Raw genomic sequence first — 115343 nt, 5'->3', positions numbered from 1 at the left:
GGAAATATAGCCGGCGATATATATCCATCCAATTCCCCGATGCCTGAACCTTCGTTTATGGTAATATTGGCGTTCGGGCCATAAGAAAGGTCATCGGTATTGGTTTTGTAAGCGTAACTTCCCACTCCGGTAAATTCCGTGATGTTAAACGCCATGGCGGACATAATGAATGGAGAGGCCGATGAAGCCCCGTTCAACATAGCAACAGCGTTCCCGAAGTACCAGGTACTATTGGCATCGGTAGTTCCTTCAAAAGACAAAGTATCATTGAGGTAGATCTCCATATGGTTATAGGTCAGCGTAAACCCAAGGCCTTTAAAAGTTGTTCTTTTGGCAGGATTGATTTTGTTCCTGATGCTCAGATCGTCTATATAACCCGCTACCACGTGGGTGGCCGTATCAAACACTTCCAGTCTTAGGGCCATATCAAAAATAAAATTGTCTTTGCCCGTACTGAAATTGGCATCGGGGAAGACATCGCTGGTATTTCCTTTGGTGTATTTAATGTTCACATCCCCGCCTTCCATTACGGCGTTATTGGTAATCGTGTATTTTCCGGGAACGGGCTCTCCCTTTTCATTCAGGGGAAATTGAACCTGCAGCTTCTGATAACTATCCCGGTTGTTGTTGTCATCCAGGCGCACAACCAGCTCAAAGCCGGTACGATAACGGTGGAATGCGGAGGGCGCACCATAAGGATCAAATGTCCGTTGGGCGATCATACTGGTTTTCAGTTCAGTCCCGTTATAATTAAACGTTACGTTCTTCAGGTCATTTGACAGCGGCGGCGGGGGAGGAGGACCGGGAACGGGCTTTTCTATGAAATCAAAAACAGGTTCCTGTTTGGCGCAACCGCCTATGATCAAAGCAAGTATCATTAAGATGCCTGCCAGTTTTATTACTTTATTCGTTTTCATTTGTCTGGTTTTATTGCATTATAACTTGATACCCACCCCCAGCGTGAAGTAGGTGCCTTCATACGATGACTGGTACAGGTTGTCAACGGCATCGAACGCGCCTTCGGACGCCTTGTATTTGCCATCCCTGTTAACGTCTTGTAATTGCATGCTGCGGGCATTCAGCAGGTTCTGGATGCCTCCTTTCAGTTCCCATGATTTTGAAAGGTTCTTTGAAAAGGTCAGGTCGAGCAGGTGCTGGGGCATTTCATAAATGCTGGGGTAGTCTGTGTTGCCGATCCCGAAAAGCCTTTTGCCGATCACGTTGTAGGAAGCGGTCAGTTTGAGCCCTTTATCTTCATCGGTATAATTGATGGAGCCGTTGACGAGGTAAGGCGATTGCCCGTACATGGGCCTTTCTTTGTCCTGTATGCCCGCTCTTGATCCAAGGTTCACCCTGCTGTGCACATAGGCGGCATTAAAGAGAACAGAGAGTTTTTGCAGTTGTTTGGATGCCCAGTTCCTGTCCGAAAAGAAACGGTCCAGGCTCAAAACGATGTCCAGTTCCGCGCCATAATTTTTCGCGGATTCGGCATTGCCCCATTGGAAATTATTACGGCTGCTGGTGCCAACATAATAATAGAACTCTACCGGGTTTTTAAATTCTTTGTAAAAAACGCCGAGGCTGATCATTTCTCCGGGACCGGGATAGTGCTCCACGCGCAGGTCCAGGTTGCTGATATCCGTTTGTGTTTTCAGGTTGGGGTTGCCGTAGGCCATTCTGCCGGTGTAATAATCTTTATAAAAGAAGCTGGCTATTTCCCTGAATTCGGGGCGGTTCAGCGTTTTCGAATAAGCGGCCCGCACAAGGCTGGTACTGTTCAGGTTGTAAGTGATATTGACGGATGGCAGCACGCTGGTGTGCTCCTTGTGCAGATCGATTTTTTCCTTGGCGAGATCGCCGGTGGTTTCCCAGGCAAAAGTGTGAAGCTCCTGCGTGTTTTTTTCTATCCTGACGCCGCCGCTGATTTTCCATGACCTGATGGGAATCTCCGCGGAAAGATATCCCGCCTGTAAACGGTTAGAAGCTGTATAACTGTTTTGGCGGCCAAAGTTCTCGCCCACCACGTATCCGGGACCGTACCGGGGCTCGTCTTTAAGATACCCGAGTTGTATAAACTCGAACGTACGGCCTTTGTCTTCCACAAAAATGCCGGCTTTCAGCTGCGGGGTAATGCCGAGGAATTCGAAATGCTGAGTAATGTCCAGCCCGAAGGTTTTGGCGGTATCGGGAAGGGTAATGTACTGGCGGCCACGGTTTGCAATGGACACGATGTCATGGTTCAGCTCACGTTCTCTCATGGAATAATCGCCGTAATAAATGGCCGTATCAGCGGAAAATTCCCTGCTGCGCTGATCGGGATCGGTGTATTTTGTCTGGTTGTACGCCAGCAGCCAGCTGATCTCTGTTTTTTTATTAAAAAACTTATGATTCCCGCTTAATTGTCCCAGGTAAGTGCCCCTGTAGGTATTCGTAAATACTTTCTGGGCCATGTACCCTTCATCAGAATCTGAGGCCTCCGGGCCGGCGATGCCGGACCGGTTGACGTGCGCCGAACTGCCCAGGTGGGTATACAGGTTTTTAAATTCAATCGTGTGATTGGCGCCTATGGCCAGTGAAAGATTCACCAGGCCGTTCAGCCGGACGGCGTGCTCATAAGCCTGGTCTGAGAAAGTATACTCCCGGGTGAATGTTTCATCGCCTATCACATCGTCCGTACCGCCGATATACTTACCGGTGTTTCGCAGGATGACCTGGTAGCGGTAGGTGTTCGAGTGGCTGAACGCGGACACAACACCGAGCTGCACATCGTTGCCCAGGGAGAAGCGGCGGGCAAAGTCAATATTCAGGCGGGTATCCATCGGCGCATTTTTTTGTCCGGCTTCCCAGTTGTTATTCACCAGTTTGGTGAGGCTACGGCGTTGCTCAACCGGCAGCAGGTCTATGCGCCCGTTCGCATCTCTCGCGTTTTTAAATGCGGTTGGCAGATTGTAGGTCCCATCGTCATATCCCAGCCAGGATTTGCCGCCCTGGGGCTGTTCGTAGAATTCTTTTAAAGTAGTGCCTTGCCTGTACGAGGTTTGAAAAGACACGTTGAAGAAGTTTTTTACCGGCATACCCGTGGTATACACTTTTACCAGGCCGCCCGCGAAATCACCGGGCAGTTCTGGCATTGCGGTTTTGTATACCATGATCCGGTCTATCATACCGCTGGGCATAATATCAAAAGAAAAGGCACGGCTGTCCGCCTCGAAACTTGGCGCGGTTGTGCCATTCAGCATCACCGTGTTATATCGCTGCGGAAGGCCGCGCACGACAATAAAACGGTTGTTCAGCACACTTACCGCGGGAATCCGGCGCACTACCTCGGCGGCGTCCCTGTCCTGGCTGCGGCTGATCTGCTCCCTGGAGATGCCGCTCACCACGGCGTCCGCCTCCCGGATCTCGGTGATGATGGCGGCAATGGAGCCGGTTTCTTTGATGCGCCGGGAAGATACGGTCACCGTACCCAGCTGGCCTTTTGATCTTTTCAGCGGAATGTCGAGCGTAAAAATTTCATCATCCTTTATCGTAATTTCTGTGATCTTTTTATTGCCATAACCAACGGAAGAAATTTCCGCTTCATATTGCCCTTTGGGCAGGCTGAGGGTAAAAATGCCGTTCTCGTCCGTGGTAACGCCTTTGCCGCCGATGCGGATGGTAACGCCAGGGAGGGGCTGGGCATCTTCTTCATCCATGATCTTCCCGGTGATGATGCCGGGGCTCTTTTTGGGAACGGGCGCCGGTTGCGTCTGTTTACCGGGGTTTTTCTTTACGAGCCAGGCCGTACCTCTTTTCTCGGCATCAAAGGGAATATCCGCGAGCAGCCCGGTTAAGATCTGTTCCACCGTCCTTTTGCTGTATTCCGATGGCTGAACGACGGCGCCGTTGATCTCTTCCAGGTTGTAGGCGATACTGGTGCCGGTAATCTTCCGAAGCAGGCTCAGCGCCTTTTCCAGGCTTCCCTGTTCAAATTTTACCGAATACCGGGCTTCCTGCGCCCGGGTAATTGCAGGCGGCAGGAGCAGCAGCATGGTGAGCACCGGGAGGGCAAATAATCTTCCCGGTAGTTGTTTCAACCATTTTAGTAGCATAACTTCGTTTTTTACTTTTGTTTTTACAATTGAAAAATGGCATTGGCCCTGTTCTGAGCAGGGCTTTTGCTTTTATGGCGGTTAATAAATCTCTATCGCGGTTGCGCTCAGCACCCGGAAGCGGCAGCCCGCAAAGCCGCAAAACACTTCCATGATCTCGTTGGCCGGTTGTTTCCTGGAAAAGTTGATGCTGACATTCGTTTGCAATTCCTTTTGCCCCAGCCGTGAGGTGAGGGTGATTCCATACTGGTTTTCAAGCAAAAGGGCCAGGTCGCTGAACCGGAGATTTTCATATTCCCATTCTCCCCTGGACCAGCTGGTAATATTTTCGGTGGCTACGTTGTGCGAGACGGCGAAATTTTTGCCGGCTTTATGATAACGGATGGCCTGTGCTCTGGTGAGCGTACCCAGCGCGCCGCCCGGTTTCGAGACGGCCACTTTGCCGGATACCACGCTGATGCGGATGTCTTCCCCCTTGTCATAGCTGTTGATATTGAAGGCTGTTCCCAATACGGTGGTGGTCAGGCTGTCGCCGGTGAGTACAGTGAAGGGATGGGCTTCGTCGCGGGTGACGGTGAACAATGCTTCGCCTGAAAGACGCAGCTGGCGGTGACCGGCAAAATCCGGGTGATAATCCAGTTTCGAGTTGGCATTGAGCAATACCACCGAGCCGTCCGGCAAGGTCACCTGTTTAATTTCTCCTTTGCCCGTAACGAGCGCCAGGAACACAACCGGGCTTTCACTGCCGCTGAATACATCCCTGATCTTTCCGGCATGGCGGATACCCAGGCCAACGGCAAGCAATATACCGGCCCATACGGCCACCGAACGCCAGCGCGGTAAGGCCCGCAGGAGGGGCAGTTTCCGGGGTTCGGCCATGCGGTGCACGGATGGTTCGTCCTGCAGGTGGTGAATGTTCGCCAGCAGCCGGGATGTATCGTCCGGGCTAAGGTGGAGGTCCGCTTTACTTACATCGCCGCCTTTTTCAAACCATTCTTCGATGATGGCCCTTTCCTGCGGCGTGCAGTTACCGGCGATATACCGGTCTAACAGTTCCCTGAAACGTTGTTCTGTATGCATAATACTTTCTTTGTTCGCAGCGATGCCGGGGGCACCCCTCATGAGGATAGAGAAAGAAATGCAAAAGCTGACTACTCCGGAAAACGGAGTTAATGATTTGGTAATATTGGCGGGGGAGTGGCCTTAGAAAAGCAGGAAACAGGCGGGGGCCAGTGAAAGCAGGAGGGAAAAAAAAAGGGAGGTGAGCCTGGATACAACATGGCGCAGGCGTTTGCGCACTTTAGAAAGATGGTTTCTGACGGTATGCGGGGAGATCAGCAGGCGCTCCGCTATCTCCTGGATGCTCATGCCTTCCTCCGTGTTCAGCAGGTATACTTTTTTCATCTGCTCCGGGAGCCCGGCTATTTCACCGGCCACGGAGGTATCGATGCTGCGGATCTTCCCGGCCGTATATACTTCAGGGTGGGTAGCGGCCCCGGTTTGATCATTGAGCAGTTCTGTGAACAGGTCCAGGCTTTCCGGGCGGGCGTTGTTTACTTTAATATACCGCAACGTACGGTAGCGTACCGCGCTGTACAGGTAATTGAAGAGGGATTGTTGAATAGTGATGTCCATCCTCTTTTCCCAGATATCCAGGAACACTTCCTGGATAATATCCTCCGCATCGGCCCTGCTACGGATATGCTTGTACGCCATTGCAAAAAGAGGCGGCGCATACCGGTGGTACACAAGGTCGAAAGCGGAACGGTCGCCCTGTTTCACCTGCTGCCATAATACTGTATCGTTTTGAGTGCCTGCTGCCATGTGCCGTCCGTTCTTTTACCTGCGTTGCCGAAAAATAAGGTGGCTTGCGGGATAAAGATACCCGGGGCATATTATCAAAAGGTTAAGGGATGGGTAAGGGGTGGCGGGGAAAACAATATTGGGACCGGCCTGGATGGTGTGATATTCAGCGCATTACGGGGAGGGGGAATATTTTTTTATTTCCTGTACGTAATTCCTGCATTCCGCCTGTCCTTATACTACAACAGCACAATGATGATCAACGAAGAACAATTCATAGAACTGGTGGCCAGGAAACTGGCAGGGCAAGCTACGCCGGCTGAATTGACAGAACTGGAAGAGCTGTTGCAACAGGAAGACCTGAAAGAACGCTACCAGTTTCTCCAGCAGTATTTCTCCGCGCCTGAAGGGCAGTCTTCTGCGGACACGGAGCAGGCGCTGGAAAAAACGCTGGACCGGATACGTACAGGGGACGGCCTTTCATCCGCATATAATTCCGAAATGTGGCAGGAATCACCCGGCCGCCGCAGATGGCCCTTGTATACCGCAGCCGCTGCCGCCGTAGCGGCATTGATCGCGGTGTTCCTTTACACCCGGCACGATCTTCCCGCTACATCCGCACCCACCGCACAGGCTGTGCAGGACACGGCGCAATGGCTCAACCGGCAGAACGGCAAGGCTACCCGCGCGGTGATAGAACTGGCGGACGGCAGTAAAATATGGCTGAATGCGGAAAGCAGGCTTTCTTACCCGGAAGTGTTTTCGCGCACGAGCCGCGAAGTATACCTCAGCGGCGAAGCATTTTTTGAAGTAGCGAAGGACCAGGAGCGCCCTTTTATCGTTCACCTCGCCAAAGGCACGGTACAGGTGTTAGGCACTTCTTTCAACGTGCGTGCGTATGACAATGAGCCGGTGCAAACCTCCGTCACCACCGGGAAAGTAGCCTTTATACCGAAATACGAGAATAGCAACCAGCCGCCGGACACCTTTTATATCACACCCGATCAGAAAGTAACCTATCGCCATACCGCGGATGATATTGTAAAAGAAAACACTTCAGGCCAGGACGATAAAGCATGGACCGAAGGCCGCCTTGTATTCCGCGATGCATCGCTGGAGGATATCTGCCGCGAGCTGGAACGGACCTTTGGGAAAAAAGTCATTTTTGAATCGGAGGGGCCACGGTATTTCCGGATGACCGGATCATTCCAGAACAATAATTTGCAGGACATTTTATATTACCTGGCGAAATCCAGGCAGTTCAGATACAAAGTCACGGACAGCACCCTGCTGATCGGTGAGTAACCACGTCAATCAAAATAGTTAATAAATCAATTTCGCTACCGTTATGAAAGAAAGACCACAACCTAACGTGGGGCCTTTCCGTTCGTTGTTCCTGATGTTATGCATATGCCTTACCGTGATGGGCCTGCCCGGCCTTCAAGCGCAGCATATTTACGCGGCCAACACCGGCACAACAGGAACGCAACAGGCAAAGGAAACCCAGAAACCGCTGGACAAGCGCATCAGCCTCCAGGTAAAAGACACCCGGCTCACCGATGTGCTCGAAAAGATCGAACAGCAGACGGCGTATGTATTTGTATTCTCGAACGACGAGATACCCGCCGCCAGGAAGATCACCCTCAATGTAAAGGACAAAAGGCTCGAAGAAGTGCTGGAGATGATATGCTCCCCGCTGGCCATCCGCTACGAGCTGATCAGCAACAAGATCATCCTGAAACAGGGAAACGCCGCCAGCACCGTAAATTCACAGCAGGACGACGTGACCATATCCGGTCGGGTGGTGAGTGATAACGGTGAAGGTATCCCTGGTGTAAATGTTCGCCTGCAAGGTGCTCCTACTATCGGCACTGTTACCAACGAACAAGGTAATTTCACATTAAAGATCCCCGATTCGGCAACAGACGGTACATTACTCTGCACTTCAGTTGGTTTTCTTCCTGCCGCCGTGCCCATCAGCCGCCGCACCAGCATTACCATCCTGCTCACCACCGATTCCAAAGAACTGAGCGAAGTGGTGATCACCGCATACGGTTCCCAGCGCAAAAAACAGGTGACCGCCGCTATCAGCACTATCTCTACCAAAGACATTGAAAGCAGGCCGGTATCCAACATGTTCCAGGCATTGCAGGGCACCGCGCCGAACCTTACGCTCCAGCAAAATACCGCTGAACCGGGCGCCGCCATGGTGCTGAATATCCGTGGTGTGGGCAGTCTTACCGGGAATGCCCCCCTCATCATTATTGACGGAGTACAGGCGGGCAACGAAGGTCTGCGCAACCTGAACCCCTATGATGTGGAAAGCATTTCCGTGCTGAAAGACGCCGCGTCTTCCGCCATCTACGGCTCACAGGCCGCGAACGGCGTGATCTACATCACCACCAAAAAAGGGAAAAAGGATGATAAACCTTCCGTTCAGTACAACGGCATGTACGGCTGGCAGATGCCCACCGCATTGCCGCGCCAGGTGGAAGGCTGGGAATTCATGACGCTGAAAAACGAAGCGCTGGTGAACTCCGGCAAAACGCCGCAATACACGCCCGAGCATATCTCCTACTGGGAAAACAGGGGTTCGGAACCGGCTTATGTAAGGGAAATGCTGCGCAAATACACGCCGCAGCAAAACCACAGCCTCAGCCTCACCGGCGGCGGCAAAAGCAGCAGCTACCTGCTTTCGCTGGGTTATGTGAACCAGGGGAATATGTTGCAGAACAAATACATTCCCTCGGACATTGACTTCAACTATAAACGTTACAATGCCCGCGCAAATATTTCCGTGGATGTGAGCAAATATGTGAAGGTGGATATGAACCTCGCCTACACCAAATCCTTCTACAACAAACAGGTGGCGGACATCGGGCTCCTCATCCGCGATGCCATCCGCACCCCGCGCATTTACCCGGTGAAAGATTCACTGGGCAACTATGTAGTGCCTTCGCTGAACAGTAACAACGTGATCGCGCAGCTGGCGCTGGGAGGGTATAACCGCGAAGAGTGGGACAACCTGCTGGGCGGGCTGAACATCACCATCACTCCCGCGAATCACTTTACGGTAAACCTGAACGCTTCAGGCACTTATTCCATCAAAAACTATAAAACACGCGTCAATAAATACAGCTACGCACCTTATTATACTACGGCGAACCCGCCGGTGAACAACGTACAGGCGCAGGCCGAGTACAAAGACCTGGCCACGAACGTATACGCCACGGCTGAATACGAAAATACCTTCGGCAAACATTATGTAAAAGCCCAGGTAGGCGTGCGCAGTGATGCGGTGAACGAATATTACGGTTTCAGCGCCACCCGCTACGCCGGTACGAACCTGGACGATGACTGGACGATCGGCGGAGGATACATCCCCAAACCGGACGGCACGCTGGACTACGCCACCATCGGCACTTACAACAGTATTGTCAATCCCAATCTTTTCGCGCTCAACTCCCTTTTTGGCCGCCTGAACTATGTGTTCAAAGACAAATACCTGGCGGAGTTCACCTGGCGTTACGACGGGTCCAGCAAACTGGCGCCCGGCCACCGCTGGCAGTTCTTCCCCGCCTTCTCACTGGGCTGGCGCGCAACGGACGAAATGTTCCTGGAGAACTTCCGCGACCGTTTCGGCAATGTGAAGTTCAGGTACAGCTGGGGCCAGGTGGGCAACTCCAATATCGGGGGCTTCAACTACCAGGCGCGCGTGAACCTCAACCCGAACAAATACCCGTTCAACAACACCGCCAATCCCGGCGCGGACTTTACACCCTACAACGAATTGCTGGAGTGGGAAATTTCCACCATGAGCAACTACGGCGTGGATGTTGATTTCTTCAACAACAAACTCAGCGCCAGTTTCGACTTCTTCAACAAACGCACCACCGGCATCTACCTTACCCAGGAAGTGCCCGGCACTGCCGGCATCGGCTCCAGCCTGCAAAACGTGGGTGAAGTGGAAAATAAAGGCTGGGAACTGACCGTGAACTACCGCGGCCGCACCGGTCCGGTGAGCCACACCGTAGGCGCCAATTTATCCGATAACCTGAACCGGGTGATCCGCTTCGGGCAGGAATCCATCCGTGGCGCGGACTACGCATACATCATCCGCGAAGGTTTCCCTATCGCTTCTTACTTCGGTTACCGCTCGGATGGTCTTTACCAGAACCTGGATGATATCAAAAACGCGCCTAAAGTACCGTTTGCTTACAACCAGCAGGTACAGCCCGGCGACGTCCGTTACATAGACCGGAACGAGGATGGTGTGATAGATGCGGACGACCGTTACGTGTTCGGGAATCCTTTCCCGCGTTACACTTTCGGGTTCACCTACAACGCTGTGTGGAAGAACTGGGATTTCACCATGTTCTGGCAGGGAGTGGGCAGGCGCTCGCAGTTCCTGAGAGGGGACATCGTGGAAGCCTTTCACAACAACGAAGATCATGCATATGTACAGCACATAGACCGCTGGACGCCCATGAACCCCGGCGCCTCGTACCCGCGGCTTACCATCGGTACGGCGAACGCCAACAATTTCGCTTATTCGGACTACTGGATGTTTGATTCCAAATACCTGCGCCTGAAGAACCTCCAGCTGGGCTACAGTCTGCCAAAATCCGTCACCGGCATTGTGAAGATCCAAAGCGCACGCCTGTACTTCACCAGCCAGAACCTGCTCACGTTTACGCCGAGAAGGTTCCGGGAACTGGGAGTGGACCCTGAGTTCACACAGTACGATGACAAGCTGGGTTTCAGCAATTACAACGCCATCGCAGGCCGTAACTATCCCAATGCCGCAACGTTCGCATTCGGGTTGGATATCAAATTCTGATAAACAGGTTAATGATGAAACCGGGCATCATGCAAGGTTTCATCAGACCTAAAAAAATATCAACGGATGAAAAAAATATTGTTCATACTGGTGTGTACCGCCTCATTGTTCAGCTGCCGTAAACTGGACCAGCCAAACACGCGCGAGTTCACAGACGAAGCCTACTGGCGCGACGCGCAGGATGCGCTGGACGCGCTCACCAGCTGCTACGAAAATATGTCGGATGACGGCCATTTCTTCGGAGATGAAGCCCTCAGTGACAACGCCTTTGTATCCGGCACGGGTTTCAACGGTGTATCGCTCATAGCCGCGGGCAGCTACGATCCTTCCATCGGCAGGGTACGCGGGGAATGGAGCTACCGCTACAGCGCCATCCGCAAATGCAACAACGTGATCCTGAATATAGACCGGGTGCCTTCCATGGACGGGGCGTTGAAAGCGCGCATCATTGCCGAAGCAAGGTTCATCCGGGCATATTCCTACTTTAATATGGCGGACTGGTTTGGCGATGCGCCATTTTACACGAACCTGATCTCCATCGAGGAATCCAAAACGATCGGGCGCACCTCCAAGGCGGAGATCATCAGTTTTGTGCTGAGCGAGCTGGCCGCGATCAGGAACGATCTGCCCGTCAATACCGCGTATGCGGAAAAATACCGTGGCCGCATCACCCGCGGTGCAGCGATTGCGCTAAGCGCCCGGGTAAGGATGTTCAACAGCGAATGGGATGAAGCGAGGAAAGAATGCGAGCTGTTGTTAAATACCACGCAAAACGGTACTTACGCATTGCTGGGCAGTTATAGCAACCTGTTCCTTCCCGCCTATGAGTTCAACAGCGAAACCATCCTCGACCTGCAGTATGGCGGCGGCAGAACGTATGGCACACAACGCAGCTTCCTGCCGCAAACCGTAGCGCTGCTCCGTAGCACACTGGTGCCCACGCAGGACCTGGTGGACGATTATATCATGCTGAACGGCAAAGGCATCAGGGAAGCCGGCTCCGGGTATAACGAAAACAATCCGTATGTGAACCGCGATCCCCGCTTCGCCGCGGCGATCATTTATCACGGCGCCACTATTACCGATTTTGAGAACAAAGTGCAGACTATCCTGACACAGCCCGGCTCCGTGCCGGCCACCAACAGCGTGGACGACCAGGGTGCTTCACCCACCGGTTATTATTTCCGGAAGTTCTACGACGTGACCGCCTCCAATTATAATTCCACCCTCAACCTGCCGGTGCTCCGCTACGCGGACGTGCTGCTGATGTACGCCGAAGCGCTGAACGAACTGGGCACGCTGGATGCGGCTGCCTGGAACAGGACCGTCCGCCTGCTGCGCGTACGCGCCGGCTTTACGGAAGCAACCGCCACGGAATTCCCCGGGGGCACCAAAGAACTGCTCCGTGATGTAGTGCGCAGGGAAAGAAGGGCGGAACTGGCTTTTGAAGGTCTCCGCAGCTTTGACATCCGCCGCTGGAAGATTGCGGAAGCCGTGCTGAACAGACCGGTGAGAGGCATCAAAGTAAGCGGCGGCGCTTTTAACCGCGATCCCAACGGATATATCATCGTGGAAAACAGGACGTTCACCAGCCCGAAACATTACCTCTGGCCCGTACCTACTTTTGAAAGCGACCAGAACAAAAACCTCGGCCAGAATACCGGATGGTAAGAATCACAACAATAAACTCATGTTATGAAAAGATATTTCACCGCAATAACATTTTCCCTGCTCGCCCTCTTCATGACGGCCTGCAAAAAGGACGACTATACCCTCAACACGAACCTGAAGCCGGTGGAGCGGCTCACCGCCCCGGTCAATAACAAATTCACCAAGCTGCAGCCCGCCACCAGTGCTGCGGTAAGCTTCGAGTGGGACCAGGCCCGCGCGGAAGACGGTTCGCTCGTGCTCTACGAAGTAGTGTTCGACAAAGAATCCGGCGACTTCAGCGCACCGCTGGCACGCATCGCCTCGGACGGCGGCGGTATCCAGAACAAACTCACCCTCAGCCACAAGGACCTGAACACGCTGGCCGCCAAAGCAGGCATTCCCGCGCTGGGCCTTGGCAAGCTGAAATGGAATGTGTCCTCCAGTAAAGGGTTTAATATCCAGCCTTCCACGGAAACCAGGACCATTGAACTGGAAAGGCCCGCTGGTTTTGCGGAAATACCCGTGGACGTATTCCTGACCGGCACCGCTACCGAAGCGGGGGACGCCACCGCGAATGCATTACAAATGAAGATGCTGACCGCGGGTGTGTTTGAAATATACACCTCGCTGAAAGACGGCACCTTCGAATTCATCGACCGCAAGACCGGTACGCCGAATAACTTTTATATGGACGGGGAACTGCTGAAAGAAAAAGGGAAAAGCACGCACGCGGGAGGCACCAAAGCAATCCGCATCCGCCTGGACTTCAATAATGCTACCGCCACCGCTACCGAGATACTGAGCATCGGCCTCTGGTTCGCCCCTGATGACAAGTTCCTTTTCGAAACCGCCTATGCAGGCGCGGGTAAGTGGGGCGCCACGGATAAAAACATTACGTTCAGGCAGGAGTCATGGGGCCGGGACGAGCGTTATAAATTCCGGATGCGCGTGAAAAACGCCGCCGGCACGGAAAGCGATGAATGGATAGGCAGCTCGAACCAGGACAATAACCGTCCCACCAGCACCACGCCGCCTTCTTTTTACGAGCTGAAGGCCATTACGAACAACGACCGCTGGAACTATTGTTATAAGTTCAAAACGGAAGTGGATACTAAAAACTGCGATGTAAACCTGTTCTTTTACACGGACAAAAACTACACGCACGAAATCATCATAAAATAAAGACGCTTTATGAACATACCGTTCAAACTATTCATCTGCGCCGCTTTGATCACTTCCCTGGGAGCCTGCCTGAAAGAGCCGGTGGACGACGGGCCGGGCCCGGGCGCAGGGAAAAAGCCCGTCTCCCAGAACTGGGCGAAAAATGCTGATTCCGCGTATGTATCCCTGATGGGTAACTTCTACAACCAGGGCGGCAAATATTATAACGAAAACAGCGCCGGCAAACCCGACTTCCACTACTGGCGAAACGCACATGCACTGGACGTATTGGTGGACGCATTCATCCGTACGAACGACCCGCAGGTGAAAACCCGTATGGACGACCTGCTGGAAGGCATCCGCGTAAAAAACGGCAACAGTTATATCAATCATTATTACGATGATATGGAATGGCTGGCCCTGGCCTGCATCCGCGCTTACGAAGTGACCAGCGACGCGAAATATAAAACCACCGCTGAACTCCTGTGGACGGATATCAAAACCGGCTGGGACGAAACCTGGGGCGGGGGCATCTACTGGAACAAAAACCGGCAGAACAAAAACACGCCCGCCAATGCGCCGGCCTGCATCATCGCCGCGAGGCTCTACCAGCTGAACCAACAGGCGGCAGACCTGGACTGGGCCAAAAAGATCTATCAATGGCAAAAGACCAATCTTGTAGACCCCGCCACCGGCCTGGTATGGGACGGGCTGGATGGAAACGGTACGAACAAAGACTGGAAGTTTACCTACAACCAGGGCGTATACATCGGCTCAGGCGTGGAGTTGTACAAGATCACCGGCGAGGCCGTGTACCTGAATGACGCGCTCAGGACGGCCAATAATTCACTGACCGGGGATCTCACGCAAGGCAATATCATGAAGGATGAAGGCGGGGGAGATGGCGGCCTGTTCAAAGGCATACTGGTGCGGAACCTTATGCTGCTGATCACAGACGGCAACATCAGCGCCACAGACAAAACAAAGTTTGTAAACTTCCTGAAGCTGAATGCAGAAACATTGTGGACGCAGGGTACGTCCCGCCCCGCGATCATTTTCGGGCCTAAATGGACGAGCGTAGTGACCACGACGGACCTGAGCACACAGCTGAGCGGCGCCATGCTGATAGAAGCGGCGGCGAGATTAAAAGCTTTAGGATTGATCGAGTAGAATCATATCATGGAGAATAAGCCGCCCGGGTTTCCGGGCGGCTTATTTTGTTATTTGATGATCTCTATTTTCTGCCGGTCGATGATCATGTTATTGTTGTCCGTATCGTAGAACACCAGTATGTACATGCCGGACGCGAGATTGGGTACGGATACCTGCGTGTTGGTAACGCTGATCTGCGTTTTACCCATCAGCCTGCCGCTCATGTCGAACATTTCCATCCTGATAAGGTTGCGTACGCCGAAGAGGCTTACGTTGAACTGTCCCCTGTTTGGATTGGGGGATACGGTGATCTCATAATAGTTCGGCACGGCGCGGATAGGGGAGTAAGCACTGTCCCCGTTGCGACTGACGGTCTTCAGCCGGTAATAACTCCAGTTGTCATAATAGTTATCGTCCAGGTACTGGTAACTCCGGTTCACCTGGCTGGTGCCGGTGGGCGTTTGCGGGGGTACGATGGCGATGGTGCGGAAATCAACTTCGTTCTCGCGCCTGCGCTCCAGCTCATAATGGAGCACATTCAATTCATGCAGGGTAAGCCAGGTGGTTTGCACCCAGCGGATGTCTCTCCTGAAGGCATCGAATATCAGCGATATGGAGAACCTGGGTATGGGCGGTCTGGTTTTGGTGAGCAGGGAAAGGAACAGGTTGTTCACCGCGGAAAAACTCCGTGTATGTATGGCAGCCTGCGCCACGGGCTGGCCTGTGGTAAAGGTGCCTGAACGTGTAAAGCCTGCGGGCCTTACGGTATCCCAGCCTGTGACGGCATCGTATCGTGTCACAAAGCTGCTGTCCGCATTCGCCGCATAACCGGCATCTTCTTCCGGGGGATTGTGCTGGAGCCATACGATCGTTTGCGTGCCGGACTGGGGGCGGGCATGCGTTATGTGCCAGGTTTTCAGCACGCGGTTGTCATTTAGCAACGGCCCGGTCTGCGCGTTGGCGTATACGTTGTCGAACACTCTCGCGGCAAAGTTGCCCGCCACCGCGCCGCTGTAACGCAACGCCATCGGTGTGTAGCTGCCCGCGCCGGTGCCCACCGGGAATATAACCTGGCCGGTCGCAGCGTTCACTTGCCGGCGGTACAGGAAACCGCCATAAGGCGTGCTGCCGGTGACGATAAAACGTTTGTCCGAATAACCGGTGATGGTGCCGGGAGAAGCCTCGCCCACGGAGATATTCCAGCCGTTTAGAATGATGTGCCCGTTTTCGAAATGGAGGTTGTGCCGGATGCTGAGATCGCTCAGGTCCGCGAGTTGTACGCCGGAAGGGTTGTTGATGCTGAGGTTTGGGAAACTGGAGCCGCTGTTGCCTGAAGCGCTGTAGCCTCCGAATATGTACTGCATGGAAACGCCGGAATCCTGTGGCGGCATAAAACGGAAGACACCGGCATTGGCCGGCAGGGACGGGTTATAGAATCGCTCGTCTGGCAGGCGCGACCCTTCGCTGTTGCTCCACATCTGCCCGTAAAACATCACCACCGCGCCAACGGATGAACCAAACCGGCCCCGGTTGTCGAGGTTGCCGAATATGGAAATGGTATCCGCTCTGTGCGCCATGATATCCGCGCCCGGCGGGATGAATACGCCGGACTGCCCGCTGGCTGCATGACTGAGGAGCATCAGCAGCAGTGATATGAAAAGTGATATGTGGGTTTTATGTTGCAATATGTTTGCCCTGTTTAGTTCCCTTCCACCTTAATGTAAATCCGGGTGTTGACGTCTGAATGAGCACCCAGTCCTTCTGCTATCAGCAAGGTGGAGTTACTTTCCAGTACTCTGATAGTGATTGCTGTATTCGTGTTGCTCACAACTGATACGACCGGTGTAGTGGTAATGCTGCTTCCTCCCTTGGCGGTAACCTGGATATTCAGGATGTTGGTGAATATGACATTAGTGGGGATCGTTATGGTTTGAAGACCGGTAGTTGCATTTGCGGCGTTCTGTACCTCTGCTACCCAGACCTTTGTTACCGCATCAAGAACAGCGGTTGTCCCTGAGCCACTATAGATCACAGGTGATGATGGGGCTCTCACCACCTTTCCCATTCCATCCACGCCTAATGCGCCTGCGCCGACCGTTGCCGGAGAGGCGGACGTAAGATTTTCCAACCGTAATCCCCCTTCATTGGCTGTGCCTGTTCTCACATGCAGTTGTGTGCTGGGCGCCGTTGTACCAATGCCCACCTCGCCGGTTGCGGCGATGCGCATACGTTCCTGGTTGTTTGTGATAAAGGGGAGCGCAAAATTATTCACCGGGCCCAGCGTGCTGGTGGAGGCCAGTGTATTGCCGTTCAGCAGCCAGCCTGTGGTAGGCACAGGAGTGGAAGCGTCCGTCATCTGCCGCCAGGCACCGCCTTTGCGTACCAGTATGCTGCTCAGCGGCATGTAATAAAGGATAGTGCCGTCCGGCGCTGCTGCCAGTGTAGTCACGAGCGTATCCGGCACGCGGGGCAATAAAAGGCCCTGCCTGCTGCTTTCAAGTTCGAGTAGGGAAGATTTGCTGATGCTGGCCGGATTGCCGCCCAGCTTTAGTTGCGCCCGGAGGGCGGCAGGTTGCCACACGCAGACAAACAACAGCAATACCATCCAACCGCTAGGCCGTATGTTCATAGACGTTTGTTTGATGAGGCGTTATTTTTTGATCACAAACCAGTTCGCTCCGTCTGTCTGTAAGGTTACAAACGTCCAGTCGTTGTAGATGATGTAATTGGTGCCGCCGTCTATGGTGCCGCCTGTGGGGGTGATGGTCACCGCATTGTCGATACCGCCGGTGCCTACTTTTTTGATCGTGTAGATCCTCCCGCTGATATTCGTAACCGGTGGAAGGGTGATGGTGAGCGCCCCGCCCGTGGCATCCGCCAGTACGGTGTTGTCCGTTTCGGTAACGGGATAGTTCGTATTTGTTTTGGTGATATTGGCGGACATGGAGCCGTTCAGCTGGAAAGTGGAGTTGGCCGCTGTGCCCTGTGCCAGTCCCACGCTGAGTGTATCCCTGAAGTTTTTCGCGCCGCCGAAAGTCTGTGCAATGGTGGATACGCCGCCCGGGTTGGTAGCGTCCGCCGCATGCAGCCGGATGGAGTCCAGGTTGAGGCTCAGGCCGGTGGCGGAAGTGGTGTTGGAAAATGCGGTGGCCAGTATCCGGGAACGCGCGGAGGAATCGAACCGCAGCCAGTCCGCATACGACAGGAAACCGCGGGAAACCGCACCGCTGCCGTTCTGCGTGGGTACGTTGAAAGTATGTACGCCGGCGGCCGAAGTGATGGTGAGGTCGGTGGAAACAATACTGTCCGTCCGGAAGGTCTGCACGGAGTCCCGCTGCCCGTTCAGCGATACGATCGCATTGCTGAACGCCGCTTCGGAAATGGTCCTTTGCAGCAGCATACCGGTGGCCGGGTCTATCACCATCACCTGTACCTGGTTCGTGCCCTGTGGGATCACGTTGGTGCCAACGGTGATGTTTCCGCCGCCGGTCAGTCTCAGGCGTTCCGCATTATTGGTCCTGAAGATCACCGGCTGCTGGTTCGTGGTACCAAGGAAATTCACGGCGGAATCAAGACCGGTATTACCGAGAATGTTCCAGTTAGCGCTGTTGCCCACGCTGTCCGCGGACATCCGTTGCCAGAGCGAATTTTTACGGATGAACAGGCTGGCGGAATCGGATACGTAAATGATCATACCATCCGGTGCGGTGTTCAGCGGTGCAAGGGTCAGATTGCCGCCGGGTATCCGTGGCAATAAAAGACCCTGGCGGGTGCTTTCCAGTTCCAGGATGGAGGATCTGTTGATCTGGCTGGGGTTAGAACCGACCTTCAACTGTGCGGATGCGATGCAGCTAATAAATAGCAACCCTGCCGCAAGAATGATGTGTTTCATGCAGGTGTGTTTGGTTTTTAATAAGAATTGCTTGCTGAGACGGTTCGGATTGCCTGGATATCGGTTACGGTTCTACTGTAGGTGTTGTTTTGGTTCAATCAAATAGTATGCGCTACGGGTTATTTTGGAGCATACTCCGGGGCAAATGTATTCCTTTCATTCCTATCCCCGGATAATACGAGTGTGCTATTTTTTTACAATAACTTATTGCTGTTATGTGTCAATAATTATAAATACTAACAAAGCTGTTTGGATTTTGTTCTGGTGGCCGGGTATGGCGATTGACACAAACAAAAAGGAGCAGTATGGAAATACCACTCCTTTACCGGTTACAATTAAAGTCTGAGTATTGGTAGGGCGGCTGTAGTTAATAACTTACGGCCGTCCTGTTTGAATACGGGATAAACAGGTCAGGGTTTGGACAGGGTGAATATTCTGGGAGGGATGTATGCCCTGGGGAAAAGTTGTCTTTCCCCCCCGCGCATCAGATATATTTTCCCGGAAGCATCTTTCCCAAGGAACCTTACATTACCTCCGCCCTGGATGAAACCGTAGTTTACATATTTGGCCGGGCCGGTCAGCTGGTTTTGCACTGGCAGCAGGGCACCGTCGCTGGTCCCCGAGGAGTAACAGCCCCGCTCAATTCCCGCATAGGCATACAGGTAGGCCAATTCAGGGTTTATGGAGGCAATACTGTAGGAATTAATGAACAACATTTCCTTTCGCGAGATCGGGAGATAATCACCGGGCTCCACAACGGAAAAAGAAGTGAATAATCCGGATTCCTTTTCCATCCTTCTTTCCTTTAAGGTATCAAATGAAGCGAATGTGAAATTGACGTTGGCATCCACGTAATCCGTCGGTTCAAGAGATTCCAGGTCCAGTACGGTGATGCCGGTAGAGCGTGGCCAGACATTATTGTGCTCATGGGCTACAAAAGCAGCCGAACCGTCCTCCGTAAACCCGAACATATACTCCGTTTTGAACAGGTTCACCTGGCTTTCCTTTTGCTCAAATAAGGGTGTGATCTTACCCTGATCGCCGAGCCGGCAAAAATAGTCTTTGTCATAGGCATAGGAGATGAAATTATGAAAGAGCAGGCGGCCTTTGGCATCCACTTTCAGGTAATCGGCAAACACGGGCACCTGGGCAACCGGCCCGCCATAGCTTTGCAGCACCGGCCTGATGTTGCCTGTAGGATAATCCCATTCAATATCCATTTCACTTTCCGTTTTATTCAGCAGGGTAACGGCGCCGCTGGCAAGATCTTTTTTGACCAGGTAGTTCACCCTGTTATAATTGTCGGGCGCGGTCACGGTGCTTGAAAAAGAGAGGTACAACAGCGTATTGTCGGGGCTTGGTGCGGCACCGCTGATTTCCTTGATCGTCACTGCCTCGCCGTTTATGATGATGCCGTCTTCTTTTTGCAGCAATAGTTCCATCCGGCCGTTCACCAGGCGGTACACATCCCAGGCGCTACATAAATAAACAGTGCCGTCCGGGGTAACATGCAGGGCTGTTTTGAAGTAGAAACCGGATTTGGTGTAAGTTCTGTATCGCTGCAGGAAGTTGGGCATATCTGTCGTCCCGTTGAATATTTCCGTTACGATAAGCGTGGTGTCCGGCTGGGAGCCTCCGGCGCCCGGCACTACGATATTCACGTCCGGCCCCTGGTGGCGGTACGGCCCGCAGGTAACCACAAGCGGTTGAGGGCCCGCGCCCATGCCGGGTGTTACGACAAACTTTGCTATTTCCAGCGTGTATTGATCGCCTGTGGCAAAATAGGTATAAGGCATGCTGTCACGGTAAACGGTCACCGCGTCTTCTTTTCCCAGCCTGATAACGCCTCCTTTTGAAAGGTTCAGCCGGCCGGAGATGGTAACGGTATCACCGGGCTTCACGTCTTTGGGATAAGGGATGTTCGTGCCATCCGGCAGGGTGATGCCGGTGGTGCTGATGCTGGGTTGTGCGTACTGCGCCTTCAGGTCATCGTCTACTTTGCGGCAGGCTGAAACGGCCAGTAAAACCAGCAGGGTATATGTAAGGAAAGAGGAGTGTTTCATGTGTTATTTGTTTCTGAAAATGTTTAACCTGAAATCAGGCGCCATGTAATCGGTTTCGTCGTGATAATCAAAGTACCCGTTTGCAATGAGTGTGTAGATCTGCCTGCGGTCGGCTTTCAGCACATATTTGCTGAGTACTTTGGAAGTATCCGAGGCCGGGCTTAACTGTATGCGGTAGATAGCTGATTGCAGGCTGTCCGCCATCGGCAGGTCTGCAAAGGCGGATGCCTCCCCAAAGCTCCAGGTTTGCGGCAGCCATGCCTGGTTCACTTTCAGCCGGAGTTTTCCGGTATCGGGCGCGGCGTGTACAAAACGCAGGCTGATGCCGTTTGCCGGTGCTGTGTGGGCGTCGTTGGTCACGATCGTCCGGTATTGGCCAAGACTGTCCGCAAGAAACACGGTCGTCTCCGCGTCCCGGGGAATGTCCAGCTTGCCGGTCACCAGCAGGGTGGTGTCCGTATCGAGGAAACTGATGTCCTGCCTGCCGGGCGTAACACGCATATAACTCATCCAGGGGATCGTGGTGATGCTGCTGTACCCCAATGGGCAGAACTGCTGCCCGCCGGCACTCAGCGCGAAATACGCATATCCCTGCTTGTCCATCGGGGGTAGCGTATCCGGTTTTACGGGAGCCTTTGTGTTCAGCAGGATAAAGGCCGGCTTTGTTGCGGAATACTGGTTCTTTTGCTCCACTTCCTTACGCAGTACCTGCGAGGCATTGTAAAACGCAATCTTCGTATCCGCCGGGGCCAGGTCTCCCGGTTCGTTTTTGCACCCTGCAAGGAGGGCGGCGGTTATGATGAGCTGAATGATTTTTTTCATCGGTTGTATGATAATGATCAGAATGAATAAGTGAAAGTGAGAGTGCAATATCTGCCGGTGCGGTATTTCAGGAAAGTATTGTCTCCCTGGAAATAATACCGTCCCGCCGCGCGGTCTGCCTGCTGCTCCGCGGGCACTTGCCGCTCTTTGTCGTAACGGTGGTTGAAGTTCTGGTCCTCTACGATATGCACGGGCGCATCCAGCAGGTTCTGCACGTTCAGGCGCACCTGCAGGGATTTGTATATGCGTTGTGTGAGGGAAATGTCCAGCAGGTGGCGCGGCAGTTCCAGCAGGTCGGGGCTGGTAGCAAGCGTCACATATTCATGGTTTTCGTAACCGTCCGTTTTGGCGCGGAGCGCGAGGATTTCATCCGCGTTCCCGTCTGCCAGCGCATAAATGCTCGGGCCGCTCACGTTGTACAATACACCCAGTTTGGTGCCGGAGGAAGGATTTTCATAATACAATCCGCCATTCAGCACGTAAGGCGCCTGGCCCTGCAAGGGGCGGCCGGAAAACAGGCCTGCGTTCTGACCCGGTTGCTGAACGATGTTCGGGTTGTCGATCACCGGCCATTGTTTGCGGGAAGCGTTGCTTTCTATCCATGCGCCGTTCAGTACTACAGACATCTTGCGGAATAAGTCGCCCGGCAGGAAACCGAGGTTTTTGCGCAGTTCTACTTCTATCCCGTATACGGTGGCCTTGTCGGAATTAAAGAAGGTGATGCCCGTACTGCCGGTATAATCTTCGTTGCCGTTGGCAAAACGCAGCCGCTCGATGGGTTTGTCTATTTCTTTCAGGAATACGCCCGCGCTGATGGTTTCATTGCCGGTGCTCCCGGGATAGAATTCCGCGCGCAGATCGTAGTTATCAATCACGGAGCCCACCGTCAGCACATTGCCTGTGATCCTTTCCTGGTTCACAAAATCAAAATCGCTGAAAGGCGCGATCTCACGAAGCTCCGGCCTGTTCACCGTGCGGCCGTAGCTGCTGCGCACCACCCATTTGTTATCAGGACGGTAGTTCAGCTGCACGCTCGGCAGCAGTTTGTCCTGCGTGAGGTTCACATGCACAGGGAGGAATATCTCACCCATGCCGGTAACCGCACCGGATACCTGCTGTACATGATGTTCAAAACGTGCGCCGGCATGTACGGTCAGTTTATCGTTGAAGCCGCTCCATTCGCCCTGCACATACCCGCTGTTGTTCTGCTCGCTGGCCACGTAACGGTCTATGGGCGTGCTGCCGTCGTAGAGCTTCAGGCCACTGCCGTCTTCCCTGAAGTTGGCGGCCTGCCAGATGTTGGCCAGGTCCTGCTCGCGGAAGGTGAGGAGTTTGGGATCTACTTTACCATTGCCGTCCCAGCCGCCGGGTGTGAACACCAGCGATGCTTCGTTGCCGGTCAGCCCGCCGCGGTTTACTTTAAAGAAACGCCTGTCCACGGTGCGGTTGCGGAACAGGTGGTAGGTGCCGGCTTTCAGCAGCAGTTTCGGGGTCACCTGTATGGAATAGTCGGCTGAACCATTGTAAGTGTTCTCGGTGTTCTTCACGAAGAAACGGTTCATCATGCCGTAGAACAGGTAATTTTGGGTGACACCGTAATCCACTTCCCAGCGCAGGTCCGCATCTTCCGCGGAGGTAAGGCCGCCGGGCGCGTAATTGCGCGTGAAACGGGATACACGCTGATCCGGTACGTTCTGCAGGCTGTAGGAATAACCCAGGTTCCAGTGAAGCTCCTGTTTCAGCCTGTTGCGAAAGGTGTGATAGCCGCCCAGGTTGCCGTTGTACAGCATCCGCTGCTGGAACTGTAAAGTATTTTGTTTCTTTTCGGTGTAGTTGTTGAAAGCAGCTTTGTCAGGGTGAACATTCTGACTGTTGATCTGCACGCCCACTGAATTGCGGCCTTCATTAAGCACGAAGTTTTTCCACTCAATGCGGTTCAGTGTATCGATACGGAGCGTAAAGTTCTGCAGCAGGTTGATCTTCGCCAGCTGGCTGCTCTGGTCGTTTGTACCGAGCGTATTGGAGGAGCCGAGGTTATAGCTGAATTTGTCCAGCATGTAGGTATACGTATTGCCGGTCTGCCTTTCCTGGATAAAGTGACGGTTTTCATTGGTGTAGGTGATGGAGGTAAGGTTGAACAGTCTCCATTTGCCCAGGCCCACGTTGTCAAAATAATTCAGGAATACCTGCATGTCCGGCAGGGCTTGTTGTTTGTCATAGGTCCAGTCTCCGGTGAACTGGGAGATCATATCCGCCTGGCTCACCTGGTATTTGCCGCCTGATTCGCGGTAGGTAGGCAGGTTGGGCGTTTTGCGCAGGCCGTCGTCAAAGCCCAGCCAGTCTGTGCTGCTGTGACGGGTGGCATTCAGGTCTTTGAAAGTAGTGCCTTCACGGAATCCCAGCTGCACACCCACATCAAAGTGGCGTACCGGGCGGGTGTTTTTGGTGAACACTTTCACGGCGCCGCCGGAATAATCACCCATCATATCAGCGGAAGGGGATTTAAACACAAGTATCTTATCGATCACCGGCGTAGGCAGCATATCATATGCGAAGGAGCGGTTGTACACTTCCGTGGAGGGCGCAATGTTGTCGTTCAGGTAGGTGATGTTGTAACGGGAATTCATGCCCCTTACCACCACAAACTTATCATCCACCACGGTAATGCCCGGTATGCGGCGTACGATCTCCGCGGCATTGCGGTCCGCCGATTTTACGATCTGCTCGTTCGAAATGCCGGATATCACGCCTCTCGCATTCCTGATCTCGGAGAGCAGTTCTTTGTCGCTGGTATAGGATACCGGTGAGCGGCTGAATCCCTGCCTGCCTTTGATCACCACCGTGTTGAGGTTGGCGGATGCGCGCAGTTTAATGTCCGTCACCAGTTCCTTCTCCGTGATCTTTACCGTTTGTATATGGTCCTGGTAACCGATGAAGGTTGCTTTCAGCTGGTAGGTGGCGGCGGGCAGCGCGGCAAACTGGTAATACCCTTTTTCATCCGTCACCATTCCTTTGTTGCCGGGTTGCAGTACCACGGTTGCGCCCGGGAGCGGCATGGACGTTTCGAAGTCCACGACCCTGCCGCGCAGCGTGCCGGTCACCTGCTGAGGCGCCTGTACCTGCGAAGGGCTCACGGCAATCAGCCCGTCCGTGCGGGAAAAGCGCAGATGAAGGCCGGAGGCCAGTTGCTGCAAGGCTTCCTGCATATTGCTTTCAGGAAGGTTGAGCGAGACGGGGCCGCGGTTCTTCATCGCGCTTGGGTAGGTGAATCGTAAGCCTGACTGGTGTTCCAGGGCGTTCAGCACCTCTTCCAGCCGGGCCTGGCTGAAACGTACGCTGACGCGGATCTTTTGCAGGTCCTGCGATCTGCTGTCCGAAGCGATCAGCAGGCTTGCGGTGGAGAGTAGTACAGTCAGGGAAATGAAAGCTAGCTTCCCCATAAACAATAACAATTTAGTTACACTACTTTTTGTAAAATTGTGCATAGTTTAATGAGCATTATGGTTATGAAATCGATGTAACCGTTAAACTTACCGGGCGGGAGTGTAGCAGCACACCCGCTTTTTGTTTAAGGTCACGTTTGCGGTATGGAAGATCAGTTGATGATGTCGATAGCGGTCACTGTTTTAAATGTGATCAGAATATTGCCGATGCCTGCTGTATGAAAACCGTATTTAATAAATGCTGACAGTATCTTTTTCGATCCTGTACCGGAAACCCTTCCCTGATTCGCTGAGCGCCTTCAGCACATCGGCCAGCGGCGCCTGCCGGGAGGAAAAATGATAAGGCGTGGCCGCCAGTTTTCCTGGTTGTATGTTCACCTGTACGCCGTAACGCCTTTCTATATCTTCGCAGATCTCGCCCAGCGGCGTATTCCTGTATACAAACAGTCCTTTCTGCCAGGCCAGCGCGGCTTCCATATCCGCGATGCCCACTTCCATTTTATGGCCGGCATAACGGAGCACTTCGCCCGGACGTAGTACAATACCGGGTTGTGTATCATCTGTGTTCACCTGTACCTTGCCGCTTTGAAGCGTGACGGAAAGTGTATGGCCGCCCGGATAAGCATGGATGTTGAAACTTGTGCCGAGTACCAGTATGCGCAGGCTGTCTGTTACCACCCGGAATGGCAGCCGGGAAGAGGGAGTGATGTTAAAAAATGCTTCCCCCCGCAGGTACACTTCGCGGGATTGCTGGAAGTCGCCGGCATAGCGGATCTGGGAGGAACTGTTCAGCAGGATGGAGGAGCCGTCCGGCAGGATGACCCTTTTCTGCTGCCCCGGCACCGTGCTGATAGCGGTAAGCTCCGCCTGTGGCGGCTGGCGTACGCCGGACTGACTAAAATACCACACACCCGCGAAAAGCAGTACGCTTGCCGCCGCCGCCGCCATCCACCAGCGCCTGGGAGCCAGGTAACGGCGCGGCTGTATATGGCGCATCACCACGTGGTGTACCGCTGCAAGGTCCGCGGCTTCGTTGGGGTAGGATGCCGCGCGGTCTTCCGCGTCAAACCATTCATCCACCAGCCTGGATTCTTCGGGGGTACATTCCCCGTTCCTGTATTTTTCGAGTATTGTTAAAGGCGGCCGTTCAGGTGATTGTAAGTCCATATACCTGATTAACCTGCAAAAGGGAGAGATGTACCGGTAAACTGTATTAAGATAATGTTACCAGATTACCGAACACGAGGCCGGAGGGCAACAATACGAGCACAACGGGCAGGCCCAGCTGCTGGCGCAGGCGGTGCAGCGCCATGGATATGTTGTTCCTGACGGTTTGTTCGGAGATATTGAGCCTGGCGGCGATCTCGCGGGAGCTGAGCCGTTCTTCCCGGCTGAGGATCATCACGGTCCGCATGGTGTCCGGCATAGTGCGGATGGACTGTTGCAGGGCGCGCTCAAGTTCCTGCACATGCAGGTGATCTTCCACGCCGGTGAGGGTGCCCGGCAGCTGGTCGTATTCCTCTTCATAAAGGGGCACATGCCGGCGCGCGGCCAGCGCATGATCTATTACAGCGTTTTTGGCGGAGCGGTAGAGGTAAGGGTACAATGAATCTTTGACGATGATCCGGGCGCGGTTGTTCCAAACGGCTATGAAGATGTCCTGCAGGATGTCCTTGGCGGCGTCCGACCGTTGTACATGCCTGTATACAAGGCGATACAGGCGGCTGCTGTGCCGCTGCATAAGTTCCCCGAAAGCCTTTTCATCACCCTGCTGCACTTGGCTGAACAGCTGGTCGTCTGGTAGATGATTCACCGGGCAAAGATAAGAGGGGTAAAATTACCTGTATATTAATTTCCGGGCGGGCACCTTACATTCCAATACCTATTCTTTAACAAAACCGTACCCTTCCCGGGTATTTTTCCTGTTATATTTATCCGTCAAAGAATAACCTATGCATCTCAAAACACTGGCATTACTGGGTCTTTTATGCTGCCACGACGGGCTGGTGATGGCGCAAACGGAACTGGCGCCCTGGGGCAATATCCGCGGCATCCGCATCAACGGGCAGCTGATGGAATTTGAGACCTCGCTGCGCGTGGCGACGGATGGATGGAAGATGGTAAAGGCCACCGGGAAAGAAAGACAGCGACCGAAATATGAACGGGATGGAGACCGGCAGACGGTCACCACAGCGATTGACCAGTTGTCTTTTACCGAAACCCTGCGTGAGGGAAAAGTAGGATCGGTAGGTGTGATGGTGAAGGTGACGGCCCTGGAGGATGTATCCATGGAGGGCGTGTATTTCTGTATATCGCTGCCTGCGGAATGGTACGGCAAAGCTACGCTCCGGGGGGATGAAAGAGCCGCAACCCCGCTGGCCGCGGGCAACCCCGGCATGGTGGAAAAACTCACCGCGGAGGCGATGGGGCGCAGCCTGGTGATGGGTTTCCCCGGGTTTGTATCCCCGCTTATTAAACAAGGGAAGGATGGCCGTTTTGATATATACGTGCCCGTTCATACGGGTAAACTGGCGAAAGGCGGCACAGCCAGGCTGGCCCTCACGCTGGAAGCCTCCGGAACAGTGGATACGCTGCCCGCAAAACTGGCTCTCAGCACCGCGGAGGCAGGCCGTGTATTTGATGGGTTCGGCGGGAACTTCCGGCTGCAAAATCCCGCAACGGACCCGCAGGTGATCAGTTATTGCCTCGATAATATGCGCCTGGCCTGGGGAAGGGTAGAGATGCCCTGGCGTTTCTGGCAGGTGAATAAAACAGACAACCCGCTGGACTCCGCCCGTAAAGGCAAGCTGCACCCGAATGTGCGCCAGGCTATGGAAATGGCGCAGCGCCTGGATAAAAAAGGGATGCCGGTGATCCTCTCCGCATGGTCCGGCCCGGCCTGGGCCGTGGTGGGCACGCCCCGCTTCAGCCCCACGCCGGAAGGCGTTTGGGGCAACCCGCTGGATGAAACGAGTATACAGGAGATCTATCAATCTATCGGCGATTATATACAGTTCCTCAAAGAACATTACGGCGTGGAGATCAGTATGTTCTCCTTCAACGAATCGGACCTTGGCATCAATATCCGGCAGACGGGAGAGGAACATGCCGCGTTTATCAAAGGCATGGGCGCGCATTTAAAGCAGCGCGGCCTCAAAACAAAACTGCTCCTCGGCGATAATTCAGACGCCAACTCCTGGAAGTTCATTCATCCCGCTATGCAGGACGCTGCCGCGCTGCCGTACATCGGCGCGGTATCTTTTCACAGCTGGCGCGGCTGGGACCGGCCTACGTTACAGCATTGGGCGGACGCCGCCGCAAAGCTGAACCTGCCGCTGATAGTGGGAGAGGGCAGTATCGATGCCCAGGCATGGGGATACCCGCAGGTGTTTGAAGAAGAAACCTATGCGCGCGAAGAGATCAATCTTTACACCCGCCTGCTCAACATCTGCCAGCCCGCATCCATCCTGCAATGGCAACTCACGGCGGATTACTCCCCGCTGGCCGGTGGCGGCATCTTCGGGGATCATTCCCCGCTGCGCCCCACACAACGGTTCTGGAACCTGAAACAACTGGCTTCCACACCGGCAGGATTAAAAGCATTAAAAGCGACGTCCGACAAAGAAGATATTTCCATCGCCGCGCTGGGTGATCGGAAAAAAGGAGTGTATGCTATCCACCTCGTGAACAATGGTGCTACGCGCAACGTAAGCCTGGAAGGATTGCCATCCGGCGTGCGGTCGTTAAAAGTATGGGTGACGGATAAAAACAGGGGCATGAAAGAGGAGCAGGCCATACCGGTGAATAATGGCAAAGCAGTGTTTGACCTGGAAGCAACGACCTATACAACATTGGTGTTCCAATAACTCAGGCTTGTAAAGAGGTCATCCCGGTACTATTTTACCGGGCCTTCCCGGGCGCTCTCCTATACCTCTCGTATACGTATCCTATACGTATCGTATACTTTGAGTAGGGGAGAATATACCATCATTTTCGATGGATGATCCTGCTTCTTACGCGAAACGGTTTCAGGCAGGGAAAACATCAACTTACTGTATGAGCTTCCTGAGTTTCTTCGTATGCAGGATAGCCAGTTGTTTACCGGCTGAAGCAACAATGCCTTCCGCCGCCCATTCATTGATGGTTTTAAAAAGCGTTTCATAAGTAGTGCCCGCATAGGACGCCACATCCTGGCGGCTCAGGCCGCCGTTGATATATCCTTCCTCATCTTTCCCGAAGATCTCTTCCAGCTTCAGCAGGCTTTTTGCAATACGGCTTTTTACGTTCATATGCACCATGTCCCGCATGGACTGTTCCGCCTGTTGCAGTTCATCCGCATACAGGAGTATCATGCGGTAAGCCAGCTGGTGATTCACCAGCATGGTAGCCTGGAAAAATTCGGGCGTAATAAAACAGGCTTCCACCGGCTCCACCACCGTGGCGGACACAGGGTACACATCGCCGGACACCAGCCCGCGATGCCCCAGCAGGTTCCCTTCCCCCGCAAATTTGAGGATCAGGTCTTTACCTTCTTCCCCCCACTGTTTATGCACTTTCACTTTGCCGGTATGGATAAAATAAAATCCTTCCACCGGGTCGCCCTCGCGGAACACGACCGCCCCCTTTTTAAAGCTGGTCGGCCGGGCGTTGCTAGCGATGGCCGCTTTCCATTCGGGCAGGCAATGCTCGTGGAGGAAACAGTGCGGGTGATGGTTCATGGGCGCAAAATTAGCGGAAATAAATTAATTGCCTAAACAATATAATTATTGTATGAATTGATAAATATCATTGAATAATATTGCCAAGGCAATATATTTGCAGGAAATATCCCGATCTGATATGGACAAAATACCGGTTGCCCCCTCGCTGGACGACTTACTGAATGAAGGGCAACAACCCGGGCAGGAAAGGCCCGTTTCCAGGAGAGTATTATTCCTGGGCATACAGGCTGTATTAAACGCGGTGATCATCGGCTTTATCGCAAAGCTGCTGGTAGCGCTCATCAGCCTGATCACCAACCTGGCTTTTTACGGCACATTTTCCTTTCATGAATCCAGCCCCGCGCACAATACGCTGGGCCTCTGGGTACTGGTGGTGCCTGTTATCGGCGGCTTGATTGTAGGCGTGATGGCAAAGCTGGGCTCGCCCGCCATCAGGGGGCATGGCATTCCTGAAGCCATGGAGCAGGTGCTGACGAACGAGAGCCGCATCAAACCGATCATTACTTTATTGAAGCCACTGTCCGCCGCGATATCCATTGGCACCGGCGGCCCGTTTGGCGCGGAAGGCCCGATCATTTCCACCGGCGGGGCTTTCGGTTCTTTTGCGGGGCAGATCATGCGGATATCGCCCAATGAACGGAAAGTAATGCTCACGGCGGGCGCCACAGCGGGCATGTCCGCCATTTTCGGAACGCCGGTGGCGGCAGTGTTGCTGGCTATCGAACTGTTGTTGTTTGAATTTTCCCCGCGCTCGGTGATCCCCGTGGCGCTTGCCTGTGCCACAGGCGCGGCCATGCACCTGCTGCTGTTCGGCACCGCGCCGGTATTTGCGATGCCGGATATACAGGCGCCCACCTATGGCGCGCTCATCTGGTACACCGGCATGGGCGCGGTAATAGGCGTGTTTTCCGCTTTGATCTCCAAAAGCATTTACCTGATAGAAGACCTCTTCGAACACCTGCCCGTTCACTGGATGTGGTGGCCCGCTATCGGCGCCATCGCCATTGGTGTCACGGGTTATTTTGCACCGTATACTTTAGGCGTAGGCTACAATAATATTTCGGACCTGCTGACGGGATCCGTCCCGCTGCAACTGGTACTGGGATTATGTTTTCTGAAATTTATCTCCTGGTCTGTGTCATTGGGCAGCGGTACTTCGGGTGGCACACTGGCCCCTTTGCTCACGATAGGAGGGGCCACGGGCCTTGGCCTGGGTATGCTGGTCCTGTATTTTTTCCCGCAAAGCGGCATCAGCCTGCCCACCTGTGCATTGATCGGAATGGCGGCCATGTTTGCCGGCGCGGCGCGCGCGCTGCTCACGTCCATTGTGTTCGCACTGGAAACCACCATGCAGTCCCATGGATTGCTGCCGCTGCTGGGCGCCTGTACGGCTTCTTACTTTGTATCGTTTTTTATGATGAAAGGCTCGATCATGACGGAGAAGATCCGCCGCCGCGGCATCAGCACGCCGGATGCTTACGAGCCGGATATGATGCGCACGATGCGCGTAGCGGATGGTATGTCTTTTACCTTCCTGACGGTATTGCCGGAGGATAATATTTCGCAGGTGAAAAAGCGCGTGCAGGCGGCGGATGGCCCGCAGCAACCGCTGGTTGTGGAAGACAGCGAACGGCGTTTTGCCGGCATCGTGGGCCTGCACCAGCTGTTCCAGGCGCCCGGTGAAGACAATATCGCTTCGCTGGTATCTCCGCAGGCCACATGGGTATACCCTGAAAGTAGCCTGGATACCGCCGTTCAGCTGATGGACCGTCACGGGCTGGAATACCTTCCGGTATTGCAGAAAGATAACAGGTCGAGAATAGTGGGGCTGCTCACCGCCGCGCAGGTGTTCGCCGCATACAATAAACGCCGCAATGCCGCGGAGCAGCACCAGCAGGCTATTTCGGTAAAAAGACAACGGAACAAACTGATCGTCAGCAGCAGGAAGTGGCTGGGGAAATAAAATATAAAGAATGGTTCAAGTGTGACAGGTAGCCGGTTAACCTCCGGTTCATAGCCCGGAAGGTTAACCCGGCTTTGTGATTTTTAATTCACCTCCAGTTCGTTCTTCGCCTGCAGTTTGGGGAAGGGCGCATGCGGCTCGCGCTGGTACCAGTACACGACGCTGCTGATGTCCGATTGCTGCGGAAGATAACGCCCGCCGCTTCTCCAGCCCAGGTCCTGTATGGTGATCTTCAGTTCCTTTTCAAAACGAACAGGGTCCATGATATGCCAGCGGTACAGACCGAAACGCTGCTGTGATTTATACAGCCCGTCCGGCCGTATTACCTGGTGCAGGCCGGCGTAGGGTGTGGAGAATTCCTGGTATTTTCCTTTGTTGTCAAAGTTGTAACTGCCGCAGAAATAATCTTCCGTACCGGTGCCGCAAATGGTAGGGAATTTATTGTCCCCGTCCATGAAGAACTTGATCTCGCCTTCGCCCCACCAGCCGTTATTATTCACGCCCCAGGCCATATAAGTGCCCACGTATTGCCCTTTGCCTTTCACGCCGTCTATCATGGTGAATTCAGCGCCTTTTACGGGATTGTTCCGGCGGAACTGTGCGTGGAAATACCCTGCGTCTTCCGGCACGGAGGTGAGCGTGTAGTCCACCTGGTAGTACAGCGTCATCCGTTCTGTATTGATGTTTTCCATAGTGATCTTACATTTTTTGCGGAAGGGCATGGACCAGTAGCAGTTAAACGCGCTACCGGGGTTGACGGTTACGGCCAGGGAGTTCATTTGCGCGTATTCACCCCATCCCATCCCAAAGAAATCGCCCACGGGCACTTCCACGGAAGGGGTGGTTTCATCGTCCCAGTAAAAGCGGAGGATGGAATAACGCCAGTTGCCGGTGGGCGTCATCCAGATGTGCTGGATCGCGCCTGGGCCGGTGATCTCGGCGAGGGTATAGGTTTTGCCCGGTTCTATGTGAATGTAGGGATTTACTTTCCAGCCCTGCTCCAGGTCGCGGGCGGCATTTTTGGCATTGCCCTGTTCCAGCGTGGCCATGCCGCCTTTGCCGGGTTCGCCGCTGAAGTTTTCAGGGCTGATGGAGCGGGTTTTGGCGTCTGAAAGCCGGGAAAGATTGCCCAGGTTCATATCCAGGCCGTTGAACGGTTGCTGTGCAAGGGCCATGTGGCCTATGCATATCAGTGAGAGGAAGAGCAGTTTTTTCATACGGGTTTATAATTGGTTAATTGGTTACATGATGCAATATCGATTGAGCAGTGGCATCCCTGTTACTGTATTCGCACGTGGTCCCGGGTAAAATGAAGGGTGGATTCCTTAACAATATAGAAAATATTGTGGAAAATTTATATCGGATCATCTAATGGTTATGAGAACGCAACTATTTAACCTGCTGCTGGCGGGGAAAGAGGGGGCTGGCGGAAGACTGTCAGCATATTTGCTGTGGATATCCTAACATTGCCGGAAATCCATATCTTTAGCAAAACCGGTGAACTCTTTATATGATCAATGGTCATTGCGTAATCTCTTTTAACTACCCGCTGGACAGCGATACATTTATATTCGTCAAGGCTGAAGTAATGCACAATACCGGCAACGGTGTTTATCTCGTTTACAATTTCAGGTCGCACCGCGGCGGCAACCCTTTAAAACTTCCTACCATAGAGATCAGGCTGGAAAAAGACCGCTGGGTACATGCGGACAGCGAAACGCCCACGCTGCTCAGCGAGCACGCAGGAAAAGCCATCAGCAGTACAACGCAGCTAAAGCAGGAAGTGCTGGAAATTTTCCTGGAGCGGGCCATGCGCGTAGACCATGCTGATTTCGGGAATATCCAGCTGCTGGACAGATCTACACAAACCTTGTGGATCGCGGCGCAGAAAGGTTTCGGGGACGAGTTCCTGGAGCACTTTAAAACCGTGACCGCATGCGGCGGCTCCGCCTGCGGCAATGCGCTGAGGCAGGTACAGGCAATCGTCATTCCCGACGTACTGGAAGAAGATTCATTTGCCGCCCACCGGAACGTGGCGGTGAACGCCGGTTTCCGCTCGGTGATGTCTGTTCCCATTATGGGCAACAACAACATCATCGGCGTGCTTTCCGTGCATTCCGCCCAACCCTTTAAACACTGGCAGATAAGGGAAGGAGAATCCATCGCGGCGGAAATAGGGCAATACTTCCACCAGGGCGGTGGTGCGGAGTAGTGCTATACGGCGCTGCTGATCCTCAACATTAGTGCCCCAAGCTGGCGTAAAGCCCGTCATTGCGAGGAGCAGTTGAGCCAAGTGGGAGGGGCGACGAAGCAATCTCCTGCATTGAGGTGACGTACTCCAGGATATGGAGATTGCGTCGTCGCGGCTCCTGCACAAATCCCCGCAGCTCCTCGCAATGACGACCTTTTCACAACAACACCTCAAACAAGGCCAGTTCTGTCTTAGATTCTCCCGCAATATTAGAGCCCTTGCACTAAAGTGATCGTTTTAACTAACGGCTGGGACCAATAAAAAACCGGCCAGGCAGTAAATACTGCCGGCCGGCTCTGACGTGACGTATGATCACCAGTTGGGGTTCTGCTTCATTGCCTGGTTCCCGTTGATTTCCGTTAAAGGAATGGGCCAGAGATAGTCCCTTGCAGGATTAAATACCCGCGTTTCCACCACCACGGGCCTCCCGGTGGACGGGTTGATCGCTCCCTCTGCCGGTCCTGTCAGCACCTGCTCGCCGATCTTCCACCGCCTGATATCAAATACCCGTGTGCCTTCAAAGGCCAGTTCCACCTTCCGTTCCCTGCGGTACAGCTCGCGCATTTTATCCTGCGAGTTGTATACGGACACGTCCACGTTCGGCATGCCTGCACGGTTCCTGATCTTGTTCAGGTAAATGATCACATCCGGGTGCTGCCAGTCTCCCGACTCTACCAGCGCTTCCACATAACTCAGCAACATCTCCGCGTAACGGATCACCATAAAGTTCAGGGTGCCGCTGTTGTTGCGCGATACGTCCCTCGGGTCCACGTATTTTTTAACCCAGAAACCCGTTTGGGTAGATTGCGCGGCGCCTATCTGGTCCACGGAGCCGGCGGTGAACGGGTCCAGCAGGCGGTTCACAAAGGTCTGCCCCGGTACCAGCACGCTGGCGGTCAGTCGCGGGTCGCGGTTGTTGCGGTAAAACGGGTCTTTCCAGTAATGTTGCAGGCTGTCCGCACCCAGTTCCTGCAAGGTTTTGCCCTGGAGCGTTTCGTAACTGTTCACCATCGCGGCGGTAGGGCCGTTGGCCGCCTGGCCTGAAAGGCTCTTGGGGCCGAAGCGGAAGAACGCACCGGAGTTGCCCGTGCGCCTGAACAGGATTCGTTCCTTGTTTTCCAGCGCATCGTAGCTGAACAATTGCGCGTAACTGTTCACGCTGGCGGAGTTGGAATAATGCAGGTCATATACATTCAGCCCGATGAGTTTCTGCGCGTATTCTATCACCTTGGGATAGTTCTTCACCGAGAGGTACAGCTGGATCTCCATCGCGTAACACGCGCCTTTGGATATCCTGTACGCGTCACTGGTAGGGTAGGTGGGTGGCAGTACTTCCGCAGCCGCGTCCAGCTCGGAGGCAATGAACGCCACTACTTCTTCCTGCGTATTGCGCGGGATGGCCTGCGATTCCGCCGGGGAAATGCTGTGGTCCACGATGGGAATGGGGCCGAACATCAGGAACAGCGTAAGATGCGCCCTGGCTCTCAGCGCACGGGCTTCCGCCGCGCGTTGTTCTTTCACCACCGGGTTTTCCATGTATATCCTGGAATAGTTTTCCAGGATGCGCGAAGCGTTGCGGATGTCTTTGTAATTGTTCTGGTAAAGGCTGGACAAATACCCGTCCGTAGCGGTAACGGCTCCCAGCGGGAAGGAATTCCAGCTGCCGAAGTTTGCCCTGAACACGGATTCGTCTGTAACGCCGGACATATGCATGCGGCAGTTCGCCTGGTAGGAGGAAGAGGTGATCAGCGCGCCGGGCGACACCTGGTTGTTATAGATCACTTCCAGGTAATTGTGCAGGTCGGACTCCAGGCGCCACCATTTATCGTCTGTGGTCGCGGTAGGATTGTCCCGCTCCAGGAATTCTTTTTTGCAGCCGAACGATGCGAAGGTGATCAGCGCGGCAAATGCTATATGGATATTGGTTCTTTTCATTTCGCGTTGATTTAGAATTTAAGGTTTAAACCCAGCGTGTAGGATTTCAGCAGGGGCACGGTGGTCTGGTCGCCGCCGCTTTCCGGGTCTATTACTTTTACATTGGAGAACGTAAAGGCATTCTGCGCGTTTGCATAAATGCGCAGCGATTTGGCCCTGATCTTCCTGCTGATGTTTTCGGGCAGCTGGTAGCCGAGCTGAATGTACCGCACCCGCAGGAACTTGCCGTCTGCGCGCCAGAAATCGGAGAAGTTGCTGTTATTGCCGGGTGTGGGTGTGAGCCTGGGCCTGCTGGCGCCGGTGTTCTCAGGCGTCCAGTAGTCCAGCTGGAATTGCTGTGGCGTACCGCTTTCGCCGCCGATGTTTAGCGGGATGGCGTTCAGCCCGGTGTAAAAGATGGGTGCGCCGGATTCGCCGGAAAGCAGCGTTTCAAAATCAAACCCTTTGTAACGGAACCCTACGTTGAAGAAAAACACATCGGTCGGGTCGGTATTGCCCAGGGCTACCCGGTCCAGGTTGTTGATCAGGCTGTCGCCGTTCGAGTTCAGAAAACGGATGTCGCCCGCAGCCTGGCCGGTGATCTTCATGATGTTCGCATCGCTGATGTCTTTGGGTTGCAGCAGGCCCTGTGTGGCGTAGCCGTAAAACTCCCGCAGCGAGCCGCCTACGTACAGGATGGTGTTCCCGCTGATGATAGGCTGGTTGTTGCCGGTGAGTTTCAGCACTTCGCTTTTGTTTTTGGAGTAACCCACGCTGGCATTGAAAGAAAAGTTTTTGTTGAATGATTTGGTATAACTCAGTTTGATCTCCGTGCCCCTGTTCCGCACACTGCCGATGTTCACCGGCGCCCCGGCATTGCCGGTGCCGATGCCTGTGCCGGAAGTGAAGTTCGGCTGCGGGGTGATGATCATATCCGTTGTTTTTTTATCGTACCATTCCGCGGTGAGGCTCAGGCCGGGTTTCAGGCTCATGTCCGTACCGATGTTCAGTTCGTTCACTTTTTCCCAGGTCACGTTCGGGTTGCCTATCACGGTTTCCGTACCGTTGCCCGCATCGATGGTGGTCTGGTAGAGATAAGGGTCTATCGCATTGTTGCCGAGTACGCCGTAGGAGGCCCTTACTTTCCAGGAGCTGATAAAACCGGTCTTGAAGAAAGACTCCTGGTCTATATTCCAGCCTACCGCCACGGAGGGGAACACACCCCATTTTTTGCCATCGGCAAAGAGGGAGGAACCATCCCTGCGGATGCCTGCTTCCAGGAGGTAACGGTTGTTGTAAGTATAAAACGCTTTGGCGAAGAGGGAACGGATGGCCACATCGCGCCATGATTCGTAGGTGCGCAGCTCCTGCGTGTAACCTGCGATGGCGTTTACGTTGTGATCTCCGAAATCGCGGTTGTAGTCCAGGTTGCCGCCGAGATAGATATAGTTTTCACGCGCGGTGAGGGTGGCGGTTTTTACGGAAGGATAATTGACGCCGGCCGTGCGGTTCGTGAAATAATCAAAGAAGATGTAGGATTCCTGGTCCGCTTTGTCCAGCCCGGAAGCTACACGGTAGCTGGCCTGGGCTTTCAGGCTGAGGCCGGGGACGATGTTCCACTGCGGGCGGATATTGATCAATGCCTCGTCCCTGCTGCGGTTCAGCTTGCCGCCTTTTTCCAGCATGGCTACCGGGTTCCAGCTTTCGCCATAGATGCCGTAATAGGTATAACCCGGGTTGTCCGCTTTATTGGGGAATTTGGAAATGATATTCGGCGGTACGGTGTACATGCGGCGGTAGATGTCCGTGGTCAGGCGGTTGCTGGCATACGGCTGGTTCTGATCGCTCCGGGATGCGAAAATGTCCATGTAAATGAACAGGTTCTTCAGCAGGTCCACGGTCGTGTTTGCACGCAGCGTCGTTCTGTTGTAATCGGAGTTGCGCACATGGCCCTGCTGCATAGTGTGGTTCAGCGCGAGGGAAAAACGCGCGGCCGTGTTACCGCCGGATACCAGGAGGGAATGTTGCGTGATGGGGATGGATTCTCTCAGCACGAGGTCCGGCCAGTTGGTGTTCGGGAACCTTACCCGGTCGTAACCATTCCTTGTAGAGTCTATGGCGGAAGGGGAGTAGATGGGATTGCCGCCGGAGTTCATCATTGCCGCATTGTTCATTTCCATCCAGGTGGCGGCATCCACGAAGTCGGGCATGTATTGCGGGCGTTGTATACCGTAATAGCCGTTGTATTCGATGTTCGGCACACCGGCCACGCCGCGTTTGGTGGTGATGAGGATCACGCCGTTGCCTGCTCTTGCGCCGTACATGGACGCGGCGGCGGCATCTTTCAGCACGCTGATGCTTTCGATGGTGTTAGGGTCCAGGTTGTTCATGTCAAAAGGCACGCCGTCCACGATCACTAGTGGCGCGGCATTCAGCAATGTGCCTACGCCCCTGATGCGGATGTCCGCCTGGTCGCCGCCTACGAGGCCGGTGGTTTGCGATACCTGTATGCCGGTAGCGCCGCCCTGCAATGCCTGCGAAAGCTGTGCCACGGGTTTGTTCCGCACGTTGTCCATATTCACGGTGCTCACGGAGCTGGCGATGTTTTTTACCTTCTGTGTGCCGAAGCCGGTGACTACCACCTGGTCCAGCACTTTCAGGTCCTGCTGCAGGGAGATGATCAGGTTGGCCTGTTCGTCCCGCGCAATGTATTCCTGTCTTTTATAACCTACCATGGATATCACAAGGGTGCTGCCGCGCGGCACATAGATCTCGAACACACCGTCTTTGTCCGAGGCTACGGATTTGGAGCTGCCTTTGATGGTGACGTTCGCGCCGATGAGCGGTATGGGCGGGTCTTTGGCTTCCAGCACGCGGCCCAGTATCCTGATCTCTTCCGCGTGGGAAGGCGATACGGGGCTGGAGGGCGCTATCGTCACTTCCGTGATCGTTTTTTTCCGGCTCACCACTACCGTTTTGTCGATGATGTTGTACATCAGCGGCTGGTTTTTGAAACAGATATCCAGTACCTGTTTCAGCGGTGTGGCCTTTACCTGGAGGGTTACGGGCGTCATGTTCTCCATTTCGCTTTCTTCGTACACGATGTACAATCCCGCCTGTTTCGCGATCTTTTTCAACACGGTTTTGAGCTGTTCGTTTTTAGCGGTAAGGGTGATGTTCTGCGCCGATGCATTGGCGGATACCTGCAAAAATGCAATGAGCAGGAAAAACGCCGTCATCCGCATGATGCGGTATGTTTTGCGCCGGGTTGTAATGATCGGACTGTTGCAGCGGTTAGTGTTAAGTGGCGGCGATGTTTGCCGGTTGTGGTTTTTACAATACAAATACATACATAAGTGGAATTTGGTGAGGATTAATAATACAGGGCGCTGTGTGATGGCACGGGCAAAGCTTTACCTGCGCCGGTTTGGCGGGGCAGCTGCGTGCTGTGATGATCTTTTGTTTTTATTTGGACAGGATGGTGATCGTTCGGCCTTCTATCCTGCAATGAACGTCATATTGTTCGAGTATTTTCAGTACATCCGCCAGCTGCATATCCCTGCCTACGCGGCCGCCGAAATGTTTGGTGTTTTTTCCGCCGGATTCATCCACGATCTCCACATCGTACCAGCGGCTCAGCTGTCGCATCAGCGCGGGCAGGTCTGTATTCTCCAGCTCAAACAGGCCGTTTTTCCAGGCCATTGTTTTTTCCACATCCGCTTCCTGTACTTCCATGCCGCCGGTGACGGGGCTCAGTACGGCCTGCTGCCCGGGGCGGAGTTGTTTTTTATGGCTGCTGTTTTTCACGGCCACGGCGCCTTCCAGCAGGGTGATGTTAAGCGCGGGTTCATCCGCATAGGCCATCACATCGAAGTGGGTGCCCAGTACCTGTACTTCCGCGCCGTTGGCGGTTACCACGAAAGGCGTGGTGCCGGGCGCGATCTCAAAATATCCCTGGCCGGTCAGTTCCACTTTCCGCGTGCCGCTGAAGCGGGTGGGATATTTTAAGGACGATGCGGCGTTCAGCCAGGCAATGCTCCCGTCCGGCAGGGTGACGCTGAATCTCCCGCCGCGCGGGGTGGTGAGCACATTGTATTGAATGCCGTTCGCGGTTTCGTCCCCGTTGTATTCCAGCTGTCCTTTCCGCTGGTGGATGCCTGCTGTGATCGCCTGCTCGGCCGTATCGTTCAGCGGCACGGTGCGCCCGTCCGAAAGGGTGAGCATGGCTTTGTTGCTGCCGGGCACTATGTCCCGGGAAGCCACTGGTGTTTTTTCCGGCGCGGTATGCTGCCAGAGATAAACGCTTCCGGCTATCAGCAGTACGGCTGCCGCCGCCTGCCAGTACAGGGCGATCCGGGATTTCGGCGGCCTGACGGGTTGCGGCTGGGGATGTTGAAAGGCTTCCGGAACAGGTTGCCCCTCTTCCAACCGTTCCTGTATCCGGTCCCACAACCGCCGGGAAGAAGCCGGTTCTATCCGGGCGCCTTCCGCCAGCTCTTGTTGAAAGAGGGTAGCCGCCAGTTCGCGCAATCCCGTGGCGTCCGTCGTTTCCAGGTAGGAAAGCAGCCATTGTTCGTCCGCGTCCGTCTGCGCGCCGGAGGATAACAGTTGTTTGAGCCTTTGTTGTTCGCTGTTCAAAAGGATTTGTTTGCTGTGTTTATATATGTATACAACAGGAATTAAAAAAAAGGGGGGATGCGCGGAAGGTTTTTTATAAAAATATTTCCAGGAACAGTAAAAGCATAAAAGAAGTGTCGTACGGCGGATGCTGCCGTACGTAATCCCTGATGGCCCGCATCACTTCGCCGAGGTATTCTTTTACGGTGTACCGCGAAATGCCCATCAGCTGCGATGCTTCTTCGTAGGTTTTACCTTCCAGCTTGCAGAGCTGGAATACTTTTCTTTTCTGGGGAGAAAGCTGGCCGATGGCCTCTTCCAGCACTTTCCACTGGGCTTCCGTTTCCGCCAGGTTCACCGGCGTTTCGGCAATTTCGACGGCGGCCTGTTCCCGGTGTTTTTCACGGAGTTTTTTCTTGAGGTGGTTCACCGTGCGGTTGAACGTGACGGTGAACAGCCAGCCGCCCACAGCCGGGTGCCCGCACAGTTCCCGTCTTTTTTCCCAGAAGGTAATGAACACTTCCTGCAGGATATCCTCCGATTCGGCGGAAGAACGCACGAGCTGGAACACACGCCGGTACAGCGCATGGTGGTACTTTTCGTACAGCGCCCTGAAAGCTGACTGATCGTTGGAAGACATACGCGAGAGTAGCCCCTTTTCACCGTGGAAATCTTCACCGTTGTTCAAAAAGGTTCGTGTTAGGTTAATTCATTCAAAAATAAATAATTGAAACGCAAAGGCTGATGTTCGATTGTTCAAAGCTGGTACTGGATTGCGGATAATGAGTGTTAGCGAATGCAGTATTGGTATTGATCATAATTATACCAGCTAAAACGGGGAAATATCCTATTCTTTATGTTTTAAAATTCCACTTGTGAAACATTACAACTGCACACTGCTGATGTCGCTGTTGCTGTGCGCGAACGTAAGCGCGCAGAACAAAGACAGGGAGACGGTGAAAGCCGAACATGGCATGATCGGTATGGCTGATGAAAAAAAGTCCGCGCATTCCACCCATCCTGATGCACAATGGTACCCGGATGCCAGCCTTGGCCTGTTTATCCACTGGGGCCTTTCTTCTGTAAAAGATATGGACATCTCCTGGCCGATGATACCCGGCCGGCCGCTGGCAACCAAAACGCTGGACTCCGCGGAGCTGGCAAGAGTGGTGGCCCAAAAGGATTATAACCTGAACGGCAAACCGCCCCTGATCACGCCCAACGAATACTGGGCGATGGCCAAAGACTTTAACCCGCAACAATACAACCCGGAAGAATGGATCAAAGCAGCAAAAGCCGTGGGGTTCACCTATGCGGTGCTCACCGCCCGCCATCACGAAGGGTTCGCCCTCTGGCCCAGTGCTTACGGCGACTTTGATACCAAGACTTTCATGGGCGGCAAAGACCTCATCAAACCTTTTGTGGACGCCTGCCACAAATACGGCATGAAGGTGGGCCTGTATTATTCCCCGCCCAACTGGTATTTCGACCGTGATTACATGACCTTCCTGTATTACCGCGGCTACCAGGCCAATCCCGGCCTTCCGCAGGTGGACGGTGATCTGAACCCTCGGAAAAATACCCATACCCCTGAAGAAATAAAACGGCACCAGGCCGCTTATGGCGCTATGGTAAAAGGACAGGTGGAAGAACTGATGACGCGTTACGGGAAAATAGACCTCCTCTGGTTCGACGGTAAAGCGCCGATTCCGAACGGCGCAAATGTGATCACGCAGGAAGAGATCAGGAAGCTGCAACCGGGCATCGTAATGAACCCGCGTATGCATGGCAAAGGCGATTTTATCACCTTCGAACGGAACCCGCCGAAAGAAGACCCGGGAGATACCTGGGCGGAGTTCTGCAACACCTGGACGAACAGCTGGGCCAACAGTAACACACAGCCCCTCCGCTCCAACGCTTTTGCATTGGGTGAGTTTGTATCCGCCCGCGCCTGGGGCGTAAATTACCTGCTGGGTGTAGGGCCTACGAAAGAAGGCATTTTCCCCGAAGCCATGTATACCAATATGAAAGTAGTGCAGGGCTGGATGGAGAAAAACGGGGTGTCCGTTAAAAATGTGGACCAGTTACCGGCCGGTGAAACGGCGTCTGTACCGGCTACTTCGAAGGGGAAACTGTGTTACCTGTTTGTGCTGCATCAGTTTAAGAACAATGGTAAATACGAGCAGGACAGGCTGCCGGCGGAAGACGTGACCATTACGCTCAAAACCGCTGCAAAACCGCGTTCCATAAAAATGCTGGCCTCCGGTGAAAAACTCAACTACACTTACAACAACCAGGAAATATCCGTCACCGTTCCCGCTTCAAAACGCACGAACCTTGTGGATGTGGTCAGGGTGGAACTATAAAGATCAACTATGAAATTCAGTACGCTTATATTTTGTTGCCTGTTGGTATGGCTGACGGACGCTCATGCACAACACAACGACAGCGCCGTGATCCTTACACCCAAACAAGGCCCCGCGCCAAAGATCAACGGGCCGAAAGTGTTTGGCGTAAGACCGCTGCATCCCATTTTATTTACCATTCCCGCCAGCGGTGAAAGGCCCATGCGTTTTACCGCCGCAAACCTCCCCAAAGGCGTAAAGCTCGATGCCGCCACCGGCCGCATCAGCGGCGCTGTAGCAAAAGCAGGCACCTACGTGATCAAACTCACCGCTAAAAATAAAGCGGGAGAAAACAAACGTGACCTGAAGCTGGTGGTAGGCGAGGAGATCGCTTTGACGCCACCCATGGGCTGGAATCATTACAACATTTACGGCACCCGCATCACGCAGGAGCAGGTGAGCGCACAGGCAAAGGCAATGGCTTCCAGCGGGCTGATCAATTACGGCTGGTCTTACCTGAACATAGACGATGGCTGGCAGGGCGTACGCGGCGGGGAATTCCACGCCATCCTGCCGGATACCGCGCGTTTCCATAACATGCAGGCGCTCTGCGACGAAGTACATGCGCTGGGCCTGAAGATCGGCACCTATTCCACTCCCTGGGTAGAATCCTACGGCCACCGCACCGGCGGCTCCGCGATGAACAAAGAAGGCACCTTCGTACGCACGAAAGAAAACATCGCCCGGAATAAAAAACTGCTGCCCTATGCCATCGGTACTTATTCTTTCCTCGAAGGAGATATCAAACAATTCGCGCAATGGGGTTTCGATTACCTGAAGTACGACTGGAACCCCATCGAGATGCCGGAAACCAAAGCCATGTACGACGGGCTGCGGCAAAGCGGGAGGGATGTGGTACTGAGCCTGTCCAACTCTACGCCTTTTGCCACCATCGGCGACCTGAGCACGGTATCCAATGCATGGCGCACGGGCGGGGATATCAAGGACAACTGGAAAAGCCTGAAGAGCCGCATTTTCACGCAGGACAAATGGGCGCCTTACGCCCGCCCCGGCCACTGGAACGATCCGGATATGATGATCGTGGGCGTGGTAGGCTGGAACGCACCGGAAAAATGGCCGAGCAAACTCACGCCGGATGAACAATACACGCATATGACCGCATGGTGCCTGATGGCTGTACCGCTGCTGCTGGGTTGCGATATGACAAGGCTGGATGACTTCACGCTCAGCCTGCTGACGAACGACGAGGTGCTGGCCGTGAACCAGGACCCGCTGGGCAAACAGGCAGTCATCGTATCCCGCCAGGGTGAGGACATTGGCGTGATGGCAAAAGATATGGAAGATGGCTCCAAAGCGGCCGGGTTGTTTAACCTTGCGGACGGCGGCGCCAGGCAGGTGACCCTGAAATGGTCGGACCTGGGCGTCAGCGGGAAATATATCGTGCGCGACCTCTGGCGGCAAACAGACCTGGGAACATTTGATAATGAATTCTCTGCGTCCGTAAACCAGCATGGAGTGGTGATGATCGGCATCCGGAAGGCAAAATGAATTTTATGAAACCTGCTGGTATATTCCGGATATAGGGATTATATTGGCATGTTAAAATTCATTTATATGAACGCGATCGTAAGAAAGTTCGTTGAATACATTTATAATAATTACGTCGGTAATTTCCTGGGGTTTGTGATAGGGATGGCATCCACGAGGCTGGTGTCGCATTTTTTCACCACCCGCAGCATCCGGAACGGATGGGGGCTTTTTGCGAAAAAAACGGTGCTGGACAAACATACGTATACAACGATGGAATGGGTGATATCCATTGTGATCGGGTTTATCGTGTTTGAGCTGGTGAGCAAGTGGCTGAAGAGAAAACTGAACGAGTTGTTACCGAAATACAAATACACAAAATGGATGGTGAAGCAGGAAGGTAATAATCATGCTTCCGCCGCAACCGCCGGCAAAGCAGCCGCACAGCCGGTTCCGCAGCCTGTTGCAAACAGCCCGGAATAATTGTTTTTGCTGCCGCGCCACAATTCAGTTCGTTATGAAAAGATATCTACCTGTATGGGCCATTACATTTTTAGGCATGTACGCCATACTTCCGCAGCAAACACAGGCGCAGGCAAAAAGCGAATGGGCATATCCCGGGGCGCGGCAAAAACTTACTTATAAAACACTGGAGAAAGGAGACCGCATCCCTGACTTTTCCTATGCCGGGTATATGGGCGGCGGCGTGAGCATTCCTTCCCCGGCGGTAAAAATTACGCTGAGCGCGGCGGAGGGCGACAACACCGCCGCCATACAACGCGCTGTGGATGAACTGGCGCAGCTGAAGCCGGTGGATGGTTTCAGGGGCGTACTGCTACTGAAGCCCGGTGTGTATAATTGCGAAAAGACCATCAACATCACCGCCAGCGGTATCGTGATCCGCGGCAGCGGCTCGGGCGAGCAGGGCACCGTGCTGAACCTCACCGGCAGCCCGCATGTTTGTATCTCGGTAAGAGGTTCCGTGAACACAAAACAAACAGGTATTACCGCTACCATGACGGATGCTTATGTGCCTGTGAACGCCGTTTCCTTTCAGCTCTCTGACACCTCCGGTTTTGCAGCGGGCGACACGATCCGCATCAGCCGCCCTGTTACGCCCGCCTGGGTACATTTTATGGGCATGGACAGCCTTGTGCGCAGCGGCAAAAAACAGACCTGGATGACGGGAGATATCACCACGGACCGTGTGATCAAAAAGACTGAGGGGAACAACATCACCCTTACATTGCCGCTCACAGACAACTACGACGAAACTTATTTGGGCAAAAACGGTGTGACCGTATCAAAGATCACTTCCAGCGGGGAGATCACGCAGGTAGGCATTGAGAACTTCCGCATTACCTCCCCCGCACAGTCCGGCACCATCAACGAAGGGCATCATAAAGCCTTCACGATCCGGGGCGCGGCGGATGCATGGGCGAGAAATATAGACGTGTTCAATACCATGAACAGCATCAGTGTATCAGACGCGCGGCGTGTAACCCTGGAAAAGGTGAACATCCGGCATGAGACGCCCTCTAAAGGCGCCGCCAAACCTGCCGACCTCAACGGCAGCGGCTCGCAGATACTCTTCAATCAGTGTAATATCCAGGGAGACAACGTATTTTATTTTGCCACCGGCGCAAAAGTATCCGGTCCCATCGTGCTGCTGAACTGCACATTCACCGGCAACGGCTGGATACAGCCGCACCAGCGCTGGGCCACCGCCGTACTGGTGGATGGATGCAATGTGCCCAACGGCGGCATCGATTTTATGAACCGCGGCATTATGGGCTCCGGCCATGGCTGGTCCATCGGCTGGGCCGTAGCCTGGAACTGCAAAGCCAAAACCTACCTGAACCAGCAGCCGCCCGGCGCGGCCAACTGGGTAATAGGCAGCCTGGGCGAAAGAACTAAAAAAGCTATCCCCTTTGATTCCATCCCTTACCTGCCCGAAGGTATTTTTGATTCGCACGGGCAGCCGGTGGCGCCTTCCAGCCTGTATCTCGCGCAGCTGGCGGAGCGGCTGGGGAAAGGAGCGGTGAAGAATATCGGGTATTAAATACAACGAATTTGCATAATGGCACAGGCACACAGGCTTTCAGCCGGGCGGTCTGTGCCATGTTCCTTTACATCCGGGAAACTTGCGGTAATTTTAAGTATGATCCGCTTAAGCAGAAGAACTTTCCTCGGAATGATGGGCTTGTCCGCTGCCGCTGCTGCTGCAAACGTACGGTCCAAAAGTATCCTCTTCAAAGGTATCAACTACGATACCGGGACTGAATTTGCTCCCGGAATGCCCTCTCTCACCTGGGCTGCGCCAGATATGCAGTACGATCTCCGTATCATCAAAAATGAGCTGGGCTGCAATGCCATCAATATATTTGGAAGGGATGTAGGCCACCTCTGCGAAACGGCCGCCTATGCGTCTGAAACAGGCCTTACGGCCCTGGTACAATCCCGGCTGTTCCATGCAGCTATGCCTGAAGTAAAAGCGCATATCCTTCAGCTTGCGGAAAAACTGGAAACACTAAGACGGAAAGATCCCCGTATTATCCTGAACATCGGTTGTGAACTGAGCATCTTTATGCAGGGTATTATCCCCGGCAATACCGTTGAAGAAAGGATCGCCAGCCTGAGTACCCGTCACCAGGATTTTCCCGCTTATAATGCCACCCTCAACAAGTTCCTGGAAAGCGTCTGCGCTCCCGCCCGGAAGTTATTCAAAGGAAAAATAACCTATGCTTCCGGAAGCTGGGAACAGATCGACTGGAAGGATATGGATTACAGGAGCGTGAACTATTACCTGGACGAAAACAATAGTAAAGAATACGCCGGGCAGCTCCGTAAAATGGTCAAACAAGACAAACCGCTGCTGATCACCGAGTTTGGCTGCTGCTCTTTCAAAGGCGCCGATAAGGCCGGCGCAGGCGGTCATGGTATCATAGATTGGAAGCCCTCCGGAGCAGAAATCAGGGACGGATATGAAAGAGATGAAAAAGTGCAGGCCGCTTACCTGGAAAAACTCATCAGGCTGTACCGGGAAGAACAGGTGACGGGTGTTTTTCCCTATGTCTTCAGCAATGCATACCTGCCACATTCAGCCGATCCGAAATACGACCTGGACATGGCGGGGTATGGTATTGTGAAAACAATTTATCCCGCAACGGCCGGGGTACGGTGGGAGCGGAAAGAGGCGTTTCGTATGCTGGCGGGGCTTTATAAGGTCATTTGAGCAGTTTAAGACTATCGCCTGTGAGGTAATCATATACGGATGAGGCGGTGTCCGTATTGATCAGTTCTTTCATAGCCAGATCAAACAGCTTGCCTTTCAACAGTTGTGACCAGGATTTTTTAGAAAGTTTGTGTTGCAACTCCCTGAGTTCTTCAATCTCATTGAAAATAACTTCCTGGCCATATCCCAGCTTGGTCAGCTGTTCGAGGATGGTGTCGAGTTTTTTGTCCAGCGGGCTTTCTTTTTTGGTTTCTTTTTTCGGTTTGTTTTTCCGCTCTATGTAGGCCGCGCCTTTTACGGATATTTTTGCATAATCCTCTCCATCGGAGAGCACATATCCTTTTTTGAAAAGCACTTGCGCCATCTCTGCCGTTTCGCCATCCCTGAATGGAATGTCATTTAAAAACAGGATGACGGAGATAGAATAACTGCTGTCCCCAAATAATTTGTACAGTTTATTCAGCACGAAATCGGTTTTTTCGATAACACTATTCACTTCAATCGCCTTATCCGGGTCCATCAGCGAATCTGTTATGGAGATGTAGCTGATGGTCGTTTTAAGGCTTTGGTTAAACCTGCTGAGCCTGTATCTTTCTTCAGTGGCACCGTCGGTTTTTACAAGGCCGTATTTGCTGTAATATTTATCCGGCATTTTATGGACGGGTACATTTTCCAGGAGCCCTAAAAGTTTATACGGATGGGGAACAATATGACTGGCAATATATTTCTCTACTTTCGAAATTTTTTTGTCAACAAGTTTGGCTACAATCTTTTCGTTCGCATTGTCAAAAGCGGGCAGCTCTTCAATTTCAGCTGCATGTTTTTCCAGTTGCCCGAAAAATTCAGCAGGGGATATATCTGTCAGTTTCATGTAGGGATGGGTTGTGTGAAATTCAGGTGATAAATATACGGAATCACCCGGAAGATAGGATCGTCCGTAAGCTGTATCATCTTCGTTTGTGTTCCTTCCAGCCTGCCCTGTACATTCACCATGATCGCCGGTCTTTGGGGGTTGGTTGTTACTTCCGCCACCGGTACAAAGATCTTCCTCAGTTCCTCCTCCAGCCGCTCCTCCGCACAACCGTTCTTCAGCAGCCGCTGCCCCGCACCCACCATTTTGCGGTACAATGCCACATCGCGTTCTTCTTCCGGGAGAGAACGGTAAATTGTCTTCGCTGTTTTAGAAGCAAGCGCCATGATCTGAGAATACACGCGTGTCAATGCAAACTCCGGGGCGGTTTTCACTCGTTTCCCGCTCAACGTGCTTTTTTTGCGGGCGTAATGTTCGCCGTTCATTTCGTAAAAAGTAATGTTTTCAATGGTGCCTCTGATTTTGATCAGGCCTTCCTGTTTTGCCATAAAAATTGTTTTTAGTGTAAAAAATATTGTTGTCCCTGGCAAATTACCCGACCCCGGAAAACCTGCCAAACGAAGTGTCCGTTTTGGTCACTTTTAGCCGTTTTTGGTCGTTTTGGTACATTTAGGTACATATCGACCGTTTTGGGTCGTTTAAGTATGTTTTAGTGCATTTTTGAGAGGGGAGAGGGGGGGTGAAATGACAAACGTACAGTAATGGAACAGCAGGCTAACTGTACCCATACAGTAATCTAACAGTAGTGATACAGTTATGGTACAGTAATGATAAAGCAGGGTAAAAGCGTTCTCAAAGCAAGGTAAAAGCGTTCATAAAGCAGGGTAAAAGCGTTCCCGGAGCATGGCAGATGTATGGGAGAGGCGGGAGAAAGGCAGCCGGGAAGCAGGTCCGGCGCTTTGCCGTAATTGGTTTACATTTAAGCAGCCAAAACCCAAGATTATGTCTCCTCAAGGTTTTGATTTCCAGCATACGGTGAACCAGGTACCCGTACTTGATAATTACAATGCATTTACCACCCACACCGCCTTGCAGAATGCTTTAGCCGCCTATGGCGGCAATGGGTTCAAAGAACAGGCCAAAACCTTCGGCGCGCTCATGGGAAGCCATGAAATGCAGGAAGCCGGCAGCCTGGCCAATAAAAACCCGCCCCTGCTCAAAACCCACGACCGCTTTGGCAACCGCCTGGATGTAGTGGAATTTCACCCGGCCTATCACCGCATGATGGACGTTTCCCTCCGTCATCAGGTGCATTCCATCGCCTGGACCGCCCGGCAGGACGGCGGTTATCTTGCGCACAGCGTATTGTCCTACCTCAAACAGCAAATAGACGAAGGCAGCAGCTGCCCGCTCACCATGACCTTCGCCGTGGTGCCTTCGCTGGAGATTGAGCCGGATATTGCCCGGGAATGGCTGCCGCTGGTGCTTTCCAATGAATACGACAGGAGGCATGTTCCCTATTTTGAAAAAAAGGGCGCCACCTTCGGCATGGCCATGACGGAGCCGCAGGGCGGCAGCGATGTACGCAGCAATCTCACTTTCGCCAGGCCGAAGGGGAACGGGATCTATCAGATCACCGGCCGCAAATGGTTTTGCAGCGCGCCTATGAGCGATGCTTTCCTGGTACTGGCGCAGGCGGAGAAAGGGTTAAGCTGTTTTCTCCTGCCCCGCTTCACGCCGGACGGGGAAAAGAACCAACTCCGGTTCCAGCGGCTGAAAGATAAACTGGGCAACCGTTCCAACGCATCCGGTGAAGTGGAGTTTCACGAAGCATGGGGCAAAATAATAGGAGAAGAAGGCCGGGGCATCGCCAATATCATGGAAATGGTGCGGCACACCCGGCTGGATTGCGCGATAGGATCCGCCGCCACCCTGCAACGCGCGGTTGCGGAAGCTATTCATCATTGTAACCATAGAAGCGCCTTTGGCAAAAAACTGATCCATCAGCCGCTGATGAAAAACGTACTGGCGGACCTCAGCCTGGAATCAGAAGCAGCCACCACGCTTGCCATGCGGCTGGCAAAAGGTTTTGACGATGCTTTGCTGGACGAAGAGGCGCTGCATTTTACCAGGATCGCCACGGCCATCGGGAAGTTCTGGAACACCAAAAGGGCCGTGCTGGCTGTAGGGGAGGCTTTGGAATGTATCGGCGGGAACGGTTATGTGGAAGAATCCGTCATGCCCCGGCTCTACCGCGACGTGCCGGTGAACGCCATCTGGGAAGGCTCCGGCAATGTGCAGGCGCTGGATGTATTACGCGCCATGCACAAAGAGCCCGCAAGCATGGAAGCGCTGCTGAATTATTTTAACAAAGCAAAAGGCCTGGATGGTGATCTCAGCCGTCACCTGGATAGTTTGCAGCAACTCATCGCCGATACCGCGGAACAGGAGCTGAAAGCGCGCATCATCGTGGAAAAAATGGCGCTGGCCATACAGGCCATTGAACTGATCGCGATCGCGCCGTCTTCGGTTGCGCAATTATTCTGCGAATCGAGGCTGTCCGTGAAAAGGAACTTTACCTGGGGCACGCTGTCAGGCAGTAATTCGCTGGATGAGGTGATTGCGCGGACGTACAGCGCATGAGGGTTAAATTATGCCCGCGCATTTTAATACCTGTAAAAAAAGCAGCATTTTTACAGACCTAAAAACCTAACTGATGAAGACTTCCAAAAGCGCGGCAATCGGCTTTATATTCGTAACACTACTGATCGACGTGATGGGCTGGGGGCTGATCATTCCCGTAATGGCGGACCTGATCGCACAACTGAAGGGCATCCCTGTAAATGAGGCGAGCATCGACGGCGCCTATCTTTTATCCGTTTTCGCCATCATGCAGTTCGTATTTGCCCCTGTGGTGGGCAATCTCAGCGACCGCTACGGCCGCCGGCCCGTGCTGCTGCTTTCGTTGCTGGGCTTCGGCATAGACTATATCATCCTGGCGCTGGCGCCCACTTATGGCTGGCTGTTTGTAGGCCGCGTGATCGCGGGCATCACCGGCGCGAGCTTTACGACTGCTTCCGCTTACATCGCGGACGTGAGCACGGATGAAACCAGCAAGGCAAAAAACTTCGGGTTGATCGGCGCGGCTTTTGGGCTGGGATTTGTGCTCGGGCCTGCTTTGGGCGCATTGCTGGCAAACTGGGGTATCAGGGCGCCGTTTTACGCTGCCGCGGTGCTTTGCCTGGTGAACTGCCTGTACGGGTATTTTATCCTGCCTGAATCGCTTTCGAAAGAAAACCGCCGGGCCTTCAGCTGGGAGCGCGCCAACCCTTTGGGTTCGCTGCTTTTCCTGTTCAAACACCCGGAGATAAGAGGGCTGGCGGCGAGTTTTTTCCTGATCTATCTTGGTGCGCAGGCCGTACAGGGCAACTGGAACTTTTTCACCATTTACCGTTTTGGCTGGAGCGAAAAGATGGTGGGTATTTCACTGGCGGTGGTAGGCGTGCTGGTAGGCGGAGTGCAGGCCGGGCTTACCCGGGTGGTGGTGCCTAAACTGGGCAATGAAAAGAGTATTTACGTCGGCCTGTCTTTTTATATCCTGGGGCTGGTGCTTTTTGCCTTTGCCACCCAGGGATGGATGATGTTCCTTTTCCTGATCCCTTATTGCCTGGGCGGTATTTGTGGGCCATCCCTGCAATCCGTGATCTCGGGCCATGTGCCGGCTAACCAACAGGGAGAGCTGCAGGGCGCCCTCACCAGCCTGATGAGCCTCACTGCCATCTTCGGCCCGATCATTATGAACGGTTCCTTTACTTATTTCACGACGGACAAAGCGCCGTTCCAATTCCCCGGCATTCACTTCCTGCTCGGGGCAGCCTGCATATTGCTCAGCATTGTGTTCACCTACAAAGTGCTGAGCCGGGAAAGAAAACAACATGTGGTATTGCCCATTGAGGACAATACGCCGTCCGTGCCGGCCGAATAAAAAAGATAACATAAAAAGCCGCATCAGTTGCGGCTTTTTATGTTACGGCGTTATGGATTATCTTTTCCCGCCATGCCCGCTGTTGTCATCGTCATCATCGCCATGCCCGTGTTTTTTCTCCTGCACCAGCTTAAACACCTTGCCCGTAGCACCCGATGGCCCCGCTACACCGGACACCGTGAGGTATACTTCGCCGTCCATATCCTGCCCGAAACCTTTCAGGTAATAACCCAGGTCATTTGGCCGGTCTTTGAGGATCAGTTCCCGGTAAGACCATAACCCGCCGCCATTGCCGGGGTTGGTTACAAACAGTTCACCATTTGGCACGCCGCCGGGTTGTGAAAAACTGCCAAAGAGGTACATCCCCCTGAGCTCAGGAATGTCTTTCCCGCGGTACACGTTGCCGCCGATGATGGTTGTGGCTTTGCCGCCCGAGGGATTGGCGCTGTTGTTTAATTCGATCACCGGATCGATGAAGTTCATGCCGAATACATCCACGTTAGGGCATCCCGGGAGTTCCACGCTGTTGTTCGCCGCGTTGAAACAATGAGTGCCTTCTTTGACGTTCCAGCCGTAATTGCCGCCTCTTCTCACCACGTTGATCTCTTCATAAAGCACCTGGCCCGCGTCGCCCGCGTATAACCAATGATTGCCGCCCATGTCAAAAGAGAAGCGGTAAGGGTTGCGGAAACCGTAGGCATAGATCTCATCCATACCGGGTTTGCCTACAAAAGGATTGCCGGCGGGAATGCTGTAAGGGCTGCCGCTGTTCACGTCTATCCGGAGGATATTTCCAAAAAGGTTGGAATCGATATCCTGGCCGTTGCCACCCGCATTGGGGAGGTACCAGTCCGTCACATGCCCGCTCGCCACATCATTCGCACCGCCGCCGTCACCGATGGCAATGTAGAGATAACCGTCCGGCCCGAAAGCGATCGCGCCGCCGTTGTGATTGGATTGCGGATCGTCCAGGTCCAGCAGGATCTTTTCAGAGCTCAGGTCCGCCATGTCCGGATTGGCGGATACCTTAAACTCCGAAATACGGCTGAGGTTGTTCCAGTTGGCGCCCGGTACAGGGCCGCCCGCGCGGGGACGGCGGTTGTAATAGATGTAAAATTTCCCGTTCTGTTTGTAATTGGGGTGGAACGTAAATCCCAGCAGCCCGCGTTCGTCATAACCGGCATTCAGCGTCACCATGTTTGCGCTGACATCTATAAAAGGCGTGGGCAGTTTATTGCCGTTTTTGTCCACGATCCAGACCTTGCCCACCTGGTCCAGGATAAACAGCCGTTTGGTGTTGTCCGGCGATTCGGTGGCGCCAAGGGGTGACACGAGGTTGTCTGCAATCAGTTCGAGGGTTACCGCTTTGCGGGGTTTGTCATCAAATTTTTTACATCCCTGGAACAGCAGCAGGCTGAGGAATGAGATGAACAATGCACGTGTGAAGCCGCGCAGGGTAAGGCATTGAGCCGGAGTGGAATTGATTTTCATAGCAATCACAATTTTAGATTGTTAATAATCATTAAACGGATTCAAAAAATCGTGATAGGCAGAGAGGGAATGGAAACACGCAGTGGATTTTTTACCAGGAGGTAATGCGTGCGATAACAGCCGTACGTAAAATTTCAGGATAACTGGTAATACGGAGCGGCGGATGGAAAGGTTGTGTGGGGGAAGAGATTTTTTGATTAACAATCAGGCGGCCATTAAACAACTGTTCGCCTTTCTTTAACTAACGGCTGGGACCAATAAAACCCCTGGCATACCCTATAGGCCGGTCATGACAAACAGGGTGGAAGTGAAACCATGGAAACACCGGCATGTGTATGCATTGTTGCTGGTGCTGGCGGTGGTGGCGATATTCCTGATCTTTTCGCCGTTGGGATTGGCGAAATAAGCGTTACAGGAGCAGATGAGGTGCGCCTTATCCGGAGTTAATTTATATGATGGTATTTATTTCGCGATATACATCAGGTCCTCGTAGTCATGAGCGGAGGTAAACAGGGTAACGGAGGCCCAGGGAGCTTTGCCTTTGTTGGCGGCCAGCGTATGTTTCACCAGTTCCTGCGCACGTAGTATCACCAGGTATTCCTGCAGTTCACAGGCTGTCCTGAGATTGTCATCGCGGTAGCCTTCGGATTCCATGTATTTTTGATTGGCTTCCTGCAGGGCTTCATACCCCGTGACGGTCATCGTTTTTTCGGATTCTCCGCTGAAGTCCGTCAGCCAGTCGAGGTTATCCCTGCTATGCAGTGAATCGTAAGCCAGCAGTTGGAAAAACCAGCGTTGATACTGGGTAGTGAAACTGTTCATTTCAATATAGATGGCTTTGATATCCAACTCTTCATTTTCTGTCATGTCCTCGTAGAAATGGTTGAGGAAGGTGGCCAGGGACGGCTGCAGATGCAACAGGTCTTTCCCGATGATCTTATGAAAATCGGTTTGCGGCAGCTGGCTGAGTTTCGTTTCCGTTTCCTGTATGGCTTCTTCGATTTTTCCCGCCTGTATGAGGTCCTGAATATGTTCCATGGTTTTTAATGCTATGCTGCAAAGAAAAGGAATATTGGGGGAAGTAGGGGCGTATTTTAGGTTAAGGTTATCATTTTGATACAGAATAAGGAAGATCTTCCGGTTTCAGCTTTTTTTGTTTGTCCGCCGAATTGCTCATTTCAAAAGAAAGCGTGCCTCCCGCGGCAATATCCTGGTAGGTAATAAATGTTTTGGAATAGGGTTTGCCGTTCAGCTTTGCCTGGTGTGTGTATACATTCTCTGCTGAATTGCCCTTTGCCTCAATAATAAATTTCTTCCCGTTCTCCAGCCTGATCGTTGTTTTCTTGAATACAGGGCTTCCCAGTACATATTGGTTTGTTCCGGGGCATACACTATAGAATCCGAGGGCGCTTAATACGTACCAGGAGGACGTTTGCCCCTGGTCTTCATCGCCGGGGTATCCATCCTCGGATGCATTGTACAGCCGGCTCATCACCTCCCGTATATGAAACTGTGTTTTCCAGGGCTGGCCTCCGTAGTTATAGAGATAGATCATATGCTGGATAGGCTGGTTGCCATGTGCGTATTGTCCCATATTGGCCATGACCATTTCGGTCATTTCATGTATCATGCCGCCGTAGGTGCCCACCTTTACAGTATTCGGTTCCGTAAATACCGCATCCAGTTTAGCGCAGAAAGCTTCATCCCCGCCGAGCATTTTCTTCAGGCCTTGGATGTCGTGGAACACGGACCATAACCAATGCCAGGCATTGCCCTCGGTATAGGGGCCGCCCCATTCTACAGGATCGAAGTCTTTCAGCCATTTTCCTTCCGCATCCCTGCCGCGCATAAAACCGGTCGTGCTGTCAAAAACATGCCGGTAGTTGAACATTTTGTTCTCAAATTCCTCCCGGTATTGTTCCTGTTTGGTAGCTGTAGCCAGCGCATAGGCGCAGAAATCGTCATACGCATATTCCAGTGTTTTGGCGGTTGCTTCCCTGTATTTGGGATAAGGCACATATCCCAGCTGATTATATTCTTTAAAACCGTCTCTTCCGTTTGCCGGCCCCCAGGGACCTTTGTTGTTGGCTTCATGATAATAGGCTTCAAGGGCGGCGGAAGGATCGAAGGTGCGTATCCCCTTTGCCCAGGCATCCGCCAGAAGCGATATCGCATGATTGCCGATCATGCTGCCCTGTTCGTTGGGAAAGGACCAGGAAGGCAGCCATCCGCATTGTTTATTGGCATCCAGCAGGGCCTGCATGTACCGCCCGTGCATTTGCGGATATAATAAAGCATTCAGCGGGAACTGTGCCCTGAAGGTATCCCAGAAACCGGTATCGGTAAACATATAACCGTCATGCACCTGGCCGTCGTATGGGCTGAAGTAAAAAGGTTTTCCTGCTTTATCCAGTTCGTAGAATTTCCTGGAGAACAAACTGGCCCTGAAAAAACAGGAGTAAAAGGTTGCTTTGTCCGCTTCTGTGCCGCCTTCCACCAGGATCTGCGATAAATGTTGGTTCCAGGTCTTTTTTGCGGCAACTTTTGTTTGCTCCAGGTTTTTGTGATGACTTAATTCCCTGGATAAGTTAAGTTTCGCCTGTTCTTCGCTGATATAAGAAGAGGCTGTTTTAACCTGTACTGTAGCGCCTTCTTTGAACCGGAGGTAAACGCCTGTCCCTTTTCCTTCACCCTGCCGGTTTCCCGGATGCACGGCGCCTGTTGTGTTTTCCCAGGTGCCGTAACCGGTAAAGGGTGTGTCAAATACGATGACAAAAAAACTTTTCCATCCTTTTTTGAATCCCCTGCCGTTGTTGACAAACCCGGTAACCATTTTTTCTTCCGGGTATATCCTGACGCCGCTCAGGCCGGTATAACCGTCCAGGACAATATTTCCTTTATGGCCTTTGGGAAAAGTAAATCGCAGGTGCGCGCCCCGTTCCGTGGGCGACATTTCCGTGCGGATCTTATTATTGAGTATTACGCTGTAATAATAGGGCCTTGCTTCTTCATTGGCATGTTCAAAACCGGTGGCCCTTTGTTCCTCGTTTACCACGAGGCTGTCCATCACCGGCATCAGCGAAAAAACGGCGTAGTCATTTGACCAGGAGCTGCACTGATGCGCCTGTTGAAAGCCCCGGATGGTTTTTTTGTGATACTGGTATTTCCACCCGTCTCCGTTTTTGCCGGTCTGCGGCGTCCAGGTATGCATTCCGAAAGGAAGGGCAGTGGTGGGATAGGTATTGCCCCTGGTCAACTCATGCCTGGAATTTGTGCCCTGGAGGGTGTTCACGTAATCCGCCAGTGCAGTTTGCTGGCACAGGGCATTTCCGGAGACCGCAAGCTGAATGATAATTAATACAGTCAGTATTTTTTGCATGACAATTGATATGTAATTAATGCCGCCAACCCTTCACCATCCATTTCATTTGTTCAGTTTATCATTTAATACCTTCATAAAATATCCACCCACCACACTTCTTGCCTGGAAACCCGTCTGTTCTCCATTAGTGGTTTCGTGCCAGTCGCTCAAAGGTACCCTGCTGCGCGTTTCCAAAACATATTTCTCCAGCGGTAAAATGAATTTTTCAAACCCGGCATTATCGCTGGCCATTACAGCCGTCCAGATGATCCAGTCGGACTTGGTGTAGGTTTTCCGTGAATCCAGGGGAAGCCCGTACGGTTGTTGTTTTGACAGGTAATAACTGATTTCTTTTTTAAACACACTTTCCGGAAAAAGGTTAAAATCCAGCACTTTGTCCCACACCAGGTTATATTTCTGGCTCCAGGTATTTTTATTTTCAAAAGTGAGGCTGTAATGATCCCCGGCATCAGCCAGTTTTATCCAGTCCCGCATCATAGACTGGCTGCGGCCCAGGTAATATTGTGCATCTGCCTGGTGGCCCAGCATACCCGCGAGAAAAGCATAACTCCGCAATGCCATAATCGCTTTGGCTGAAAGGTTGACGTTCCTTGCCAGGTGACCGGCGAAATCATCGGTGCAAAGCTGGTTGGCCGGGTCAAATCCTTCCTTGTCCAGGTATTTGGCCCATGTGGTAAGCGTAGGCCAGTGTTTTTTTGCATAACCTGCCCCGCCTTCCACTTTGGCGATAGCGGCTGCGAGAATCACCATATTACCTGCTTCTTCCACCGGCATATCTTCGCCATACACCTGCCCGTTTGCAAGCGGATAAGTGCCCAGATCGTGTGCGGCAAAGGGTTTGGTCCATTTACCGCTTTCACTGTAATAGAAAATGCCGTTCATCATACCCTTTTCCAATTCAGGGTTATAGGCAAGGAATAAAGGGGCGGAAGGGTAGGTGAGGTCCACGGTGGCAATGCAACCGTTGCTGAAGTTCTCCTTGGATAAAAACAGCAACTCTTTCTGCGGACTTTCCACTAATGCATGAGCGGCAATACTTTGACGATAGGCCAGTCCGCATAACCTGGCATAAGCCGCACCGCCCGCGTGAAGCGCGTCTACATGGATGGTATCCTGGAATTGTCTTACTTTTTTCATTACGGCGTCATGGTTGGCCGCCGCTGTGTTCATTAACGTATTAAAACTGCGGTTGCCATTTTTATTCCACCAGGGGCGCAGGTTTTTGCCAAAATATTGAACAGCGTATACTTCATCATATCCCAGCAGCATAAACTTTTCTGCCGGTTCGTTGCCCACCTGTCCAAAGGAAACCACTGTATTGAGACTTAATCGTTTCCCGGTTCTTTCGGCCGGGCTTTCGTACCGGCCCTGTAAAAACTGTTGGATGCCGTTTTTCTCATCAGCGGAAATATACTGACGGGAATAGTCCTTTGAGGCCCCTACATAAAAATATCCCCAGTCTATGCGCAGATCGTCACCCTTTTTCATTAACACGGGCTGCTCAACAGTTCCTGCCTGCAATAACTTTACGCCGGCTGTAGCCGTCGCTTTGGCGGTTATCTGTTGCGAAGGCAGATTGGCAGCGATGTCGGAGCTGGCGCTTAAAAGAACGGACACCTGGTGTTTGTCGCCATCATTGGATTTAACCTTGTAGCTGATATAGGAGATGGGAGTGGATAATAACGCCAGGTCTTTGATCAGCAAAGGAGAAGTAAATGTCAGTTCAAGGTCTACCTTTCCGCAGCTGAAGTGATATTTTGTTTCCATGGCTTTAACCTCCGCATCCCGTTGTTCCGCTTCCTTTATTATTTTACTGGCGGTGGGTTCCATTTTTCTTACGATACCCGCATCCAGGAAGCGACCGCCGGCAGTATTGCGTACATGAAAAGCCAGTACGTTCCGCCCGGCTTTCAGGTTGGCTTTGAGCTGCTCCCGCAGGTCCAGGAAAGTGTAGTTATTTACCCAGCCTTCTTTATGATAAATGAGTTTGCCATTCAGATAGATGTCAATATTATCGTCGTGATTAATTTTCAGGAACAGGTCGTCAAAGCTCACATCATTATTTAAGGTAAAGATTCTCCTTACCCAGATGTCGCCGGTATTCCAGTAGGTTTTAGCTTTTTGTTTGTCATCTGAAAACGGCGCCCCGCCGGTTTTCCAATCCGTATCGTTAAATCCGGGCTCGTACCAGCCGGTGCCGGGGTTGCTAAGTGTATAAGCGGCCTGATAGGCGGTTTCGTCTGCCGTTGGCAACACGGTCAGATATTCATTGGTTTCCTTTCCCAGGAAACGGTAATACGCATCATCTACTTTGATAATTCCAATCAGGGAATGATCCGCACCTGTCCAATGTTTTGTGACCGATCCGTTCAGCCGGTCCGTGCTGCTCCAGATGCTGAAATAGGGAGTATGTGTTATAAGCGGATAACTGGGAGCTTTTTGTTCCTGCGCAAGGCAGATGATAGACTGAAGGAAACTACCTATCAGGATTACAGCCATTCTGAAATGCTGAGCCGACACTGTCATAATAAATTTTTGTTCAGTTTTAATGATTACAATACTGGCAAATTCCGTTTAATACTGTCTTTTGCAAGACGGGGGCTAAAATTCAAAAAAAATGCTTAGGCTGGTTAGTCAAAATGTTTCAATATCTGGTCAAATTGATTCATTTTATGCCCCCTGTTTTTAGTTCCAGGCCCAATGGAAGAGCAATGTAAAAAAACAATTCCATTACTTATTCCCACATTTGCCACCGCAATGAGCTTTGCAGGGTGCGCGAGAATGAAGAAGCCCCGGCATATCGCCAGGGCTTTTTCATTTCAGTTTTATGAACCGCGTTTTGCCGCGCGGTAGCATTGCCGGAAGAAAATTAGGTTACCAGATCACCGTGACCGTGCCCCTGAACACGAAGGTTGTACCGTTTTCGCACACCGTTTCTATGGCATACACATAACTGCCCATAGGTGCTACCTTGTTCCCCCAGTTGCCATCCCAGCCTGCCGCAGCATTGTTGAGCTGGAAATGCGCCTTTTCAAATACCAGCGAGCCCCATCGGTCATAAATGCGCATCCACGCCACTTCTTTTATACCGCGGCCCTTGGGATAGAACCATTCATTTTTTCCGTCCCTGTTTGGCGTAAAGGCAGTAGGGAGGAACACGGCGCCCATATCGCAGGTCAACTTCACTGTCACTTCGTCCGTAGCCTTACAGCCGTACCGGTTCTCTACCTCCACCGTATAATTGGTGGACAGGTTAGGCAGGGCCACCGGGGAGGGGCAGGTTCTGCAATCCAGGTATTCAGGCGGCGTCCAGGTCCATTTGATAATGTCCGGGCTGCCCTGCCCGCTCAGTGTTACGGGAATACCCGCCATCGTTGTGCGGTCGGGCCCCGCATTGATGGTGGGGGAGGGATGTACGCTCACTACCAACGAAGTATCGTGTGTAAAGCAGCCGTCTGCATCATAACCGGTTACCTCATAAGTATAGCTGCCGAGTGTTTTGATAGTGGCATGGGGATAAGGACTGTCGGCATTATCCAGGCCTTGTCCCTTCCATACATAACGATCCGCGCCCCATACCCGTAACGGCAGCACATGGCCCAGGCATATAGCCGTATCCGGTGTGGCCTGTACCCTGAATGGCTGGGCCACGCGGATGCTTACGTCGTCCGAATTACTGCAACCATTGGCGTCCGTAACAGTCACCGCATAGGTAGTGTTTACACCGGGAGCTGCCACAGGGTTGGGTGCCTGCGGATTGCTCAGGCCCAGGGCCGGCGACCATTGATAAGTGATGCCACCGCCGGCGCTCAGCGTGGTGCTGTTGCCCAGGCATATGACGTTGGATAAGGCAGTGGCGCCCACCACCGGCTTAGGCGTTATATCAATGCTGTGACGCGCTGTGTCGCTGCAACCATCCTTGCTGGTAACGGTGAGCACCACTTCGGAAAGGCCGGTCTTGTTATATGCCTGGTTTGCCGGTTGCTGTACATTGCTTGTATTGTTGTTGCCGAAATCCCATTTCCAGGTTAGATCATTTACATTGCCCACCGTTCCGCTGAAACTTACCGGCACATCCTGGCAGGCCTGCAATGGCCCGCTAATGGTCAATGCGGGCTTAGGATAGGCGTGTACCGTTTTGCTCACCGTTTGCGTACAGCCGAAAGCGGTAGTAGTGGTAAGTGTGAAATTATATCCCTGCGTCTTATCCAGGTAAAACCGGGGTGTGGCAGTGGTCTCGTTTTCCACCTGCAACCCTGCATCGTATGTCCATTTGTATTCGGCCTCCTGTTTCAACTCATCAATGGAATAACTGTTAAATGCCGGCGCAAAAGTGATCCAGCCCTCATCGCACACAAATTCCGGGACTGTCTTCAATTGTACATCCAGTTTGTCTATAACAATAGGATCCTTCAGGAAGGCGGTACCCTTACAGCCTGCCTGGTCTGAGAGGATGAGGCGCGGATTGTAGATGCCCGGTTCTTTAAAGGTATGTTTGATGACAGCATCAGTAGTTTCCGTCACATTACCATCCGTAAAGTCCCAGGCAAAATTGACCGCGTTCATGGCTTCTACTTTAAACTCGATCTCTTTTGTGAGACAGCCGCCATTGGCAGACGTAGTAATAGTAGCATATGGGCCCTTTACTTCTACCTCCTGTTCGTACTCGTCCTCCGTATCGGCATCGCCAACTACTTTCAGTTTCACTTTATATTTTCCCGCATAAGTATATGTATGGGAAGGATTGCTGATGGTGGAAAAACTCCCATCTCCAAAGTCCCAGTATGAACTGGTGTAGTTGACCGATTCATTGGCAAAGCGGGCTATCACCGGCGGGCAGCCGCTGTTATTCACGAACGTGGTGGTGACCGTAAAGCCCGCGCTGACGCTGGATACCTTGATCTGTTTTTTTGCACTGTCAGAACAGCCGTTATTGTCCGTTACCAGCAGTTTTACCGTGTACACGCCTTTATCGGGATAGTTCTTGTACGGGCTGTTGTCCGTGGATGATGTATTATCTCCAAAGTCCCATTGGTACGTAGCATAGCCGCCCGTTTCGCTGGTGTAGTTATAAAACCATATGTCGCCGCCCGGTGGAATCAGCGTAGTACTGGGCATAAAGTCCGCATTGGGGCCGTTTACCTGCAGATAGGAGCCGGCAGCGGTGCTGGTGCAGCCATCTTCATCCGTTACTTTCAGGGTAGGATAAAAAACTCCGGACCTGTTGTAGGTGTATTTGAAAGGCGGTGCAGTAAATATCTTTGCAGGTTGGCCGTCGCCAAAGTCCCAGGACCAGGTTTTGATGGGTTTTCCTTTGGAAATGTCCGTCTGGTCAGTAAAGGTGAGTTCAGTTCCCCGGCATTCCAGCACATCCGGGGAAAGAAATTTTGCCGCCGGGCCGTGTACGTCCACCACTACGCCATTGCTGGTATCCGGGCATCCCTGCAGGTTGTAGGCAAAAAAGCGGATGGTATCCTTGCCGGGTTTGAGGTTTGTAAAATTAGCACGCTCATAATTGTAATTGTCAAACCAGCTGGCAGGTGTGCCGTCTGAAGAGAACCAGTTGTTCAGGGAATAATATATGGACCTGTCTATCGCTGTTATATTGACCTTAACGGTCTCGCTGCCGCAAAGGGTCGATTTATCCCCGGTAATGGTAATGGGCGAAGGGGCAATTACATTAATTTCCAGGGAATCGGAGCTGGTGCATGTGCCGTCTGTAACCGTCAGTTTCACCATATACCGCCCTGTTTTATCATACAGGTGTTTGGCAGGGTTTGTTTTTGTTGTGTACGTATTTTCTTTGCCGTCTCCCCAGTTCCATTTCCAGTTGGTAACGGTGCCGAGCGACTGCTCATCGAAGCTTATTTCCGTACGGTTGGCGCAGTTGATCGGCTGCGTACTGAAGCGGGGGAAAGGGTTCACCGCCGTGATAAAAGCCGTTTTGGTGACCGTTCCGACACATCCGTTATTGGAAACGTTCAGCGTTACCGTGTAGGCACCAGGGTCCCTGTAGCTGTGTTGTGTATTCTGGTAAGAGCCGTTGCGATTGTCACCGAATTCCCAGTTCCAGCTTGTGCCGGGTATATCTGAAGTGCCGTTGAACTGTACCCAGTTGTTGCCGCAGACCTGTGGCGCTTGTGGGGATGTAAAATCAGGCTTTGGTTTTTTATACACCCGGATCGGGTTGGAATAATGCAGACCTACCGTTCCGGTGCAGCCATTGGCGGTGGTATAAGTAAGCCTTACCGTGTAGGCTCCTTCTTTGTTATAAGTATGCGAAGGTGTGGCTTCCGTTGATTTGGGACTGCCGTCGCCAAAATCCCATTCATAGCTTGCGATAACATCGCCGGCAGAGGCACCGGCGCTGAAGGAAGCCGTCAGTCCTTCACAACCTTCCGAAACGCTTGGATATGCACGAACCTCCGGTTTCTGCACATATATACCGTATGAGTTGGTGCTGAAACACCCGGATGCGTTGCCGGCTGTGAGGATTATAGTGTAGTATCCCAGGCTGTTGTATGTAACGGTAGGGTGCTGCTGTGTGGATGACTGCCCGTTGCCGAAGGTCCAGCTCCAGCTGGTGGCTCCCTGCGATTTGTCGGTGAACTTAACCGTGGCGGGTACGTCGCAGATTGCCTGTTGCCCGGTCTCAAAACCCGCCTGCGGCGTGGGTTTCACTACAAAGTCTTTCGTGATACTTTCCGGGCACTTGCCATAATCGGCCGTCATAGTCACCTTTACCGTGCCCGCGCCGCCGGGATAATATGTAGTACTAGTGCCATAACCATAGGTGTAACCTTTGTCGACGGCCCAGGTAATATTGTCCGCCTGCGGAGTATTGGCGGCGGTGAAAGTGGCATTCACATTCTCGCAGATGCTTGCGGGCAACTGGAAATCCGTTTTAAAATTGGCGACATTGATGTCTTCAGACGTTTGTGTAGCGGTACAGCCTTTATCACTGGTGACCGTGAGTTTTACCTTATAAACGCCTCTCGTGGTATAGTTATGCGGGGCCGGGTTTGCACCTGAAGCAGTGCCGCCATCGCCAAAATCCCATGCATAGGTAAGGTTGCCGGGCCCGGTGGTGGCATTGGTAATTGTCAGTGCGCCGGGTGCCGTGCAAAGAAATTTGTCGGATACGCTGAAATTCACTTTCAGGGAAGCCGCGGCATCCACAATATTACTGATCTGTTTTGATGCGGTACAGCCATTGCTGTTTGTAATGGTGAGGGTAACAGTGGGGGATAATACATTGTTGTAAGTATGCGCGGGGCTGCTGCCCGAACCGGTGGTTCCATCCCCGAAATCCCAGCTGTAAGCGGTAATGGTGCCGTTTACAGGGTTCGACTTGTCCGTGAAAGTAACCTCAAAGGGTATACAACCTTTGGCGGGGCCGGCCGTAAAATCCGGTTTTGGTTTTTCCCAGACAGTAACGGTCTTTTCCATGTTACTGGTGTTGCCGGTGGCATCTTTTACGGTCAGCGTTATCTTATATGTACCGGGAGTTGTATAGGACGCGCTGGGGCTTTGCTGCGTAGAGGTGGCTCCGTTACCCAGGTTCCATTGCCAGGAAACAGGGTTGCCGGTAGAGTTATCGTTGAATTTGGTGATCAGGCTTTCACAATCGCTGGTCTTACTGGGGGTAAAATCCGCACGCAGCTGTGCATGGGCGGAAACGTTCAGCAGGAGCGTTATAAAAAGTATTACACAGGTAAGGGCAACGCCTGGGGTTGCCTTTGGATTTAGGGACATCATATACAAATTGGCCGCGGAAAAATAAGCAAAAATTGCGATGAAAGCGGGTAAAGCATTTCAACGATGCTGAAATGAAAATGCTCCCGAACACACGGAGCATTTTCCGGATTTTAATAGCTTAACAACTATAAGGCTAATGTAAATGGATATTTATAATATGTAAAAGTGGATTTATTAACCCGTTTTCACTGCGGCATTATTGCAGTAGCGTGGCGCAGGCTTTCGGGGAAATGTGAATTTTGAATATCTCTTGGCGAAAATAAGCTTAGTCCGGATGTCATTTTTAACCGGACTAATGCCTAGATTTGACTTTACAGGTACTACGGGTTTACATGGATATCGCATTACTACAGGAACAGGTTGCCGTCTACCGGAGTGAAGAAGCATACAAGCAGTTGTTCCTTCACTTCTACAAAGGCCTCGTGCGCTTTGCCGATACCTACGTCCGGCAGGGCGAAGTGGCGGAAGAACTAGTGTCCGACGCCATCCTGAAGGTATGGACCATGAAAGAGGACCTGATGAACATCCACAACCTGAAAGTGTATCTTTTTAAAGCCGTTAAAAATGCCGCGATCAACTACCTGGTGAAAAGCAGGAATTACATCACCTGCGACATCGACAATATCGCGCCGGCTTCGTTTGTTTCCTATCTTACGCCGGAAGACATCTGCATCAGCCGCGAGCTGAAGAACGACTTCGCCAATGCCATTGCCCAGCTGCCCCCCAAATGCCAGATGGCTTACAAGCTGGTGCGCGAGGAAAAATTCAGCTATAAAGAAGTGGCCGTCATCATGGAGATCTCCGAAAATACAGTGGACCGCCACCTGAATATCGCCATGCGCCGCCTGGCGGATGTATTTAAAACCTACCGCAGCAGTTCCGCTGAAAAATTCTAAAAAAAACCGGAAAAAGGATTGGGGAGTTTGCCCCGGAATCTTGTCTTATTAGCAATTACCCTTTGTTAAATGCAGGAGGACCGATTTTATCATTTAATGAGCCGGATTTTATCCGGCAGCGCCAGCGAATCTGAAGCAACGGAGCTGCAACAGCTGATCGCGGAAGACGAGGGGCTGCGCCTGCTGTATTGGCAGATGGTACCGGGAACAGCGGAAAAGGAGGAGGAAGAACAGTCAGATGCCCTTCAGGCCTACGCTACCCACTATACCAAAATGCAGATCGCCGGGCTGATGGAAGAGGAGGAAATACCCGCTCCGGCACCCCGGAGGTTTCGTAAAGCGCTGGCTGTGATGGCTTTCCTGCTAGTGCTGACCTGCATGGGAGGCTGGTGGTACTGGTCCGCCCTGTCCGCTCAAAAACGCGAAGCCGCGGCCCAGGAAGTGAAAACGCCGAAGGGATCACAGTCTTATTTCACCCTGGCGGACGGCACGGAAGTGTGGATGAATTCCAACAGCAAGATTAGCTACGGCGAGGATTTCAACCGTTCCTCCCGGACGGTGCGGCTCACCGGAGAGGCTTATTTTAAAGTGGCGAAGGATGAGGATATGCCTTTTATCATCGAGGCGGGCGGGCTGAACGTGAAAGTGCTTGGCACCGTATTCAATATAAGATCTTACCCGGATGAGCAGAACACGGAAACCACGCTGGTAAGCGGTTCCGTGGCCATTACGCTCGCGGACCAGCCTGGCAACACGATCCAGCTGAAGCCAGGCGAAAAACTGGCCGTGCGCAACCGCATCAGCCCGGTATACCAGGCGCCGCACAACCCGGACAGCCTGGAGGCCCAACAGATACCGATCCTGACGCTTAGCAAAATGCGTAAGGACCCGCTGGACGGCACCCTGCTGGACGCCGGATGGAAAGAAGGCAAGCTGATCTTTGACGGGGACAACTTCGGGAAAGTGGCTTCCAAATTAGAAAAATGGTACGATGTTACCGTGGTCGTGGAAAACGACGCCTTATTTAACGCCAGCTTTACCGGCGTTTTTGAAAAAAGATCACTGGCAGATGTATTGAACGCGCTACAGGCTACAGGAAAGATCACATACAACCAGGACAATGATACGGTGTATGTTCGCTGATATTAATTTTCGCTAACAATGTTCACAAAAATCTCGCGTCAAAATCTTTCACGTTAATGTATTGAATATGGTATAAAAACAATCACAATCAACTGAAATCAAAAAGAGAAGGAGAATGCTTGCGACATTCTCCGTTCTCAGGCAATGTAAGGCTTCTCCGGTTCATCAGAGAAGGTGGAAGCCTATTTTTCAAAACCTAACATCAAAAGTATGAAAAAAATCAGATTGGGTCCGGGTACGCGCCCCGGTCGTCCTGTCGCGCCAATTATCAAGCTATTGTTCATGATGAAATTGACCGCCATTATCGTTTGTATGTGCTCCATACAATCCTTTGCGCTATCCGGCTATGCGCAGGAAAAGGTGACGCTGAACATGAAACAGGCTTCGCTCCGGAAAGTATTAAAAGCCATCGAGAAGCAGATCCCCGTTCATTTTGTGTACAACGACGAAATGCTGCAGGACCTTGCGCCGGTAGACATCGAAGTGAAAGACAAAACCTGGACGGAAACGCTGCGGCAGGTACTAAAAGACACCAAACTGGATTATAAAACGATCGCCGGAAACCTCGTGGTGATCGCCCCCGCCGGGGACAAGCCCAATGCGGTGCGGGCTGTTGTGGCCCACGGCAAGGTGACCGACAACCAGCAGCAACCCCTTATTGGTGTGAGTGTTTGGGAAAGAGGCACCTCCAACGGCACTATCACCAAAGAAGACGGTTCATTTTCCCTCACCGTAAAAAGCGACACGGCTACGTTGATGTTTAAATTCGTGGGATATGTAGCTATAGAAAAGCGTGTTACTTCCGCGGCTATGAACATCGTGCTGGAAGAAGGGAATACCGCGCTGAACGAAGTGGTGGTGGTTGGTTACGGTACCCAGAAAGCCGCGAACCTCACCGGCGCCGTATCCACCGTAAACGCCAAAACCCTCGAAAGCCGCCCCCTGGTGAACCTGGCGCAAGGCCTGCAAGGCACCATGCCCGGCCTGCGCGTGAATATGAGCAACGGCGCTCCCGGCCAGGGCGCTTCCTTTAACATCAGGGGCGACAACCCGCTGGGTACCACCGGGGCCGCTTCTCCGCTCGTATTGGTGGACGGTGTGGTGATGGATCCGAACCTGATCAACCCTGATGACGTGGAAAGCGTAACCATGCTGAAAGACGCCGCCTCCGCAGCCATCTACGGCGGCCGCGCGGCTTACGGCGTGTTGCTCATCACCACCAAAAGCGGGAAGTCCGGTAAGATCAACATCAGCTACTCCGGCAACTATACCATTTCACGCCCCACGCGATTGCCCGAATACCTGAACGGCTCGCAGTACATCAATATGTTCCGCGACGCTGCGCGCAGGGCAGGTGGTAACAGCTACAACTATACAGACCAGGACTCCATCCTGGCCACAAAATACGCCGCAGACCCAGCTAACAATTCAGACGTATACGTGGACCCGGACCGCCCCAACCGCTACCGCTACGTAGGCAACACGGACTGGATAGACGTGCTCTACCCCGGACGGCAGCCACAGCAGCAGCACAACATTTCTCTCTCCGGCGGCGAAGGTAAAACCACCTATGCCGCCAGCATGGGCATCCTCAGCCAGGACGGCCTGCTGAAAGAAGCCGATCAGCAATACAAACGTTATAATGCGAGCCTCCGCCTCACCAATAAAACCACGGACTGGCTGGACCTGAACTTCAAAGCCAGCCTGAACCGCACGACGCTGAACACGCCCAACGGCACGCAGTTCGTGAACGATGACATTGCAAACTGGTCTTTCATCCCTACGGACTTAACCCCCCTGATGCCCGTGTATCACCCGGATGGCAACTTCTCCGGGCAGGGCAATTACACTAACATGATCGCGGTAATGAAACAGAACGGCCGTTATCAATACGATATCAACGACGTCTGGCTCACCGGCGGATTTGTGCTGAAACCCTTAAAGAATGTACGCTGGGTAACGGATTATACCTGGAACGGGTATTTCAGGAACACCAGCCAGCACTATAAAGCATTCAACGAATACGGCGTGGACGGTGCGTTGCTGGGCACCTATCCCTGGACCACCCCCAGCCGCCTGTACCAGGCAAACGAAAGCGATTATTATTACGCGCTGAACTCTTACCTCCAGTACGAAAACACCTTCGGCGGCAAACATTACGTAAAAGCCATGATCGGTTACAACGAGGAGCTGAAGCAGAACAGGAGCTTCAACGTAACCGCCCGCAACCTGGTGGACCCGACCCTGCCAAGCCTCGTGCCGAACAACGACAAGAGCCCGCTCCTCGGCGCTGCACAGAATGAATGGGCGGTGAGCGGTTCATTCTTCCGGCTCAATTACATTTACGCGGATAAATACCTGCTGGAAGTGAACGGCCGCTACGACGGAACTTCCCGCTTCCAGAGAGGCAACCGTTACCTGTTTGCGCCGTCCGTATCAGCCGGCTGGCGTATTTCACAGGAACGATTCTTCGCCGGCATTTCCAAAGTGGTGAACGACCTGAAGCTCAGGGGCTCTTACGGCACACTCGGCAACCAGGCCACCGACCTGCCTTATCCTTACATCGCCACGATGCCGATCGGGCAGACAGGATATGTGTTTGACGATAATCTCACCAGCCCGTACGTAGGCGCTGCGGGCCTCGTATCGCCGGACTTTACCTGGGAAAAAGTAAGCACCATCGACGTGGGTGTGGACGCATCTTTCCTGAAGAACAGGCTGGGCCTCGTGTTTGATTATTATGTAAGGACGGTGAAAGACATTATCCAGTCCGGCGCCGCGCGCCCCGCCATCCTTGGTGCAACGCCGCCCACGGCCAACTCTGCGGACATCCGCACCAAAGGCTGGGAACTGAACCTGACCTGGAGGGATCAGATCGGCAGTGGCTTCAGCTACAACGTAGCGCTAAACCTATCAGATGCCACCACCGAGGTGACCCGCTACGAACTGAATCCCAAAGGGCTGATCAACACGTATTATGAAGGGCTTACCCTCGGCGATATCTGGGGTTACACCACCGCGGGTTTTTATCAATCTGCGGATGAAGTGGCCAAATCCGCTTCCCAGAAAAATCTCTATGGCGGTGCATGGCTGCCCGGGGACATCCGGTACACGGACCTGAACGGAGATGGCATCATTTCCGTGGGAGACAACAGCATCTACAATCCCGGCGACCAGCGCGTGATCGGCAACAGCACGCCGCGTTACCTTTTCGGCCTTAACCTGGGCGCGGATTACAAAGGCTTCGACGCTACCGTGTTCTTCCAGGGTACCGGCAAACGCGATTACATGCTCGGCGGTACTTATTTCTGGGGCTTTACCAGCGAATGGGACGTTCCCCTGAAATACCACCTGGACACCTGGACGCCCGAAAACAGGGACGCTTATTACCCCGTGAACAAAATCGCGGCATCGTATAACCAGCAAACGCAGACCAAATACCTGCAGAACGCTGCCTATGCACGCCTTAAACAAGCTACCATCGGTTATACGCTTCCGCAGTCCCTGCTTTCCAGGGCTAAGATCAACCGTGTGAGAGTATATGTCACCGGCCAGAACCTGTTTGAGATCACCGATCTGCACAAGGCCTTCGATCCCGAGCTGCTCGGTGTTCAGACGTACCCACTGAGCCGCAGCTGGTCATTTGGTCTACAGGTTGGTTTGTAATGCTGATTTAAAAATTGATATCATGACAAGGAAACACACTTTATATATATGCACGCTTTTCCTGCTGCTGACCGCCTGTAAAAGGGAAGACTTCCTGGACAGGTTCCCGCAGGACGCCATCAGCGAGCCCACGTTCTTCAAAAATGAGAATGACCTGAAACTGTATCTCAACCAGTTTTACGACGCATTACCTGTACAGCGCGGTAACAGCGAAGCGAACTCAGACAACTTCGCACAGAGCTCCCGCGACGTGTTCCTGGCAGGCGAATACGTAGTGCCAGCCACGGACAACAACTGGAACTACGCCGCCTGGGCGAATATCCGCAATGTGAATTATTTCCTGCAGCGCTACGACCGTGCGCAGATGGACGGTACCGTGAAGAACTATTACGTGGCCGAAGCGCGTTTTTTCCGCGCGATGTTCTACTGGGATAAAGTAAAACGGTACGGCGCAGTGCCCTGGCTGTCCCGGGACCTGACGGACACTTCCTCCGCTATCCTTTACGGTCCGCGCCAGCCGCACAAGCAGGTGATGGACTCCGTGCTGGCGGACCTCAACTATGCCGTGGCCAACGCGGCGGAAGGCAGCAACACCCAGTTCAGGGGCAGGATCACCAAAGACGTGGCCAATGCACTGAAAGCCAGGATATGCCTCTGGGAAGGCACTTTCCGGAAATACCAGGCAATGGGCGATGAAACACCTTACCTGCGCGCCGCCGCTGACGCCGCGGAAGCAGTGATGAACACCGGCCGGTATAGCATCTGGAAAACCGGCAACCCCACGAAGGATTATTACAACCTGTTCATCCAGGAAGAGCTGAGGGGCAATCCTGAAGCCATCCTCGCGCGCCGATACATTAAGGACATCAGCATGCACAACCTAACCCGCCAGATATCCGACATATGGCCCGCGCTCACTAAGGATTTCGTGCGGTCCTTCCTGGATAAGAACGGCGTGCCTACGGCACTGAGCCCCCTGTACCGGGGCGACGAAACGCTGGACAATGAGCTGATAGACCGCGATCCGCGGTTTACACAGATCATCGCGACACGCGGTTTTGTAGTGACCGCCAACCCGGGCGGCAACAACGATGTGGTGAGCCTGCCACGTATCCCCGGCGTGGTAACGGGTTACGCAGCTGCAAAGAACTATAGCCCGGATCCCGCACAGTGGAATGCGAACCAGTCCACCCTCGACCTCTTCATTTTCCGTTACGCCGAAACGCTGCTCATATTCGCCGAAGCGAAAGCCGAGCTGGGTGAAGGAAGCCAGGCCGTGATAGACAGGACCATCAACGAGATCCGTTCCCGCGTGAACATGGCGCCTATGGTGATTGCTGCGCTGGTGAGGGACCCGCAGTCCAAGTTCCCCGGCATTCCCGTACTGCTGGATGAGATCAGGAGGGAAAGGAGGATCGAACTGGTGGGAGACGGTTTCCGTTTCGACGATCTGTTGCGCTGGAAAGCCGGCACGCTCATCAACAACGCGGAAACGATCCTGGGCATGAAACTCACGCCCGCACTGCGCGCGCAATACCCTGCCAACCAGGTGAGCAACGTGATCGTGGACGGCAACTTCTATATCCGCGTTTACAATAATATTACTTCCCGTACCTGGAACGACAAGCTGTACCTGTACCCGTTGCCTACCAACGAACTGACGCTGAACCCTGCGCTGCTGCCGCAGAATCCGAACTGGTAAGGGCAACGTTTTATTATCCTTAAAAATGGAAAGATGAAAAAAATACTTCTCTATACGTTGTTAGCCGGCATCGGCGCCGCAGGCTGCAAAAAAGAAAGCGCGTTCTCAGAAAACGACGGCGATGTACGCATCTACATGTCGCAGGCCATCAATGGCGCTTTTACGGACATTACCGTAAACCGCAGGGCGCCGCTGCAGTCGGATACGGCTTACGCCTTCGATCTCAACGCGTTTTTCGCGGGCTCGGGTTTCGCCAGCGCACCCCGGGACATCAATGTGAGCTTTGACGTGGATTATTCCAAATGGGATTCCATCAATACCTCCCGCACGAACGCAGGGCTGCCCGCTTTCGAGCGCATCCCTGACAATATCTTCGAATTCGCCAAAGGCGGTACAGTGATCAAAAAAGGAAACGTGATCAGCGACAATATTGCATTCACCATCAATGCCAAACTGATCGAAGAAGGGCACAACTATATGATCCCGGTAAGGCTGACGTCAGCCGAAGATTTTACGGTCACATCCGGGCAAGCCATTACCTACTTCGTGGTGAAAGTGACGCCGCCTGTATATCCCGAGATCAACCGCAGTGCCTGGACCATATTTGATGTGGATTCTGAAGAAGCGAGCGGCGAAGGCCCGAACAACGGCCGTGCTATCTTTGCGCTGGACGGCCTGCTGAATACCTTCTGGCATACCCAGTGGGATGGGGGAGAGCCGCCGCTGCCTCATCATATCGCCGTCGATATGCATGCTACCAACACGCTTTCCGGCCTCTACCTTACCGCCCGCCAGAATGCGCCCAACGGTGCTCCTAAAACGGCGACGGTGGAAGTAAGCGCGGACGGCACTACCTGGCAGAACGCCGGTACATACCAGCTTCAGGCTATCAATCCCCGTCAGCCCGTATTTTTTACCCAGCAGTTCTCCGGGAGATACTTTAAGGTAACAGTAACGGCTACACACGGCAACACCAACATTACTTTTTTCGCAGAGATCAGCGCATTCTGATCCGGAGGCTACAAGTTCAAAAAAACACCGGTCCGAAAGGGCCGGTGTTTTTTGCATAAGGGAATGCTCCAAAGAAAATGGACAAACCAGCAGTATTTTTTGATTTGTTCATTTGTTGGTACCCACTATCGGATCAAACCCGAACCAGTTATAAGTAATCAATAAGTTAAAAAATATCTGAAGCTGTTTTCGGGGGGAGCATTGCTTCATAGCAACTGAAGTATCTGTGTTCAACAGATCATCAACAACCTATTCTCTCCAGGTTTTTCCCTGGGTGCACGGTGGATACAGGGAGGAACCTGACTTCCAGGATGATCAACCGCCAATCTACATAGGTGGCCAAGGCCTAAGCTCATTGGACGTGCATGAGGTGTAGCCTGATAGTGCAGATCAAAGAAATGGTCACTCAGGAATGATTCGAAACCTTCATCTGCCCCATGATATAGTTTTTTGAGTTCATCACGTATTTCCGGAATAAGTACTTTCTTTTTGCCTTGTGAGTTTGGCAATATTTCACTGGACGCTCCATAGTAAGTGCATAAAAAGGTATCGACTGGTACAGGAGAGCGATCTACATGAAAAGAATAAACATCGGTTGGAAAAAAAGGGTAGCTATCATCCCGGTCATAGCAGTTGATCACATTAAGGATCGGCGATGCGCCATGAGCTTCCAATACCTTCAGGTCATTTAAAAGAATTTCACGGGCAAGTTGCCCTTGTTCACTCAACTGAAGTTCATGGAGTTCTTCCTGTTCAATTGTCGTTATATTTCCGCTTAGCGCTACCTTTTTAACAATCTCAGAAAAATCACCTATTAGTTTACGAGTCCAGCAAATCGCATTAACTTCTCCATTAAATGGCGTAGAAACAAGGTCACGAAAATTCGTGACACAGTGGATTTGATGCTCGGCATGAGATGAATCTACCATAATAGACAAAGAAGTGAATAGCAGCTGGTCAAGCCAGTACGATCCTGATTGAAAAACTTGATGAAGATAACAACAAAAAGCTAACAGATACCGTCCGGCCCCAATCAATGCACAACAGGATTACCTAATGTTTTACCCAGGTAAGAGCTGTTTCTTTTTTGCGCCTATCTCTAGACCTGCTGACAAGGAAGATTCTTTGCCTGATATAACTGAGCGCGCAGCTATTACTTTTTGTGTGAGTGTAAATTTGATTCTTTTATCCATAAAAATGCCCCCAAAAGTGTCTAACTTTTTGGGGGCAATTCTTTTGGCAACCTTTATAGTAATGATAATATGTTAGAAGTTAATATTGGTGGGTGAGTCTCCCCATGTTCTGTCAACTTTAATATTAAACTGGCTTTGCGGTGAATCTGGAGCATCAGGATATAATTTACCTGTGATGGTTGTTTTGTTGTTGTTTTCTACTTTGGCACTGAGATTTTTACTTTTGAAAGTGTGGCTAACCCTGTCTAAGTATTCAATGGTAATTGTGAGGTAACTCACGGTCAGAATAAATTCGCTGAATTGCGTAGTACTTCTGGCGGTAATAGGCATCGGTGTTGTTCTGTAGCCCATAGGCATGATACGGTATTCATCAAACGAAGCATATTCATAGGAGCAGGTTACGCGGATGCTGTCGGAGGGTTGGGCATCGGTTATATTCAGCTCCAGTAATCCCACGCGCCTGGCCAGAACGAGCGATATAGTATCAGGGGTTTCTGCTGTAACGACGAGCGTAGTGCCTTTATAGAAGATTTCCGGGAAGGCGCCCACCGGGTGTTCCGGGATTGGCTGCGGTGCAGCTGACACATATACATAATAATCACCGGGCAGCAGGGAGTCCCGGAAAGTGCCAAAATCAGGAGAATCGGAGGTTTGATGTCCGGACTTTATCACCGTACCGTTGCCTACATAATAGTACAAATCAGTTAGCCCATCCAGGGAGGCGTCCTTATTTGTGGCAGAGGAGGCAGCGGCTTTTCGCCCGTTTTTCCCATCGATAGGTGTGACTTCCGTCAAGAAGTTGCTTACATTAAACTCAACCGCGACCTTTTCCGTTGATGATGGTGGTGGTGCGGTGTCATTTTCTTTCTTACAGGCAAAAAGAAGCACAATCATGCTACATACAACAGACAATCTTATTGTCATAGGTATAATATTTACGGTTTAAAAATGGATTAGATACAAAGTTATAATTTTATATTAGAGATGGAGAAATATGATTGAATCATGATAAACGTTGTGAGCCGGGCGCGACTGGGTCATGACAGTGATTTTTTTCTTTCCTGTGATATTGATTCGTAAAGGCTTGTCGCTGCTGACTGGTCTTCCACGATGTATTATAGCTGAAAGCTTCCAGGAAAGAGGCGGCAAATTATTGGTTCGATTTCTTCCGAAAAACTCGTTTTTGACGGAAGCCATTATCGAACCGCCCGATTGAATGAAGCAGTTAAGCTAATATACGCTCTGGACACGGGGGGGTGGGGACAAAATAAAAATGGACAAACCAGAAGAATTTCCGATTTGTCCACTCAGGTGCCCAGAACTGGATTCGAACCAGCACATCCTTGCGGACGCTGCGACCTGAACACAGTGCGTCTACCAATTTCGCCATCTGGGCATCTTTTTCCGTGTTAGGGATTGCAAAAGTACGTACTTTCTGATTATTTCCAAATTCCGGGTATAATTTTTTTCGGGTTGCCCGGAAAAACAGCCGTAAAAACAAAAGCCGCGCATAGCACGGCTATTTGTCTGCATAAAAATGTATTTACACCGCGATGTTGAACTCACGAAGCGTGTCGTTCAGGCTCGTTTTCAGGTCTGTGCTGGCTTTACGCTGACCGATGATCAGCGCGCAGGACACCTGGTATTCGCCCGCGGGGAATTTTTTTGCATAAGTACCGGGTATCACCACGCTGCGCGCTGGTACACGGCCTTTGTATTCTACCGGCTCAGGGCCGCTTACATCAATGATCTTGGTGGATTGGGTGAGCACCACGTTGGCGCCCAGCACCGCTTCTTTTTCCACATGTACGCCTTCCACTACAATGCAACGTGAGCCTACAAACACACCGTCTTCAATGATCACCGGGCTGGCCTGCAGGGGCTCCAGTACGCCGCCGATGCCCACGCCGCCGCTCAGGTGCACGTGTTTGCCGATCTGCGCGCAGGAACCTACGGTTGCCCAGGTATCCACCATCGTGCCTTCGTCCACATATGCACCGATATTTACATAAGAAGGCATCAGGATAGCGCCTTTGGCGATAAATGCACCATAACGGGCCACCGCATGGGGCACTACGCGTACACCCAGCTCCTTATAGTTGGTTTTGAGCTTCATCTTGTCATGGAACTCAAAGGGAGGCAGTTCCATCGTCTCCATCGGCTGTATCGAGAAATACATCAGGATCGCCTGTTTTACCCATTCGTTTACCTTCCATCCGTTCTCACCGGGTTCCGCCACACGGAGCTTTCCTTTATCCACTGCTTCTATCACTGCTCTCACGGCATCGGAATACTGTGTTTGCTGTAACAGGCTGCGGTCATTCCACGCAGCCAGTATTTGTTGCTGTACGTCCATTGTCTTAGAATTAATTTCCGCAAAAATAATATAATACCGCACAGTTGTTCATCCTTATTCTCTTCTTTCTGCCTGGCCCAGCAATACGGCTGCCAGGTGCCGGGAAATGGAATAACCGCAAAGCTTGTCCAGCCAGAAGAATTCGCCGGCCGCGTTCAGTTCCAGGAAATAATATTTCCCCTCCGGCGTCAGTATCAGGTCTATGGCGCCATAATTGAGTCCAAACAGGTCCATTATCTTCAAAATACCGCTGCTGATGTTTTCCGGCAGGGTATAAGGCTTCCAGTCCTCCACCAGTGCGGCTCCTTCCTTCCGCCAGTCCGTCTGGGCTTCGGGCAGCTGCTGGCTGTCTATGGAAAAGGTGAATAGCTCCCTTCCCACGACCGTCACGCGCAGCTCCAGGGCTTTGGGCAGTTTTTCCTGGAAGGTCATGGGGCAGTAGGCCAGCTGTTGCAGTTGTTCCAGGTGACTGTCGTTTATTTCACTGGTAAACACCACATGTTCACGCCCTTCGCGGTAAATGGCGAAAGCGCTCTGCATTTTTGCGACGATGGGCTTACCGGTGGCTTCCATAAAGGCTTTCAGTTTTTCGGGGGAATTGGTGATGCAGGTGGCGGGTATCTCCAGCCCGCAATCCGCGGCTATCCGCAGCTGTTCTTCCTTACTGTCCAGCCGGCGGTATACGCTGTAACGTTCCAGCTGAAAGCAGGGCAGGCCTTCCAGCATACCGAACAGGGTGCGCCGCACCTCACCTATGGAAGAGGAGAGAAATTCTTTGTCCAGCACCTTTTCAAGGCCTTTCCCGATGTTGTAGCTCCTGCGGTACCATACGGCCGATATATCATCCAGGGAATGGCTGCCATGCTCATCTTCAAGCCATAGCTGCCAGCGGCCGGCGGAATATTGGGTGGTAAGCTGCGCGCCCACGGGATACCGGTCCACATCGAACCGGATGCTTTCCCCGCCCAGGGCTTTGATATGTTGCATCACGGAAGTAACGGACTCATTGTCCGCCGTATGGGTGATGATCAGGATTTTATTCATGATTCGCTGGTAATGCGGTTAACGAGTTTTTCCGCTATGGTAGCGGCGATGGGGAAACCAAGGTATTTTTCAAGCATGCCCCATTCGCCCTGTGGGTTCACTTCGAGGAATACGTATTCGCCATCAGGCTGCAGGATCATGTCGATGGCGCCGAATTGCAGGCCCAGCAGGCGCATCATCTCGTCTATTTTTTCTTCAATGTGGGTGGGCAGCTCAAACGCTTCCCATTGTATAAGCGTGGTGTTGCCGGCGCGCCAGTCCGTAAGCTCGGGCGCATGCAGGCTGCCAGTATAGAAGTCGCCATCGATGTACACGATGCGAAGCTCGCGGTCTTTTGGAATGTATTCCTGCAATATCATGGGGCAGGCGGAGAGGGATTCCAGCATGGGCACGTCTTCTTTACGGAGGCGCGTGGTGGGGAAAAAGTCGCCGCGGCCGTCCATGGTCTTGGAAAGGGCGCCATGTAGTTTTACCACTACTTCGCCCTGGTGGTCATCATAAAACCGGATGGCATCTTCCGCATGGTTGCTGAAAAGGGTTTGCGGTACGTGAAGGCCCGTGGCCTGCGCGGCAGAGAGCTGCAGCAGTTTGTTGCCGCCCACGGCATGATCCAGGTCCAGCCGGTTGATCCAGGGCACGTCCAGCGCGTCGAGGAATATGTTGAGAGAGGTCTGGTATTCTTTCAGGAATGCGGGAACATAAGCGGGATCCAGCGAGGGCGGCACCTGGAGGGCCCAGAGCTTTCGGTACCATACGCCCTGTATGTCCCGTGCGTCTATCACCTGGTTGCCGCATTGCAGCTGGTATTGAGGCCCCTCGGGCGTGAGGCGGTAACGGAGTCGGAAGCGGGTGCCGAATTCATCTGAATTAAAACGGAAAGCGGAGTATCCTAACTGTTGCAGGCGTTGTTGTACAAGGTCTATCGTGTAGGTGTCCTGCGAATGCGTGATGCAAAGAATCATGAAGCTGGCAAATAAAAACAAGCAACGGCCGGAGCCATTGCTTGCAATGATGAATGAATGCGGGTGGACTTTATAACAGCCACCATTCCTCATCCCCGTCAGAGGGATATTTATGCGTCTGATCGGGAACATCGGACAGCTTGCTGGTCCAGTTATTTTCAGTTGCCTGGTGTTGTTTTGGAAGCGCGTTTTTTTGCTGGGATTCCAGGAATTGTGCAAAAAACGGCTTTAATACCTGTTCATTGGGCTTCATACCTGTTCGTGTTTAAATGGTTTAAATGGAAGAAATATGGTTACACCTCATCACCATCCGAAGGATACTTGGTGGTATGCTCCACATGATCGAATATCTTCAGGGTGAAGATGGGAGGGTCTTTTTCTGAGGCCTTCTGCTGCTCGAGCAGTTGGGCAAAGAATGGCTTTTCTACAGGGTTTACTTCGGGTTGCATACAAGTATTAATTTTTTACGATTGATGAATGCAGAAGAAAATGTCCGTTGCTAAAGTTCCCGGGTCAATAAGCGGACAATTAAATTAGCATTTTTACAGGAAAGAAAAAAATCAAATTCAGTATTTTGCCCCCGAATCAAACTATTCGCTTTGAACATCGGTTTCGACGCCAAGCGGGCTTTTCAGAACCGCACAGGCCTGGGGAACTACAGCCGCACGCTCGTCAGGTCGCTCGCGGAGTACTATCCCCAGCATCATTATTTCCTTTTTGCCCCCAAATCCAAACCGCTGTTCAGGCCCTCCGGCGGGATGCAGACCATCCTGCCCCAAAGGCCCCATCACCGCTGGCTGAAGCCTGTATGGCGCAGCCGCTGGGTGGTGAATGACCTCCGGCAACACAAGATCGACGTGTATCACGGCCTCAGCGCGGAACTGCCCTTCGGTATCCACAAAAGCGGCGTAAAAAGCGTGGTGACCATGCACGACCTCATTTTTGAGCGTTATCCGAAACAATATAATCCCATTGATGTATACACCTACCGCCGCAAAGCCGTGTACGCCTGCCGCGAGGCCAGCCGCGTAATAGCCATCAGTGAGCAGACCAAAGCGGACCTCATTGAATTTTACCGTGTGCCGGAAGAGCGAATCAGTGTGTGTTACCAGGGCTGCGACCCCTCTTTTGAAAAACAACATACCGCTGAAGAGGTGAATGCCATAAAAAACCGCTACAACCTGCCGCAGCAGTACTTCCTGTACGTGGGTTCCGTAATCGAAAGGAAAAACCTGATGGGCATTTCGCAGGCGATGCGCTCCCTGAAAGGCAAGCTGGATATACCTTTGGTAGTACTCGGCGATGGCAGCGGGTATAAAAAGGAAATAAAGGAATATCTCCGCAAAGAAGGCCTGGAGCAGCAGGTGGTCTGGCTGAACGAAACGCATAAATTCGCCTTCGCGGACCTGCCGGCCCTTTACCAGGGGGCCGTGGCGCTGCTATATCCTTCCATGTTCGAAGGTTTTGGCATCCCCATCCTGGAAGCGCTCTGGAGCCGCACGCCTGTGATCACTTCAAATGGCTCCTGCTTCGCGGAAACAGGCGGGAACGCCGTGCTGTATGTGGATCCCTTCCGGCCGGCCGCCATTGCGGATGCGATGGAACAGGTAGCGGGAGACGAGGTATTGAGGGCGGACATGCGGCAGAAAGGCATCCTTCACGCGCAGCAGTTTACGCTGGATAAATGCGCGGCCGCGGTGATGGATGTATATAAAAACATTACAGCATGACGGAATTTGAAAACGATATCACCAAAAGTCTTGCCGTACTGCGCCAGAGCGGCATTATCCTCTACCCGACAGATACCATCTGGGGCCTGGGTTGCGACGCCACGGACGAAGAAGCCGTAAAACGCATCTACGCCCTCAAGCAACGCAGTGAAGCCAAAAGCCTCGTGATCCTCATGGCCGATACCAGGGACCTGGTGCGTTATCTCGCGCATCCCCCGCCGGATATCGAACTCACGCTCAAATCGTTCGACCGCCCCACCACGGTCATTTACGAAGGAGCACTGCACCTGGCGCCCAGCGTCATCAACCAGGATGGGTCCATCGCCATCCGCATTGTGCAGGACACGTTTTGCAGGCATTTGATCAAACGTCTCCGCAAACCGCTGGTGTCCACCTCCGCGAACCTGAGCGGAGCGCCATCGCCCGCTGTTTTCGGTGATGTGGAAGATGCCATCCGCCACGGCGTGGATTATACGGTGAAGTACCGCCAGCAGGATCATACGCCGGCAAGGCCCTCGCGTATTGTGCGCATCGGCAAAGATGGAGCACTGGAAATCATCCGTAATTGAGTACTTTTGCGCCCTAAACCAGTAGAAAGTATATGCAGATTCCCTGTACGGCACGGGAAAAGGAGTTATTCGGATGCGTGGCACAAGCGGCGCGCCAGATTGGCGTTCCCTGTTATCTCATTGGCGGTTTTGTGCGGGATAAACTGCTGAACCGCAACACAAAAGATATGGACATCGTTTGCGTGGGAGACGGTATCGCTCTCGCGCACGGGGTAGCTTCCCTGCTGGACCCTGCCATTAAAGTGAACTATTTCAAAACCTACGGCACAGCCCAGATCAAGTATAAAGACATTGAAATTGAATTCGTTGGCGCCAGGCGGGAAAGTTACAGTGAAAACAGCCGCAACCCCGAGGTAGCGCCCGGATCGCTGGAAGATGACCAGCTGCGCCGCGATTTTACCATCAACGCACTGGCAATCAGCCTCAACGAAGCGGATTACGGCCAACTGCTCGACCCCTTTAACGGCCGGCAGGACCTTGCTGATAAGATCATCCGCACCCCGCTGGACCCCGCGCGCACCTTCAGCGATGACCCACTGCGTATGATGCGCGGCATCCGCTTTGCCTCGCAGCTGCATTTTACGATCCACCCGGATACTTTCCAGGCTATCAAAGACAATGCGGAACGTATCAAGATCATTACCCAGGAAAGGATCACGGATGAATTCAACAAGATCATGCTTTCTTCCAAACCTTCCATCGGCCTCGATCTGCTGTACCAAACGGGGCTGCTGAAGATCATTTTCCCGCAGATGGTGGACCTGGTGGGCGTGGAAACGGTGGAAGGCAAAGGGCATAAAGACAATTTTTATCACACCCTCCAGGTGATCGACAATATTTCCCGCCATACCCGCGACCTATGGCTGCGATGGGCCGCGCTTATGCACGACATTGGCAAACCCGCCACAAAACGTTTCGAGGAAGGCCATGGCTGGACCTTTCACGGTCATGATGCGGTGGGCGGAAAAATGGTGCCGCGTATCTTTGCGCGCCTCAAACTGCCGCAGCATGAAAGTATGCGGCTGGTGAAAAAACTGGTGGAGCTGCATCTGCGCCCCATCAGCCTTACCAAGGAGAATATAACTGATTCGGCTATACGCCGCCTGCTGTTTGACGCCGGGGAGGACCTCGATTCGCTGATGATGCTCTGTGAAGCGGATATTACGTCCAAGAACAAGGCGAGGGTGAAACGGTATATGGAAAATTTCGAGCTGGTGCGCGAACGCCTGAAGGAAGTGGAGGAAAACGACCGCATCCGCAACTGGCAGCCGCCCATTACGGGAGAAATGATCATGGAAACGTTTAACCTGAAGCCGGGAAGGGTAGTGGGCGATCTCAAAAGCGCGATCCGCGAAGCCATTCTCGACGGGGAGATACCTAACTCCTTTGAAGCAGCCTATCAGTATATGTTGCGGAAAGCAAGAGAACTTGACTTGACCCCTGTTAAATAATTTGGTATTTTTGCCTTACGCTTAATGTAATTCATATGCCGGTATTGAAGTTTCGAGTTTACTGGGAAGAGGATGAGAGTGTCTATAGAGACATTGCGGTAAAGCCTAGCCAGAATTTTTTGCAGTTCCATCAAGCCATATTGACCGCATATGAGTTTGATTCCAAACATAAGGCTACCTTTTTCCGTAGCAATGACAACTGGCAACGGGGCCGTGAAATACTCCTTGAAAAAGATCCCCAGCCCCGCAAAGCGGAACCGCTGCTGATGTCTGAAACCCCTGTTGGCGCCATGGTAAAGGCTCCAAATCAGAAATTCATCTATCTCTACGACTACGCCAAAAACTGGACGTTCCTGGTGGAGCTGATCGGTGTTGCCAAAGATGAGAACACCAAACTCAGCTACCCCGCCTGCGTGCGTAAGGAAGGCCTTGCCCCCAGCCAGTATGGCACCAAAGGCCTTATCGGCGACAAACTCGTGGAAATGGAAGAGAAATACGACCTGAACCGCGAAGGCATGCCCGAAGACGGCTTTGGTGAAGAAGGAGAGGAGACGGACAGCGAAGATGACGGCCTGGAAGAAACCGGCGGCGAGGAAGAAAACGCATTCTAACCCCAGTCGTGGCTACATTCCGTGGATCTCAGGCCCCGGGCATACCATACAGGCAAACGGCCGGGGTTCCTTTATATTCCCAATCACCCTGATCATTTAGTCCTGGTCCCCGTTGGAATAAAACAAACGGCCCAGGCTCTTTTCATATGAAAAATACGGTTGTGGTACTCGCCGGGCCTACCGCGGTAGGGAAAACGGCTATGGCTATACGCCTGGCGGAACGGCTGGGAACGGAGATCATCTCTGCGGATTCCCGCCAGTGTTACCGCGAGCTTACCATAGGCACCGCAAAGCCTGATGCGGCTGAGCTACAGGCCGTCCCTCATTATTTTATCAACTCCCACTCCATTACAGAAGAAGTAAACGCTGCCATGTACGAGCAGCTTGCGCTGCGGTATGCGGACGAGATCTTCTCCCGTCAGCCCTTTGCCATTGTAACAGGTGGTACAGGCCTGTATATCCGCGCTTTCCTGGAAGGAATGGACCAGATACCGCCGGTGCCTGAAGAGATCCGGAACAGGCTGAGGGAAGAATACGGGCGGCAGGGGATCGCCTGGCTGCAGGAAACCCTGCAACAGAAAGACCCCGGGTTTTACGCCCTCGCGGAAATACATAACCCTCACCGGCTGCTGCGGGCCCTGGAAGTGTTTGAAGCCACCGGTCAGTCCATTACGGCATTCCGTTCGGGTACGCAGCAGCAGCGGGATTTTAATGTGATCAAAATAGGGCTGCAATTACCGAAAGAGTTGCTGCATGAAAACATCCATCACCGCGTGGACAGGATGATGGAAGCCGGTCTTGTGGATGAAGTGCGCAGCGTGGAAACGTTCCGCCGGCACAATGCGCTTCAGACCGTAGGCTACTCGGAAATATTCGATCATTTTGACGGTAAAATAACCCTTCCTGAAGCCATAGACGGCATTAAGACCCATACCCGCCAATACGCCAAACGCCAGCTCACCTGGTTCCGCCGCGATGCCGCCATCCAGTGGTTCGACGCGCGGGAAGGGGAGACCATTGAAAGCGCAGTACTCCGGCAGTTACACGCATAAAAAAAGGAAGGACGCAAGCCCCTCCTCCTTTTGTATCCGGAATTTATATTATTTAGAATTTAAAGCCCACCGTCATCACCACGTTACCGCCACTCAGGTCTGCTGATGCGGATGCAACCGGCATTCCGCTGAGGGTGTAAGGTACGTAGACGTCTTTCGTGGGAAGCGTATGAATATAAGTCAGGTCGGCAAAAAAGCCCCTGTTGCGGTAACCAACGCCGCCGCTCACCTTTTTGATGCTCGCGTCCACATCGGAGTATTCGGAGTTGTACGGGTTGCCCATGTAGTTGAAACCAGCTCTCACTGCAAATACGTTGAACTTCATCTCACCGCCCACGCGCAGGTTCACCGCGCCTTTGTAAGCATTATCGATCACGTTGTTCAGCCGGTCAGCAATCTGCTTATCTTCCGCTCCTCCTTTATTGTATTTGAATTTGGTGCCGCCGTAGTTGACGTATTCCACGTCCGCGGTAATAAAACCGTGTTGCTGTTTTACGTCCGCATTGGTACCGAAAATGTAGGATACACTGGCCATGGCCCTGGCAGGCGTGCGCATGCTATATTCGTATTCCACCGGGAAGCCATTCGTCAATGACTCTGAAGTCTTGAAACGTTCAGACACACCGTCTGCAGGCAGGTTTTCTGTATTTACCAGCAGGCTGGCTGTGGAAGCGTCGCGCATATTGAACCAGGTGGGGGTATGGTACGCGAGGCCTAAGCGGAGGCTCGGCATGGGGGCATAAATGATACCCAGCTTCGAGTTGAAGCCCACCGCATCCGTTGTCAGGTTCTCGGTGTGTTCGAAGAAGGAAAAGTCGTTGTCGTTATCGTTGGACAGATCATCTTCGGCGAAAGTCCTGGAACGTTCGTAGTGAATAGTTGGGAAGTTAACGGAGATCCCAATGTAGAACTGTTCATTGTAATTGCCGCCAAAACCAAGAGAGAACTCATCCAGCCCGCCTTTTTCCTTCACAACATCCTGTTGGTCGATGCCTCCGGGATTTGTGGGATTTACGACGGTGTAATAGTTCGTCGGGATGCCAGCCTGATCCCGGTCGCTGTTCAGCAGGAACCCCCAGTAACCGAGGCTGGCGCCAAGGGGATAGGAGTATTCCGCATCATCCAGGGACACAGGACTTCCGCCATTATTCAACGTTTCCACCCATTTGTCGGAATAGCTGGTAGTATGGTTTGTACCGGCGATATACGTTTTGTTATTAAAATTCGCCATCCTGTTATAATCCAGCGAAAACGCGAAGTTTTTCCAGGGAGAGTTCGGGTTGCGGCGGGTGGGTATCCCGAAAACGATGCCGATGTTGTTCAGTATGGCGCCGCTTTTGTCTGCATCCGTGGCGCTTCCCAGGTAATTATAGCTGTTGCTGCGGAAATAAAAACCGGGCGAAACGTTCACTTCACTCGTTTTGAAAAAGCCAAGCCCTGCCGGGTTCACGTGGGTGGCGGAAATATCACCCCCCAGGGAACCTGCTGCGCCGCCAATAGCCTGTGTACGGGCCGTTCCTCCTGTGGTCAGGCGGCTGTATCGTAAGGCATCCCCTTCATCCTGCGCCATGACATGGCTGGATACACCTATGGCTATCAAAAGAAATGTGATCCTTTTATTCATCTTAAAAAGTCTGGTGAGAAAATATTGCGAATGCAAATATAAGATTAATCAGTCACGTATTATGAATTGAATAATACGTGACTGATAAGAATATGGCATTACCTGCCGCCTCTGGGACGGAAAGTTCTGGATGGTGTGCTGGATGGAGAGCTGCTGGGAGCGCTTCTCTGCGGTTCTGGTGCTCTGTAAACGGGCTCTGAGCGTTGGGGAGTGCTGTTGTTACTCCTGTCGTAGTTACGCTCGTAAGTTCTGCTGGAACGTTCGGGCTGCGGCCTGCTGTTGCTGGGCTGCGTTACCGGGCGTTCGGTAGTGGAACGCTGGAATACCCTTCTCGGAGAAGAACTGTTGTTGCCGTTGCTCGGGCGCCCGGTGTTGTAGTTTCCGCTGGGCACTTCGGTACCATTGCCATTGAAGCTCCTGCGGGGAACTGAACGGCCCTGGGTATTCGGTCTGGGTGAAGTGTAGCTGTCGCGGGAATTGAACACACGTGAGTTGGAAGAACCACGGGGGCCGTAGGAATTGGAAGGACGGGTATAATAACCGCCGCCGCCATGATATCCTCCGCCGTACCAGCCGCCGCCGGGATAATAACCGCCGGGGTAGCCTCCGTACCAGCCTCCGCCGCCCCAACCGCCGCCATACCAGCCATGGCCGCCGTACCATCCGCCGTAAGACGGACCGTAGAAGCCATTGTAACGCCAGGGGTTATAACCCCAGCCCAGGCCGATTGTCAGGGAAGGACCGCCCCAGTAAGAGCCGTACCACGGAGAGCCGAAGCCGCCGTAATAACCACCCATACCCATGTACGGGCTGCCGTAGAAGCTGTCAAAATAATAACCGTCCCAGTAGCTGCCGTTATAGCCCCTGCTGAAGCGGTCAATGCGGCGCGCGTAATCATAACGCTCGTCCTCATCGTCCTCATAAGTTACATAGGTGTTGCCGTCGTCATCATACGTTTCTTCGACATTGGATGCGGATTGCGTATTTCTGGCCGTGTTGCTGGCGTACACTGTTTGCTGTCTAACCGGTGAGTGGTAAACATCATCCGGCGTCTGTGCGGTCTGATATGCGGTAGAACAGCTGCTGAACACAAGCAGGGCGGCTACTGCACTATATATCATAGGTTTCATCTGATGATATTTGATTAACAATGTAAATTTACTCAATTTAAACGAAATTTATCGTTAAAGGGTTACACCACAAAGCGTTTTATTATCTTCGCACACCCGGTTGAGAGGGTTTGCTGTTTTCAACGTAGGTTTGTGTCGTTTCCGTATAATAATAGAACAAATATTACGCCAATATATTGCCCTGGAAGCCCCGTAAATACAGGCTTTCTGGTGAATGGCAACTGTAACGGATGAACGGAGAAGCCGCCCTGCTAAACGATTGTTTTGCAGGTACTTGAAAAAATCAACTTCCCCGGAAAACGGAAAAAGAAAAAGTCTAATATGAGTAAAGAGATTACTAGCCGGTCACAGGATTATGCGCAATGGTACAATGACCTTGTTCTGAAAGGCGGTTTGGCCGACTATTCCGCCGTAAAAGGCTGCATGGTGATCAAACCCTACGGTTTTGCCCTCTGGGAAAATATGCGCGACGTACTGGATGCCAAATTCAAAGAAACAGGTCACCAGAACGCGTATTTCCCCCTTTTTATCCCTAAAAGTTTCCTCAGCAAAGAAGCCGCCCACGTGGAAGGTTTTGCCAAGGAATGCGCCGTGGTAACCCACTACCGCCTCAAAAACGATCCCGACGGCGGCGGTGTGATTGTAGACCCGGACGCCAAACTGACAGAAGAACTGATCGTTCGCCCCACTTCGGAAACGATCATCTGGAATACTTACAAGGACTGGATCCAGTCTTACCGCGACCTGCCCCTGCTCATCAACCAATGGGCAAACGTAGTGCGCTGGGAGATGCGCACCCGCCTGTTCCTCCGCACCGCCGAATTCCTCTGGCAGGAAGGGCATACCGCTCACGCCACCGCCGAAGAAGCCATTGCGGAAACCAGGCAGATGCTGGACGTATACGCGGATTTCGCCGAAAACTATATGGCAGTGCCCGTTATCAAAGGCGTTAAATCCCCTTCCGAACGTTTTGCAGGAGCGGTAGACACTTATTGCATCGAAGCGCTGATGCAGGACGGTAAAGCCCTCCAGGCCGGCACTTCCCACTTCCTGGGCCAGAACTTCGCCAAAGCGTTCGATGTTCAGTTCTCTAACAAAGAAAACAAACTTGAATACGTATGGGCCACCTCCTGGGGCGTATCCACCCGCCTCGTGGGCGCGCTCGTAATGGCGCACAGCGACGACGAAGGGCTCATCCTGCCCCCCCGCATCGCTCCCCTGCAGGTAGTGATCGTGCCTATCTATAAAGGCAATGATCAGAAAGCGCTCATAGACGAAAAAGTACAAACGATCGTTAAAGAGCTCAAGGCAGCCGGCATCCGCGTGAAATACGACGATTCGGACAACAACCGCCCCGGTTTCAAATTTGCGGAGTACGAACTGAAAGGCGTACCCGTACGGCTGGCCATCGGCGCGCGCGACCTGGAAAACAACGTGGCGGAAGTAGCCCGCAGGGATACCAAAACCAAATCCAGCGTATCGCTGGATGGCATTGCACAACACATCCTGAACCTCCTGGGAGAGATCCAGCAGGGAATGTTTGACAAGGCAAAAGCATACAGGGAAGAACACATAACGCCTGCCAATACCTGGGATGAATTTGAGAAACTGCTGGACGAAAAGGGCGGCTTTATATCCGCTCACTGGGACGGTACAGCCGAAACAGAAGCAGCCATCAAGGAACGTACAAAGGCTACGATCCGCTGTATCCCCCTGGACAACCCGCAGGAAGCAGGCAGCTGCATCCTGACCGGCAAACCTTCCAGGGAAAGGGTATTGTTTGCAAGAGCGTATTAATCAAGCATATTTAAGCCATCAGCTGTTGATGCAAGCCATCCGTTACATAGTATTTCTGCTCTTTTGCCTGGTTTTGTCCCGTTCTGCAAACGCACAGGGCCTGGTAATACGCAATTATAATGTAAAGGATGGGCTTGCCAACGCTACGGTATACAGCACCGTGCAGGACCAGGAAGGTTTTATCTGGTTTGCCACGCCCACCGGCGTCAGCAAGTTCGACGGGAAACGTTTCCGCAATTACACCAAAAAAGACGGCCTTACAGACAACGACGTCATCAAACTGGCGGCGGACAGCCGCGGCAGGATCTGGTTCTTCACCAACAATGGCCGCCTTTCCTACTATTACCGCCACATCCTGCACAACGACGAAAATGATTCCAGCCTGGTATACCTCAGCCGGAGCCATTACATGCAATATGCCTTCCAGGACAAGGCGCGCAACATCTGGTTCCTGAACACCGCCGGCCGGGTGCTTCAATACAACGGCCGCCAGACCACCTACAAACTCGGCACCAAACCCACGGACATTATGTGGCTGCTCAGCCAGGATACGATATTCCAGCCATTGCAGGAATATTTCCACCTGGCCAGTGTCAAAGACAGCAGCAACGAATCCCAGAAAATATTCCTCAGCCCCGCCTTCCCCGTTCAGGACGAAAGATTTGGCTCGCGCATCCGCCGGAACCCGGTGGTGATCGTGAACAATACACTGTATTCCTTTACCCCGCGGGATATCATTCCTTTTTTCAAAGGCTCCGAATGGGGCATCACGGAAGAGATCAGCTGCATGAGCATAGACAAGGACAACCTATGGATCGGCACGCCGCGCTCGCTGTATTTCATCAAAGACTTTTTTAAGGGCGAACGCAAGCTCAGCAAGCTGCTGGACAACCATTTCATCACTTCCATCCTCAACGACCGCGACGGCAACATCTGGATCACCACCTATGGGGACGGGGTGTATCACATCCCTTTCAAAAACTTCTACTTCGCCTACCTGGACAATACGAACGGCCTCTATTCGCATTCTATTTACAGCGTGTTCAAAGACCGGCGCAACGGCCTGCTCTATATCGGCGAAAACGCGGGCATGCTGAATATCATGGACGCCGCGGGCCGCATCCAGCGTTACCCGCTGGACTCTACCGGCGGGCGGAATAGCGTGCTGAGCATATTGCCCATGCCCAAAGGCGGCACCGTGATCGGTACGGACAATGCCATTTACGAATATTCACCCGGTATGCGCAAGCCCCGCGAAGCCCTGAAGCTCCGTAGCATCAAAGACCTGGACGTGACGCCCGGCGGCAAAGTAAGGGTAGTGGCAAGGAACAAGGTGGTGAATGGCCTGGACGCCCGCCCCATGGACCTCAGCAACCTGGAAACCCAGATATCCTCCGTGGCCTGTGTGAGCGATACGTCCTATTACCTCGGTACCGGCACCGGCCTGTATTACAGCGAGGGCAACCATCAGCCTATCCCCATCCAGGACGATCCGCGGCTGAGCCAGAGCATCAAGGACCTGCAGTGGATCGACGGTTTCCTCTGGATCGGTACCAGCGACCAGGGCATTTTTGTATTAAAAAATAACCGGGTGATCCGCCACTTCAGGACTGCGGACAACCTGGTGAGCGATATCTGTCAGCAGCTCTATTATGACGGGAACGGCCGCCTGTATGTGGCGACCAACCGCGGCGTGTCTGTGATAGACACCCGCAACCGCGTGCTGCTGCGCAACCTTACCTCGAACGACGGGCTCATGAGCGACGATATCCGTGGCCTGAGCCACGCGGGAGATACGCTGTACATCGCTACTTCCAACGGGCTGTGTTATTTCTCCAGGGACCACATCCCGGTGGACACGGTGCCGCCGACGGTATACCTGAACGCCATCCGTTACGGGGACAGCAATTACCTGCCCCGGGCGTATTTCCAGCATATTTACCAGCGGGGAAGCTCATTCGAGGTCGAGTTTGGCGCCATTGCCTACGACCTGCCCGACCTTGTGGAGTATCAATATAATTTCTCCAACGACACATCCTCCGGTTGGGTAACCACCATGAGCAACATCGTGCCTTACCCGAAGCTGCTGCCGGGCGATTATACGCTGCTGATCAGGGCGCGGAAGTACAAAAGCGACTGGAGCAAGCCGGTGGCGCTGCGCATCAATATACTGCCCCAATGGTACCAGGAATGGTGGGCAAGGGGTATACTCGTACTGCTGGCGATAATGGCCATCCTGCTCATCCTGCGGTATATCATCAACCGGGTGAAGGGAGGGGAGAAGCGCAAAACGGAATACAACCGGCGCATAGCCGAGCTGGAGGCCAAGGCGCTCACCAACCAGATGAACCCGCATTTTATCTTCAATTCGCTCAATTCCGTGCAGCATCTCATCCTGGAGAAGGAAGAGAAGCAGGCGCTGAACTTCCTGGCGGATTTTGCCACGCTCATGCGCCAGATGCTCAATAACAGCCGGAAAAGCTACATCTCGCTGGAAGATGAGATCGCTTTCCTGGCGCGGTACCTGGAGCTGGAGAAGATCAGGTTCGCCAACTCCTTTGTATATAAATTTGAATTAAGCCAGGAATTGAAGGAATACACCGTCTATATTCCGCCGATGCTGATACAGCCTATTCTCGAAAATGCGGTAAAACACGGGCTTGCTCCCAAGAACGGAAGCGGGCACCTGCTGGTGCGCCTGGAGATGCAGGGAGACCTGCTGTATTGCGCTGTGGATGACGATGGGATAGGATGGGAGCATGCGAACAGTATGAAGTCCGGCAAGCTTGCAAAACATGAATCCACCGCGCTGAGTGTTATTAAGGAAAGGCTCCAGATTATTAAATCTTTTAATGGAAGCGTTGGAAAGTTAGAAATTATTGATAAATTTAAGTCTGGATTCGGCAACAAGGAAGGTACCTTGGTTGAAATCCTGATTCCCATTGTAAAGATGTTATGAGTATTATAAAAGCTGCCATTGTTGACGACGAGGTCCGCAACATTCATATCCTGCGAAACATTTTGGAAAATTACTGCAAGGATGTTAAGGTGATAGGCGAAGCACAAAATATCCATGAGGCCGCGGAAATGATCAAGAATAACCCTATTGATGTTTTGTTCCTGGATATTGAGATGCCCCCACATAACGGTTTTCAGTTACTGGAAATGTTCCCTGTCCTTAACTTCGAAGTGATTTTCATTACTGCTTTCCAGGAATATGCGCTTCAGGCGATCAAATTCGCCGCGCTGGACTACCTGCTCAAACCTATCAAGGTGAGTGAGGTGGAAGATGCATTGGAGAAAGTGAAGAGAAGCAAGAAGGGCCGCCTGAACGAACTGGCATCTATTCTCAAAGATTATGTTAAAAACAATGATAATGCGTTCTCCAAGATCGTAATACCCGTAAATGACGGGTATAATGTCATTGACCTGAAAGATATTATCTACTGCGAGGCATTTGACAGCTATACCAAGATCCAGCTGATCAACAACGTTTCCCACCTCATTTCCAAATCCCTCAAGGAATACGAGGAAATGCTCTCGGATAAAGGTTTCTACCGCGTACACAAGTCCTTCCTGATCAATATCCACCATATTGTCAAGATCATCAAAGGATTAGGGACCGCCGTGATCATGAGCGACCAGAAAAACATTCCCATTTCATCCCGCAAAAAGGATGAATTCTTCACCCAGCTCAAAGGTGTCATCAACCTCTAGCCCCACCTTTAAGCCCTTTACCTGTTACCATTATATTATTTCACCGCAGCTTTATGATCGTTAACGAGCCAATTTTGATCGTTTACCAATTGGCAGGATCTCCTTATTACATATAATACTAAATTTAGTATAGGGTTTTCATAGGATATATGGTCATTCTTGTGAGCCTTTACAATAATGGCCATAAAAAGCCCCGGCGTATGCCGGGGCTTTTATTTTGTAAGTATTAAGTGCTTACAATAACAAAGGGCTCCTGAAAACAAGAGCCCTTTAATCCTAACCTATAAAACCTATATGAAAACACATGTTAATGTCTGTAATATCTAACTGCGTCAGAACTCGGCGCTATTTGCCAGGTTCAGATCGTAGTAATAAATGTTGGCGTACCGGTCCCGGATATAAAAACCTTCCAGCCTCACCTGCTTTTTGCCATTCAGTGCGCTTTTCAGTTCTTCTATATTCCTGATCTTCGTAGCGCCAGCCTTCAGGATAACGAACTCGGGCTTCATATTCGTCTGTTTCTTGATAAGACCGCTGCTGATATTTGCGACCATTACCCCGCCTTCTATGCCCAGGTTCTCCGAAAGGTTCTTTTTTAAGGGTACAAAGTCAGCCCCCAGGTAATCGAGTACACTCAGCTTTACAATGTCCGTATTCCCGTCGAGGTTCTTCAGAATTGCGTTTGCGGTATACTCTTTATTGTCGCGTAAGTAATTCACGCTGACCTTATCACCTGGTTTGTATCGGCTGATCTGTTCCATCAACTCCGGAATTGATGAAGTATTTACACCATTTATCTTGGTTATGACGTCTCCTTCTTTGATGCCCGCCTGCGCGGCTGCGCCTGTCGGCGGTACTTCCAGTACTTTGATGCCGGCCATATCACGGCTCATTTTAAGGTCTTTAAGTTCTCCCTCCGTCATCGTATTCGGGTCCTTGTATATAATGCCAAGGTACGCCCGCTGAACGTTGCCGAATTTCATCAGGTCGTTCACCACCTTCTTCACCAGGTTCACCGGGATGGCGTAGGAATACCCCGCGTAAGCCCCGGTAGGGGAAGCAATGGCCGAGTTGATACCTATCAGCTCGCCGGCCGTATTGATGAGGGCGCCCCCGCTGTTCCCCTGGTTCACCGCGGCGTCCGTTTGTATGAACGATTCGATGGCCGTGCGGCTGTTCCGCCTGTTGATACCGATTGCGCGCGATTTGGCGCTTACGATACCGGCCGTTACCGTGGTTTCGAGGTTCAGCGGGTAACCTACCGCCAGTACCCACTGGCCCACCTGTACATCGTCTGAATTACCGTACAGGAGGTAGGGGAGGCTGGTGGCCTTTATTTTGATCACCGCCAGGTCCGTGCTTGGGTCTGTACCCACCACGGTGGCTGTGTAATATTTGTTGTTGCTCAGGGTCACGGATATTTCATCCGCATCGTCCACCACGTGATTGTTGGTCACGATATACCCGTCGTCCGAGATCAGTACGCCGGAGCCGGATGCCATCTGGCCGGGCGTGTAATACCGGCGGCCGCCATCTCCTTCGTCATATCCTTCCCCGAAAAACTCTTCCAGCAGGCTTTTCCTTTTCTGGAGATTGTTTCCCAGCTGTTTGGGATTGATCTTCGTTTTTATATGTACCACTCCCGGTGTGCCTATCTTCGCCGCCTGCTGGAAATCAGTCGGTGGCGTCAGATTGGTGTTACCTGTGGAGCCGGGCATGTAACTGGCATAATTTACAGGGATAGCATCGGAACCGTTCTGGTAATACCCCTGCGGCTCCTTCTGGAAATACTTACTGTAAACAAATATGCTCCCGACCGCTGTGGCGGCGCTGATCAGGATGGTACCCGCAACTTGCGAAAATTTCATATTTGCACTGGTTTTAAAAGGGGTGATTGAAATAAAGTTTTCTCAGGTAACCTAAGATCAATTTACATGCCCTTCCTTACAAATTTAACGGAGATCACAGCTTGTAAGTTGCAACATGGAAGTATTTAACAGATTTTTATATCAATCGTTAAAACCTCCTTAATTAAAACGGCACAGGCACTGCCAAAAGTATGGCAATGCCTGTCAAGATAACAAGTTCGGGTGACATTTTGTTAAGCCCCGCATTTACAGCGAAGCCAGGAAGGCAGCGGTATCCACGCCATCCGCGTAGTCCGTCAGCGAGGGATATTGCGCCTGCCCGAAAGGGATGGCATCCTTTGCCACAAGGCACTGAAGGTCCGGGTTTTCCCGCAGCTGTGTTTCCAGCTCCTCCCTGTTCCGGTAGAAGCCGTAATGCAGTACGCTGAGCGGGCTGAAAAGGGATTCGCTTTCGTGCAGCAGCACGCTGTCGTTCGTTTGGTACGGACTGAGGTTCAGCAGGTACAATGCGAGGTTATAATCGTAATTGTTTTTGTATTTGTGATGATCCGCCAGGCGGTCGTACTTTTTCAGTGCGGTGAGCAGGGGGCTGAAGTCGTAACCTTCCGGTACATATACTTTCGTGACGTTCCTGCATCCCAGCCCGAAGTACAGCATCACGTCGTCCGCCAGCGCGCTGAGCTCTTCCGGGGTCTCGCCGCCGGTGAGCACGGCGGCTGAAGTACGGTTGCGGCGGATGATGTGCGGGTATTTGGCAAAGTAATAGTTGAAATAACGGGCGGAATTGTTGCTGCCGGTGGCGATGTACGCATCGCAATCTTTCAGCATCTCCGCCACCACGGTGTCCTGCGCGGCTTCCGGCGCCCATTCCGCGATCTTGCCGAAGATATGGGGCAGCAGCACGTTGTCTTTGGAAGATAGTTTGACCCGGATCTCATGCCCGCTCAGGAAACCCGTAAGCCAGTCGTGAAACCCCACAAGCGGAATATTACCCGCCGCCACAATGCCTACCTTTTTGCGGACGGCCGGTTTCCCGAAACCGGGATATAACGCGATCCATGCTTGTAAAGCGGCGGGGTCCAGGTAATATTTGCAGGTATTGGCGATCGCCAGGTCTGTGAACTCGGGGGTAAACCAGCCGTTATGCGCAAAAGCACGCTGTTTGACCAACCCGAGGCTTTCCTGCTCCTCTTCAGTGCCATTTCCCCTCAAATACGCCTCCAGCCGGCTCAGTACTGCTAATTTTTGCGATAATTCCATCATATCCCCTAAAAATAATTTGAGTATTTAAATTGTAGATATTCTATTTTTGAAGCAAAATTAATGGCTTACTTCCTAAACAAAAAGTTTACAATATGGCAATTAAGATAACAGACGAGTGTATAAACTGCGGAGCGTGTGAACCCGAATGCCCGAATAATGCGATTTACGAAGGTGGTGTAGAGTGGGCAATTGCAGACGGAACCACTGTAAAAGGGACTTACACCCTTATGGACGGCTCCGCTATGGATGCGGACCTGCGTAACGCCCCCATCAGCGTTGATACCTATTATATTGTGCCCAATAAATGTACAGAATGCCAGGGTTTCCACGAAGAGCCCCAGTGCGCCGCCGTGTGCCCGGTAGACTGCTGCGTGCCCGATGAAATGTACCAGGAAACAGTGGACGAGCTGATGGATAAGAAGGCCCGCCTGCACATCTAACCAGCAAATACATCTTTAAAATTGAAATAATTCACCGAAAAGGAAGTACCAGCGGTATGTTGGGCCTTCCTTTTTTGTTATTTTGCCATCTATGAAGAAGAATATAGCCCTGGTAGCCGGCGGATACTCCGGAGAATACGTGATATCCGTGCAAAGCGCTGTTGTGATCGAAAAAAACATCGATCCCGCGCTCTACGACGTTTACAAGATCATTATCACCAAAGACAGCTGGACTTACACTTCTCCTGAAGGCGTTGCCGCTGAGGTGAACAAAAACGACTTCAGCCTTACCGTAAACGGGAAACCTATCCGCTTCGACGCCGTTTTTATCGGCATCCACGGCACGCCCGGGGAAGACGGCCGCCTGCAGGGATATTTCGAGATGCTGGGTATCCCTTACACCAGCTGCGGCATGGTTACCTCCGCGCTCACCTTCAACAAAAGTTATTGCAACAAAGTAGTGGCGGCGCTCAACGTGGTGAACGTGAGCCGCTCCGTGCATATATTCCGGGACAAACCTTACGATGCCGCTGAGATCCTCGGCCAATTGCGCCTCCCCGTATTCGTAAAGCCCGCCGAGGGCGGCAGCAGCATCGGCATGAGCAAAGTGAACAAAGCCGATGAACTGGAGCCCGCTATTCAGAAAGCGTTCAACGAAGACAGCCAGGTGCTGATCGAAGAATTTATCAAAGGCACCGAAGTGACCTGCGGCCTTTTCCGCGCGCAGGGCAACATGACCGTGCTGCCCCTCACCGAGATCCGCAGCACCAAAGAGTTCTTCGACTACGAAGCCAAATACACCCCGGGTATCACCAACGAGGTGACCCCGGCGGAAATAGCCCCCGAAGCGGCGGACACGATCCGTGCCGCGGCGCTGGAGCTGTACAACCGCCTGAACTGCAAGGGCATTGTGAGAGCGGATTTTATCCTGGAAGAAGGCACGGGCAAAGTATATTTCCTGGAAGTGAACACCATGCCCGGCCAGAGTGAAAACAGCCTGGTGCCCCAGCAGGTGCGCGCGGCAGGGCTTACCCTGCGGGCGTTTTACGGCATGCTTATTGAAGAATGCCTTGCGGCTGTTAAAAATTAAGTATACTTTGCTAATATGAAAATGTTTCACAATATCACAAGGCGTTCCTTCGGCTTCAATGTGCTCGTGATCTGCGGGCTGATCGTGCTGTTGGGGATCCTTTTTTTCCTGTCCCTCGGGTTCCTCACCCGTCACAACCAGGAGGTGACCGTGCCCGACGTACGGGGTAAAAGCATCCAGGAAGCCACTTCCGTGCTGGAAGGCCTCGGCTTTGACGTGGAGGTGCGCGACTCCATCTATATCGATACCATGCGTGCCCTGTTGGTGTACGAACAGACGCCCGAGCGCGGCGATGTGGTGAAAAGCCACCGCACCATTTATCTCACGGTGAACAAATTGGTGCCTCCCATGGTGCCCATGCCGGACCTGGAAGGGCTTACCTACCGCAGCGCGGAAATGACGCTCCGTGCCCGCAGGCTGAACATCGGGGATACGATCTATAAACCGGACTTCGCTACCAATACCGTATTGCAGCAGCTGCTGAATGGCAAACCCATCAAGCCGGGGAAAGAAATACCCGAAGGCAGCAATATCACCCTCGTACTGAGCAGCGGCACCGGCAGCATGGAAAACCCTGTGCCCGAAACCGTGGGCATGACCTATATGGAAGCCCGCGAAGTGCTGGCCGCGAGCAACCTCAATATCGGGACCGTACTGATAGACGGCGGCGTAACGGACACTTTAGGCGCCTTTGTATTCAGGCAGAGCCCCCCGCGCAGGAATGAACTGGGCGAGCTGAACCTGATACGCGCGGGAGAAAGCGTGGACCTCTGGCTGAGCGCCGCAAAGCCCGTTAAGGATTCCATTGCGCCTGTGCAAAAACCGGCAACGGAAGAGTAGATTATTTACCTTTGTAAAAATTTTCGCATCATGCAAACTATAACACCCGAAGAACTGAAAAAGCGCCTGGATAGCGGGGAGACCGTTACCCTGGTGGACGTACGCGAGCCGCATGAAAGAGAGGAGTTCAACATCGGCGGGATACACGTTCCGCTGGGAGACATCCGCGCCATGCAGGTGGACGAGCTGGAAGACTATAAAGACAAGGAACTGATCGTGTATTGCAGAAGCGGCAACCGCAGCGGGCAGGCATGTATGGTACTGGAAACCATGGGCTTTACGAACCTGGTGAACCTCACCGGCGGCATGCTCGCCTGGCAGGAAAAGATCAGCCAATAAGCTATTATACCGCACAACATAAAGCTGCCTCTAACGGGGTGGCTTTTTTATTGCCTGTAGCATCCGTCCTGGTAGTATTTTACCTAAAACCCTGAGCTTATACGATAGATATAGGATCGATATACGATCGTTATAGGATAGATATAGGAGAGAACGGTGAAAAAAGTATCGGTCTTCACCGGTGGGGCTTCCTTTTATCTGCTATCCTAACTTCCCGCCCGGCAGCACCGCCGTGGCTTCAATTTCCACCAGCAATTCCTTGCTGATGAGGCTTTTTACCTCCACCATCGTGGTACAGGGCCTGATAGCCTGGAAAAACTCCCCGTGCGCGCGGCCTATTTCTTCCCATTTCGAAATATCGGTTACGAACATACGCGTACGCACCACGTCGTGCAGCGAAGCGCCGGCCTTTACCAGCGCGGCCTCGATCTTTGCCAGCGCATGTTTGGTCTGCTCATAAGCGTTCCCGATGCCGATCACTTTGTCACCGTCCTGCGACACGGTGCCTGATACTTCCACCACATTGCCGATCCGCACTGCCCGGGAGTAGCCTACTTTGGCTTCCCAGGGAGCGCCTGAACTGATGTTTAGCCTTTGCATATGTTGTGTTTTAAGGTTCGAAAAAACAGCTGCTGCCGCCTACCCAATCCAGGTCGCGGTTATAGTTCACACCGATCATTTTGCCTTTGCTCAGGCGCGCGAGGTTTTGCGCCAGTATGGGAGCGGGCGCATCGTCCGGCCAGCAGTACATGAGGCGTATCTCGCATTTGGCGGGGCCGGTGGGCGTTTCTATGGCGGCGGCGTATTCCACTTTCTGCTGCAATATCCAGTTCTCCGGATCTTCTATTTTCTCCACATCGGCGGGAGTGGGGTCTATGATCACGCCCTGCCCGGCGAAAGAAAACAGCGGCTTCAGTACATAATTTTCCAGGTCCTGCGGCAGCACGGGCAGCTCGTGAAGGAACCAGGCTTTGGGCGCAAAAGGCCCGTGTATAAAGGGCAACAGGAATTTACTGATGCGGTAATACCAGTTGGGGTGCGTGGCCCATTCCACTTCCAGTTCGTGTTGGAAATTGACGATATCGCCCAGTTGTTCCCTGTGCGCGGCAACGTCTTCGGATATCATGCGGTTGTAGATTCGCTGTACGCGTACCCTTTCGCCGTTCCTGAGATAATAGAGTTTTTTGCCTTCCTGTATGAGGTCGGACACGCATACGGCCGGAATGCCCAGCATCGCTTCCGTACACACAAAATCGATCAGCGTCTTCTGCTGCTGGGGCATTACTTCCAGCAGTATGACGTTGGAAGGGTGATGTGTGCCCAGGATGCAGCGGCGCAGCAGTTCCACATAACCCTGGAGGTCGAGCCCGGGGCCGAAGGTGGAATAAGTATCCGGCACATCCGTATGGCGGCGGTACTGGCGGGCCAGGAGTTCCTGGAAACCGAACAGGCTGGGGAACCCCTGCAATTCGATCAGCTGGGGCGCCAGCTCCCCGGCTTCGTTGCGGGTAATGGCAAAATCTATGATGATGAACTGGGCATGATGATTTTCTTTCGGTACCAGCTGGCCTTTGGGAATGGCGGCTTCTGTAATGGCGGTGAGGTCCGGCCGGAGGATCACTTCTATCACGGCATCTCCCGCGGCTATAAGCTGCTCCTGTAATGCTTTCGGAACGAACACCGGCGTTTCAGCGACCCTGAAGGCGGGCGTGACGCCGGTTTCCACGGTCAGGCTGGCCAGAAGGTCCGCATACCTGGCGGGGGTGAACTGTTGATTATAAGCCTGGCGTATGGAAGGGATCATGTCGGTTTGGTTTGGGAAAACTGGTACGCGAGCGCTTCTTCCAGGAAGTTAGGCAGCAGCGTATCGTGCGTGAGCAGGATCTTGTCCGGCTCTTTCAGCAGCTCCAGCATGTTATCAAATTTTTCGCGCCCGTGCTCTTCCACCACGCGTTGTTTTTTAGCGGGGGTGAGCAGGTGTTTGCGCATCCCGGGCCCGTCCGCTTCGGGATGAAACTGTGTGCCGATCATATACGGCGAAAAACGGATGGCCATGGTAGCTCTTTCAAGCGGCACATGCGGCCTTTCTTTTTCAATGGCGAGCACTTCCGCACCCATGGCAGCCAGCTTTTCTTCATTGGGTTGTATCACTTGCCAGTTGCGGCTGTCCACGATATAATAAGGATCGGGGAGGCCGCTGAAGATCGGTTCAGCTTCGCCGGCTTTTGTTTTGTGTACAGGGAACACGCCAAAGGCCGGCGACCTGCGGCGGCAGACGGTGCCCAGATCAAAATACCTGCACACTACCTGGAAGGAATGGCAGATGAGGAAGATGTGTTTTTTGCGGTTGCTGGGCTGAAGGTTCCACTCCAGCACTTTTTCCAGCCAGTGGAAATAAGCCTTTTCCCAGTCGCTGCCGGCACTGTCCACAGGACTGCCGGGGCCGCCGCTGGAGATGTATACGTCGTAACCCAGGTCCGGTACCTGCTTTTGCCCGCGCACTTCAAATTCATTGATCTGCATAGGCACCTGTGCCGCCTCCGCAAATTGCAGCAGCAACTCGCGTATACAGCGCATGCCCTCGTTGGGGACGCCTTCGTACATATCCAGTATAGCTATCTTCATGTTTACCCTACAAAATTACGGCAGAAACTGCGATTGTATATAATCCACCACTTTCACCAGGTCCCCGTTGTGTTCTTCAAACACTTTCAGTTGTTTATCTGCCCCCGTGCCTTCCGCCAGTATCTTGTTCACGCCATCCACCGCGGCGGAGCGGGTGCCGAGGTCATCCAGCACATCGTCCACAAAATCCAGCAGTTCGTAGATCAGCGCGCGGGTGTTCACTTCCATTTCCTTCCCGAAATCGATCAGGTTGCCGTCTATGCCATAACGCGATGCGCGCCATTTGTTTTCATTCACCAGCGCGCGGTTGTAAATGATAAAGTTCAGGTTCTGGTTGCGCAGCTTGTATATTTTCACGCATATCGCCTGGAAAAGCGCGGTGAGCGTAATGGTTTCCTGTAAAGTGAGCGGTACGTCGCAGATGCGGAACTCTACTGTGTTGAAGAACGGGTGCACGCGAAGGTCCCACCACACTTTTTTCGCGTTGTCTATACAGTTCGTTTTTACGAGCAGTTTAATGAAGTTGTCATATTCCTCGATGCTCGTAAAATAGTCAGGTATGCCGGTGCGGGGGAATTTGTCGAACACCTTGGTGCGGAAGGATTTAAAACCGGTATTCCGCCCTTCCCAGAAAGGGGAGTTCGTGCTGAGCGCAAACACGTGCGGCAGGAAATAACGCACGCTGTTCGCAATGTGCAGCGCCATCTCGCGGTTCTCCATACCTACGTGCACATGCAGCCCGAAAATAAGATTGGACCGGGCGGCGTCCTGCATTTCGTTCACCAGTTCAAAATACCGCGGGTGGTCCGTGATCAGCTGTTTTTCCCATTTGGAGAAGGGATGCGTGCCGGCCGCACCGATGCTGAAGCCCAGGTCCCCGGCTATCTGCGTAATGGTCTTGCGGAGCAGCAGCACGTCCTGGTAGGCTTCTTCGATGTTCGCGCATATCTGCGTGCCCACCTCCACAACGGCCTGGTGCATTTCCGCTTTTACTTTATCCTTGATCACTTTCTGCGCCTGCTCCACAATCTTTTGTTCATGCGAGCGCAGCTCCCGCGTTTGCGGGTCCATTACCATGTATTCTTCTTCTATTCCAAGTGTAAAGGCTCCGTAATTCATGTCTTGTAATGCGTTTCAGCGGTGAAGTTCGTAATTATTTGCGATCCTGCTGCACGGCCTCTTTCAGCCAGTTGCCCCAGGTCAGGTTGTCTTTCCCGTTTTCCTGCGCCATGGCCCGTTCTATGGCATACCGCGCGGAATGTTCCACCACCCATTCAAAGTTCGCCTCACCTACAGACTGGAGGTCCGCATCGGGGGCGGGATTACAGAAGTCGATGGCATAAGGCACGCCGTCCCTCACGGCAAATTCCACGGTGTTAAAATCATAACCCAGCGCCTGGTTCAGCAGGAGGGTGTATTGTTCTATCTTTTCTTTTAATGAGGTGCTCAGTTCAAAATCCGCCTCATACCGTTTTTCAGGCGCGTTGCGCGGCTCGTAGGGCATGATGTGTACATGCCTGCCGCCGATGCAATAACAGCGGAAATAGGACTCAAAAACGATCTCTTCCTGCAACAGCATCACATGCCGCCCGGTCTGCGCATGCAGCTTAAAAAATTCTTCTTCGTCCTTTACGCGGTATACGTTTTTCCAGCCGCCGCCCGCAAAGGGTTTCATATAAGCGGGGAAGCCGGTCACCGCGAAAATGGCGTTCCAGTCCAGGGGGTAATGAAGGTTGCGGAAACTGTTTCCGGTGGTATCGTCCGGCAGCTCAAAGCTCGGCAGCAGTGCGGTGCCGGGCACGGGTACGCCTGTATGCAGGCCGATGGCGTTGTTGAAGAATTTTTCGTCCGCGCTCCACCAGAAGGGGTTGTTGATCACGGCGGTGCCCTGTAAAGCGGCGTTTTTCAGCCAGGCGCGGTAAAAAGGCACGTCGTGCGAGATGCGGTCTATGACCACGGCATATTCCGGCGGGCCTCCCTGGAGGGCTTTGCTGATCAGCACGGGTTCCGCCATCATACCGGGGCCGCAGTAACGGTTCACACGGTCTGTAAATGCCTGCGGATACGTGTTCTCCTGTCCGTAAAGGATACCGATCTTTTTCACGCTCAGTGCTTTAGTAAAGACAAATAGTGCGGCAGCATCTGCCTCCATGCGGGCCAGTCGTGCACCATATCGGGCCTTACGTCCAGCCAGTGCTGTATCGATTTGTTGTTGAGGATGCCGGAGAACTGTTCGTTCTGCCCCCGGGTGACGTCCCTTTCGGCTGCGCCCAGCACAATGCCCATCCGCCACAGGTCCGGGTGGGAATTGTCCGGCATGTAGTCCATGGGGTTGTTGAAGTAGATATTGTCATCATAATGCCCGTCCGTCCTGGACCGTATGTCCAGCAGGCCGCTCATGGAGAAAAGGTAGGCGACTTTTTCGGGGTGCCTGAAAGCGAAATTGGCGGCATGGTACCCGCCGAAGCTGCAGCCTGCCACGGCTACGCGGCTATGGCCCGTTTCCGCTTCAATGCGGGGCAGCACTTCGTGCAGGATAAGTGCATCGTACAAGGAGTGGTTCCGCGCCCTGTCCGCCGGGTGTATCTCTTTGTTGTACCAGCTGAGACTGTCTATCCCGTCCGGGCAGTAGATCCTGACCCTTCCGTTCCTGACGAACCAGGAGACCGAATCTATCAGCCCCCGGTCTTTCCCTTCGTAATAACGGCCCATGGACGTCGGGAACAGGATCAGCGGGTAACCGGCGTGGCCGAATACCAGCATCTCAAATTCACGGCCCAGGTGGGAAGATTGCCAGGTATGGTAGTTTTCTGTCAAAGGCTCGGGTTTTATGGAAACACGCCTGCTTGGCGAAGGATATGTTACGAATTTCATGAAAATTTACGGGTTCTCAAAGGTGGCAGGGAATTATTTGAGGGGCGGCAGGGATTTATCTGGCGGCGGGCAGCAGCGTGTCCAGGAACATCTTCCACGCGGGGTCCGGCCGTATGGTGATGCTGCGCTGGTATTCTGAAAAATTATCCTTGTAAAAGGTTTCCATCACCATCCGCAGATCCGCCGTGTCCCTGACGTAATAATAATCCGTGCGGCGGCATTCCTGCAGCACAGCGCCGGCATGTACGCTGGTTACCAGCATCCTGAGCTGTGTGCCGGCCGCGTCCGCGATGGATTCCTGCGTTTCAGCCAGCTCCGCGCCGGGTTTGCATCCGGGGATGGTAAGGTCCGTCACTAACAGGAAAGGATACGTGGCATCAGGGGCGGTAGCTTTCAGTGAAGTGTTTACCTCGTATTTCTGCGCATTCCGGGGAGCCTGTTGGCCAAATGCAGGCTGGAAGAGCAATAGAACAGGTAATAACCGGATATGGAACAATTTCATAATGCAAGGTTTCTGTTCTGTAAAATAACATTTCTGGCGTTATTTCTTTAACTTAGTAAGGAAACCCGCCGCATATGCTTCCCAGAAAAGAATCCTTCGGACAGTACTCTCTTTTCCTCCAACGGGAGGTCACTTTCGATGTATATCTTCCCGCCAACACAAAGGATACGCCCCACCTGCTGCTCATGAACGACGGGCAGGACCTGGATCAGCTGGGCTTCCCTTCCATGCTGGAACATCTGCAGGATACCAGCCATCCTTCCCTCTGGGTAGTGGCCGTACACGCGGGCGCGCAACGGATGCAGGAATATGGCACGGCAAGGCATGTAGACTACCAGGGCCGAGGTTGTAAAGCGGCACTGTACACGCGTTTTATCATGAGAGAACTCCTGCCTTTCCTCGAAAGCCGCTACCACCGGCCATTCCCGGATAAAACATTTGCAGGTTTCTCTATGGGCGGACTATCCGCGCTGGACATCGTGTGGAACAATCCCCAGGCTTTTCACAAAGCAGGCGTATTCTCCGGCTCGCTTTGGTGGCGCAGCTCAAATGGCAATCCCCCGCAGCGCATCATGCACCGCCAGGTGCGGGAAGGGCGTTTTCACCCGGACCTGCGGTTCTATTTTGAAGCAGGCACGCAGGACGAAGAGTCCGACCGCAACGTGAACGGCGTGGTGGACGCGGTGGACGACACCGAAGACCTGGTGCAGCTGCTGGAAGAAAAAGGATATGAGAAAGGCAAACACATCAAATACGAACTGGTACAGGGCGGCAAACATGATATGGCCACCTGGGCCGGCGTGATGCCCGGTTTCCTGGAATGGGTGGTGAACAGCTGAAAACTGGTCTCTATTCTTATCCTGCCCGCATTTTTCCCTTTTGCGTAAATCTTTTTCCCGAATGTTAAAACTACCGGACCCCGGACGGGCAACCTTTGCGGAAACTTTTACGAAAGATGAAGAAGCTTATACAATTCCTATACCTCCTGCTGCCGTTTGCCGCTTTTGCAGGCAATACAGCCAATGAGCCGGAGTATGGATCGATCAAAGGAATGATCTCGACGAATGAAGGCAGTCCCGCAATAGCCGTAACCGTAGTGGTGAAAGGCGCGAACAAACACGGTATCACCCGCGAAGACGGCTCTTTTTATATCAACCGCGTACCCGTAGGGAAATTCCAGCTGGAAGTTTCGCTGGTAGGATATGAAACGCTCCGCCAGGACGTAACCGTGGAGAAAGGCCAGACCACCGCCGTAAACCTGGAACTCCAGGTATCCAGCACCCAGCTGAGAGAAGTAACCATCACCGGCGGCGTATCCAATAAATTTGTAACCAAGGAAAGTGAGCAGATCGCCCGCCTGCCGATCAAGAACCTCGAAAACCCGCAGGTATACCATACCGTGGGGCAGGTTGTGATGAAAGAGCAGCTCGTCATAGAACGCACTGACATTTACAGGAATATCGCCGGCGCTGTGCCGAACTTCTCGGCCGGTGGCTCCCAGGGCCTCAGCCTCCGTGGTTTTTCAGGCACCATCGGTATGCGCAACGGCATGGCCACCAGCGCCATCGTACCGCTGAACCCCGTGATCCTGGAACGGATTGAAGCCATCAAAGGCCCCTCAGGCACCCTGTTCGGCAGCAACCGCAATACTTCTTTCGGCGGTGTGTTCAACTACGTGACCAAAAAACCGTATGACCACTTTGGCGGCGAGGTAAGCCTTACCGGCGGCAGCTTCGAGTTCGCCAGGATCACGGCGGACATCAATACGCCAGTAAACAAGTCGAAGACCATGCTGTTCCGCCTCAATACCGCTTTCCAGTCGGAAGGTTCTTTCCAGGATCAGGGGTATAACAAAAACTTCACCATCGCCCCCGTTTTCACCTACCAGCTCAACGACCGCACCAAACTGACGGTGGACGCGGAAATGACGCGCGGTTATTACACCACTACCACCATCGGCATTTCAGCGGCCGCATTGGGAAAGATGTCGGCACGTAATTTCAAAGACCTCCAGCTGCCTTATAAACAATCGCTCATCAACAACGGGGTGGACATTGCCAACGGCATCAACAACCTGCAGTTCAAACTGGAATACAAGATGTCCGACCAATGGAAGTCTGAGACCAATTTCCTCTATTCCGAAGGTTTTTACAAATCCCTGCTGTGGACCAGCCTCAACTTCCTGACGGACTCCACCATCGCCCGCGGGATGCGCAACCAGACACCCGAGACCTTTGGCAACATACAGGTACAGCAGAATTTTATCGGTGATTTTAAGATCGGCAACTTCCGTAACAGGGTAGTGATAGGCCTGGATTACAACTATAACTACAACGAACTGTACCGCGCCGTATTCACCTACGATACCATCAACCTGCGCCGCAATATCCCGGACATGAGCGCGCAAAAGATCGACGACCGTTCTGCGGCTGCGGGTTTCAACGGTACTTCCACCAAAGCATACAACTACGGCATTTATATTTCCGATGTGTTCAACATCACGCCCAGCCTGATGGCGATGCTGAGCCTTCGCGCGGACCGCTACACCACAGATGGTACTTACTCCTTCGCCACCAGTAAATTTACCGGCGGTTACAAACAGAATGCACTGTCGCCCAAATTGGGCCTCGTGTACCAGGTGGTGAAAGACAAGGTGTCTCTCTTCGCGAACTACATGAACGGTTTTGCGAACCTCGGCCCCGCTACACAGCCGGATGGCACCATCCTTGAGCTGAAGCCGCAGTATGCCAACCAGTGGGAAGGCGGTATCAAAGTGGATGCATTCAACAAAAAGCTGAACGCAACGGTGAACTACTACAATATCGACGTGACAAATTCCACCCGCCTGGAAACCATAGACAGCAAACAGTTCACCGTACAGGATGGCACCCAGCTCAGCCGTGGCTTTGAAGCGGAAGTGATCGCCAATCCAATTCCCGGCCTGAACATTTTTGCCGGGTATGCATACAATGACAACACGTATAAAAAGGCCACCCCGGCGCTGGAAGGCAAAACATTGATGGCCAGCCCTAAAAATGTAGCCAACTTCTGGGCCAGTTATTTCCTGACCCGTGGTAAAGCCAGGGGCCTTGGTTTCGGCATCGGCGGCAACTATGTGTCCGATTCCTGGTTCGAGAGCAGCAACGTATTTGTATTACCCGGATACACCCTGCTGAATGTAGGCCTGTATTACGATCAGCCTAAATACCGCTTCTCCCTGAAAGGGAACAACCTGCTGAACGAAGAATACTGGATCTCTACTGGTACTCCCCAGAAGACAATCAACTTCCTGGCGAGCGTGGCGGTGAATTTCTGATTTAAAAGGGGCCGACCGAAAAGTACTAATAGTCCTGAAAAAGGTCGGCCCTTTTTCCTTGCAGAAAGAGGGCCGATATGCGCTTAAAGCCGGGTTTGGGCTCATAGCCCGCCCTTGCCGACAATCTGGACAAAATCCACCTGAAAGACTCAAAAAAGGAAGCCTAAGTTGCCAACATTTATTTTTGTTTCATTCTGTAAATCGAGAAATCGGAAGTCTGTCCATCGTAAACAGCGGACATTGTAAGGGAAAGGCTGGAGGTGCCCAAATCTGAGCTTGCCAAAAATGCCGAAAAGCTCAATAATACTTTCCCGTTATCAAGATGCCAGTTTGAATGCTCACTGTGCTTATGACCTCCTGAGAGACCAGACATCCCTGAATTCGGCGGACCATACACATCATTTAAGATCGTAAAGATTTCAGCGGTTTCATCAGTTGGGGCAAACAATATTTCAATAAGGGTCACTTTCATCTCTTTATCCGGAACAATAAATATCCGCTCTATACTTCCTGAAAGTAGGGCGCTTCCGGTCAATTGATAGATATCGCCGGTGTAAACGAAGAATGTGTGGTTCTCATCATTAGAAAAGTAATCCTCGCGTTGGGGGAATATTGAATACAAAATTACGCTGTCCAGGTCTGTTATTTTTTTTCCAATCTGAATACTCCCAAAGCCGGTTTCGTTCAGCTTATTGTTCATTTGTCCAAGGGATTGTTTGGTTGACAACATTTGCATCAAAATGAGTGCCATTAAAAATGTTATTCGGGTAACCATTATCGTGAAATTAACAAAAAATTCTTTAACAGTCCCTGCCCCAAAACTTTAAGGTCCTCCAGAGTGTGGGATCTTTCACAGTAAAAGAGCTCACATCGGTTGATACCCTTGATGGAGATACATATTGGTTCTGGTAATATTTCTTGCGAAGCCTGATGTCAATTTCATATTGCCATGCATTTTTGAACATCGCCACGAAAGTATCATCGTTGAAATTATGTGGCATGGCGTTAGGATTTGCCATAACATATAATGCTATCGCCCTGTTGATGGTCCTTTCCGCACTTTTGGCTGCGTCGGTTAGAATGTCTCCTGCTTCTGAAGCGTGAATGATATCTCCTGCATATGTTTGCCTGGGTAACCCTACTTCAACTGTTCCAACATTCACTTCAAAGATACTACTGCTTCTAGTCGGGTTATGAAACCCAAACCGATAATCGCTGATCACGGCAGCTTGCCACGTGTCTACTGGGTCCCTTACCAGATTAAACGAGCTTTTGCAGGGGATGAGAGCCATCTGAGCATCGTCTATCTCCGGTAACTCGTCGGGCAGAGGCACATTGTCGCAGGATCCGGGAAGGCCGCTTCCGCCGCCGCCAGGATTGCTTCCCGCTCCATTTCCGCCACCGCCTTCACTGCCGGAACCTCCGCTTCCTGGTCCTTCCCCGCCGACGCCTCCACTTTCCCATTCGTCGCTGATCCAGTATGTCTGGCTAACACAGTCCTGATGATACACCTTTTCAGTAATGCAGTTTCCTTCAGCGTCTGCGATGCAGACCCACCATGAATAGCAGCTTTCTACAACGAATATTTTTGTGTTAATGGTTACCTTACCGTGATTATCGGCTATCCGGGCATTTTCGAGATACTTTCGTTCAATGCAATCAAGGGGAGGTTCTATGGGATTGTTTTCTCCCGTAGTCCTCGCATTAAGTGCCATCATGAGATTTTTGACCTTTACGCCATTTGCAGCGCCTTTTTTTCTGCTGTACCCGTAATAATTAACATCAACATTCGGATAGAGCTGGTACTGTAGCGAATCCCCCAACTCAAAGGCAATAAATCCAGAAATCTTTGAAGCACCTGAAAGTTTTAAGGGGATCGTATATACCGTGGTGCTGTTGCGTTGCCCAATCAGGCCCTTTTCCCACAGCGGCATTCCATATTTATCCTCCAATCCAAGCAGGTAAGCAGTTTGATATTGTTTTTTTTGAATTTCCTTTATCAAGGTGATAAGCCGACTATCGGCGCTGTCGGATAATTGTAGGATAGCTGGAATTTGTAGATGGGGAGGTTCAGCGGTATTTTGTTGTTTATTGCAAGCTGCAATTATCAGAAACAATAGAAACATGCTGGCTAAGAGTTGCAAGATGGAGTTATTCTTCATAGTTTTTACGTTTAGGGAAATGGGTTGACTTGTTTCAGAAAATGGGAGAGGGTGCCACCTCAGCTTAGTGAAAAAAATAGCAGTTGTAAATGATGCAATAATATGATAAATACAAAATGATCGCGTGTGCAATATTCAAATTACGTATAAACCCTTGGAGGGAAATATGCGTAGAACCACTGGCGAACGGATGGCAGGCTTGACATCCTCAGTATCACGATAATGATTAATCTGGAGATCTAGGCAAAAGTTAAAGCCGGATTGTAGCTACCATCAAAACTCCTCACAAAAAACAAAGGGCCGACCAATTAGCAAAGTTTGCTTTTTGGTCGGCCCCATATTTCCGAAAAGTATTCCTTAGTTAAAGATATACCTCGCGCCCAGCTGCATCTGCCAGCGGGAAGCGATACCGGTATTCACCTGCCATGGTCCGTCGATCCTGTTGAAAGAATAACGGGGCTGGCCGCCGGGGCCGTTCTTATCCCTGAAGGTCAGGAAGTTATTCGGCGTGGCGTTTTGAGTAACGCCCCAGTCGCTGTTAAACAGGTTGCCGATGTTGATCACGTCCAGCGTAAGCTGAAGTTTGCTTTTGGACTTGGGTGCCAGTTTGCTGAAATCAAATTCCTGCAATAACCTGAAGTCGAAGCGGTTAGCCCAGGGAAACTCTATGCCGTTCCTTTCCGCATATTGGCCACGGCGCCCGTTCAGATATTTGTTGTTGTTGAGGTAATTGTTCAGGTCGGTCCAGATCTGCGCCGGGGTACGGGTATCCACGACGCCATTCTGAGTGGCGCTCGGTATCAGGATGATGTCCGATTCGTTCCGGGGAATATAGATCAGGTCATTGCTGGTGCTGTTATCGTTATTGCCGATTGCACCGCTGCCGCCATATACGTAGCTTATGCGGCTGTTGTTGAACTGGTCGCCATACACCTGTCCTTCATAAACGAGGGAGAGGGTGGTACCCAGGAACTTAGCCCATTTGATGTCGTAGCTCAGCTGGCCGATCACACGGTTCCTTACGAGGAAGTTGGTACGGGCTAATACCGGAATGTTCGGGTCACCTACGATCTGGTTGCCGTTGAAGGCGCTGGCAGCCTGTGAGCCGGGGCTTGAGGTAACGTCCTTGGCATCGGTGTAGGTGTAGGCGATAGAGCCGCCTAAACCGAAATCGAAGTTCTTCTGCAACTGTGCGGTGAGGGCATAGGAATACCCTTTAGAAGTATTGTCCAGTACGATTGCGTTTACAACAGAAGGGTTTATGCGGTTTGCGGTGCCGCCGGGGAAAGTAGCCCTGTTGTCAGGTCCCACAAGCGTACCGTTGGGTGCTACCAGGTTGGCATCACGGTGAAACACAGCGTTGACGTCTTTGGTATAGATACCTTCCAGCGTCAGCACGAAATCCGCCGGGAGGCGTATGTCTGCTGCCAGGTTGGAGCGCCATACCTGGGGGTATTTGAAATCCTTATCCATTGTGGCTAGCTGATAAGTAGGCGCCGCTGATGCGTTGGCAGGGATGTATGCAGTTACGTCATCCGTAAAGTACCGGTTGTTGGGTGCCGTGGGCGGCTGAGAGAATTCGGAACCGAAAAGGAGACCGTTCTGGCCGGCCTGGTTCACTGCCCATACAAAAGGTATACGCCCGGTGAAGATACCTGTACCACCACGTACCTGGAGGCGTTGGTTATTCATCACATCCCAGTTAAAGCCGAGGCGGGGGCTCCAGAGCACCTGCATTTTGGGTAGTTGGGACACGTCCAGCTTTTCGCCATCGCGGAACGTCATGGCCGTTACTTTATCATTGGCCATCAGGTCCGTAGGGTACCAGGGCATGTCTACCCTGAGGCCGTAGGTGAGCCTGAAGTTCTCTTTGATCTGGAATTCGTCCTGTGCATACAGTGCAATACTCGCCGTATTCATTTTGGCAATCGGGGCGGGGTCGCCCTGTATGGCTGAGTAGGTCAGCTGGTACAGCAGGGGATTGACAGGAGCGCCCTCGGTCGCGTTAAAGAAAGATTGCGGGTCCGCAAACCTGTACTGGCCGTAAATGAACTGGGCGAAACCGTTGGAGAACTTATTGTAGTCCGCGCTTACGCCAAACAGGAAAGTATGTTTACCGGAATAAATATTGAAGTTGTTCGTGATCTGCCAGAGGTCCTGCGAAGAATTGTTCAGGCCGCTGAATGGCTCGGAACCGAATGAGATCATGTTCTGACCGCTGCCGTTCTGGATGTCCACCACGGGGAAGGGTTTACCGCCGAAGATGTCGCGTTTGTCCCTGAACCGGCTGTAGTTAACGCTCAGGTTGTTGGAGAACTTGTTGGAAATAGTGCTGTTCCATTCTGCCGCAAATGAATTGAGCTTGTTGAACTGGCGGTATTTCATATTCTCAAACCAGAGGGAGGTGAGGCTTGCGCCGCGGCCGTTGGAGTTGGAAGTGCTGGGTGCAATATCCCTGTAGGCATTCAGCCAGGAGTAACGGAACGTGAATTTGTTCTTTTCGTTGATGTTCCAGTCCAGGCGGAAAGTGATCTTGTCGTTATTGGTCGGGAGAGAGAAGTCCTCATACCTTCCCGGGTCATAACCATACTGGTCCTTCAGCAGGGTGCTCAGTGAATCCAGCAGGCCCGCGCGTACGAAGGAAACGCCGGGAGGCAGCAGCCTTGCTTCTTTAATAGAAGTATCGCGGTTGGCCCTCCAGGTGCTGGAAGGAGTGGTTTGTCTTTCCATTTCGGCATTGATGAAAAAGAACAGTTTGTTCTTGATCAACGGACCGCCAATGCGGAAGCCGTATTGGTTCTGTTTGAAGTCATTCCTTACTACCTCGTTTCCTTCCACTTTTTTGCCCGTCAGTTCTTTGCTGCGGATAAAAGTATATACGGAAGCGGATATTTCATTGGTACCGCCCCTGGTAACCGCATTGATGCCCGCGCCGGTAAAGCCGCTCAGTTTTACATCATAAGGCGCCAGGTTGATCTGCAACTGCTCTATCGCGTCAAGACTGATGGGCTGAGCGTTTGTCTGCCCGCCGGGCAGCTCGGAAAGACCGAAGGCGTTGTTGAACGTAGACCCGTCTATCGTGAAGCTGTTGTACAAACCGTTACGGCCCGCAAAGTTCAGCTTCTTGCCGGATTGGGGCGTGAGTTTGGTGAAGTCTTCCACGCCGCGGTTCAGCGTAGGCAGGTTGTTCAGCTGCTGGCTGTTGATAAAAGTGGCTGCGCCGGTGCGGGAAGGGTTAAAGGTCTTATCCTGGCGTCCTTTGATCACCACTTCCTGTAAGCCGGTGGCGGCGGTCTGAAGGGAGAAATCAAGCCGGAGGGTCTGGCCCAGGGGAAGGCTTACGTTCTCAGTTTTTTCTTCTTTGTAGCTGACGTAGGTAACAGTAACGGTATAAGGTCCTCCAACACGCATGTTGGGGATATTGTAACGGCCTGTTTCGAGGGTAGTGGTTCCGTATACGGAGCCGGTAGGAATGTGTACCGCCTTTACAGTGGCGCCAATTAATACTTCGCCGGTTGAGGCGTCTTTAATAGTTCCCGTCATACCACCGGTAGTAACCTGCGCAAATGCGGAGACCACACCCAGTAGCAGTAAGCATGTAGTGAGTAATCTTTTAAATCCCATAACAAACGATTTGATGATGCAGCAAAGATGACGAAATATGCCGTTCGAACTTTAACTTGAAATTAACAAATTGTTACATGTTAATCGATTGTAAGTTAAATGCGGTTAGATTTTGATTTCTTACCTGTTATAACCTTTTTCAAAGCTGAAATGTTCAGGTTTTACTGTAGAATTTTCAATAAATCGAATTAAAATAAATATAATACGGGAAGTTATCCACAGTTACCCAAAGGGTAGTGGGCAGGTCCCATATCCCCAAACCTCAACTTTATATCCTAACTTTGCACATCTTTTATACTAACCGAGGAATCATATTATGCTGGATACCATTGAATCCGCCATTGAGGATATAAAACTGGGGAAACTGGTGATTGTAGTGGATGATGAAGACCGCGAAAACGAGGGGGATTTTATCACAGCCGCACGCAACGTAACACCGGAGATCATCAATTTCATGAGCACGCACGGCAGGGGCCTTATCTGCGCCCCTTTAGTGGAAGAACGCTGCGAGGAACTGGGACTTGAACTTATGGTGCGGGACAATACCGCCCTTCATCAAACGCCTTTTACCGTTTCGGTGGACCTCCTGGGCAACGGCTGCACCACGGGCATTTCCGCCCATGACCGCGCCAAAACCGTCCAGGCGCTCATCCATCCCGATACCCGCCCCGAAGAACTGGGCAAACCCGGGCATATTTTCCCGCTGAGAGCCAAAAAGGGCGGCGTACTGCGCCGTACCGGCCACACGGAAGCTACCATAGACCTCGCCCGCCTCGCCGGCTTCGAGCCCGCGGGCGTACTGGTGGAGATCATGAACGAAGACGGCTCCATGGCCCGCCTCCCCGAGCTCCGCGAAATCGCCCGCCGGTTCAACCTGAAGCTGATCTCCATCAAAGACCTTATCGAATACCGCCTCCGCACGGAATCCCTCATCGAGGAAGAAGTACGCGTGCAGATGCCCACCAAATACGGCAATTTTGAGCTGGTAGCCTTCAAACAGCTGAACTCCGGCGATATGCATATGGCCCTCAAAAAAGGTGATTGGAACCAGGGAGACCCGGTACTGGTACGCGTGCACTCCAGCTGTTTTACGGGGGACATCCTGCATTCCCTCCGCTGCGACTGCGGTGAACAGCTCCAGGCCGCCATGCAGATGGTCGAAAAAGAAGGCAAAGGCCTCATCCTGTACATGAACCAGGAAGGCAGGGGCATTGGCCTGATGAACAAACTGAAGGCCTATAAACTCCAGGAAGAGGGCAAAGACACCGTAGAGGCCAATCTGGAACTGGGCTTCGGTATGGACGAGCGGGACTACGGCGTTGGCGCCCAGATCCTCCGCCACCTGAACGTTACCAAGATGCGCCTGATCACGAACAACCCCCGCAAACGCGCCGGCCTGAAAGGTTACGGCCTGGAAGTGGTGGAAAACGTGGCCATCGAAGTATCGCCCAACCCGCATAACGAGTTCTATCTCAAGACCAAACGCGACAAACTGGGGCACGAGATTCTGAAAGGATAATTTCCCCTTACCAATATTCAAAGCCGTCCCGGAGAATTCCGGGACGGCTTTTTTGTTGGTCCCGGCCGTTAATTAAAACTATGCACTTTAGTGTAAGGGCTTTAGTAATACGGAAAACTCCAACACAGAACCAGCGTTGTTTGGTGCGTCGTTGTGAAAAGGCCGTCATCCTATGTTTGTAGTGGCTATAAAATAGGAAGAACTTAGTTTTATGTAAAAAAAACAGAAGAGGAAAAAGGAATCAGATTATTTGTCGTCATTGGTCAAAAGACCGTTCGCAATGCTAATC

The 115343-nt window shown here is 52.4% G+C and carries 81 protein-coding genes and 1 tRNA gene (1 of these 82 running past the window's edge); 35 read left to right on the top strand and 47 right to left on the bottom strand.

Going from position 1 to position 115343, the window contains the following annotated elements; genetic code table 11:
• The 4 genes from EG028_RS17070 to EG028_RS17055 form a co-directional block, all read right to left on the bottom strand.
• On the bottom strand, positions 1-917 hold the 5' portion of the coding sequence (locus tag EG028_RS17070; RefSeq protein ID WP_120517832.1) for a hypothetical protein. Its footprint begins 181 nt before the window's first position; only the first 917 of its 1098 coding nucleotides appear in the window; its start codon is at positions 915-917; the stop codon falls past the left edge of the window.
• An 18-nt stretch (positions 918-935) separates the two neighbouring features.
• Positions 936-4091 (bottom strand): TonB-dependent receptor, encoded by a 3156-nt coding sequence (locus tag EG028_RS17065; protein ID WP_120517833.1) that lies wholly within the window; start codon positions 4089-4091, stop codon positions 936-938.
• 81 nt (positions 4092-4172) lie between these two features.
• On the bottom strand, positions 4173-5171 hold the full coding sequence (locus EG028_RS17060; protein ID WP_162946562.1) for a FecR family protein: 999 nt from the start codon (positions 5169-5171) through the stop codon (positions 4173-4175).
• A 123-nt stretch (positions 5172-5294) separates the two neighbouring features.
• Positions 5295-5915, bottom strand: coding sequence for an RNA polymerase sigma factor (locus EG028_RS17055; protein WP_120517835.1), 621 nt, complete (start codon positions 5913-5915; stop codon positions 5295-5297).
• A 231-nt stretch (positions 5916-6146) separates the two neighbouring features.
• Between EG028_RS17055 and EG028_RS17050 the strand changes: the two genes are divergently transcribed.
• The 5 genes from EG028_RS17050 (at position 6147) to EG028_RS17030 (ending at position 14715) form a co-directional block, all read left to right on the top strand.
• On the top strand, positions 6147-7199 hold the full coding sequence (locus EG028_RS17050) for a FecR family protein (protein WP_123864699.1): 1053 nt from the start codon (positions 6147-6149) through the stop codon (positions 7197-7199).
• Positions 7200-7242: 43 nt separating this feature from the next.
• On the top strand, positions 7243-10734 hold the full coding sequence (locus EG028_RS17045) for a SusC/RagA family TonB-linked outer membrane protein (protein ID WP_120517837.1): 3492 nt from the start codon (positions 7243-7245) through the stop codon (positions 10732-10734).
• A gap of 66 nt (positions 10735-10800) precedes the next feature.
• Entirely contained in the window at positions 10801-12405 is a 1605-nt protein-coding gene (locus tag EG028_RS17040) for a RagB/SusD family nutrient uptake outer membrane protein (protein ID WP_120517838.1), read from the top strand.
• Between the two features lie 24 nt (positions 12406-12429).
• Positions 12430-13566 (top strand): SusE domain-containing protein, encoded by a 1137-nt coding sequence (locus EG028_RS17035; protein ID WP_120517839.1) that lies wholly within the window; start codon positions 12430-12432, stop codon positions 13564-13566.
• Between the two features lie 9 nt (positions 13567-13575).
• The gene (locus EG028_RS17030; protein ID WP_120517840.1) at positions 13576-14715 is read left to right on the top strand and encodes a glycoside hydrolase family 76 protein; all 1140 of its coding nucleotides are present in this window, start codon (positions 13576-13578) and stop codon (positions 14713-14715) included.
• A gap of 50 nt (positions 14716-14765) precedes the next feature.
• Here the strand turns inward: EG028_RS17030 and EG028_RS17025 are convergent, their stop codons facing one another.
• The 8 genes from EG028_RS17025 to EG028_RS16990 all read right to left on the bottom strand — a co-directional run bounded on the left by EG028_RS17025 (position 14766) and on the right by EG028_RS16990 (position 26730).
• A complete protein-coding gene (locus EG028_RS17025) occupies positions 14766-16337 on the bottom strand; it encodes a T9SS type A sorting domain-containing protein (RefSeq protein WP_120517841.1) in 1572 nt (523 codons plus the stop codon).
• Between the two features lie 59 nt (positions 16338-16396).
• A complete protein-coding gene (locus EG028_RS17020) occupies positions 16397-17326 on the bottom strand; it encodes a hypothetical protein (RefSeq protein WP_123864698.1) in 930 nt (309 codons plus the stop codon).
• A gap of 21 nt (positions 17327-17347) precedes the next feature.
• Positions 17348-18589 (bottom strand): hypothetical protein, encoded by a 1242-nt coding sequence (locus EG028_RS17015; protein ID WP_123864697.1) that lies wholly within the window; start codon positions 18587-18589, stop codon positions 17348-17350.
• 410 nt (positions 18590-18999) lie between these two features.
• Positions 19000-20652, bottom strand: a complete 1653-nt coding sequence (locus tag EG028_RS17010) for a hypothetical protein (RefSeq protein WP_120517844.1) — start codon at positions 20650-20652, stop codon at positions 19000-19002.
• 3 nt (positions 20653-20655) lie between these two features.
• Positions 20656-21474: a DUF4397 domain-containing protein gene (locus EG028_RS17005; RefSeq protein WP_120517845.1), complete on the bottom strand. Its 819-nt coding sequence runs from the start codon at positions 21472-21474 to the stop codon at positions 20656-20658.
• 17 nt (positions 21475-21491) lie between these two features.
• Positions 21492-24914 (bottom strand): TonB-dependent receptor, encoded by a 3423-nt coding sequence (locus EG028_RS17000; protein WP_162946563.1) that lies wholly within the window; start codon positions 24912-24914, stop codon positions 21492-21494.
• A gap of 234 nt (positions 24915-25148) precedes the next feature.
• Entirely contained in the window at positions 25149-26084 is a 936-nt protein-coding gene (locus EG028_RS16995; protein ID WP_120517847.1) for a FecR family protein, read from the bottom strand.
• A gap of 46 nt (positions 26085-26130) precedes the next feature.
• Positions 26131-26730, bottom strand: coding sequence for an RNA polymerase sigma factor (locus EG028_RS16990; RefSeq protein WP_120517848.1), 600 nt, complete (start codon positions 26728-26730; stop codon positions 26131-26133).
• A 139-nt stretch (positions 26731-26869) separates the two neighbouring features.
• On the opposite strand from EG028_RS16990, the gene EG028_RS16985 reads away from it, so the two are divergent.
• Positions 26870-28783, top strand: a complete 1914-nt coding sequence (locus EG028_RS16985; RefSeq protein ID WP_120517849.1) for a glycoside hydrolase — start codon at positions 26870-26872, stop codon at positions 28781-28783.
• 183 nt (positions 28784-28966) lie between these two features.
• Here the strand turns inward: EG028_RS16985 and EG028_RS16980 are convergent, their stop codons facing one another.
• Positions 28967-29635 carry a Crp/Fnr family transcriptional regulator gene (locus EG028_RS16980; RefSeq protein ID WP_120517850.1) on the bottom strand — a complete coding sequence of 223 codons (669 nt, stop codon included), beginning with the start codon at positions 29633-29635 and terminating at the stop codon, positions 28967-28969.
• Between the two features lie 121 nt (positions 29636-29756).
• On the opposite strand from EG028_RS16980, the gene EG028_RS16975 reads away from it, so the two are divergent.
• On the top strand, positions 29757-31601 hold the full coding sequence (locus tag EG028_RS16975) for a chloride channel protein (RefSeq protein ID WP_120517851.1): 1845 nt from the start codon (positions 29757-29759) through the stop codon (positions 31599-31601).
• A gap of 83 nt (positions 31602-31684) precedes the next feature.
• Here the strand turns inward: EG028_RS16975 and EG028_RS16970 are convergent, their stop codons facing one another.
• Positions 31685-32818 carry a glycoside hydrolase family 172 protein gene (locus tag EG028_RS16970; protein WP_120517852.1) on the bottom strand — a complete coding sequence of 378 codons (1134 nt, stop codon included), beginning with the start codon at positions 32816-32818 and terminating at the stop codon, positions 31685-31687.
• 293 nt (positions 32819-33111) lie between these two features.
• On the opposite strand from EG028_RS16970, the gene EG028_RS16965 reads away from it, so the two are divergent.
• Positions 33112-33813 (top strand): GAF domain-containing protein, encoded by a 702-nt coding sequence (locus tag EG028_RS16965; RefSeq protein WP_120517853.1) that lies wholly within the window; start codon positions 33112-33114, stop codon positions 33811-33813.
• Between the two features lie 351 nt (positions 33814-34164).
• Here EG028_RS16965 and EG028_RS16960 read toward each other — a convergent pair whose 3' ends face one another.
• The 4 genes from EG028_RS16960 to EG028_RS16945 form a co-directional block, all read right to left on the bottom strand.
• Positions 34165-35787 (bottom strand): RagB/SusD family nutrient uptake outer membrane protein, encoded by a 1623-nt coding sequence (locus tag EG028_RS16960; RefSeq protein ID WP_120517854.1) that lies wholly within the window; start codon positions 35785-35787, stop codon positions 34165-34167.
• An 11-nt stretch (positions 35788-35798) separates the two neighbouring features.
• Complete coding sequence (locus EG028_RS16955; RefSeq protein WP_162946564.1) at positions 35799-39011, bottom strand: TonB-dependent receptor; 3213 nt, start codon at positions 39009-39011, stop codon at positions 35799-35801.
• Between the two features lie 220 nt (positions 39012-39231).
• Complete coding sequence (locus tag EG028_RS16950; RefSeq protein WP_120517856.1) at positions 39232-40404, bottom strand: FecR family protein; 1173 nt, start codon at positions 40402-40404, stop codon at positions 39232-39234.
• Between the two features lie 73 nt (positions 40405-40477).
• Positions 40478-41071 (bottom strand): RNA polymerase sigma factor, encoded by a 594-nt coding sequence (locus tag EG028_RS16945; protein WP_120517857.1) that lies wholly within the window; start codon positions 41069-41071, stop codon positions 40478-40480.
• Positions 41072-41258: 187 nt separating this feature from the next.
• Here EG028_RS16945 and EG028_RS16940 point away from each other — a divergent pair, with 187 nt between their 5' ends.
• The 5 genes from EG028_RS16940 (at position 41259) to EG028_RS16920 (ending at position 47511) form a co-directional block, all read left to right on the top strand.
• On the top strand, positions 41259-42749 hold the full coding sequence (locus EG028_RS16940; protein ID WP_241559165.1) for an alpha-L-fucosidase: 1491 nt from the start codon (positions 41259-41261) through the stop codon (positions 42747-42749).
• A gap of 9 nt (positions 42750-42758) precedes the next feature.
• The gene (locus EG028_RS16935; RefSeq protein WP_120517858.1) at positions 42759-44297 is read left to right on the top strand and encodes a putative Ig domain-containing protein; all 1539 of its coding nucleotides are present in this window, start codon (positions 42759-42761) and stop codon (positions 44295-44297) included.
• A gap of 66 nt (positions 44298-44363) precedes the next feature.
• Positions 44364-44759 carry a hypothetical protein gene (locus EG028_RS16930; protein ID WP_123864696.1) on the top strand — a complete coding sequence of 132 codons (396 nt, stop codon included), beginning with the start codon at positions 44364-44366 and terminating at the stop codon, positions 44757-44759.
• Positions 44760-44793: 34 nt separating this feature from the next.
• The gene (locus tag EG028_RS16925; protein ID WP_120517860.1) at positions 44794-46338 is read left to right on the top strand and encodes a hypothetical protein; all 1545 of its coding nucleotides are present in this window, start codon (positions 44794-44796) and stop codon (positions 46336-46338) included.
• 99 nt (positions 46339-46437) lie between these two features.
• A complete protein-coding gene (locus EG028_RS16920) occupies positions 46438-47511 on the top strand; it encodes a hypothetical protein (RefSeq protein WP_120517861.1) in 1074 nt (357 codons plus the stop codon).
• Here the strand turns inward: EG028_RS16920 and EG028_RS16915 are convergent.
• Entirely contained in the window at positions 47504-48382 is an 879-nt protein-coding gene (locus EG028_RS16915) for a hypothetical protein (protein ID WP_120517862.1), read from the bottom strand. The two genes, EG028_RS16920 and EG028_RS16915, sit on opposite strands and share 8 nt — an antisense overlap.
• On the bottom strand, positions 48379-48870 hold the full coding sequence (locus EG028_RS16910; RefSeq protein ID WP_120517863.1) for a hypothetical protein: 492 nt from the start codon (positions 48868-48870) through the stop codon (positions 48379-48381). Before EG028_RS16910 ends, EG028_RS16915 begins: the two co-directional genes overlap by 4 nt.
• Before the next feature lie 454 nt (positions 48871-49324).
• On the opposite strand from EG028_RS16910, the gene EG028_RS16905 reads away from it, so the two are divergent.
• Positions 49325-50965 (top strand): acyl-CoA dehydrogenase family protein, encoded by a 1641-nt coding sequence (locus EG028_RS16905; RefSeq protein WP_120517864.1) that lies wholly within the window; start codon positions 49325-49327, stop codon positions 50963-50965.
• Positions 50966-51038: 73 nt separating this feature from the next.
• On the top strand, positions 51039-52307 hold the full coding sequence (locus EG028_RS16900; protein WP_120517865.1) for a TCR/Tet family MFS transporter: 1269 nt from the start codon (positions 51039-51041) through the stop codon (positions 52305-52307).
• Between the two features lie 57 nt (positions 52308-52364).
• On the opposite strand, the gene EG028_RS16895 is transcribed toward EG028_RS16900, so the two are convergent.
• The 5 genes from EG028_RS16895 to EG028_RS16875 form a co-directional block, all read right to left on the bottom strand.
• Complete coding sequence (locus EG028_RS16895) at positions 52365-53798, bottom strand: PQQ-dependent sugar dehydrogenase (RefSeq protein WP_120517866.1); 1434 nt, start codon at positions 53796-53798, stop codon at positions 52365-52367.
• Between the two features lie 462 nt (positions 53799-54260).
• Positions 54261-54836, bottom strand: a complete 576-nt coding sequence (locus EG028_RS16890; RefSeq protein ID WP_120517867.1) for a hypothetical protein — start codon at positions 54834-54836, stop codon at positions 54261-54263.
• A gap of 70 nt (positions 54837-54906) precedes the next feature.
• On the bottom strand, positions 54907-57177 hold the full coding sequence (locus tag EG028_RS16885) for a GH92 family glycosyl hydrolase (protein ID WP_120517868.1): 2271 nt from the start codon (positions 57175-57177) through the stop codon (positions 54907-54909).
• Between the two features lie 45 nt (positions 57178-57222).
• Positions 57223-59706: a glutaminase family protein gene (locus EG028_RS16880; protein WP_241559166.1), complete on the bottom strand. Its 2484-nt coding sequence runs from the start codon at positions 59704-59706 to the stop codon at positions 57223-57225.
• A gap of 348 nt (positions 59707-60054) precedes the next feature.
• On the bottom strand, positions 60055-64938 hold the full coding sequence (locus EG028_RS16875; protein WP_120517870.1) for a PKD domain-containing protein: 4884 nt from the start codon (positions 64936-64938) through the stop codon (positions 60055-60057).
• Between the two features lie 332 nt (positions 64939-65270).
• Between EG028_RS16875 and EG028_RS16870 the strand changes: the two genes are divergently transcribed.
• From EG028_RS16870 to EG028_RS16850, 5 genes are all read left to right on the top strand, one after another.
• The gene (locus EG028_RS16870; protein ID WP_120517871.1) at positions 65271-65834 is read left to right on the top strand and encodes an RNA polymerase sigma-70 factor; all 564 of its coding nucleotides are present in this window, start codon (positions 65271-65273) and stop codon (positions 65832-65834) included.
• 96 nt (positions 65835-65930) lie between these two features.
• Positions 65931-66977 (top strand): FecR family protein, encoded by a 1047-nt coding sequence (locus EG028_RS16865; protein ID WP_162946565.1) that lies wholly within the window; start codon positions 65931-65933, stop codon positions 66975-66977.
• Positions 66978-67259: 282 nt separating this feature from the next.
• Positions 67260-70643 carry a SusC/RagA family TonB-linked outer membrane protein gene (locus EG028_RS16860; protein WP_162946566.1) on the top strand — a complete coding sequence of 1128 codons (3384 nt, stop codon included), beginning with the start codon at positions 67260-67262 and terminating at the stop codon, positions 70641-70643.
• A gap of 22 nt (positions 70644-70665) precedes the next feature.
• Positions 70666-72345 carry a RagB/SusD family nutrient uptake outer membrane protein gene (locus tag EG028_RS16855; RefSeq protein WP_120517874.1) on the top strand — a complete coding sequence of 560 codons (1680 nt, stop codon included), beginning with the start codon at positions 70666-70668 and terminating at the stop codon, positions 72343-72345.
• 33 nt (positions 72346-72378) lie between these two features.
• The gene (locus EG028_RS16850) at positions 72379-73356 is read left to right on the top strand and encodes a discoidin domain-containing protein (RefSeq protein WP_120517875.1); all 978 of its coding nucleotides are present in this window, start codon (positions 72379-72381) and stop codon (positions 73354-73356) included.
• A 230-nt stretch (positions 73357-73586) separates the two neighbouring features.
• Here EG028_RS16850 and EG028_RS16845 read toward each other — a convergent pair whose 3' ends face one another.
• The 8 genes from EG028_RS16845 to EG028_RS27570 form a co-directional block, all read right to left on the bottom strand.
• Positions 73587-74285 carry a DUF1826 domain-containing protein gene (locus tag EG028_RS16845; protein ID WP_120517876.1) on the bottom strand — a complete coding sequence of 233 codons (699 nt, stop codon included), beginning with the start codon at positions 74283-74285 and terminating at the stop codon, positions 73587-73589.
• A 336-nt stretch (positions 74286-74621) separates the two neighbouring features.
• Positions 74622-75473, bottom strand: a complete 852-nt coding sequence (locus tag EG028_RS16840) for a hypothetical protein (RefSeq protein WP_123864695.1) — start codon at positions 75471-75473, stop codon at positions 74622-74624.
• A gap of 388 nt (positions 75474-75861) precedes the next feature.
• Positions 75862-75945, bottom strand: a tRNA-Leu gene (locus tag EG028_RS16835).
• Between the two features lie 147 nt (positions 75946-76092).
• Positions 76093-76905, bottom strand: a complete 813-nt coding sequence (locus EG028_RS16830; RefSeq protein WP_120517878.1) for a 2,3,4,5-tetrahydropyridine-2,6-dicarboxylate N-succinyltransferase — start codon at positions 76903-76905, stop codon at positions 76093-76095.
• 54 nt (positions 76906-76959) lie between these two features.
• Positions 76960-77949: an MvdC/MvdD family ATP grasp protein gene (locus EG028_RS16825; protein ID WP_120517879.1), complete on the bottom strand. Its 990-nt coding sequence runs from the start codon at positions 77947-77949 to the stop codon at positions 76960-76962.
• Positions 77946-78911, bottom strand: a complete 966-nt coding sequence (locus tag EG028_RS16820; protein ID WP_162946567.1) for an MvdC/MvdD family ATP grasp protein — start codon at positions 78909-78911, stop codon at positions 77946-77948. The genes EG028_RS16825 and EG028_RS16820 overlap by 4 nt, the downstream gene beginning before the upstream one ends.
• 70 nt (positions 78912-78981) lie before the next feature.
• A complete protein-coding gene (locus EG028_RS16815) occupies positions 78982-79164 on the bottom strand; it encodes a microviridin/marinostatin family tricyclic proteinase inhibitor (RefSeq protein ID WP_120517881.1) in 183 nt (60 codons plus the stop codon).
• Between the two features lie 40 nt (positions 79165-79204).
• On the bottom strand, positions 79205-79360 hold the full coding sequence (locus tag EG028_RS27570) for a microviridin/marinostatin family tricyclic proteinase inhibitor (protein WP_148086766.1): 156 nt from the start codon (positions 79358-79360) through the stop codon (positions 79205-79207).
• A 150-nt stretch (positions 79361-79510) separates the two neighbouring features.
• Here EG028_RS27570 and EG028_RS16810 point away from each other — a divergent pair, with 150 nt between their 5' ends.
• From EG028_RS16810 to miaA, 5 genes are all read left to right on the top strand, one after another.
• Positions 79511-80641, top strand: a complete 1131-nt coding sequence (locus tag EG028_RS16810) for a glycosyltransferase family 4 protein (protein WP_120517882.1) — start codon at positions 79511-79513, stop codon at positions 80639-80641.
• Positions 80638-81210, top strand: a complete 573-nt coding sequence (locus EG028_RS16805; protein ID WP_120517883.1) for an L-threonylcarbamoyladenylate synthase — start codon at positions 80638-80640, stop codon at positions 81208-81210. Before EG028_RS16810 ends, EG028_RS16805 begins: the two co-directional genes overlap by 4 nt.
• Positions 81211-81242: 32 nt before the next feature.
• Positions 81243-82661 (top strand): CCA tRNA nucleotidyltransferase, encoded by a 1419-nt coding sequence (locus EG028_RS16800; protein WP_120517884.1) that lies wholly within the window; start codon positions 81243-81245, stop codon positions 82659-82661.
• 35 nt (positions 82662-82696) lie between these two features.
• A complete protein-coding gene (locus tag EG028_RS16795) occupies positions 82697-83272 on the top strand; it encodes an IS1096 element passenger TnpR family protein (protein ID WP_120517885.1) in 576 nt (191 codons plus the stop codon).
• Positions 83273-83418: 146 nt separating this feature from the next.
• Entirely contained in the window at positions 83419-84324 is a 906-nt protein-coding gene (gene miaA / locus EG028_RS16790; RefSeq protein ID WP_120517886.1) for a tRNA (adenosine(37)-N6)-dimethylallyltransferase MiaA, read from the top strand.
• 52 nt (positions 84325-84376) lie between these two features.
• On the opposite strand, the gene EG028_RS16785 is transcribed toward miaA, so the two are convergent.
• Positions 84377-85948, bottom strand: a complete 1572-nt coding sequence (locus tag EG028_RS16785; RefSeq protein ID WP_120517887.1) for an OmpP1/FadL family transporter — start codon at positions 85946-85948, stop codon at positions 84377-84379.
• A gap of 98 nt (positions 85949-86046) precedes the next feature.
• A complete protein-coding gene (locus EG028_RS27740; RefSeq protein ID WP_162946568.1) occupies positions 86047-87078 on the bottom strand; it encodes a hypothetical protein in 1032 nt (343 codons plus the stop codon).
• Positions 87079-87399: 321 nt separating this feature from the next.
• Here EG028_RS27740 and proS point away from each other — a divergent pair, with 321 nt between their 5' ends.
• The 3 genes from proS to EG028_RS16770 all read left to right on the top strand — a co-directional run bounded on the left by proS (position 87400) and on the right by EG028_RS16770 (position 92592).
• A complete protein-coding gene (gene proS, locus EG028_RS16780; RefSeq protein WP_120517919.1) occupies positions 87400-88875 on the top strand; it encodes a proline--tRNA ligase in 1476 nt (491 codons plus the stop codon).
• 73 nt (positions 88876-88948) lie between these two features.
• Positions 88949-91834 (top strand): sensor histidine kinase, encoded by a 2886-nt coding sequence (locus EG028_RS16775; protein ID WP_162946569.1) that lies wholly within the window; start codon positions 88949-88951, stop codon positions 91832-91834.
• On the top strand, positions 91831-92592 hold the full coding sequence (locus tag EG028_RS16770; RefSeq protein WP_074237512.1) for a LytR/AlgR family response regulator transcription factor: 762 nt from the start codon (positions 91831-91833) through the stop codon (positions 92590-92592). Before EG028_RS16775 ends, EG028_RS16770 begins: the two co-directional genes overlap by 4 nt.
• 332 nt (positions 92593-92924) lie before the next feature.
• Here EG028_RS16770 and EG028_RS16765 read toward each other — a convergent pair whose 3' ends face one another.
• Positions 92925-94460: a S1C family serine protease gene (locus EG028_RS16765; RefSeq protein WP_120517889.1), complete on the bottom strand. Its 1536-nt coding sequence runs from the start codon at positions 94458-94460 to the stop codon at positions 92925-92927.
• A 246-nt stretch (positions 94461-94706) separates the two neighbouring features.
• Entirely contained in the window at positions 94707-95723 is a 1017-nt protein-coding gene (locus tag EG028_RS16760) for an acyl-CoA reductase (RefSeq protein ID WP_241559168.1), read from the bottom strand.
• Positions 95724-95815: 92 nt separating this feature from the next.
• Here EG028_RS16760 and EG028_RS16755 point away from each other — a divergent pair, with 92 nt between their 5' ends.
• The 4 genes from EG028_RS16755 to EG028_RS16740 all read left to right on the top strand — a co-directional run bounded on the left by EG028_RS16755 (position 95816) and on the right by EG028_RS16740 (position 98432).
• Positions 95816-96163, top strand: coding sequence for a 4Fe-4S dicluster domain-containing protein (locus EG028_RS16755; RefSeq protein ID WP_120517890.1), 348 nt, complete (start codon positions 95816-95818; stop codon positions 96161-96163).
• Between the two features lie 91 nt (positions 96164-96254).
• Positions 96255-97253, top strand: a complete 999-nt coding sequence (locus tag EG028_RS16750) for a D-alanine--D-alanine ligase (RefSeq protein WP_120517891.1) — start codon at positions 96255-96257, stop codon at positions 97251-97253.
• Between the two features lie 15 nt (positions 97254-97268).
• Entirely contained in the window at positions 97269-98093 is an 825-nt protein-coding gene (locus EG028_RS16745; protein ID WP_120517892.1) for a PASTA domain-containing protein, read from the top strand.
• Positions 98094-98123: 30 nt separating this feature from the next.
• Positions 98124-98432: a rhodanese-like domain-containing protein gene (locus EG028_RS16740; protein WP_120517893.1), complete on the top strand. Its 309-nt coding sequence runs from the start codon at positions 98124-98126 to the stop codon at positions 98430-98432.
• A 201-nt stretch (positions 98433-98633) separates the two neighbouring features.
• On the opposite strand, the gene EG028_RS16735 is transcribed toward EG028_RS16740, so the two are convergent.
• The 7 genes from EG028_RS16735 to EG028_RS16705 form a co-directional block, all read right to left on the bottom strand.
• Positions 98634-99032 (bottom strand): RidA family protein, encoded by a 399-nt coding sequence (locus EG028_RS16735; RefSeq protein WP_120517894.1) that lies wholly within the window; start codon positions 99030-99032, stop codon positions 98634-98636.
• A gap of 10 nt (positions 99033-99042) precedes the next feature.
• Entirely contained in the window at positions 99043-100236 is a 1194-nt protein-coding gene (locus EG028_RS16730) for a hypothetical protein (protein WP_120517895.1), read from the bottom strand.
• On the bottom strand, positions 100233-101057 hold the full coding sequence (locus EG028_RS16725) for a type 1 glutamine amidotransferase (RefSeq protein ID WP_120517896.1): 825 nt from the start codon (positions 101055-101057) through the stop codon (positions 100233-100235). The genes EG028_RS16730 and EG028_RS16725 overlap by 4 nt, the downstream gene beginning before the upstream one ends.
• Positions 101058-101072: 15 nt before the next feature.
• On the bottom strand, positions 101073-102176 hold the full coding sequence (locus EG028_RS16720) for a carboxylate-amine ligase (protein WP_120517897.1): 1104 nt from the start codon (positions 102174-102176) through the stop codon (positions 101073-101075).
• A gap of 34 nt (positions 102177-102210) precedes the next feature.
• Complete coding sequence (locus EG028_RS16715) at positions 102211-103161, bottom strand: ATP-grasp domain-containing protein (protein WP_120517898.1); 951 nt, start codon at positions 103159-103161, stop codon at positions 102211-102213.
• Between the two features lie 2 nt (positions 103162-103163).
• On the bottom strand, positions 103164-103874 hold the full coding sequence (locus EG028_RS16710) for an esterase family protein (RefSeq protein WP_120517921.1): 711 nt from the start codon (positions 103872-103874) through the stop codon (positions 103164-103166).
• A 112-nt stretch (positions 103875-103986) separates the two neighbouring features.
• Positions 103987-104433, bottom strand: coding sequence for a DUF695 domain-containing protein (locus tag EG028_RS16705; RefSeq protein WP_120517899.1), 447 nt, complete (start codon positions 104431-104433; stop codon positions 103987-103989).
• Between the two features lie 74 nt (positions 104434-104507).
• Between EG028_RS16705 and EG028_RS16700 the strand changes: the two genes are divergently transcribed.
• Positions 104508-105272 carry an alpha/beta hydrolase gene (locus EG028_RS16700; RefSeq protein WP_120517900.1) on the top strand — a complete coding sequence of 255 codons (765 nt, stop codon included), beginning with the start codon at positions 104508-104510 and terminating at the stop codon, positions 105270-105272.
• A gap of 116 nt (positions 105273-105388) precedes the next feature.
• The gene (locus EG028_RS16695) at positions 105389-107749 is read left to right on the top strand and encodes a TonB-dependent receptor (protein WP_120517901.1); all 2361 of its coding nucleotides are present in this window, start codon (positions 105389-105391) and stop codon (positions 107747-107749) included.
• 178 nt (positions 107750-107927) lie between these two features.
• On the opposite strand, the gene EG028_RS16690 is transcribed toward EG028_RS16695, so the two are convergent.
• From EG028_RS16690 to EG028_RS16680, 3 genes are all read right to left on the bottom strand, one after another.
• Positions 107928-108500, bottom strand: coding sequence for a hypothetical protein (locus EG028_RS16690; protein WP_123864693.1), 573 nt, complete (start codon positions 108498-108500; stop codon positions 107928-107930).
• Between the two features lie 49 nt (positions 108501-108549).
• A complete protein-coding gene (locus tag EG028_RS16685; protein WP_120517903.1) occupies positions 108550-109911 on the bottom strand; it encodes a hypothetical protein in 1362 nt (453 codons plus the stop codon).
• A 357-nt stretch (positions 109912-110268) separates the two neighbouring features.
• On the bottom strand, positions 110269-113454 hold the full coding sequence (locus EG028_RS16680; protein WP_162946570.1) for a TonB-dependent receptor: 3186 nt from the start codon (positions 113452-113454) through the stop codon (positions 110269-110271).
• 397 nt (positions 113455-113851) lie between these two features.
• Between EG028_RS16680 and EG028_RS16675 the strand changes: the two genes are divergently transcribed.
• Positions 113852-115054 (top strand): bifunctional 3,4-dihydroxy-2-butanone-4-phosphate synthase/GTP cyclohydrolase II, encoded by a 1203-nt coding sequence (locus EG028_RS16675; RefSeq protein ID WP_120517905.1) that lies wholly within the window; start codon positions 113852-113854, stop codon positions 115052-115054.
• Positions 115055-115343: the final 289 nt, after the last annotated feature.

Origin of the sequence: Chitinophaga barathri (genome assembly GCF_003807585.1) — a bacterium.
In the GTDB taxonomy this organism is placed as follows: domain Bacteria; phylum Bacteroidota; class Bacteroidia; order Chitinophagales; family Chitinophagaceae; genus Chitinophaga; species Chitinophaga barathri.
This window is presented reverse-complemented; position numbering and strand designations above follow the sequence as displayed.

Coding starts and splice junctions, on each gene's coding strand:
- EG028_RS17000 (WP_162946563.1), bottom strand. CDS start 24,914: ATGGGGAAGCTAGCTTTCATTTCCCTGACTGTACTACTCTCCACCGCA.
- EG028_RS17055 (WP_120517835.1), bottom strand. CDS start 5,915: ATGGCAGCAGGCACTCAAAACGATACAGTATTATGGCAGCAGGTGAAA.
- EG028_RS16900 (WP_120517865.1), top strand. CDS start 51,039: ATGAAGACTTCCAAAAGCGCGGCAATCGGCTTTATATTCGTAACACTA.
- EG028_RS16925 (WP_120517860.1), top strand. CDS start 44,794: ATGAAAAGATATCTACCTGTATGGGCCATTACATTTTTAGGCATGTAC.
- EG028_RS16850 (WP_120517875.1), top strand. CDS start 72,379: ATGAAAAAAATACTTCTCTATACGTTGTTAGCCGGCATCGGCGCCGCA.
- EG028_RS17035 (WP_120517839.1), top strand. CDS start 12,430: ATGAAAAGATATTTCACCGCAATAACATTTTCCCTGCTCGCCCTCTTC.
- EG028_RS16760 (WP_241559168.1), bottom strand. CDS start 95,723: ATGATGGAATTATCGCAAAAATTAGCAGTACTGAGCCGGCTGGAGGCG.
- EG028_RS16860 (WP_162946566.1), top strand. CDS start 67,260: ATGATGAAATTGACCGCCATTATCGTTTGTATGTGCTCCATACAATCC.
- EG028_RS16955 (WP_162946564.1), bottom strand. CDS start 39,011: ATGCGGATGACGGCGTTTTTCCTGCTCATTGCATTTTTGCAGGTATCC.
- EG028_RS16825 (WP_120517879.1), bottom strand. CDS start 77,949: ATGAATAAAATCCTGATCATCACCCATACGGCGGACAATGAGTCCGTT.
- EG028_RS16820 (WP_162946567.1), bottom strand. CDS start 78,911: ATGATTCTTTGCATCACGCATTCGCAGGACACCTACACGATAGACCTT.
- EG028_RS16735 (WP_120517894.1), bottom strand. CDS start 99,032: ATGCAAAGGCTAAACATCAGTTCAGGCGCTCCCTGGGAAGCCAAAGTA.
- EG028_RS16890 (WP_120517867.1), bottom strand. CDS start 54,836: ATGGAACATATTCAGGACCTCATACAGGCGGGAAAAATCGAAGAAGCC.
- EG028_RS17010 (WP_120517844.1), bottom strand. CDS start 20,652: ATGAAACACTCCTCTTTCCTTACATATACCCTGCTGGTTTTACTGGCC.
- EG028_RS16965 (WP_120517853.1), top strand. CDS start 33,112: ATGATCAATGGTCATTGCGTAATCTCTTTTAACTACCCGCTGGACAGC.
- EG028_RS16975 (WP_120517851.1), top strand. CDS start 29,757: ATGGACAAAATACCGGTTGCCCCCTCGCTGGACGACTTACTGAATGAA.
- EG028_RS17050 (WP_123864699.1), top strand. CDS start 6,147: ATGATGATCAACGAAGAACAATTCATAGAACTGGTGGCCAGGAAACTG.
- EG028_RS17040 (WP_120517838.1), top strand. CDS start 10,801: ATGAAAAAAATATTGTTCATACTGGTGTGTACCGCCTCATTGTTCAGC.
- EG028_RS16695 (WP_120517901.1), top strand. CDS start 105,389: ATGAAGAAGCTTATACAATTCCTATACCTCCTGCTGCCGTTTGCCGCT.
- EG028_RS16895 (WP_120517866.1), bottom strand. CDS start 53,798: ATGAAAATCAATTCCACTCCGGCTCAATGCCTTACCCTGCGCGGCTTC.
- EG028_RS16700 (WP_120517900.1), top strand. CDS start 104,508: ATGCTTCCCAGAAAAGAATCCTTCGGACAGTACTCTCTTTTCCTCCAA.
- EG028_RS16680 (WP_162946570.1), bottom strand. CDS start 113,454: ATGACGGGAACTATTAAAGACGCCTCAACCGGCGAAGTATTAATTGGC.
- EG028_RS16690 (WP_123864693.1), bottom strand. CDS start 108,500: ATGGCACTCATTTTGATGCAAATGTTGTCAACCAAACAATCCCTTGGA.
- EG028_RS16970 (WP_120517852.1), bottom strand. CDS start 32,818: ATGAAAAAACTGCTCTTCCTCTCACTGATATGCATAGGCCACATGGCC.
- EG028_RS27570 (WP_148086766.1), bottom strand. CDS start 79,360: ATGCAACCCGAAGTAAACCCTGTAGAAAAGCCATTCTTTGCCCAACTG.
- EG028_RS16785 (WP_120517887.1), bottom strand. CDS start 85,948: ATGAATAAAAGGATCACATTTCTTTTGATAGCCATAGGTGTATCCAGC.
- EG028_RS16770 (WP_074237512.1), top strand. CDS start 91,831: ATGAGTATTATAAAAGCTGCCATTGTTGACGACGAGGTCCGCAACATT.
- EG028_RS16745 (WP_120517892.1), top strand. CDS start 97,269: ATGAAAATGTTTCACAATATCACAAGGCGTTCCTTCGGCTTCAATGTG.
- EG028_RS17030 (WP_120517840.1), top strand. CDS start 13,576: ATGAACATACCGTTCAAACTATTCATCTGCGCCGCTTTGATCACTTCC.
- EG028_RS17045 (WP_120517837.1), top strand. CDS start 7,243: ATGAAAGAAAGACCACAACCTAACGTGGGGCCTTTCCGTTCGTTGTTC.
- EG028_RS16725 (WP_120517896.1), bottom strand. CDS start 101,057: ATGAAGATAGCTATACTGGATATGTACGAAGGCGTCCCCAACGAGGGC.
- EG028_RS16815 (WP_120517881.1), bottom strand. CDS start 79,164: ATGAAGCCCAATGAACAGGTATTAAAGCCGTTTTTTGCACAATTCCTG.
- EG028_RS16720 (WP_120517897.1), bottom strand. CDS start 102,176: ATGAATTACGGAGCCTTTACACTTGGAATAGAAGAAGAATACATGGTA.
- EG028_RS16795 (WP_120517885.1), top strand. CDS start 82,697: ATGCCGGTATTGAAGTTTCGAGTTTACTGGGAAGAGGATGAGAGTGTC.
- EG028_RS16985 (WP_120517849.1), top strand. CDS start 26,870: ATGCATCTCAAAACACTGGCATTACTGGGTCTTTTATGCTGCCACGAC.
- EG028_RS16730 (WP_120517895.1), bottom strand. CDS start 100,236: ATGATCCCTTCCATACGCCAGGCTTATAATCAACAGTTCACCCCCGCC.
- EG028_RS16930 (WP_123864696.1), top strand. CDS start 44,364: ATGAACGCGATCGTAAGAAAGTTCGTTGAATACATTTATAATAATTAC.
- EG028_RS16750 (WP_120517891.1), top strand. CDS start 96,255: ATGAAGAAGAATATAGCCCTGGTAGCCGGCGGATACTCCGGAGAATAC.
- EG028_RS16755 (WP_120517890.1), top strand. CDS start 95,816: ATGGCAATTAAGATAACAGACGAGTGTATAAACTGCGGAGCGTGTGAA.
- EG028_RS16910 (WP_120517863.1), bottom strand. CDS start 48,870: ATGGCAAAACAGGAAGGCCTGATCAAAATCAGAGGCACCATTGAAAAC.
- EG028_RS16805 (WP_120517883.1), top strand. CDS start 80,638: ATGACGGAATTTGAAAACGATATCACCAAAAGTCTTGCCGTACTGCGC.
- miaA (WP_120517886.1), top strand. CDS start 83,419: ATGAAAAATACGGTTGTGGTACTCGCCGGGCCTACCGCGGTAGGGAAA.
- EG028_RS16995 (WP_120517847.1), bottom strand. CDS start 26,084: ATGGACTTACAATCACCTGAACGGCCGCCTTTAACAATACTCGAAAAA.
- EG028_RS16830 (WP_120517878.1), bottom strand. CDS start 76,905: ATGGACGTACAGCAACAAATACTGGCTGCGTGGAATGACCGCAGCCTG.
- EG028_RS17020 (WP_123864698.1), bottom strand. CDS start 17,326: ATGAACATACGGCCTAGCGGTTGGATGGTATTGCTGTTGTTTGTCTGC.
- EG028_RS16915 (WP_120517862.1), bottom strand. CDS start 48,382: ATGAAACTGACAGATATATCCCCTGCTGAATTTTTCGGGCAACTGGAA.
- EG028_RS27740 (WP_162946568.1), bottom strand. CDS start 87,078: ATGAAACCTATGATATATAGTGCAGTAGCCGCCCTGCTTGTGTTCAGC.
- EG028_RS16880 (WP_241559166.1), bottom strand. CDS start 59,706: ATGACAGTGTCGGCTCAGCATTTCAGAATGGCTGTAATCCTGATAGGT.
- EG028_RS16845 (WP_120517876.1), bottom strand. CDS start 74,285: ATGGTAGATTCATCTCATGCCGAGCATCAAATCCACTGTGTCACGAAT.
- EG028_RS16870 (WP_120517871.1), top strand. CDS start 65,271: ATGGATATCGCATTACTACAGGAACAGGTTGCCGTCTACCGGAGTGAA.
- EG028_RS16765 (WP_120517889.1), bottom strand. CDS start 94,460: ATGAAATTTTCGCAAGTTGCGGGTACCATCCTGATCAGCGCCGCCACA.
- EG028_RS16705 (WP_120517899.1), bottom strand. CDS start 104,433: ATGAAATTGTTCCATATCCGGTTATTACCTGTTCTATTGCTCTTCCAG.
- proS (WP_120517919.1), top strand. CDS start 87,400: ATGAGTAAAGAGATTACTAGCCGGTCACAGGATTATGCGCAATGGTAC.
- EG028_RS16980 (WP_120517850.1), bottom strand. CDS start 29,635: ATGAACCATCACCCGCACTGTTTCCTCCACGAGCATTGCCTGCCCGAA.
- EG028_RS16935 (WP_120517858.1), top strand. CDS start 42,759: ATGAAATTCAGTACGCTTATATTTTGTTGCCTGTTGGTATGGCTGACG.
- EG028_RS17060 (WP_162946562.1), bottom strand. CDS start 5,171: ATGCATACAGAACAACGTTTCAGGGAACTGTTAGACCGGTATATCGCC.
- EG028_RS16905 (WP_120517864.1), top strand. CDS start 49,325: ATGTCTCCTCAAGGTTTTGATTTCCAGCATACGGTGAACCAGGTACCC.
- EG028_RS16800 (WP_120517884.1), top strand. CDS start 81,243: ATGCAGATTCCCTGTACGGCACGGGAAAAGGAGTTATTCGGATGCGTG.
- EG028_RS16960 (WP_120517854.1), bottom strand. CDS start 35,787: ATGAAAAGAACCAATATCCATATAGCATTTGCCGCGCTGATCACCTTC.
- EG028_RS16885 (WP_120517868.1), bottom strand. CDS start 57,177: ATGCAAAAAATACTGACTGTATTAATTATCATTCAGCTTGCGGTCTCC.
- EG028_RS16920 (WP_120517861.1), top strand. CDS start 46,438: ATGATCCGCTTAAGCAGAAGAACTTTCCTCGGAATGATGGGCTTGTCC.
- EG028_RS16865 (WP_162946565.1), top strand. CDS start 65,931: ATGAGCCGGATTTTATCCGGCAGCGCCAGCGAATCTGAAGCAACGGAG.
- EG028_RS16855 (WP_120517874.1), top strand. CDS start 70,666: ATGACAAGGAAACACACTTTATATATATGCACGCTTTTCCTGCTGCTG.
- EG028_RS17025 (WP_120517841.1), bottom strand. CDS start 16,337: ATGCTCCTCAGTCATGCAGCCAGCGGGCAGTCCGGCGTATTCATCCCG.
- EG028_RS16675 (WP_120517905.1), top strand. CDS start 113,852: ATGCTGGATACCATTGAATCCGCCATTGAGGATATAAAACTGGGGAAA.
- EG028_RS16740 (WP_120517893.1), top strand. CDS start 98,124: ATGCAAACTATAACACCCGAAGAACTGAAAAAGCGCCTGGATAGCGGG.
- EG028_RS16685 (WP_120517903.1), bottom strand. CDS start 109,911: ATGAAGAATAACTCCATCTTGCAACTCTTAGCCAGCATGTTTCTATTG.
- EG028_RS17015 (WP_123864697.1), bottom strand. CDS start 18,589: ATGAAACACATCATTCTTGCGGCAGGGTTGCTATTTATTAGCTGCATC.
- EG028_RS17065 (WP_120517833.1), bottom strand. CDS start 4,091: ATGCTACTAAAATGGTTGAAACAACTACCGGGAAGATTATTTGCCCTC.
- EG028_RS17005 (WP_120517845.1), bottom strand. CDS start 21,474: ATGAAAAAAATCATTCAGCTCATCATAACCGCCGCCCTCCTTGCAGGG.
- EG028_RS16840 (WP_123864695.1), bottom strand. CDS start 75,473: ATGACAATAAGATTGTCTGTTGTATGTAGCATGATTGTGCTTCTTTTT.
- EG028_RS16875 (WP_120517870.1), bottom strand. CDS start 64,938: ATGATGTCCCTAAATCCAAAGGCAACCCCAGGCGTTGCCCTTACCTGT.